This is a genomic window from Rossellomorea aquimaris (genome assembly GCF_008180865.1).
Classification (GTDB): domain Bacteria; phylum Bacillota; class Bacilli; order Bacillales; family Bacillaceae_B; genus Rossellomorea; species Rossellomorea yichunensis.
On sequence record NZ_VTEX01000003.1, the window covers coordinates 462,638 to 549,356 of the forward strand.

Genomic DNA, 86,719 nt, shown 5'->3' on the forward strand with positions numbered 1-86,719 from the left:
ACTCCCCCTGCCATTTTTCCATAATCTATTTCTTGAGTTGTTTTACAACTTCTTCACTAACGGCATTTTCCCCACCAATAACACGAAAGTTAGAAATATCATCCATATCAATTGCTTCCATAATATCTTCTGGTACTTCCTCTTTCTTCACAAGAAGGATTTCAGCACCTTCTTTTGCTGCAAGGACAGAACCTGCAAGAGCATCGGCAAAATTAGTCCCTGTTGCCACAATTGCCTTGTTAGTTTGAGGAGTTAAGTGTTTCGCAATTTCAGCAGATGTTTCGTAACGGTTCAAGCCACTATAACGGGTCGCTTCTTCAAAACTGTCGAAAATCTCAGTACTGATTGCATTTTCTCCTCCAACCACGATTTTTTCGTCAATGTCTTTTAATACTTTATTAGAGGCTTTTGACAACTTGTCTTGAGCAGATAGTACAATCGGATATCCATTCTGTGAGGCATAAGAAGCAACAGAAAGGGCATCGGCGAATTGGTAGGCATTTGCTACAATCGCTTTTTCAGGATCTCCATCCAATTTGGCAGCGATATTTGCCGCTGTTTCAAATCGATCGTCTCCTGTGATACGGTCTGTTTTCAAACCTAATCCTTTAAGCTGATATTGAACATACTTGGATACAGCACCTTCGCCACCAAGGATGATCGCTTTCTTCGCACCTAAACGCTTGATTTCATCTTGTACTTCAGCGTTCAAACTGCCTTGCTGCGTCAATAAGATTGGTGCATCATGTTTGTAAGCAAGTGGAGCTCCTGCAAGGGCATCCGGGAATTGATCGCCTCTGGCAATGACCACTGTGTCTGCGGACTCCCAGCCTTTTTTCGATATTTCAATAGCTGTGTGGTAACGATCGTCACCAGAAATGCGTTCTACCTTATTTTCAAACTGAATCTTAGCCAGGACAGGATCGTGATCACTCGCACGACCATCTTCTTCACTAAAATCAGAGTTGATGTTGATACTATCGATCATCGTTGTCTTTGCCAGATTATTCGTCACTAGAATATGATCAAGAACTTGAGAGTTTCCTTGATAAATATACGTGTAGCGTTCCTCTGCAGGAAGCTTTTCCATCATATTGGTCAAGACGTCCCCTTCGAGAGTATTGATTGGAGCAGAAAATTCGAAGTCGTTCAGGTCACCAAGAACCACAACGTTTGCACCTTCGACCTTTTCGTTCACATCATTCACAAAATCATTCAGTACTTCGGCTTGTTTAAGTCGCTGTACTTCACTACCAAGCACAACAGGATGATCTGCACCGAATAATGCGCCGTCTCCACCTTTGGAGTTAAAGTGGTTTGCTACGACTATTACTTTTTCACCGTTAAACATGAATTCGGCTGCAAGGGCTTTACGTGAGTCGTCAAATGCTTCATTAGTCGGATCGATTCGACCAGGGTTATGAGTAAGTCCATTTTCATCAACACCCACGGAAGTCACCGCATCCCCGGCTTCTTTATCAGTCAATTGGACACGTTCAGGGTTGTAGATGAAACCTACACGGATGTTTCCACCAGGCTGCCCGCCATCTGTTTTATCAACAGGAGCGATATCGGTGAATTCATAAGACGGTCCGCCAGCTTCTTCAATGGCCTTGATGATTGTTTCGTATGATGCACTTGCATCTGTCGTACCATCATCTGTTGGTCCATTATTATCCTGAACCTCGACCAGGCCAATAATATCAGGCGTTTTCATATTCGAAACAATTGAGTCAGCAATCTTCTCAACTTTACTTTTTTCAATTCCAGCATAAAAGTTTTCAATATTGTAAGAAGCAATCGTCAGATCTTCTTCTACCGGAGTGATCGATGTTACTTGCTGCGCTGTTCCCCCATCAACTACTGTAGGGAAAGCTCCTGTTGGACGGATCTTAAAGTTGCTATAATCATAGCTTACGTTTCCGGTAACGGAACCATCCAGCATATCACCTGTTTTCACATTGATATTCATGCCGTCCACGTCGATCAACATGCGCTCAGGGTTATAATCCTCAGGAGAAATCAATACTCCCCCCGCTCTTGTGCGAAGTTGATCTTCACTAGTGTTAACCACTACAGGGAGTTCATCATATTTTACCGGACCTGTAATCGTGGCATCCGGAATTTCAATCAGCATTCCTTCAAGACTTTCATAGAAGTCCAGTCCATCAGTTTCGGGATCGAAAGAGGTCATTTCATCATCTTCAATGATCTCAGTCGGCGGTACGCGATCTACCCCCATCATGATGGCAGCAGGTACTGTATTGTCTGAAGATTCTACAGTAACGGCTGATGCCGTGATTTGAGTTGTCAGAAGATCTTTAGCATCATCATATCCATCTTCTCTCCACTCTTTTACCTGACCAGCCACATTTACTTTGTCTCCGACCTTGACAGAATTGCCCTTTGCATAAACATAGATTCCTTCAGAAGTCGCCAGACTATCGTCCGGTGTCTCCTCCTGCATATAAAATGCATTGGAACCTGCCTTCGCTGTCACGATTCCTTGAACGTTAGAGACGGTCATATTTTCGTAAGGAGAGGTATGGGAATCTCCTTGAATATCGTGAATGCTTAAACCATCTGCAGATTTAAGGATTTTGTAAGTGAAAGTGGAAACACCGCTTGTGTCTCCCTCTTTTACAACAACTGCCTTGATTGTGACATCTGCAGTAAGTTCGATCGGTGTGGTATATTCTGGACTGGAAGCTGTCGGATCCGTTCCATCCATTGTGTAATGAATGGATCCATCTTCAGTTGCCGTTTGAAGTGTAACCATCGTTCCATCTACAACAGACCCTGAAGCTGGATCAGCGGTTACAGAGAAGGCGGTTTCAATGACATCTGAAGTATTACGGGGGACCAGTTTATATTCGTCGAAGTTATAATCAACCACCCCGCGAAGAATTTCGTACGTTTTGCCGACTTCAAGCATCGTACTATCATTTGGTTTGATAACGAACTCACCAGAGCTGTCTGTTGCAGTGAAATTACCGTTGCCGTCTTTGGATTCCACTGTCACATCCGTAAATTCAACAAACATTCCTTCGTGATCTTCACCATTTTCAGCTGAGAGGTCTGTAGAGATAAGAGAGGCTGGTGACGGAACGCCCTTGTCTTCTTCTGTAATTTCCACGTTTGAAGCAGTCGCTTCAATTTGCTGCATGCCATAATAATCGCTAAGTTTTCCTTCAGCAACTACTTCGTCACCCGGCTCGGCAGTAAGACCGCTGCCACGGACGATGACACCTGCAGTACCATCCTGGATGAACAGGTTCGTCTGTCCGCCTGCTTCAAAGGATGCAGTCGCAATACCTTGTACTTTAACAACCGTACCTTTAGGAGCTGTACGTGCTTCAGCGATGGTAGATAGTTCAATAGGTGTCGGTTCAGGAGCCGGTTCATCTGATAGATGCGTTCCGAGATCACTGAATACATCTTTGCCTTGATCAGTCCATTCTACGGATAGATCAAATGCATCGGTTACGTCTACATCTCCTGTCAAAACAGAATCATTGCGAGTAATAGAGACATCAGCTGCAAAACTGACCTTTACACCTGTCTGACCGATAGAATCAATAATGTTATCATTCTTTTTTAAGGTAATCGGATCGTCACCGTTAAAATTAATCACGTAACTATCCACAATATCAGCCTGGGCAAGAATTTCAGCATCTGCATCTTTATGGGCAATCACGAAAACTTCTCCTGCATCGAGTGTCCCGGATAACGGTAAAATCTTATCGGTGGTCGCCGCACCATTGCTATGTAATTCCAAGGAGTAATTCGATAAATCAATTGCTTCACCAGTACCGTTATATAGTTCAATGGCCTTATTGTAACTGGATCCTTCGATATATTCAGAAATGATTAAGTCCTGAAGTGCCTCGTCTGCAGCGGATACGTGCTGAGTTAGAGGAGGCGCAAACAAGCTTAAAGCCATACTGGAGGCAACTGTTACACTTAACAATTGACGCTTCATTGTTTTCCCGTTCATTTTCTTCCCCCTGTTCGTAGTTTAGTAAAGTGGTAGATTCGCCACCATCTACCAGTATACAACAGGATTTGTCATAATAGTGTAAAAATAGGGTAAATTAACTGAAATTTTGTTAGCGCTTACATTAATATTGAGTAAATTTGAACTATAAAAATTGACAAAGCCCGGTTCTGGAGCGGATTAACAGCTCTTGAACCGGGTTTATGATTATTTTTTAGTTAAATGGGAATAACCTTACTATTTTTCACAGATAAACCCCTACCCCTGGACCAAACGGAATACCTAATAACGCAAAAGTCAGAAGTAACACGATCCATACCGATAAGAACGCTATCGTATAAGGAAGCATCAGTGAAATCAAGGTTCCAAGGCCCGCTTTCTTATCGTATTCCTTCATAAAGGCGAGTATTACGATGATATACGGGTTCATCGGGGTGATGATATTCGTTGATGAATCCGCAATACGATAGGCGGCTTGTACAAACGCCGGGTTATATCCAAGTGTCGCAAACATCGGGATGAAGATCGGTGCTTCCAATGCCCATTGAGCGGATCCACTAAAGATCAGTAGATTCAATAATGCTGTCAACAGGACAAATCCGATAATGGCGGCGAGTCCCGTCATATTGATCGATTCGAGGAAATTCGCTCCGCTGACGGCTACCCATGTCCCTAGATTCGTCCAGTCAAAGTAAGCGATAAACTGTGCGGCTGCAAAGATTAATACGATATAACCGCCCATGTCTTTCATGGCTTCTGTCATATACTTGGGTACGTCTCTTGACGACTGAATTTTTTTCACTGTAACGCCGTAAGCAACCCCGATCACAATAAAGAAGAATAGTGTGATGGGAATGATTCCAGATAAGAAGGTAGAAGGGATGAGTCCCCCATCTTCATTTCGCATCGGAGAGTCCGGCCAGGCAATCGAGACGACTAACAGGACGATGAAGGCTAATCCTGCCAGGGTTGCATTTCGGAGTCCCTTTCCCTCTAAAGGACTCTCTTCTTCTAATGTTTTATCTACTTTTCCTTTGTATGTCCCTAAACGCGGCTCTACAATTTTTTCTGTTACAAAAGCGCCTACAGCTGTAAGAAGGACGACAGATGCAATCATGAAGTACCAGTTATCCACCGGTGTGACCGTTACTTCGAATGCTTTGGCAGCTTCGGTTGATATCCCTGCGAGTAGCGCATCGGTTCCGGTAATGATAAAGTTTGCCGTAAAACCTGCTCCTACTCCGGAGAATCCGGCAGCAAGTCCTGCCAGAGGATGCCTTCCCACCGTATAGAAAATCATGGCGGCGAGTGGAGGAATGATAACGAAGGCTGCGTCTGACGCCAGGTTCCCCATGATCCCTACCATAATAACGGCGTATGTAATCAATCCTTTTGGAGCGTTCAAAACCGTTTTCTTGATCGCTGTTTCCAGTAATCCTACCTTTTCCGCCAATCCAATCCCGAGCATCATCGCCAGTACGAGGCCGAGTGGAGCGAAGCCTGTAAAGTTATCGAGCATGGAGGTCAGGATGTATTGGAGTCCCTCTCCGGAGACGAGGCTCTTGATCGCTAACTCTTCTCCATTTTTCGGATGTATAACCGTCACACCCAGACTTGAAATAAACCAGGAAAATAAAACAATAAAGACAGATAAGTACACAAACAACATGAATGGGTCAGGGAGTTTATTCCCTACCTTTTCGATTCCACCTAAAATTCGAAGATATCCCTTCTCCTTTTTAGGTGAATTCGGCTCTAAATTGGGATTTGTCATGAGGTCACTCCTTCAAATAATGTTTTAAGGAATAATTCCTTTTTACTTCCGTTAATAAGTATTTCGATATCGATTGTATAAATCCTTCTTATTTTTTAATATTTATGAGAAAATTTTAAATTTACGGATTACTGGATCAATGCACAGTGCAGGTTCTTCATACCGCTAATGATTTCCGTGCAAGACTACGCTTTCCGCGGGTAGCCCGTGAGCCTCCTCGGCAAGCCTGCGGGGTCTCACATAAGCTACTCTTCCCGCAGGAGTCTTCGTCTTGCACTCCAATCAACCGCTGGAGAGAGCTAAAATCTAAAAGTACATTGAACATAGAAAAACCCGAACTAATTTGCGTAATATAATGCAAATTAGTTCGGGTTTTTCTTATACTAGAACACTTTTGTCCCAGCCTCAATTAAAGGTCCACTTATTTAAGTTGAAAACGATATAACTTCCTAGGTCTTCCTCTGCCGCCGCTTTGTTCTTCGCCGCTGATTTCCACAATCCCGATCCGTTCCATTTCAGTAAGGATTCTGCGTCCGTTCCGTTCGGTGCTTTTCAGCCAGCGGGAAAGATCCTGGGATGTGATTTCCTCTTTGTCGTAATGACGGGAAAGAGAAAGGATTTTTGAGACGATGGCTGAACTGACCGAAGCCTCTTTAAAGACTTCCTTCCATTCATTCCCCAAGTTGTTGAGAGCGTATGTAATGGACTCCGACGATGGAAGAATTTCCGTTACCGTCTTGTCTTCATTGACACTTATGACGATGGAAGATTCGTGCTTTCTCGCATGTTGAAAAGCAAGACGGACATGATGCTCAGCTTCTAACACGGTCACACCAAACCCTAACCCCACACGGATATCCAGGTCTGTATGGGCCTTCACTTCCTGAGTCAAAGTAGTGAAAACCGACTCCTTTTCATGAAGATCGAGTTCCCCCCTCGTTGTATAAACGAAGAACAATCCGTCCCCTAATTGAACCATGGAACCATTGATCTTTTGGGCGATATCAAGAAGATTGCGTTTCAGATCCAGCTCTTGATGCTTCATTTTATAAGAAAAATGGGACTCGTCCAAGGTCTGGGTGGAATAGATGACTTCGATTCCAACGATGGCAATTTGGGATTTTTGATATTTCCTCGATTGTGCCCTCTCTAATAAATACTGCAAAATCATCCGGATGGACAAATTCGTCGGTACGACACGGTAACAAGGAATGCCTGCTTCAGTGAGGCGCTTCTGAACACTTTGAATACACGTGATCGCCGTTTCAATTTCTCCTTTTTCGTAGAGTGAACGGTGATAGTCAACCAGCTCATCAGCACTCCGGTATCCTTCATATGGATAAGTTGAAATTTCTAGTTGATCAAATGAGTGAAATTGAACCGCGGTTTCAATTTCCTCTTTTGAAATTGTATCTATACTAATTTTATTTAATAGAGTCTGTTCTTTCATTTGCGCTTCTAATAATGCTCCAAAGAAACTGGATCCATGTAAGGGAGGAAAGCTCCCTTCCTTTTCCGTGATCCATCCTTTTTCAAGCGCATAGTAGAAGGGGGATTGTCCCGAAAAGAACCATTGATCTACTAGACCGCGGTTCTTCTCAAGAATTTCTTCTATTTCATTCACCCCGTGATATGGAAAATTCATAAGTTCTATATTGTCAAAATGAGTGGCCACATGATTGATCCGCTGAATCGAATCATCCGGACCGATGACACCAATTTTTATCATCAACTGTTATTCACCTGCTTCTTGCCGCAATACTTCAGCTAGAATCTCGACTCCTGCATACAAGTCTTCTAAAGAGCTATGTTCCTTTGGATGGTGACTGATCCCTTTTTCACAGGGAATGAATACTAAAGCAGAAGGCCATTTCGCTGCCATATTCATGACGTCATGCCCTGCCCCGCTATCCATTTCGAACGTGTTGTACCCCAGGGATTCCCCTGCTTGTTTGACTCTGGCTGTCAGCATTTCATCTAATAGAATAGAAGGATTATCTACAAGAGTTTCTATGTTGATTGTAACATTAAATTCATTCTCTAAGCTTCGACACTGTTCAATTATTTTATCGGCCATGGATCTCTTCAGGTCATCGTCGACGGATCGAATATCGATTCCCGCTTCTGCATGACCCGGGATGACATTCATGACGTTCGGTTTTACGTTCATCGTGCTGACGGTTGCTACTAGTGGTTTCTGGGACCGCCTTGATATCTCTTCCGCCTCTTGGGAAACAAATGTAATAAGGGGAGCAAGAGCCACAAGGGCGTCCGTCCGTTTCCCCATCGGAGTAGTTCCCGTATGACCAGCCATTCCTTCCACCTTTACCTTCAAGCGGATCGGGCAGGCTACCCCCCGGACAATTCCGAATTGAGCACCATGATCTTCGATTTGGATCCCTTGTTCAATATGAAGTTCGATGAAGGAGAGGATTTCCTCTCGGGAGCGTTCAGCTTTTTCAATGGATGACCAGTCTAGGCCCGTTGATTCCACGGCTTCTTTAATGCTGACTCCGTGGCGGTCTCTTACGTTTTCTACTGATTTATCAAGAATTCCTGCCACGCTCTTACTTCCCAGGGTAGAAACGCCGAAACGTGCTGACTCTTCAGAGGCAAAACAGGCCACTTCAATGGAGTGATGGGGTTTGAAACCACCGTCTTTTAATGCTTTCACGGCTCCCAGTCCACAAAGGACACCGGCTGCCCCGTCATAACCTCCTCCATTTTCAACCGTATCAAGATGAGATCCGGTCATGACAACTTGGTCGTTAGTCCCTTCCCACCTGGCAAATAGGTTCCCTGCCCGGTCCCTCTGTACGGATAGCCCCAATGTTTCTGCAACGCTGCGAAACACATTCATGGAAGCAGTCTCTTCCTTGGAATATCCTAATCTCGTAAATCCATCGGGCTGCTCCATGGTGTCAACCAGATTTAATGCTTCTAGAGTTGTTCTTAACCATTCTTTCAACTCGTAACCTCCTCTTTTTGGTGGGATAATTTTAAGATAAGACGTGCGAAGGCATCCACTGCCACGGTTAATACCCCTTCTTCAAAATCAAATTGATGATGATGATGTCCATTTTTCAATCCGGTTCCGAATACCATGAAGGTTGATTTGCCACCCTGATTTTGCACCTCATTCATCATATAGGTAACATCCTCTGATGCCTTTAAAGGTAAACCATCATGAATTTCGGATATAAATGGACTTTCCTCGCCCACTTCCTTTAACCACTGAATCCATTCAGGGTTACATGCTGCTTCAACCGTCTCGCCCACTACATCGATTCCGGTTTCCACACCATAAAGATTTCCCGATGCTTGAAGGATACGCAGGGCTTCTTTCTGCATGTACCGATTGATAGCAGTCGTTTCCCCTCTTGTTTCCATTTCAAGATGAGCTTCATCGGCAATAATGTTTCTGCCTGCTCCCCCTTGAAGCTTCCCGACATTGATCCTGGTCGCCCCGTCAGAATGGCGCGGGATATTGTAAAGGTGAAGACTTGCTGCAGCCGCTGCCAATAAAGCATTCTTCCCTTTTTCAGGCTCGAGACCTGCGTGGGCCGCTTTGCCTTTATAAGTGACGTTGATTTTGGAGGAAGCGAGAAAAGAATTCGTCGTGGCATACACTCGTCCAAGCTTCGTATCCCGGATTCCGATATGACCGCTTGCAAAATAATCGACATTCTCCAACCAGCCTTTTTTCACCATGGCTTTTGCTCCCCGTCCACCTTCTTCAGCTGGCTGGAAGAGGAGAGTAAACCTTCCAGAGAGCTGGTCTTTGTATGCCGACAGGAAGCTTGCCACACCCAGGCCGATGGCAGCGTGACCGTCATGACCGCAGGCATGCATGACGCTTTCATATTGGGAACGAAAGCCTTCTTTTGTCGGGAGGTGGTGATCAGGATCATCCGATTCCTTGATGGGCAGAGCATCGATATCGAATCGGAATGCCGTATGAGGACCGGGCTTACCTGTATCGAATGTGGCAGCCAATCCTGTATGTCCGCCTTTCATTTTATCTAGCCAGCTCTTTTCCACGCCTTCTTTTATGGCAAGTTCTTCTTGTTTGGTTAAATCGTTGGGTGAAGGAACCCCCATTCGTTCCGTGGACTCCAGTGCATCTTTTCCTAGGTGGATCGTGAAGCCGAGATTGATTAATTCTTTTCCGATCAGATAGGTGGTTACATATTCAGTGAATCCCAGTTCAGGCTTCTGATGGAAGGTGCGTCTGAAGGCAGTGAGTGACGGTGATATTTCATTGATAAAATGTTCAACAGTTCTCATCTTTCAAGACTCCTTTTTTTAAGCTTTTTCAAGGCATCCAGTGCAAGCTGGGCCATCACTTCAACCCCTTTAGGCAATGCACTTTCATTTAATTTAAATCTAGGATCATGGAGTGGGTATTGCGGTTCTGTATCCTTCACAGATGTTCCCAGCCAGTAGAAGGCACCTGGAAATTTCTTCAGAAAACGGGAGAAATCCTCTCCTCCAAGAGACGGTGAGACCACTGGTGCAGCTTCTTCCCCAAGTACTTTTTGGGCAGCGTTACGCACTTCATCCGCCCATCGGGGTGTGTTGACCGTCGCGGGATATCCATCTAAATAGTCGATGGTCATGCAGGCCCCGAAGCTTTTTCCGACACCCTCAATGATGGAGTGGAAACGACTTTTCACCATTTCTTTCACTTCCGGTTTGAAGGTTCGAATGGTCCCTTCAAGGGTGACTTCATCCGCGATTACGTTATAACGGTAGCCTCCTTCGATTTTCCCGATGGTGAGGACGGCTGAATCAATGGGGTCCGTATTTCGGCTCACGATTGTTTGAAGCTGAGTGATCAGGTTGTTGGCAATAATGATGGCGTCATTGGACTGATGAGGCATGCTCGCGTGTCCTCCAGAACCTTTAACAGTAATCTTAAAGCGGTCCGAAGCCCCCATGATTTCATGATGGAGAACTCCGATTTCCCCGACAGGCAGATCCGGCCAAACATGCTGCCCGAAAATGACGTCAGGCGTATATTCGTCGAATACTCCGTCGTCCATCATTTGCTGAGAACCTCCTACAGGGGCATTCTCCTCCGCCGGCTGAAAGACAAGAAGAATCGTGCCTGCGATCTCCGTTTTCAGTTGATTCAATACTTTTCCTGTACCAACGAGCATGGCTGTATGGGCATCGTGACCGCAGGCATGCATGTTGTTGTGGATGGTGGATTTGTAGGATAGATCACTTTCCTCCTGGATTGGCAGAGCGTCGATATCCGCCCTTAATGCGACCGTGCCTCCCGGCTTTTCTCCTTGTATGATGCCGAGCACTCCTGTTTTGGCATAGCCCGTTTTAAAAGGGATTCCCGCTTCTGCTAATTTTTTCTGAATCGTTTTCGATGTCTCGAATTCCTCTCCACTCACCTCAGGATATTGGTGAAGGTGTCTGCGTAATTCAATGACTTCATTCTCTACTGATTGGACAAGCTGCTTTAACTTCATGAAAAATCTCCTTTTTCGGTCGAATGATTATTTAAGGAAAAGTTCCTTAATAATACCGTTAATAGATATATTCGATATAAAGTTGGAAAATCCTATGTGGATGGGAAAGTTTTTTTATAAAGAATAGGGACGGACCTCCGCATTTTGCGGAAAGTCCGTCCCTATCACGTTTCCTATTCTGGCTTTAAGCTAGAGGTCCGTCCCTCAATTTAGTCCGTCATCTAATTTTCCAAATGTAGGTCTAAGGGTTCAATTCCATATATAACCATGAAATCACTTGCGATGATTCATTTAGATATGTAATATATAAATTGCATATTGTAATATATATATTGCATTTAACTTAATAAGGGAGGTTCTATGAACAATAAGGTGAAAGTAGCAAGAATTGAGAAAAATATGACTCAAGAGGAGTTATCCAAACAAATTAAGGTTACAAGACAAACGATTGGACTCATTGAAAAGGGAAAATATAACCCCAGCCTTCAACTGTGCATATCAATCGCTAAAACATTAGATAAAACATTGGATGAGTTATTTTGGGAGGAGGAACAACATTAATGAAATCGTGGCTATCGATTTTCTTACCAAAAGATGAGTATAAAGAGAAAAAAGTATTGTATTTCCTTGCCGAGTCCGCTGTCATTTTACTAGCAATATCATTCATTTTTTTAGCCTTGAAACGCTTCTATCCAATTAACCAAATAAGAGATGAGATCGTTGTGGCAGCCCTGTCCGGCTTAGTGATTATGTATACCATTATACGTTATATGGTTTCTGGCATTGAATATTCAAATGTATTTAACAAGACAGAATATAAAAAAGAAGTAAGAAGTATTGTTTTTCAATCACTAAAGTTTGTTGTAATATTTAGCGTCATTTATCTCCTATTTACAGGAATCCCCGAAGCCAAAGGAGGTTGGGTAGACCTACTAGGGTTATCTTTCCTTATCTGGACGTTTATGTTCTTTTTAAATTATTTCTCTCTTAAACGTTCATTTAAAAAGAATTGTGAATTAGAGGAAGATAATAAATGGTAATAATTGAGTTACACTCTCTAAGAGATATAAAGTTTAACACACCTCTTAGAGAGTAATGACCCAAGATTATTTACACTTTATTCCATACCATGCCAGACTTGCGGCAAAACCGATGACTCCACCTTTAATGGCATTTTTCCCGACTACTTTTGCAAGTTCGATTGCCACTTGCTGCCAAGCTTTTCGTTCAATCAGCTTCCATAATCCACCACTGATGAAGCCTATACCGGTCGCATCGATAATCTTGTCTCCAACGCATTCTGACCATGAACTTCTCTGTATAGTCATCTTTTTATCATTCTTGAATTCTGCAGGTGCAGGAACTCCAATTAAATCTGCCTCTGATAACTCTTCACCATTAACAAGTTTAACGAAGGCTGCAATCGAAGCCACATTTTCTTCTCCAAATTTTTCAGCAATTAAATGCTCGTCCATTATGTAGGTTCCATCTTGTAAATTAGTAGCTTCTTCAAAGAGATATTGCATATCATCTGCCAATCTATCAATATCCGCTTCCTGTTCTATAATAGAATTCGTTGTAACTAATTTTGAAGATACCACTCCAGCTGCGGATGCACTTGTAAAAGTGGCTGAAATCCCCCCTGCTAATACAACCGTAGATAAAGCACCCATTAAATACTTTCTTGTTTTCATTTTTGTCCTCTCCCTTGTAATTATCTTTAACACAAGGAAGATATTAACATATCACTCTTGTAAAATGGATTATTTTACTAAAAACAGTAATTTTTAACTAATATTGTAATCTATCGTTACTTTATTACTATAAATACATTGTTACTAGTAATTTTAAGGGACGGACCTCTAAATTGATTAAAAGTCCGATGTCATCACTTCCTTTTTTCAAGTTGACATCCCAGAGGTCCGTCCCTCTTCCTTTTTCCACTCCCACCCTTTACACTTAAAGAAAATATTATGATAAAGGATGGTTGGATGAATCGTTTTGTTGAAAGGGTTAAGCCTTATTTTTTGAGTGAGGATCCGTTTGTGCAGAGATATGCGATAGAAATGCTGGAAGGTTCCTATTTGGTTAATGGGGATACTTTTTTAACAGGGTTAAAAGCTCATGACCTTGGACCGGTTTCGAAATACTCTTCGCCTGTACTTCCTTACATAATGTACATGCCGTTGAATGAGGAAGGGATGAAGGAGATAGTCAATCGGTTGAAAAGCCTGAGTAAAAAGAATACCGACGTACTCTTCTACATTCAATTAATAGCAAATGCCGATACAGATTTACTGATTTCATACAGAAACGAAGTAAAACCTTTTATAGATGAAGGGCAACTGAAGAAAATTGCGAAGCTTCCTGCTTTAAATGATGAAGAATTATTCATGGAGCTTGCTGACATCATGTTTTACTTGGATACGAATGATTATGACCAAGTGTATTTTGACCATGGGAAAAGGGTCGTTCAGGAGCTAGTTAAGAAAGGCGAAATTAAAAGCTGGGAGGTACAGATTGAGGAAGATGAACTAGTCGGCTTCGATCTAGTCTACACAGTATATATGGCTGGGGAAATCCGCGAAGAGAGCGTGATCCCGCAATTGGTGAGCCTTTTCAAAAATGAGGAAGCAGAAGATTTGCTGTTGGAGGAAGTGGCCAATGCACTGGTGAAGATAGGAACAGATCAGGTGGTGCACGAGGTTGAAAAAGTAGCTCTCTATGGTAACACCTATTTCTATACACTGGATGTATTAGGCAGAATAAAGAGCGCCGAGGCGGAACAAGCACTGTTACGATTATTTGATCAGACAGCTAACATTACCGCTAAAACGCTGATCTCAGATTATTTATGCCAGCAGTTATCAACAGACGCGATTCCAAAAATCGAAGCGTTCATCGAAGAAGGCTATGATGAAAACATGCTTTGTCTGGAAGAATCCCTATACGTGAACTGCGTCATGAACGGGATCGTTCATCCGAAACTCACACAGTGGAAGAGTCTCATCGAAGAAGTGGAAAAGCATTCATTGGATGAACAACCACTTCTTGTTACACAACCCGTCCAAACAGAAGACAAAGTCGGACGCAACGACCCCTGCCCATGTGGCAGTGGAAAAAAATACAAGAAGTGCTGTTTATAAAATGAGGGACGGACCTCCGCATTTTCATGCTGAAGTCCGTCCCTATCACGCTCTACTCATAAAACACGTTGATTTTAGAGGTCCGTCCCTCTACTCCATCCACTCAGGCTTACCAAAGCCTTTAAATTCTTCGTCGATGATTTTCTCGAATTGGTCTGCTTCGACGACTGCTTTGATGTCTTTCGCCAGCTGTGAGTCAACGTCCTTCGTATTTACAACCACTCGGTTTCGATACTGATCAGGCATGTCCTCCAGCTGAAGTGCATCAAGTAAGTCCATGTCGGCAGCAAGTGCGTAGTTCCCTGGTACCGCAGACAGATCCACACTGTCAACGGCCCTTGGAAGCTGTGCTGCTTCGATTGGTTTGAACTGCAGGTTTTTCACGTTTTCAGCAATGTCTTTTTCTGACACCGTCAATGGATCTGTATCCGGTTTTAACGTGATCAGCTTAGCATCCTCCAGAATCTGAAAGGCCCGTGCTGCGTTCGTCGGATCGTTTGGAATGGCAATGGCACTGCCTTCTTTGATGTCTTCAATCGAATCAAACTTCTGTGAGTAGATTCCCATTGGAGCCGTTGGTACGACAATCACTTCGGATAAATCCATGTTATGTTGTTTCGCAAAGGTTTCCATGTAGATTTTATGCTGGAAAAGGTTCGCATCCAGATCTCCCTGGGCCAGCGCGTTGTTCGGTTGGATGTAATCACTGAATTCTTTCACTTCCACCGTGTATCCTTTTTCTTCAAGTCCTGGCTTAATCGCTTTTGTCACCATATCACTGTATGGTCCGGATGTCGCTCCGATGGTTACCTCTTTTTTATCTTCTGCGCTTGAACTTGCTTCGTCCCCGCCGCAAGCTGCAAGAATGCTCATTGTTACCGCTAATGCTACGAGTAAAATCCACTTTTTCACTTGTTGTTCCCCCTAGAGTAGTTATCGTTTATCGACTAATCGTGCAAACACATCACCCGTATATTGGATGAGCTGAACCAAACAAATTAAAATGACGACGGTCGTGATCATCACCGTGTTGTCATATCGGTAGTACCCGAAGCGAATTGCCAGGTCCCCGACTCCCCCTCCACCGACAATGCCGGCCATGGCAGAATAGGCAACTAAACTGATCGTTGTAATCGTGATTGCTTGAATCACCGCTGGACGAGCTTCCGGTAACAGCACGTCCTTAATGATCATCCAAGGGCTTGCCCCCACCGAAACCGAGGCTTCAATGACACCTTTATCAATCTCACGCAATGATGTTTCTACCATTCTCGCAAAAAACGGAATTCCCGCAACAGAGAGTGATACGGATGCTGCCGTCGGTCCGATCGTGGTTCCGGTCAACAGTTTGGTTAATGGTAAGAGTGCGACTAATAGAATGATGAACGGAACCGACCGCACCATATTGACGACAAATCCAACGACCTTTTTGATCAAACTATTTTGTAAAAACAAGCCTTTGTCTGTTACGAAAAGAAGAATCCCGAGCGGTAATCCCACTAAAATCGCAACTCCGAGTGAAATCCCCACCATATATACCGTTTCAAAAAAGGCTTTATTCAATTCTGGTAAAATCGCAGTCAATGAATCAGGCAGCATTCTCAAGCACCTCCAAGCTCTGCGTCTTCAGCGTGATGAACCGGATCGCGGCTTCGATCTCGTCATGGGAACCGATCAGTTCCATGATAAAAATCCCCAGTGGCACTTCCTGAATATATTCAATCTTGCCGTGAAGGATATTGCCCCGTACTTTGTACTTTTGGAACACTTCGGATACGACGCTTTCCTCTGCGATCGATCCTTTAAATTGGATTTTAATCAGTTTTCCTTTTCTTGATTCCATGAGGTGCGGCGGGAGTTCAAATTGAAGGATCGTTTCAATGAATTGTTTCGTTAAAGGCTGCTTCGGTTCTGCAAACAGGTCGTAAACCGGACCTTCCTCCACGATTTTCCCGTCCTGCATCACGGCCATCCGGTCGCAGATTTCTTTCACCACTTCCATCTCGTGGGTGATGAGTACGATCGTCAAACCCAGTTCTTTGTTGATTTTTTTCAATAGCTTCAAGATCGATTTCGTCGTATTCGGATCGAGTGCCGATGTCGCTTCATCGCAAAGTAAAACCGATGGGTTATTCGCAAGGGCTCTCGCAATCCCGACTCTTTGCTTTTGTCCTCCACTGAGCTGGGCCGGATACGCGTTCGCTTTGTCCGATAGACCGACCATCTCCAGGAGCTCGACAACCCTGGGCTTTATTTTCGCTTTCGGTACACTGGCCGCTTTCAAGGCAAAGGCCAGATTGTCAAACACCGTTTTGGATTTGATCAGGTGAAAATGCTGAAAAATCATGCTCGTCTTTTGACGGGCGAGTCTAAGTTGTTTGGATGAAAGTTTTGTAAAATCCTGTCCATCAATGATGATTTCTCCTGATGTAGGGGTTTCTAATAGATTCAGGCAGCGAATGAGTGAACTCTTCCCCGCTCCACTGTATCCGACGATTCCAAAGATCTCACCCTTTTCAATCTTTACGGAAACATTATCGACACCGACCACCGTTTGCTTCTTTGTACTGTAGGTTTTAACTAGATTTCGAATCTCGATCAATGTGCACACCCCTTTTTTTGTACAATAAAAAATGCCTCTTTCAACTGAAAGAAGCATCGCCTGTTTATCTCGACTTATCTCTCAGAATGAAATCATTCTGCAGGAATTAGCACCGTTCCAATACTGGAGGTTGCCGGACGTCATAGGGCCTGATCCCTCGGTCACTCTGGATAATTGAAAGTATGTAATTTTCTAAATTTTTATCTTATAGAGGATAATACTGGGTATGCGAATGGAAGTCAATAGGGAATTTTTCAGTTGTTTTTATGTAAGCGTTATCTTTGTTGGTGCGCTAGGGTAGGGTTTTTTCTGGGTGGGGCGGACTTTGGTTTGATCCGGGGGTAGTAAGTATCCATTTTTTTACAGTTGATAATATATTCCTAAAGTTGCTCATAAAAGGTGGAAAGTCGATAATAAAACTTCTCTTATCCTATCAATCCATGTATTTCACATCGGTCTCAGTCAAAATCCTGCCTTAACACCATCTCAAAACCATACATACTATCCAAAAACATTCCTTTCCACCTCCAAATGGGACGAATCTCCATTACCAATAGAAAAAGGCACTACCTTCCATAGCAGCACCCCATTTGTCATAACAACTCACATCAAACATTCTAATCTCCCAATCAACCAATCAAAAACTAGACGCCCACTCCTTAATCCCCGTCAACACATCCAACTCCCTCAACCTCTGCTCACAATAAGACGAATTCCCTTTCAAGTATGTATCAACATAAGCCGGATGACACATAATCTCAAGCGTCTCACCTTCATCCCTGCTGTCCAATATCCTCTTCAATCCTTCAACCGACACTCCGTCACCATAAAAGTCCATCGAGAACCGATCGGTTAACACATTCATTGCGTCTAACCCATCACAGGGCACATTCCGGACCGGAACCCCAAAGCGCTCCGACAACCTCTTCACCACCGGGATCAGTGGCCGAAAGCTATGAACATGGTGATGACTGTCAATATGAGAAAGGGGCAGACCGAATGATAGGAATTTATCCATCTGAGCCTCCCACTCCATTTCAACCTCATCCACATTGATTTCTTTTTCTTCAAAAATCCTGCTGGTGTAACGGAAAAGGCCTCTCTCATCAAGAAGAGATGGTACTCCGCCAGAAACTGGTCTTCCGCATGTCAGCGTTAAATGGATCCCAACCTGTAATTCCGGATAAACCTTCGCCAATTCCACCGCATGCAGAGTTCCCGGCATATTGACCAGCATCGTTGTTGAGTTGACGATGCCAAACCGGTGACTATCAACGATGCCGTAATTCACCCCCCGGCATAAACCAAAATCATCTGCATTGATGATCACGTTCCTCATAATCCCCCATCCCCTTTTCGCTAATAGGTTCTTTCTACAAGAAAGCTCGCTTTATCTCCTCTGAAGATCGCTTTGGAAAATTCGATGACCGATCCATCCTCTACATAAGCCGTCGTCTCAATCATAAAGCAAGGTGTCCCCTCAGGCACCTCGAGCTTTTCTGCCACTCGTTCATCTGCTAAAAACAACTCGATCGTTTCGACGGTTTTTTTAATTTTTATCTCAAACTGTGTTTCCAGGAGCTTGTAAAGAGATCTTTCACATTCGTCTTTATCAAGCCCGGGCGTCTTGTACCAGGGCAGATAGGCCACCTCATATTGCAGGGGCAGACCGTCTGAATATCGGATCCTCTCTAAACGATTGACGGGATCTCCATTCTTTAATTCCAACGCTTTTTCCACTGTTGATTCTGCCGGGATGACATTCATGCTTAGTACCTTGATCTTAGGTTTCTTACCTTGTAATCGCAGTTGCTCTGTGTAGTTGTCGATCGTCGAGGACAGGATTTGACTGACTTTCTCTTCTGCGACAAAAGTTCCTCTTCCTTGCTCGCGATACACGTAACCTTCAAGTGTCAGCTGCTGGAGCGCCGTCCGGATCGTCGTACGACTGACATTGAACTTTTCGCAAAACTCCGCCTCTGTCGGCAGTTTTGTATTCGGAGCGTACTCTTTATTTTTAATCATGTGGATGATTTCTTCTTTTACATGCGAATGCAGGGCCTTTGCTTCTTGTGTCTCTTTCATTCTGTTTCTCCCTTCCACTTTCTTCCTATATTTGTTATAACACATCCACGATCAATTCTCTATTCCTCTTCATTTTATCATAAAAACAATTTGTTATTACAATTAAATAAAAATCAGTCATAAATTTCATATTTGTAATTACAATATATAGACGAGCAAAAACTTGTATGATACATTATAAAAAAATAGAAATCGCTTTCAAAATGAAGGGAGATCGACAGAATGTCATTAAAGGTGGTCATAATCGGAGGCGGATCAAGCTATACACCAGAAATTATCGAGGGGTTCATCCACCGATACAAATCTTTTCCTGTCACAGACATAACGCTTGTAGACATCGAAGCAGGGAAAGAGAAGCTTGAGATTATCGGGCAGTTTGCTCGTCGAATGATCCAAAAAGCAGGTGTGCCGATTGAATTGGAATGGACTCTTAACCGGCGGGATGCCTTGATAGGCGCTGATTTTGTGACAACACAAATCAGGGTGGGCGGTCTCTCAGCCAGGGAAAAAGATGAACGTATCCCGTTAAGTCATGGCGTCATCGGTCAGGAAACCAATGGAGCAGGCGGTATATTCAAGGCCTTGCGTACCATTCCGGTCCTAATGGAAATTTGTCATGACATCCAACAGATTTGTCCCCATGCATGGCTAATCAACTTTACCAACCCTGCAGGCATTGTTACAGAAGCCCTGCTTAAATACAGCTCATATAGTAAAGTCATCGGGGTGTGCAATATTCCTTTCAACATGAAAAACAGCGTCGCCGAGATGATGAATTGTTCTGCAAATGAAGTACAGATTGAATTTGTAGGGATGAATCATTTTGTGTTTGGAAAAAGGGTTTGGGTCAATGGTCAGGATGTCACCGATCAGGTTCTGCAAAAACTGATCCATCAAGAAGTAGATTACTCACCGGCCAACATCGTCTCCCTCGGTTGGTCGAAGGAATTTTTACAAGCACTCGGGATGCTTCCCAATCCTTATCATCAATACTATTTCCAACGGGACTCTGTGTTGGAAAAGGACCTTCAAGCTTATAGAGAAAACGGTACACGGGCAGAGGTTGTTCGAAAAGTTGAAAAAGAACTTTTCATACAATATATGAAAGAAGAGTTAAATGAAAAACCAAAAGAGCTGGAAAATCGAGGAGGTGCCTACTACAGTGATGCTGCCTGCAGCCTCATGACGAGCATTTACAACAACTCAGGAGACATCCAAACCGTCAACACACTGAACAACGGAACCATCCCGGACCTGCCCCACGACGCTGTTATTGAAGTAAACGCAGTCATTACGGGGGACGGACCTTGGCCAATCGTCATCGGACCGCTTCCTTCATCAATTAAAGGGATCATCCAACAGATGAAAGCGTTCGAAGAGCTCGTCATTCAGGCAGCAATGTCCGGTGAGTACAATCATGTCTACCAGGCCATGGTAATGAATCCGCTAGTACAGAACGAAGGGGTAGCAAGGCAACTAGTCGATGAATTATTGGAAGCTCACAAAGAGTTTTTACCGCAATTCAATTAATCTAGTAAACGGGGGAAAGAGAAATGAGTAAAGTAATGGGGTTTATGGAAAGCAAGTTTATGCCGATTGCAGGACGAATCGGGTCACAACGACATCTCGTCGCCATCCGTGATGGATTCGTTTCGATCATGCCGCTGATCATCGTCGGATCTTTGGCTGTCTTATTAAATAATCTGCCGATTGATGCCTTTCAAAATTTTATGGTCTCTGTATTCGGTGAAAGCTGGAAATCCGTCGGGGGGAATATGTGGAATGGATCATTCGCCATCCTCGGACTGCTCGTCGCTGCATCCATCAGTTATCATTTAGCCAGGTCCTATCATATCGATGGGTTATCTGCAGCATTGGTATCGATCGCTTCACTCATCATCCTTACGCCGGTAACGGAAGACTGGGGGATTTCCTATGCCTGGACCGGAGCACAAGGGATATTCGTCGCCGTGATCACGTCCCTTCTTGTCACAGAATTATTCAAAGTGTTGATTCGTTCCAAGTTTACGATCAGTATGCCCGATGGTGTGCCGGAAGGTGTGCCGGAAGGTGTCGTAAAATCATTCAAGGCCCTGATTCCTGCAACGATTATCTTGATTCTTGTTGGTCTTATTCAAGCTCTCTTAACTTCTTTTGCAGAAAAAAGTATCTTTGAAATCGTGTTCACGGTGGTTCAGGAACCACTGCAAGCTGTATCCAACTCACTGCCATCAGCCATTGTCGTTGCCTTCTTAAATCATTTTCTTTGGTTCTTCGGCTTACATGGCACGAACATATTAGGTCCGATCATCGAACCGATCTATCTACCGTTAATTGAGAAAAATCAGCAGCTCTTCGCAGACGGGATGAGTGCCTTCGACGTTCCTTACATTGTGACGAAACCATTCTTCGATGCCTACGTGTACATGGGTGGATCCGGTACGACGATCGCCTTGATCATCGCCATCTTCCTTGTGGTGAAAACGAAGCATTACCGCACAGTCGGAAAATTGTCTGCTGCACCTGGCGTCTTCAATATTAATGAACCGGTCATCTTTGGTCTGCCGATCGTGTTAAATCCGCTTATGTTTATCCCGTTTTTACTGGTACCTGTCGTATTGACCGTTACATCATACCTGGCACTGAGCTTAGGAATTGTACCTAAAACCGTCGCGATTGTTCCTTGGACGACACCACCGATCATCAGTGGTTACCTTGTAACAGGCGGATCTTGGAGTGGAATCGTGCTACAACTTGTGAACCTGACAATCGCTACACTTATGTACATCCCATTCCTGCTCGCATCTGAACGTGCCCAATTAAAGAAAACCACCGAAACGAGTGATAAAATCGCATGAATGCTGAACAACAAATGACCTTAGAAGAAATATCTTTTCATATCATTTTACACGCTGGAAACGCCCGGTCCTCTGCCATGGAAGCCCTGCAAGCCGCCAAGAAAAAACAGTTCGAAACAGCAGAGGAAAAAATGGCCGAGGCAGCGAATGAAGTTCATCAGGCCCATCACTATCAAACTCAGTTACTTCAAAAAGAAGCAAGTGGCGACACACAGAATCCTACGATTCTATTGATCCATGCCCAGGATCATCTCATGAACGCCATCACCGTCAAAGAACTGGCCCAGGAAATCATCGAAATCCATCAAACCAAGTAAGGAGTGCTTCATATGAATATCATGCTGGTCTGTTCGGCAGGAATGTCAACGAGTTTGTTAGTCCAAAAAATGCGCAAAGCCGCTGAAGAAAAAGGCCTCGAAGCCACCATTAATGCTACTTCTGAAGCTGACTTAAGCAATCACTTAGATAAACTTGATGTGATTCTCATCGGTCCCCAAGTCCGCTACCTATCATCTAAAATCATTGAAAAAGCAGAGCCCCATCATATTAAGGTCGATGTGATAGATGGGATGTCTTATGGGATGATGAATGGTGAGAAAGTGTTGGAACAGGCTGTGAGTTTATTGGGGAAGTAATATTTTCTCGATTAAGAGTGACCTGTAATGGGTTACTCTTTTTTATGTTGAAGAACATGAAGAAAGTGTCCCCCATTAAGGAGGACACTTTCATTCGATTACATCACATCATAATCCGTTACATTTCGCTCTACTACCCGTGCTCCTACCACACTCACAAACATCCCGTTCGAACTTCCAAACACATTGGTCGCGATCAGGTTATCCATCGCTGCTTTCACCGCCACTGTATCAATCGGTTCGATCGGGTCATTGATGGATAGTTTAGCTGACTTCCCCGTTTCGGTCGTAAATTCCAGTTCTAATACTTTTGCCATGCTGCCTCCTCCTTTCTATGGAACTATCGATTGTCCTTACTCGTTAATGTCAAAGGTTTCGACCTTCTCGATGTTGTTTAATCCTTTTGATGAAAGACTTGCCACGGATAAAGCTGCGCTGTTCATCTCATCTGCCGTTGCCAGTGCATTGATGTAGCTGTACGATTTGTACGCAATCTTAGGATTCCCCTTCTCATCCAGACCATCATTGTAAGCCAGTCGTATTCTCGTAGATTTTAAATCCGCTGTTGCCATGTGCCTCACCTCCTTTCACCCTTTATATAGGGGATAGGGAGAGTGAAGGACACCCCCGTTTGAAAAAAGAGGGACGGACCTCGACTCCTAGTACCAGCTCCTAGGAATGGAGGTCCGTCCCTCGTTCTTAATAAAGTTTCCCTTGTCTGTATAGAACCGTGGATAGTTTCATGACGGAGTGGATGTAGCAGTTTTGGCGCAGTGGGAATGGGTCGCCGAAGAATAGCGGCAGGACGGTGTCCATGGTTGATTTCATTTTGTCGTAGAGGAGGTTGAATACTTCTTCCTCTGTGTAGAACTGTGTTTCCCGTCCTTGCAGCCATTCGAAGTAGGAGACGATGACCCCTCCGGCATTCGCCAGGATATCAGGGATGATAATGACTCCTTTATCACTTAAATATTCATCAGCTTCCGTTGTGATTGGAGCATTGGCCCCTTCCACGATAATTCTTGCTTTCACCTTTTCTGCATTATCCTTGTGCACCTGATCCTCTAACGCCGCCAGCATCAGAACGTCAACATCCAGGTACAGAACCTCTTCACGACCACGGATTTCAGCCTTCACACCGATTTCCTTCAACTGTTCATCTTTCGTGGGAAGATCTCCTTTATTCTTCATCGTAAACTCAACCAAAGCCGGAATATCAAGACCATCCGAATTGAACAACGTCACATTCCGGTCACTCACCGCCACCACTTTATTCTGTATATGAGTGGATTGATAGGCTTCAAGTGCCGCAACCGACCCTACATTCCCGAACCCCTGCACTGAAATCGTCAAGGGACGGTCCTCGAAATCGAGTGCCGTTTTCGCAAAGACATTATCCGTCTTCGTTAATAGACTCTTCTGTTCCCTTACAAAATCATGAACGAGGTAGCGGAACGTAAAGAAGACGCCCTTTCCCGTCGCCTCTCTCCGGCCCAACGATCCCCCGTTCACAACACTCTTCCCCGTAAAGCTCCCTCTATAAGGCATCCCCGGCCGGATACTCTTGTACTCCGCCATCATCCAGTCCATTTCACGTTCCCCTGATCCCATATCGGGAGCCGGAATATCTTTATCGGGGCCAAGGACATCGCTGAAATACTGGACATACTTCCTCGCGATCAGATGAAGCTCCTTTTCCGTATACTCACGGGGATTCAGAATGATCCCGCCTTTTCCTCCACCGAATGGAACGTCATGAAGGGCATTCTTCAACGTCATCAAGGAAGCGAGATTCACGACCTCTTCCTCATTCACCGTCTCATGAAAACGTATCCCTCCCTTATATGGCCCCAGGGCATTATTATGCTGGACACGAAAAGCCGGGATCCTGACCACCTTTTCATCCTCCAACGGAATCCTCAAATACGATTTATGTACGTGGTTCGGTGTCGACAAAATGGAAGTCAGCGACGTAAACGCTTTCTTTCTTGTCTCACCCTTCACTTCGGGTAAAAAAGCCTCGTCCTCTAATAAAGCATCCAATGACTTCTGAACAATATCTCTCGTTTGGCTGATCAAATCTGGTCCCTCCTATTGGTTTGAAGAAAATAATGGTATTTATTATAGTGTTACCCTGTCACCCCTGGTTAAAAACGACTATTCATGAACTCTCAAATCGGGACCAACCGCCAAGCAGAAAAAACCACACCTTATCCCAAAAGGTGTGGTTCTCAATATCACGATTTAATGACTGCTTTTTCTGATGACAAGTTCGGATGAAACCAACACTTTTTGAGTCACTTTCTGCTTTTGTTCAAGACGCTTCATCATGAAGTCAACAGCCGTTTCCCCCATGATTTCGGTTTGGACTTTGACAGAGCTAAGTGGTGGATACACATATTTCGCAACACTTATATCATTGACGCCGATAATATTCACCCGGTCAGGTACGCTGATCCCCTCTTCATGAAGAGCGCGCAGGGCACCGATGGCAAGGGAATCATTGCCGCAGAAGAATGCTGTCGGCAGCTTGTCACCGTGCTCTGCGATCGCTTTTTTCATTAAGTCGAAGCCATCGTCCACCGTAAAGGAACCGACATACATGGCTGATTCTGACAACATCCCTTTTTCGCCCAGGTAAGCCTTGAAGGTAGCTTCCCTCGAATCGGGTATGTGCCTTCCACCATTTTCTTTAAACGTTTCACGGCCACCGATATAACCTATCTCCGTGTGCCCTTTTTCAACAAAGTGGTTCAACACCTTCATAGTAGCAATGGAGAAATCAGTGAGAACAGAATCAAAATCTTCACCTTCTGGACTAAAGTCGACGAATACGATGTTCTCCGTTATGCTGCGTAGCTCCTGTACCTGATTGGGACTGAACTTTCCGATCGCCACCACACCATCGAATTCTTCTTTCTTCATTTCCTCGAAATCATTTTGAAAGTACTTCACCAAATTCAGCCCATATTGCTGACAGCGCTGCTCGGCACCGAGGCGGATCGACATATAATACAAGTCGTCCAGTTCCTCTTTTTCCGTGTACCAGTTAAAAATCGCAATGCTGGATTCCATTGATTTCCGCGGTGCTTTCTTTTTCTTATATTCTAATTCCTCGGCAATTTCAAAGATCTTTTGTTTTGTTTTATCCGGTACAGATAAACTCTTGTCGTAATTCAGCACCCTTGAAACCGTCGAGATCGAGACACCCGCCTTTAATGCAATATCTTTAATGGTTGCCATTTCAAAATCTACCCCTGTTCGTTTAATACATGAAAACTATAAGTGGTGGAAGCTTTGTACACTTCCCCTTTTTTGACCATGACCGATGGGAAATGCGGGTGATTTACGGCATCCGGGTATCCTTGTGTTTCAAGGCAAATACCGAGGTGCTCACGTCCTTTGACACCGCCCCACAAGAGGTCGTCGCTCAGATGATTTCCTGTATATAGGACGACCGCCTCCTGATCCGTATCCACCGTCATCGCTCTGCCACTTTCTTCGTGTGAGAGGACAATTCCCTGCTCCCCTTTATTTAAAATAAAGGCATGGTCATATCCTTCTTTCTGGCCTGACTGCATTCCTTCATGAATGGTTTGTCCGTCATGAAAATCGAAGGCTGTCCCCTCTGAAGGAATCAACCTTCCTGTCGGCACTTTATCATCGGAAAGCTCCAGGACACGATCCGCCTTCATTTGCAATCTGTGAGACAGTATATCTTCCTTGTAAGCACCGCTCAAGTTGAAGTAACTGTGGCTCGTCATGTTGATGGGAGTGTCACGCTCCGGTTCTGCCCTATACTCAATGAGAAGTTCATTGCTGTTCGTCAGAGTATAGGTTACATCCACCTTAACGTTTCCCGGATATCCCTCTTCTCCGTCACGACTCAAATAGGACAGGCGGACACTGACTTTTTCCTTTTCAACGGACACTTCCCCGACCGCCCATATCACTCTGTTAAATCCTATTTTACCACCATGCAAGTGGTTGCCGCTATCATTAGAGGTCAGTTCAACTTTTTTCCCCTGGGAGGGGTAGCTTGCCTGCCCGATTCTGCCGGCAACTCTTCCTATCAGGGCACCATAATAGTGTACGTGCTGAACGTATTGCTCTAACGTATCGAAACCAAGGACAATATTCTCAAGAACCCCATTCTTGTCAGGGGTCACAATTTTCGTGATTGCCCCTCCGAACGTAATAAACGTCATTTCCATTCCGGAATCATTTTTTAACGTGTACGACTCGACCACTTTTCCGTACATTTCGCCAAATGGCTTTTTAATCACATCCATGTTCATTCACAATCCTTTTCTCCGTTCATGATCTCCGCTACAGCTCGTTTATCACGCAGTCATAAGGCTGTAAAACCACTTCACCAAACGTTTCTTCGTAGCCATTGTGGTTAATGATCATCTGATACGTTTTAGTTCCGACTGTTCTCGTAACAACCTCGACCCCCTGATTTGTTTCCACCGTTTCAATGTTTGAGTCATCTGTGATTTTCCTTGCAATTACGTTCATGATTTCTTTTTCGATCCCCGCACCGATATAATACGCTTTCCCAGAGCCGAATGTATTTCCCGTTACACAGGCGTATTCATTGTAAAATGGGTCGTCGTAGCGATAAAGGGTTTCGGCCGTAATCGGGTTCACCAGATCACGCCAGTATTCAGCTATAGTGGTACGACCTGAATCCGATGACACAACAGGAACAGCTTGTCCTTCATGTAGAGATTCGGATTCCTCCACTTCAATACCCAGCAATGGAGACAACCCTCCCGGAATCATTTTTCCAAATACCAGATTGTTATCTTTATCCTTCACTCCTGCACGGTACGACACAATGACAGTCCCTCCGTTCTTGGTGAACTCTTCAAGTCTCGCCGTCAATCTGTCATCCATCAGCTGAGGCACCGGTACAAGTACCACCTTGTATTGTGAAAAATCCTGATCGTATTTCAACACATCGATCATCGTATTTTGTTTATGAAAAGGTTCATACAAACGAAGAACTTCTTCCGTAAAATCAATGCTCGGATTTTGCTGTTGAATTCTCCATGACCACACATTATCGAAGTCGTATAGAAGAGCGACATCCGCTTTTACCGGTGAATCAAAAAGTGTCTGATATTCTTTGACTTCACTGAAAAATTGCTTCACTTCATTGAATTTACGTGTCGTGCGGTTATTGGCATCAAGGATTCCAAGACAATACTGCTCGGCTCCGCGATTCATTCCACGCCAGCGGAAGAACAACATATTGGAACATCCATGAGCAAAAGCATGCCACGCCCATACCTTCGCCTGGTTCGGTCTAGGTAAGTACCCGATCACATCATGGCCTTGAGCTCCCATTAATTCTTCTACGATCCAGAAATTTTGTTTCTTTAATCCCCGCACAAAATCAAGTGTCATGGAAAGGTGGGCGGGGGAAATCGGTTCCTTCAAGCCACCCCAAACTGGATAATTGTCGTAGGAAACAAAATCGAGATCTCTCGAAAATTCATTATGATCAAACCACTTTCCAAAGAAACCGCCTGGGAGGTTCGTTGTCACGGTCTGATGAGCACCTTTCAAACGTCTGGAAAGCTCCACATGTTTAAGGGCAAATCCGCTTAAAGAAGCTGAACGAAAACGGGACCAATCCAGCATCATGGCCGGGTTATGAACCGTTATCGTTTGTTTGGGTACGGGAATTTCAGAGAACCCGTTATACGTCTGTCCCCAAAAAATCGTTCCCCAGCGCTCGTTCAATTCGTCGATCGATTCATATTTCTTCTGGAGGAACGCCTGAAAACCACGTTGACAGCTGGAGCAGTAACACATATCACTATCTTCGTGACCGAATTCATTATCGATTTGCCATGACACAATCGCTTCTTCATCGCGATAATGATTGATCAGCTTTTCAGCGATTCGCAGGGAGTAGGTTTGGTACGTTTCAGAGTTATAGCAATATTGCCTTCTGCCCCCGAACGACTTTTTCACCCCATTGATATCTTCAATGAATATATCGGGATGTTTGGCAGCAAGCCACGCAGGAAACGTCGCAGTCGGTGTCCCGAACATCACTTTCATATCGTACGCCTTCACACGCTCGATGACATGATCAAAAAAGGAAAAATCAAAGCCGCCTTCTTCCTTCTCCATCAAGTGCCAGGCGAATTCGCCGATTCTGACCATGTTGACACCCATGTCTTTCATCCGTGAAAGGTCTTCGTCTATTAAATCGATATCCCAATGTTCCGGATAGTAATCAACGCCTAAATACATATCTATCACCTGTTTTGTTTAGTATAGAGAAAATAAGAAACCGGATCTTCATTGGTTTCTTATTTCACTTGGAGATTTATTTCGTTTAGATGGTATTTATCGATATCATCTGATGATACATGTCCAAAAGTATCTTACAATTTTCTTCAAACGGCTCATAAAGAAGTAAAAGCGGATCAAATATTCTTGATTTCGCCGTTATATCTGAGATTTCGCCGATAAAATCAATATTCCGCCGATATATTTGAAATTTCGCTGATAAAATCAAATTTACACTGATATAATCTGAAATGCCGGATCATATATTTGATTTCCGGCTCAAAAAGTGCGAAAACCGGATCTTAAGTCTCGAAATCGAGCTCATAAAATCACAGAATGTATGTTTTTTTAACATTCCCACATAAAAACGACTCTGTTTAGCCCAAGAAAAGTCATTTCCTTCCGAAAATCCAACAATATAAATCATGATAGCAGCAAATCCGTTCTAAACGTCGCTAAACTACCACAAAGGTTCTATCAAAACCCAGCAACGAACCTCATAAACGCCTTCTGTCCTTTTTCATCCCTCTTAAATACACCGGCATCTTCGAGTACACGGGAGAATTTCTTACCTAATTCTTCTCTGACGATGCCAGCGACATTGTCAAGGGTCAACTCACCTTCGTAACGATCCTTCATCTTTTCCACCCACGACATGTGATAGTCTGCCACTTGGTGATATTCACCCAGCAGGAACTTTTCCACTTCTTGAAGTTCATCCTTTAAACGCGCAGGCAGAACGGCAAGGCCCATCACTTCGATCAAGCCGATGTTTTCTTTTTTGATATGATGGACATCTTCATGAGGATGGAATATCCCCATTGGATGTTCATCATTCGTTCGATTGTTCCTTAGAACAAGATCCATTTCATACTTCCCGTTTCGCATGCGGGCGATGGGTGTAATCGTGTTATGAGGTGTGTCCCCGGTAAAAGCAAGGACCTCAACTTCAGGGTCACTGTACCCTCTCCACCCTGATAAAATATCCTCCGCTGCATCTAATAGTGCTTCCATGTTTTCACTGTTCAACCGGATCACCGACATCGGCCACTTCACAATCGCAGCTTCCACTTCAGGATGATGACTCATAGAAAAGGTGTATTCTTTTTCCGCCTTCGCCATGGCAAAGTCATAATGTCCACCCTGATAATGATCGTGAGAAAGGATCGATCCACCGACAATCGGAAGGTCTGCATTCGAGCCGGCAAAATAATGAGGGAACTGATCAACGAAATGAAGCAGCCGCTCGAAACCGGCACGATTGATTTCCATCGGACGATGGGTTTCCGATAACACAATACAGTGTTCGTTGTAATAGACATAAGGTGAATACTGCAGCATCCATCCTTCATCGGCAAGATTCAAACGGATCATCCGGTGATTTGCCCGTGCAGGATGACCGATTCTCCCCTGGTACCCTTCATTTTCAACGCATAATAAACACTGTGGATACGTCTGATCCTTTGTCGACAAGGACTTTTCCAGGGCAATTTGCTTGGGATCTTTTTCAGGCTTGGACAGATTGATCGTAATATCGAGTTCCCCGTATTCGGTATCCACCTTGTAGCTGATGTTTTGACTGATCCGTTTCGTCTGGATGTAATTGCTATCCTGACTGAGCTGGTAAAAGTAATCAGTTGCCTGTTTGGGATCTCTATTATAATGGTCAGCAAACGTTTGATTGATGACAGATGGCCTTGCCACAAAACAGTCCATCACACTAGCCGAAAACATTTCTTTTTCATCAAACAGATCTTCGATGATTCCTTTTTCCACCGCATATGCTGTTAAGGTTTCAAGCAGGTCTGGAATGGAAATCCGGGCAAAAGAATCTGCCTCTTCAACCTTATACTCTTCCATTTTCAAAAGGGCAAGGAGTCGGTTCCGAACATAGACTTCATCTTCTTTCCCGATCAGTTCCGCCCCTATCGCCTTTTCTACAATCGCATCAATGGTCAAGAAAATGCTCATCCTAAAGTCACTCTCCCTTTCTATCGTCGTATCCATACGGATGGTTTCCGTGCCATTCCCAAGCATCCCCGATCATTTTGGTTATCGAGGTACGGGATGGATTCCAGCCCAGCATTTCTTTTGCTTTTTCTGAAGAAGCGATCAATTTGCTCGGGTCGCCTGCTCTTCTTTTGCCGATTTTCTCAGGGATGGGATGTCCGGTCACTTCTCTTGCAGCGTGGATCATTTCCTTTACCGAAAATCCCTGGCTGCTTCCCAGGTTGAAAATATTGCTTTCGTCTGTTCGCTTCAAGTAATCAAGAGCAAGGATATGGGCTTCGATCAAATCATCGACATGAATGTAATCACGGATGCATGTTCCGTCGGGAGTGTCATAGTCATCTCCAAAGATCGTGATATATTCACGTTGTTCGAGGGCCACCTGAAGAATGATCGGAATCAAATGAGTCTCAGGGGTATGATCCTCTCCGATTTCCCCGCGCGCTCCTGCCACATTGAAATAGCGGAGAGAAACGAACTTGATCCCATATGCCTCATCACACCATCTCATCATTTTTTCCATGGCGAGCTTTGTTTCCCCGTACGCGTTGGTCGGCATGGTCGGCATCTTTTCTGTAATCGGCACCTGCTCAGGCTCTCCGTACGTTGCAGCCGTAGATGAAAACACGATATGCTTCACACCGAATTCATTCATCACTTCCAGGGTTACCTGGGTACCGTACACATTGTTATCAAAGTACTTCAATGGATTCTCCATCGATTCTCCGACAAGGGAATTTGCGGCAAAATGGATCACTCCATCAATGTTTTCTTTTTCGAACACAGATCGCAGAAAGTCTTTATCCCTAATATCTCCATTGTAAAAAACCGCATCCTCATGAATCGCCCCTCTGTGACCCGTTTCCAAATTATCCACTACGATGGTTCTGTATCCTCGCTCTACAAGCTGAAATACCGCATGAGAACCGACATAACCTGCACCGCCCAACACTAACACGTTCATACGATCACCTCTTTGTCTAATTCTGTTGCACCATTTCCTATACTTGCTACATAGAAGGTTGCTTCAATCCCTGCTGCATCTTTATATTTCTTTCCTACTCCGTTAATGAAACTCTCCACATAATCCTTTTCCACGATCGCAATCGCGCAGCCGCCGAAACCGGCTCCGGTCATCCTCGCTCCGACTACACCCTGTTGATTCCATGCTGCTTCTACAAGAGCATCCAGTTCTTTCCCAGTTACTTCATAATCGTCACGGAGCGATACATGGGATTCATTCATCAACTTCCCGAACTCATGAAGCTGTCCTTTTTGTAAAAATTGAAGAGCTTTAAGCGTACGGCGATTTTCATACACAGCATGCTTGGCTCGTTTTTGTTCGATTTCATTTGGTATCACATGCTTATGGAGCTGGAATTCTTCTTCGGTCAATTCACCCAGGGAACCGATATCCTTCACAGATTGCAGTCTTTCCAGAGCAGATTCGCATTCCGTTCTTCGCTCATTGTATTTTGATCCGGCTAGCTCCCGTCGTTTATTGGAGTTCATGATGATAATATTGTGATGCGCAAGATCAATCGGAGCGTATTGATAGTGGAGAGTGTTGGTATCCAGTAATATGCCGGATCCCTCTTTCCCCATTCCAATTGCAAATTGATCCATGATCCCGCTATTAACGCCGATGAACTCGTTTTCCACCTTTTGACCCGTCTTGACGAGATTGATCCGATCTACATCCAGTTCGAATAGTCCTTCAAGCATGACACCTGTCGCCAATTCAATGGAAGCCGATGAAGATAAACCTGCTCCGTTCGGAATATTCCCGTAAAAAAGAACGTCCATTCCAGTGTTAATAGTATAGTTTGCATCCTTCAAATAACGGATCATTCCTTTAGGGTAATTCGCCCAATCATGATATTTATCATAATCCAGGCTGTCGAGATCAAATTCTATGATGCCAGTATGTTCAAAATTCAAGGAATAAAGGCGCACCAGACTGTCTTCTCTTTTTCTAGTTACTGCATAGGTGCCGAACGTGATTGCACAAGGAAATACATGCCCTCCGTTATAATCCGTGTGTTCCCCAATTAAGTTGATACGTCCAGGGGCAAAAAAGGCACGGTTTGCTTCACTGACGAAAATCTCTTTAAAGCTCCTGAAAAGTTGCTGAACATCCATTTTGATTCCTCCTACTATTTATACCGATCTTTCCGTTTGTCATCGTTCATGTCACTAGTGTTCTGTAATGAATTTCCTGTCAACAACCCCTATTACAGAAACCGCTTTCACCCCATGATAAATCAAGCAGGGAAAAAGGTCAATAAAATTTTAGTAAAAGTTTTACTAAGTTATTATTTTAGTTTTCCTTTATTTCAAATAAGGTGTAAAAAATACATCAGACCTCATTCAATCAAGGCCTGATGTTTATAAAATGTTTTCAGTCTACCTCAGATACAATAAAGATCTCAGAGGTAAAGTCACCCGACTCTTCAATACCGCCAAGTTGCGTGCCCGAATAGCCGCTATCCAGCTGAATCCCTACATGCATCAGTTCATCTCCGAAATAGGTTCCATCTCGTCCATTAATACGATATTCCTTATCCGGATGGAGCCCCTTCAATAAAAGCCGTTCATATCCATGATTCGGTTTAGAAAGCACTTGATAATATCCTGCAATCGCTTCTTTTCGATCAGAGGAGACCGTCATCCAGGACGTCACGTTTCCATCCCCCTCAAACGGACTGATAAGACGATAAAAATCTCCGTACTGAAGGGTAATTCGATGCTTTTTATAAAAATCGACCTGGGCTTTCACCTGTTCTTTCTCCCCGTCAGTCATTTTTGTCACATCAAGTTCATACCCGAAAACACCAAAGAAAGCAGTATTCCCTCTTGTATTCAGGGAGGTGACACGTCTCACCTGATGGTTCGGAACCTCAGATACGTGAGCCCCCATTGAGCTGAGCGGATACACCAGTGATGTACCATATTGGATTTTCAGCCTTTCCACTGCATCTGTATCGTCACTGGTCCAAGCTTGAGGAGCATAGTACAGCATGCCCGGATCAAACCGTGCCCCACCGCTTGCACAGGATTCAAATAATATATGAGGGAAAGCGGAAGTCAGCCTTTCATACAAATCATACACACCGAGGATATACCGGTGGGGGACCTCCCGCTGACGTTCTGACGGAAGTGCCGCTGAACCAACCTCAGTCATATAACGATTCATATCCCATTTAACATACGAAATAGGGGCTTTATCCAATACATCCGCCATCATGTCATAAATATGGTCCACCACTTCTTTTCTCGAAAAATCGAGTACATATTGGTGGCGTCCGTGTGAAGAAGATCTGCCCGGGACATGAATGATCCAGTCCGGATGCTTCTTATAAAGTTCACTGACCTTCGAGACCATCTCAGGCTCGAACCATAAACCGAACTCCATGCCCAATTGCTTGATTTTCTCCGCAAGGGGCGGGATGCCTTCTGGAAGCTTATCACCATCGACAAACCAGTCCCCCAGTGAGGTAGTATCGTCATTTCTTTTCCCAAACCAGCCATCATCCAGGACAAACAACTCCACTCCCATGTCTTTGGCCGTGCGTGCGATCGTTAAAATCTTCTCTTCATCAAAATCAAAGTAGGTGGCTTCCCAGTTGTTGATCAGAACCGGACGTGCTTTGTCACGCCACATGCCGCGAGCAAGTCTGCTTCTGAATAAATCGTGATACTCCCTGCTGAGTCCATTCAATCCGGCATCTGAATAAGCCATGACCACTTCCGGGGTTTGGAAACTCTCGCCACTCTCCAGGAGCCAGCTGAAATCAAAGGGATTGATTCCCATAGAAACCCTTGTAACATCATACTGATCTACTTCAGCCTGTGCTAAGAAGTTCCCGCTGTATATGAGACTGAAGCCATAAACCACCCCTTGATGCTCTGTCGTTTCAGGACGTTTAAGAGCGAGGAACGGGTTTTGCTGACTGCTGCTCGTCCCACGGGTACTTGAAATACTTTGAATCCCTGACTGTAACGATCTGGTTTTCACATGACGTTCTCTTGACCAGCCTCCGGATAACTGAACAAGATCAAAAGCAGAATCAGGTAAATCAACCGAACAGCTTAATGAACGATCCAGTTGAAGCTTTTGATTTCCGTCATTCACGAATTTCGATGAACGTACGATCACGTCACGGTCGTGATAGCAGGAATATAAAAGAATGATCCTTGCATTGATTAGCTCGTCTCTTAGTGTAATTTCCAGGGTCTCTGCTTCAAAGTCGTTTTCTGTATAGGTGGCAGGGAGCCCGTCCAGATCCGGCTTTCCGGGAATGATCCGATAGCCGTCATAACGAAAATCCGTGATCCGGCTCCCGTTTTCCTGGAGGATTTGAAAAGCAGGCTCACGGTAATCGGTTGTCCCGTAGCCCGGGTATTCCTGACGAAGGAAGTCCAGGGAAAAAGATAAATCTCCTTCGAATACGCATGAAGAAGTTGCTCGATGCTCCTCTTTGTAAAGGTGGGAAAAATCGTCACGATGACGAACTTTCTTCCCATAATGAAGATGTCCAAGCTGTCCATTCCTCAGGACATTGAAAATATAGCTGATATTTTTCCCTTGAAGGTGAAATTCTTTGTTGGATTCGTTAACGTGAATGCGTGTATTCATTTTCAATTGAGGGACCTCCCATTTGGTTTAATATTAAAGAAAACAGCCAGGTAATAACCTGACTGTTTTTTTGTAAGCCTTGCCTTACGCTCCAATCCCGACAGGAGAGAAGACCATATAGATGATGATCATTGCAATAGTACAAGCAATCCCGATCGGGTAGACAATTTTCCATGGAGTCATGTCCACCTTATGAGATTCCTGCAGAGTATACTCCGTGTCTCTCGGTTTGAACTTCCCGATAACGAGCATAAGTGCGGAACATAGAACGAAAAGAATCCCCAAGATGTGCAGGAAGTGAAGGCCTGTATCCCAGAATAACTGTGTAATCGCATACAATGTAATGAACACAAATAGCGAAATTTTCGCTGCAATCGCCGGTACCCGTTTCGTCATGTATCCAATAATGATGATCGTAAAGATCGGTACATTGTAGAAACCGTTTACAATCTGAAGATACTGGAAGAACCCTTGTGGCGCCTTTTCAATGAGCGGTGCCAATACCATAGCGAATACAGCGAGTAAGACCCCGAAGTACTTCCCATTTTTAACAAGCTGCTTATCAGATGCCCCAGGTTTAACGTATGGCTTATAAATATTTAATGTAAATAGTGTAACAGAAGAGTTCAGCGCTGAGTTAAAGGACGATAAGATCGCCCCGAACAACACAGCTGCAAAGAACCCTACAAGAGGCGTCGGCAAAATTTCATTCACTAGTCGTGGATACGCATCCGTCGGTTCAAGATTTTCCCCAAACATGTTAAACGCGATGATCCCAGGCAGAATCAAGAAAAATGGTCCGATCAATTTCAAAGCTGCTGCAATCAGAACCCCTTTCTGACCTTCCTTCAGATTCTTCGCGGCAAGTGCACGCTGCATAATATGCTGAGCTGTTCCCCAATAGAAAAGATTCACCAAAAGCATTCCCGTAAACATCGTACTGAACGGAACGGGATCCTCAGGCTTCCCGATCGCATTTAATTTCTCAGGCGTATTTTCCATAATGGTGCTGAACCCTGTAAAAAGGGATCCGTCCCCCAGAACAAACAAACCTATGACCGGAATCATCAATCCACCAATCAAAAGCCCGACCCCGTTGATGGTATCGGAAACAGCAACCGCTTTTAATCCACCGAAAATGGCATACAAGGAACCAATGATCCCAATCGACCAAACCGTGATCCAAAGTGCTGTTGTACGGTCCACTCCCAACATTTCAGGAACATTGAAGATCCCACTCAGTGCCACTGCTCCTGAGTAAAGAATTGGTGGCAGTAAGTTGAACACATACCCGAACAAGAATAGAATCGTAACGATTTGCTTCGTACCAGAGTCAAATCGTTCTTCAAGAAAATCAGGTATCGTCGTAATACCCCCTTTTAAATAACGGGGAAGTAAATAAAATGCTACAAGAACAAGAGCGATGGCCGATCCCACTTCCCAGCCCATCACCGACATATTATCGGTGTAACCTTGGGCATTCAGGCCGATCAACTGCTCCGTCGATAAATTCGTCAGCATAAGTGATCCCCCGATCACCCATCCGGTCAAACTTCTTCCTGCAAGAAAATACCCTTCCTGCGTCCCCAGATCCTCGTCCTTTGTTTTCCAATACGAAATCAATGCAACAAGAAGCGTGAAAAACAAGAAGGAAACAATTGTGAATACCATAGTTGAAACTCCTCTCTATCAATCTCTCTTTTTAGCTACTTTGTATAAGCTGAATGAAGACTTTTCTAAATCTTTAAAAACAGTATAACGTGAAAGCGCTATTATAGTAAACATTTTAGTAAATAAAATAATTAAATTTTACTATTATTTTTTACCAAAGAGGTTGAAAGCTTCAATTTTCGGAAAAGAAGATTGCTTAAAAAGCCCACCCTTGTGGAATTTTCTTAAGAAGGTTGGCTTATGGGAAAAGTGATGAGAGAATTTAAATTTTCATGAAAGCTGTTCCAAGTGAAGATGTTTTGGAGTGGATTCCTGTCACCTGAAGGATTTGCACTTGGAACCCTGTAAAGGAATCAAAAAAAGACACCCCATAAACGAAAGGATGTCTCTTCTGATTTTTCACTCAATCAATTGAGTATAACTGGCATTAGTTTCTCTACCATCCATGATAAACCAACATTTCATTTTTCACCGAGAGTAATTCCCCCGAGTCCCCTTCCTCAACTTTATAAGGCTCACCACTCTGAATGACTGTATCTACAATGGATGCGAATTGATCCCTTGTATATTTTCTTGATCGAAGTGACAACAAATCGATAAAGAGGTCCTTATATTCCACATCAGCTGCAGACACGAGGGAAACGGTCGCTATGATCTTTCTGTCAATAAATACATAGGACATATCTGAGTTTGGAGTGTAATAGAAACGTCCTCCGTATTTTTTCGCTATTTCATCATATCCCTTACCGAATTTATGGATATCGAAATCACGACTTAGTTTAAACGTATGTCCATTAGAGTCAGTCATGGTAAATTCCATCGGATAAAGTTCGTCTTCAGGGCTGTCTTCGTTTGTACCATCATTCGCTTTATCACCTGAAGAAGCACTTCTCATTTCGTCCTGTTCCTTTTCAAGACTCGCTTCTTCTTCAAGACGCTTTTTTTCTTCCACCTCTCTTTTCACCTGATAGAACGTATCTTTTGCCGACTGTATTTCTTCTTTCATATCAGCAGTTGTCTGATTATCCGGCAAAAGGTTAACCTGTTTCACCACTCTCTCTGCTTGTTGTTTGAAATCCTGTTCGTTTAAAGATTGTTCTTCTGCAATATCTTTTAGGTTTTGGATTTCTTCTTGTACTTCTTGATATTGATTGAAAGTTTGATCAATACGATTCACCTGTGTGGAATATTGTTTAGTAAAAAACGCTCTAAGGGATGAACTTTCAAGTTTTTGGAATGCCTTTAATTTTTCTGCCAGTTCTCTTTTTATGGAAGCTACCTTTTCTGTCATTTTTTCTTCTAAAGGACTTTTCTCCAGGAGACTGCTCACATCATTAATGTTCTGTTGAAGCCCATTGGCCACGGGAACGGTTTGGTTATAATCCTCTATTTCTTTCATCATGGGGATTAAATGTTGACGAAGATCCCCTTCCTTCTCTTCGCTACTTTCTAAAATTTCCTTCTCAGCATTTCGGAGTGAAACTTGAGCCGACTTTAGTTCTGAAGGTTCAATCGTTTTTAGTAATCCGCCTTCTTCCGTTTCTTGCAGGTTCAATTCCATTTCTTCATAAACCGCTTGAATGTTTTTCTCAGCGTCAGCAAATAACTGATTTGCTTTATCTTTGTCTGTTTCGGAAATGATATATACCGTCAAGATTGAAAAAACCAGCAACCCTACAGCTGCAGCGGCAAAGCTTTTAAACCTGCCCTCTTTCCAACCTTTCTTCCGTGAAGACGGAGAAGGTTCATGATGAAGTATGGCTGTATGAATCCGTTCTTTCGACTCGTCATTTAATTGAAGCCGGGGAAGCTTTTTTGATAGATTGTTTTCATTTTGATTCTTCATTTGTATATCCTCCTGTTATGGATTGCAGCTTTTTACACGCACGGTGATAGGTGATCCGTACTTTGTTCTCCGTCCAATTTAGAATAGTGGCCGTTTCTTTTACATCAATGCCATTTATTCCTCTTAAAACCAATACATCCCGATAATTAGATTTAAGTTTCTGAATAGTGGTTAGAAGTTCGCGACTTCCTTCATTTAGAAAATAAAGAGATTCTGGTGTTTCTAAAGAAGCGGCTTCATGATCTTTTTGGGAAAAAGAAGTAATGGACCATTTAATCCTCTTCTGCTTTCTAAGTTCATCGAGGGCAAGATTCCTGGCAATGGAATATAACCATGTTTTCGGATTCGCTTTTCCTTCAAACGAATCCACGGAATTCAATGCCCGAATGAATACTTCCTGAACAAGATCTTCCACATCAGTGGAACCCATTCGATATACCAAGAATGTATATATAGGATCACTGTAAAGCCGAAACCAATCTGCGACCAATCTATTGTTGGACATCTCATTCCCCCGCTTTTTTCTTTTTATATATTAGACGATAGTGATCCACCATATATTTCACTTTTTTGAATATTTTTTCATTTTATTTACAAAATGCTCTTGAGGGTTGACAAGCTCGTCATTTATCCTTCTCCTCCAAAATAAAGGAAACCTTGACAACCATCCCCAATATACTATAATTGTATTATTTATATTCCGACTAAACTAATATGAATTATAAGATAAGGGTGATGACATGTTTATACAGATCAACCATCTCAATAAGCAATACCTCGATAAGTCAGGAGAACCAACCGATGTACTGAAGGAGATTACTCTCGGGATAGATAAGGGTGAGTTTGTTTCAATCCTGGGACCTTCAGGATGCGGTAAATCCACTCTCCTCTCCATCGTGGCAGGACTGACCTCCTTGACTTCGGGAGAGATTCTTGTAGATGGAAATCCGATCAAAAAACCCGGAAAAGACCGGGGGATGGTTTTCCAGCAAGCGGCACTTTTTCCATGGTTGAATGTGCGTGACAATGTGACCTTCCCTCTGAAAAAAGAAATGTCTAAGAAAGAGGCAAGACAACAAGCCGCAAAATACTTACATATGGTCCAGCTGGGAAACTATCAGGATCATTACCCTCATGAGCTTTCAGGGGGAATGCAGCAGCGGGTGGCCATTGCACGTGCTCTCTCCATGAACCCGGAAATCCTTCTCATGGATGAACCATTCGGCGCACTGGATGAACAAACGCGCTCCCGCCTTCACCATCAGCTTGAAACGATCTGGATGGAAACAAAGAAAACCGTCCTGTTCGTCACTCACAGTATCTCGGAATCTATTAAGCTTTCAGACCGGATCATCGTCATGGGTACCCGCCCCGGTACGATCTTGGCAGATATCAAAGTGGATATCCCCCGTCCACGGGATGCCCATAAAGAAGAAATGGTGAAAATCGAAGAACATATCATGACCTATTTAAAGAAGGAAATCGATAAAGTGATAAGTGAGGAATTGGCCTATGAACACAGCTCTTAAACGCATCATCTTTTTTGCCCTCATAATTGGCCTATGGGAATCGGGATCACGATTCGGATTATGGACGGAAGTTGTCCTCCCCTCTCCTACTTCCGTTTTCCAGGCCCTATTTACTGGGATTGCCGATCAAACCTTGATCATTGACCTTATTGCAAGCTTCAAGCGTTTATTCATCGGATTGGGGATTTCGCTCGTTATCGGAACCAGCATCGGCGTTCTTCTCGCCAAATCCAAAACGGCCGACGAAACCCTGGGATCTTTACTGCTGGCATTCCAGAGTGTACCGAGCATTGTGTGGCTGCCACTAGCCATCATGTGGTTCGGCCTCAATGAAAAAGCCGTCATTTTCGTCGTCATTCTCGGTGGAACATTTGTCATGGCCCTCAACATTCGAATGGGCATAAAAAACGTCTCTCCCCTCTTTTTGAAAGCGGCTCAAACGATGGGATCGAGAGGTTTGGACTTATTCATTCGAGTCATCTTCCCGGCATCGATCCCTTATGTGGTCACCGGTTCACGCCTTGCATGGGCCTTCGCCTGGAGAGCTTTAATGGCCGGAGAACTATTAAGTACCGGTCCCGGACTCGGCTACACTCTCCGATACGCATCAGACTTTGGTGACATGAGCCTGGTCATTGCCGTCATGATCATCATTGGAGTCATCGGAGCGATCGTGGATCAACTGATCTTCCAGCGCATTGAAAAATCAGTGATAAAGCGTTGGGGATTGGAGTCTTAAGCATAGACGAAAAAATTGCGGCAGGTGATGATCAACTGCCTCATTAATAAAAACAGGAGGTTACAAAATGAAAAAATCATTTCTACTCATGACGATTTTCTTTACATTCCTAGGTGTTTTGGCAGGCTGCGGTACTGAAAAAAGCTCAGGCGGAGACGTAAGCGAGAAGGTCGTCATCGGTTACTTCCCTAATATTAACCACGTTCCCGCTATGGTTGCGAAGGACAAAGGATTTTATGAAGAGAAGTTGAGTGACGGTACAAAGATTGAATATAAAACCTTCCCGGATGGCTCATCGTTTATGACCGCTTTGAAAACAGGCGAAATTGATGCGGGTCTTGTCGGACCTGGTCCAGCCATGAACAACTACATGACAGGGGCTGACGTGAAAATCATCGGTGGGGGATCTACTGGTGGAACGGTGGTTCTGGCAAGTAAGGAAAGCGGCGTGAAGACCGTGGACGATTTCGCAGGTAAATCCTTCATCACCCCCGCAGTCGGTTGCACACATGATGTTCAGGTCGAAACCTTCTTGAAAGAACATGGCATTGAATCTCAGCGTATCGGTGGGACCATGAAACACGTAACAGGAAACCCGGCACAATATGCCAACATGCTAAAATCAGGGAGAGTCGATATTGCCGTAGCGCCGGAACCTTGGGCAGCTGTGATTCAACAGGAAACAGGTGCCAACATCATCATCGATCATGACGAAATTTCATTCGGTGAAACACTTCCTGCTTCAGTACTTGTAGCCTCTGGAAAATCCGTGAAAGAAAACCCGGATACCATTCAAAAAATCGTAGACGCTCATAAAGAAGCAACTTCTTTCATCGCAGAAAATCCGGAAGAAGCAAAAGAAATCACAATTAAAGATGTGAAAGACGTAACCGGCCAAGAACTAAGCAAAGAAGTCGTCGACCAGGCATGGGAACGAATCGGTTTCACTTACAAAGTGGACTCAGATGCCGTTCAAGCATTTGCCGACTCATCCTATGAACTGAAGTTCCTGAAAGAAAAACCGGAATTCACTGATTTGATTGACAAACAATTCATAGACTAACCTGACAAGGTCCGTCCCTCTTCTGGCGTGAGGGACGGACCTCTGTTTCAGAAGGAGGAAGTGGAGTGGGATTTAAATGTATGATTGCTACGGTTGCCTTGTCTCTTTTCTTCTTGGCTGGCTGCCAGGGTGAAAATGTTGAAGAGTCTTTTCCTATGAAAGTAGAGGTTGGTGATTTGGCTGCCGTGGATCAGAATGGGGAGACTACGTCTTTAGGTGAGCTCAATAGGGGAAAGATTGTGATTGCTGATTTCATCTTTACGAATTGTGATACCGTTTGTCTTCCGATGACAGCGAATATGTCAAAGCTTCAACAGAAGATAAGGGTAGCGGGATTGGATGGGGAAGTCCAGCTGGTATCGATTAGTGTGGATCCCGAACATGACTCTCCTATAGTGTTGAAGGAATATAGTGGCCGATATGAAATGGATGATGAGAATTGGAGTTTTTTAACGGGATACTCCCGTGACGAGATTGAATCCTTCGCCAATATCTCCTTTAAAACTCCTGCTGCCCAAGTGGAAGGCTCTGATCAGTTTGTTCATGGAACTTCATTTTATTTAGTGAGTGAAAATGGGGTTCTGCTGAAGCAATATGAAGGGGTGTCCAATCCTCCATATGAAGAGATCATTGAGGATATTGAGAAGTTGAAGTAACCTTTTCGAGTTAAATCGAGAAGGTTTTTATATGGAATGACGTATTTAAGTTGGTTTCTTATGTAATTAAACACTATTTTCGGAGAAAACTGTCTGAACTAGAAGGATAATTCCACATATCCATAAGGATTAATCCACTTTCACGGTAGATTAATCCTTATCTGGTTTTTTCAATCCTTATTTCATATAATTGATCTGGAATTGGGAATAATTGATCCGTTTATCGAATAATTGATCCTTCATGTCGATTAATCTTTATTCTTGATGCTTCCCTACCTCCTCCCTCAACCCAAATTCCACCAAAACCCATGCCATACCACTCATTTAAGTTTCACCACTACGCCCAAAGCAGGAAAAACACCTCACCCTACCAAATACTAGTTATAAAGGGATTTTTAAAAGGAGGGGTTCCCCATGCACACAGGGGAAATTATTCGATTTTATAGGGAGAAAGCAGGTCTCACCCAGTCTCAATTGGGGGAAGGGATATGCACAACGACGCATGTCAGTAAGATCGAGAGGGGTAAAACGGCTTATTCTGACGATATTATTTCACTCTTTTCAGAACGGCTGGGAATCGATATTCATCACGAAATCACCTCTTTTCACCAAGTCGAAAAGCAGCTTCAACTCTGGCATAATAGCATCATCATGAGGAGAATGAATCTTGTGGAACAAATGAAATCCGAACTTGAAAAGTCTCCGTTTCTTGAGTCCTCGAAATATGGAGTCTATTATCACTTACTTAGGGCGAGGTACTATATTCTACATAATAAAGATGACCTTTCTTCGAACATTCTGGATTCCATCCAAAGGGGTTCAAGCCCTCTCACAGCCTATGAGACCAATCTGCTCCATCACGTTCAAGGCATTATTTATATTAAAGACAGTACGGAAGAAAATCAGCAAAAAGCCGTGCAAATTTTAAAGAAGATAGATATGGATGAATACAAAAATGAAGAATGCCATTATCACATATCGATTGCTTATCACTGTATCGGAAATAAAGTAATGTCCTACTTTCACGCCGGTAAATCCCTCAGTTATTTTAAAAAGACGAATAATTACTCCGGTGCAATCAAGGCTGAGTCCTTAATGCTCCTTCAGCTCAGCAGTGAGATGTATCTCGAATTTGAAGATCTGGTGGAAAGGTATCAGAGCCTGATTCAGGACAGTGATTCACTTGGGTATTCAGATCAAAAAGGGACTCTCTTAAATAACTTAGGGTATGAGTATTACAATCGTGAAGAATATGCCCTTGCCAAAAAATGCTTTAAAGAAGCTTTGGATCTGGCTGAAAAAGGGTCTATGCCTTATTTGCGGCGATTATGTAATTATACGGATGCCTGCATCGAAGGAAATCTTGTACATTCAAAATTGATAAAGAAACACATCCAGCACGGTTTATCAGAAAGCAAAAGCGCAAACAGCACCCTATTCATTACCTTATTTGAACTTTTTTCTCTCCGTATGGACAATAAGAGCGATGACTACTTTTCTTATCTCGAAAACAAAGCACTGCCCTATTTTTTTGAAACGAAGAATGTGTTGTTGATTGAAAGATTCGGGAAGGTACTCTATGAATATTACGTAGAATCCGAGGAGTTTAAAAAAGCGGTTCAATTATCGAATCTATTAATGAGATAGCGGCGCCAAGCACACATGTCATAACAAGTGTACCAGGTACAACTTGCTGGATTTACACCTGGAACACTAAAAATAAAACCCTGGAATCCCTCCCAGGGTTTTAGATTACTTATTCATGAAGCGTCCCTTCTCCTTGCTCCGCATTGAACGTCCAATTCACTTGCAGGGCGTCTCCCTGGAATTCATTTTGGTCTTCTCCGTTATCCACGAATTCGAACAGGACCATGATTTTCTCTTTGCCACCCGCCGGAATACCATCAGGAACGACTTCACTGCCTACGAATGTATTCATGGCCGTAAGATCCGGTGTTTGATCTTTCAGTTCATATAGGGAGGTTTCCACTACCGGTGAATACGCGCTTCCCTGATTGTACATGATGGTGACTTTGATATGCTTGGCCATGTCATCTGCGTTTGCAGCTCCATTCAGCATGGCATCGTCAACTGTATAGCTCGTCCCCAGTAGCACTTTGTAGATATCCAATGTTCCATTGTTTTCTAATGTGAATTCACGCTGGATTTCATCACCAGGCTTGATGTTTTCCACATTGACGACGACTTCCGGGTTCACGGCCAGATCCAATGTACCCGCTGCGAACGTATTCTGAGTCTCAACTGTATCGCTAAAATATGCGTATGTACCTCCACCCATTAATGAAAATCCTAATGCTGCCGTTAATACTCCCTTGCTTACCTTCTTTGCAAAACTCATGTTTTTCTTCCTCCCTTTGCGGTGTCTATTTATTAATCTACTATTTGCCTCTGTCAACAAATAATAGGATCAACCAGTGGTCTTCATTTCGACTTCCTTTAATGTCACAAAGATGGACCTTGCCGCTGATAAGACCAGCAGTAACCCCGGGATAAAAAGCAAAAGGGCAGATCCGATTTTGGATGAAGCATAGTTTACCATGTAGCCTAAGTATGGAATGGTAAAATCCTTGTAGCTTCCTACGATGTTTTGAGATAGCACATAATCCCGATCCGGGGCGTCATTGTTGTCCCCTTTTGTGATATACAGGGTTTGCCCGTTACTCTCTTTCGTATCGATGATTCTATGGGTGATTAACTTATCCTCGGATTGAAAGGTGATGATCTGATTTTTTTTATAGGCAGCATTGTTCTTGGCTTTCTCAATTACAATGATGGATCCTGTCTGAAAGGTTGGCTCCATGGAACCTGATAGAACGACTTTAAATTGATGGTTTAAGATGGTAGGCTCACCACCTGATGCTTTTGATGATAGAACGATGAAAGCAAGTGAACAGAATAGGAAAAATGATATGCCGACCATTATTTTTCTGAGTATTAAGAATACTTTCTTCATAGTGACCCGCCTCCTGGTTCATGGTTGTTTTCGATAGTAGTTTCAGAGTTTTCAATAGTTGATTCTACTCCTTCTTCGGTTGTGTCAGTCTTCGGTTCGGATTCAGTTTCAATGACTGCCGGCTCAGACTCTCCTTCACCAGTAAAATCCTGATCAACTTCGGCCTCGGGTTCAGGAGGCTCAACCTTCTCTTCCTCAACTTGCTTGGGAGGCTCTTGTTGAGATTCCTCTTTCAAACTCTCTATATATGATTGTAGTTGGGACAATCTTTTTGAAGAATCCAATTCCACTATCAGCTTGTCCACCCGACCAAATCCTTTTATTGCATAATTGAACTCTTCCGGGTCCTTTAAAGCTTGTTGATAATAACCATCTAACTCCCTATAGAGCCTTTGTAACTCTTGATCAAGAGAAACCAATGTTTCTTTTAAAAGAAGGGCCTCATCCTGGTTCAACTCCTGATATCCCCTATAAAGTTTCTCAATCTCACTGACATGGTATCTTGCATTTTTCTCGAGCTGCTTAATAGTTGAAGGAAACACGAATGCCGCAGAAAACGTCATGGTTTCAGGCGACTTCTGACTCGAAAAGGAAGCTTCCGTTTCTCCCATTAAGTGAACGGTTAGTGATAGATTCAATATTAATAGACCTGGAATGATGATCTTACTGAAACGTCCTTTCATTTCGCCGACGCCTCCTTGACTGCTTCATTGGTACTAATCGTATAAGAGCCTGCGAGGATTGTAAATCGGGTCATTTTCTTGTCGAATCGGGGTCGTTTTTTCAGTAAGAATGTCAGATCCCATCTAAAGACCCCTCTATAGAGCCAATCCCATTAACCCAATTGACCAAGATTTGATTATTCTGAATAATTGAAGGTGTTCTACATTACTTTTTCGGAGAGGTGATTGGTTTGAAACAAAAGAAGATGAAGAAGAGAGCACTGCCAGTGTTGATTGCGACTTCCATTGCATTTGGAAGTCTTGCAGCACCAGGCTACAACGTGCTTGCGAATGATCAAGTGAAGAGCAGTCCTTCCTACATAGTAGAGGCGTGGGATGCCCCTGAAGGATTATCGAAAGAAGATGTGCTGTATCAATTCCTACAAGCGAAGGTCGTCAATCCACAAGCGAAAACCATCGTATCCCTTGATGCGGTGAAGGATCAATTCAAGATCATCCAACAAGAAGCCGACAAACAAACAGGTTCCTATCATTTTAGAACAGTCGAGCAGTTGGGCGGGGTTCCTGTATATGGTTCTGAACAAACAATCGCACTTGATTTAAACAATGATGTGAAAGCGTTCTTCGGTAAAATTTCTAAAAATCTATCAAAGTCGGCAGTCTCAACAGAAGCAGCCATCTCTAAAGAAGAAGCACTGGCAACAGTGAAGGCAAGCATTGATGGTGAAATCGGCAAAGTCGATGCCTATGATGGAATCGAGTCGGAATTGATCATCTACCCCCATGAAGGAAAATATGTTCTATCTTATTTAGTAAAAGCATCGACATCCGTACCGGCTCCCGGCTATTTCCACTACTTTGTGGATGCGACCACCGGCGAAGTCATCAATCACTTCAATAAAATTCAAGAAGCAACAAAAGACTTTAAAGCGAGCCCAACAGTTGCAGCAACAAGTTCTGTTAAAGCTTCAGCGAGAGCACTTCCTCCTGTCGCAGAACCGGCTCAAGCGAGAGGGATGGACATCTTTGGAAACCTTCATACGTTCAATGCTGTAAAGGATCTGTCGAATGGATCCCATTATCTATTCGACGGCACTCGCGCCAATGGTGTTCACACATTTAAAGCAAATCAGATGCCACCGACTACATTCATCCTCCTTTCAGCTTTATTAGGATTAACAGGGTTTGAAGTAACAAGTCCAAGAAACTTCTTCTATGATCCGGCTGCCGTTTCTGCCCATGTGAATGCAGGGAAAGTATATGATTACTACAAGACTAAATTTCAACGTAATTCGTTGGATAACAATGGGATGAAGCTTGTTTCCACCGTTCACATCGGGGAAAAATGGAGCAATGCTGCCTGGAATGGGAAGCAAATGCTTTACGGTGATGGCGACGGTGAGCGCATGATCTCCCTTTCAGGCGGACTGGATGTCATCGGACATGAAATGACTCACGGTGTCATCGATAAAACAGCTGATCTCATATATGAAAACGAATCCGGTGCAATCAACGAATCGATCGCAGATATTCTTGGAGCATTCGTAGAAAACAAAACAGGCGACGACCTGTGGCTGCTCGGAGAAGATATTTGGACGCCGAACACACCAGGTGACGGCCTTCGTGACATGAAGGATCCCGCTTCTGTTTACATCGGTGGATATACAGAGTCAGGCTACTATCCTGATCACTATGACGATCGCTATTTAGGGGAACTGGATAAAGGCGGCGTTCATATCAACAGCTCCATCAACAATAAAGCTGCTTACTTGTTAACCGATGGTGGAACACACCATGGTGTAACGGTGACGGGAGTCGGCAAAGCGAAGGCAGAGAAAATCTACTACCGAGCTTTGACTCTTTATTTGACAGCTTCATCAGGCTTCAGTGAAATGAGACAAGCCGCTGTGCAGGCTGCGAGAGACCTGTATCCTGACCGAAATGGTGAGTCTTCTGCAGAGGTTAAGGCTGTTGAAGCGGCTTATGATGCGGTGGGTGTGGAGTAAGTAAGAGTGGAATTTAGAGCTGATCTGGCGGGACTTGATTCTGCCGGTTCAGTTTTTTTAACTTTAATACAAAAATGGTGCCAGGCCCAAAAACAATCTTTTGAGCCTGGCACCGTTAACCGGTACACGATTATATAACTACATTAAATTCCACAGGTATCCCGATCGTAAACGTCGTCCACTCATCGTTCGACTGACAGCGGATATCCCCGTCATGCTTTTCAATCAGCTTTTTACAAATATAGAGACCGATTCCCGTTCCGAGGTCTTTTGTCGTGTAAAAAGGTTCGAAAATGGCTTCTATTGTTTCTTCTTTAATCCGGGGACCATTATTGGAGATTTGAAGTTTTGTCTTACCTGCTTCCACTTCGCATGAAATCGTGATTTGACGTTGTCCCTCCACTTCCTGAAGAGCGTCGATGGAGTTCATGATGAGGTTAAGAAAAACCTGTCTAAGCTCATCCCTGTTCCCCAGTACCTTTATGGCTGCATCGCATTGAAAGTCGATGGATACATCACCATCCAGTAGGCTCGGATACAGAAATTCAATGGTCTCTTCCAGATGATCTGTCAGGATGATCTCTTCCCTTGTACTCTCAATCAAATCCTTTCTCGATACATGGAGGAATTGGGAGATCCGGTAATTCAATTGCTCCAGCTCATGCTGCATAATATCGAGATACGGTAGGTCGGGATAGCCGTTCTGCAAAAGCTTAGTAAACCCAATAATAGAAGTGAGCGGGTTTCTGAATTCATGGACGAAGCTTGAGCTCATCTGGCCCAGGATCGTCAACCGTTCTTTATGGGTTTGATCGATATACAACTCCTTTTCCTGGAGCTGCTGCTCTTTAATTTCCGTGTATTTTCTAACGGCCAAGTAGGAGAAGCGGTCGAAAAGCGCGTTGATTTCTTCAATGATGGGCTGCAAGTCCCGAAGTTCAATTCCGGAATTACTCACCCACTTGATAATGATACTTTTCCCGACATTCACGTTATAAACAAACTCACTTATATTCACATTCGCATTCACCCGCTCCAGGGCAGTCTTATAGGCGAGATAGGTGATTTCCTCTTCACTGAGGGGCGTTTCGATCGCACGTTTCACTAACTGAAACATTTTCACCCCGTTATTCAACACTTCTTCTTTATACAAATCATTATCTGAAATGACGATACTCTTTCGCCAATTATGTAAAAATTCGTCTGAATGATTTTCAAGAAATTCTATTAGCATGGCAGAAGCACTTGTCATTGAATGGCAGTCCCTTCATTCCGGTTATTGTCGAAATATTCGTTGATATCATCATAACAGAAAAAGAAGGACAGGATGATAGTCATTTGGTATTTAATACAGTTGCAGACTCCTGAAATGGATAAAAAATAAGACCAATGACCGCCCTAGGCGTGATCATTGGTCTTGCTGATATAACCTATAAACCGCTGAGCTCCTCTACAACTTTTTGAGAAACGGCACCTTCCCCTCCGAGAACAGTGTAGTACCACGTTCCATTATCTGAAATATACTTTCGAACCGGGTCGGGAACTTTATTTTTTTCTACAAGGATGATAGGTTCGTAGTATTTAGCAGCAAGTACGGACCCAGTCAATGCATCGGCAAAGTTTTGACCTGTCGCAACCGTGATGATGTCTCCTGGCATTTCAAGCTGTGTAGCGATGTTGACCGATGTTTCATAACGATTGGTACCAGCAATCCGTACAGGATTCGTATTAGCGAGTTGTTTTTGGACTCCATCGGAAATGGCTGATTTCCCTCCGACAATTATCGTGTCAGTCACAGACTTCAGAGCTTCCTTCGTTTCATTCGCTAATTCATCAGTAGGACTTAACAGAATTGGTATTCCATTGGAGGCAGCATAAGGCGCGATGGATAAGGCATCAGGAAAATTGCCACCGTATGCAATGACTGCCTGATCGTAATACCCTAATTCTTTTGCAATGTTTGCCGCAGTCTCATATCGTGATTTTCCTCCGATTCGACGGACATCCAATCCGTTATTCTTTAGGTCCTTTGCAACTTTAGCTGATATTGCACCCTCTCCACCTAGGATAACAACTTCCTTAGCACCTAATTCTTTTATTCGTTCTTTCACCTTGCCATTTAAGCTATCCTTTGGATTTAATAGGATCGGAGCATCTTTTTGATAAGCGAATGGGGCACCTGCCAAAGCGTCAGGGAATGTGGTGTCTCTTGCCAACACAACCGTTTCGGCCCCGTCAGGCCATCCAACCTTTGAGATTTCAATGGCGGTTTCGTGCCGGTCTTTTCCGTAGATCCGATACACATTATCTACGGTTTCTTCCCCAGTGAATGCGGTTAACCCATATACTCCGTCCCCGCCAAACATATTAAGATCCGTGGCTGCAAGATAATACGAGCCTGGAGGCAGAGAATAATAAATCTGGAGATTATCGCTTCCATCTTCCAGCCATTCATCAGGATAAACCGGCTCGCCTTCCAGGGTGAAAAGCAAATATCCCAGATCATTGAAAGTTGTCAATGTCGTTCCGTAAATATACATATCTTGCGTTTCATCAATATCTAAGCTATAAAAATCCAAGTCTTCAGCCCACCCAAAGGTGCCATATACGATGTCGTCGAGGCGGATATAGTCAGCCTGGTAAGGATAATCATTGGGTTCCTGTTCATACACCTCTCCCATTAATCTCATTTCATCGGACTTCTTTAATCCTGTCATCTTTTCTTTCAGTCTAGTGAAGGTTGAGTTATTAAGTATCGTTGAAGATTGTTTCTTGGAGAGAGATTGAATTTCTTCCTTTATTGTTGGGTGATCAAACGAACCTGCGGCAAGAGAAGGTGAAACACTAAAGCAGAAGATCAATAGAAATACAATTAAACCGATACTGATTTTCTTCATAATCCCGGCCCCCTTCGAATTAAAAATTTATGTAACGCTCCAACAATATGTCGGTTTACATACCTATATTATTTTGGAAAGGTGAATTGTAAAGTGAAAATATCGTTCTATCTGCTTTTTTATTTTCTGGAAAATTGGAAGAGTTATAATAGAAATGGTGAGGTGAAGATAAAGATATTTAAGAATGTGTTTGAATGGGAAAGTAGAGTATGCTTGGAAAGAATCGTAAATAACGAATTAATTTAATCAGGTGCGTACACGGTAGCTGGCTGGCATCGTATCCCGGATTAAAGCCCTATAGCTTTGCGTCGCCATTTTTCAATGGGTTTGCCTTTATCATACGCGTTTTTAGAAGTATTTGTAATACTAGTTTTAGAAAATACGTTTTCTTGGTTTTTGGAGGACCTTCATAAAGATACCATTTTCTTCAGATCTAAAAATCTTGATGCCTAGTATCTTTAACGGTGTCCATACTTCCTTCATATAATATCCTGGCATTCGCAACCCCCCTTGTAATCACTCAATTTTAAATATTAACAAATATTACTTATATTTACATTATAATAGAAAAGTCAGAATAATCTATAATATAGATAGAAATACTTATCGACAACTTTCTCACTTCAGGACTATTATCACCTTAATTCATGGTTTCTCTTTCTGTGGGGGGTGTGGAATAAATTTCAAATTTCAGGTTTGTGAAGCATGAAGCACCACTCCTCATGCTTCTTTTGTATACTTCCAGCTTCAACCCCATTGATCACCGGGCAAAATCAAACCGCTCCTCAAAATCAAAAGATATCTGGAATTGATCGCGCCCCCCTGTTAAATACGCCACATCAAAATACGTTTTCTGCGGCCTCGGAAGTTTATCCACCCACGGGGAATAGGTCTTAAACGAAATCATCTTGTCTCCTTCATCGAATTCTGCAAACCTCATCCACCCATTACCCCCGTGATAGCTTGACTGGTAGTCGACAAGCATTTGTAAAACGGGATTACCTGCTGCATTTTGTTTCATTCTGTGAGTGGAGCCATGGTGATGGCCATTGACCGTCATAAATACCTGGTTAAAAGGATGGACCAGTTCATCCCAGGCAAGTAGCCCCCTCTCTGTCTCTATGGGAGTGGCCCCCTCTATGTTGAGGATTTGATGAGAAAGAAGGATGGTGGGTGTTTTTGGATGTGCTTTTAGAACCTTTTTTGCCCAGGGAATATCCTCCTTCATATGTTCCATGTCGAGGGATAGGAATAAGTAATGATAGCTTCCCGCTTTAATGATGGAATACGAACTATAACCAGTTGGGGAAGAATGTTTATAATACGATTTGTCCGAAAAACGCCCTGACCCATAATATTTAAGATAAGGATCTCCTTTACCATAGTCATGATTTCCTGCAATCGTCACATACGGTGCCTTTCTCTGGTCGAGGATCCCGACGCTTGTAGAAGAGTGGACCCATTCCTCCAACGAGTCGCTTTGATCGACCATGTCTCCCAGGAAAGCGGTCATAGCGATGTTTAACCTTTCATATCTCTTTGAAATCCATCTCATTTGTTCTTTGAAAATTTCTGGTTTATAACGCACCGTTTTTTGTGGATCCGGAACAAAAAGAAAGGAATAATTTTTCTTTTTCATTCGTAATGATTGATATTGATTGGACCCATTTTTGACGTGGTCACCGGACTTATGCTGGATAAGCCAGTCTTGTTTGGGAAGAGATCGATCGGCTATGCGGATTTCCTGTAAATTCCCTGCAAACAAAGCGTCTGCTTTTTCTGATGCCCCGATATTCCATCCCTTTCCTTTTGCCAAATCAATCCCGATCATTTCAGCAGTTGAGTGCCGGAAGTCGGCCACTCCATTTATATAGATGCTGGTATTCTTCCCATCATTGACGACCGCTACATGATACCAGTCTTCTTCACTATCAAGGGCAAGAGACCATTCTGTCTCGCTGCGTTGAAGATTTAAGGGATGGCTTTCCCACTGGACTTGTCTAAAGTCGGATACTGATAAGTTGGAGCGCTCTCCACCCCTTGACATAATGCCCATTCCACCGTGGTCTTTCGGAGAGAACTGTTTCGGCAGTTTGAATAAGACCTCGATCGTATATCCGTTTTTAAAGCGATTATGATTCAAAGGGGCATCCTTGCCCGTTTGAAAGTATTGACCACCAGCTTCACTTTTTTTGTGAGTAAATTGCAAGGTCTGAACCGCATCCTTTTGTTCGTAATCTTCTTCCGACCAGCGGATGAAAGAAAGCTTTTGATTGGAGCCTTCAAGGTTAATTAACCGGAGATGATTGGTGTTGCCACTTACGTCTTTCATCACCAGATCCTTCCCGGTGATGGTTCCGGATTGAATATGATCCTTCGAGAAGATCCAATGGGCGGCGATGGTTGTAGAAGGACCTCTCTCTTCCATGTCCCGTCCGGAAATGACAGGAGGGAACAACACCCAAAGTAGAACCATCAAACCAGCCAGTCCCGTTATGAATAGCATGTGTTTCTTGTCTAATCTCAATGTCGTCCCTCCTTTACAAGCGTTTTTTAATTAGTATGGACCGTGTCGAAAAGAAGATGTATCCTATTGAAACAAAAAAAAATCTTCTAATGAACAAATCATTAGAAGATTTTTTATACAAGTATTTCACAGACTGAGGTCCGTCCCTCTTACCAACCGGATCTTTTGACCAGGCTCCAATAATTCCAATAGATCAAGGTCTTCATCACGAATTCTGCCGACTGTGTTCACAGCAGGGTTTTTCTCCAGATCATTTCGGACAATCTGCATTTCCCCTTTATAGCGTCCATACAGATTATTGTCCCGGGTGATGGTGCCACGTGGTCTTTCTACGGTATTTGAAGGAGGAACATCGCCATTCGTCCTTGTTTCGAGTAGTCGATACACATCTCTTCCCGGATCGGGTCTGAGTTGATATTCCCCCTCGATTTCACCGCTGCCCTCATACGAAAGCTCCATTACATTTTCTTGATCATACTCCACTAGCTTACACATTAGTTCCTGGGAACAACCGGGGTCGCCTATGAATACACCTTGGATGCCGCAGTGCCTCAATTGTATGGCACTCATATAAGGGTTTTGATCTCGATGATCCTCCAAAGTTGGGAGACCTTTGTATAACGGCCCTCTTTTTTCCCCGTCCCCCGGGATAAAGGCATAAACCGGGATGTCTAGAGCTTCAAACAGTTTTTGCTGTTTCATAAAGTAAGCCTGATCCAATCCCGTTTCTGGCTTAGGGTAAAAATTATGCCACGCAATCATGCTTCCTGTTTCCAGTCCGCATGAGATCCACTCTTGAACCTCCCTTGCCCCAACCGTACTGGCATTGATGGCAATCTGAAAATGTCGGGATAACTCCATCATTTCATCCGTGGTAAATCCATCATCCAGCCGAAGAGCCGTCACACCCAATTCCTTTAACTCTTCAAAATGGCTCAATCCTAAAAAAGAGGGAGTGTTCTTCGATACGTCAGCAAACACTTCAAACCCTTCCCTTTTGAAAATGGATAAAAGATGACTGACATGCTCTTTGCTATACGCCGACTCTTCAGGAATGTGAAGAGAGGTAAACGCAAGCTTCATACCTGATGAAGAAGCGCGAAGAATTCTCTCTTCGGCTCCTTCGTCGGATAAATAGACGGAGATTCCGATCATTCGAACTCACTCGCCATCTCGTCTTTAAAGCCAACCAGATACGTGATAGCAAAGCCCGCTGCATAGGCAATTAAAAGTCCGATAGTATAGTAAAGAATTTCTCCTGCATTCACAAGGAAAATAAGCGGCAATCCTGATACCCCGATCGCAAATGTCGCGACATCAAAGTATGCTTGGAAAGCTCCACCGAATCCGGCACCTAAACAAGCCGTCAGGAATGGTCTTCCGAGCGGTAACGTCACACCGAAGATAAGCGGTTCACCAATTCCAAGCATCCCTGCAGGAAGAGCTCCGCCAATCGCTCCCTTCAACTTCTTCTTCTTTGTTTTCATAAAGATGGCGAAAGCTGCTCCGACCTGCCCTGCTCCACCCATTGCAAGGATCGGAAGAAGCGGATCGTCCCCGATTGTGTTGATCAGTTCCAGATGAACCGGTGTCAATCCTTGATGCAGTCCTGTTACGACGAGTGGCAGGAAGGTGGCGCCAAGTACAAATCCAGCGACTAATCCACCCATTTCAATCAATGAAAGGAGTCCGTTCGTAATTAAATCTGAAATAAATCCACCTACAGGCATGAATACCGTGTATGTTAATAATCCTGTGACAAGTAACGCAATGGTCGGTGTAACGATAATGTCCACGGCCTGCGGAATAACTTTGCGTACATTTTTCTCCACGAACGCCATGAAAGTTGCTGCAATCAATACCCCGATCAGTCCGCCACGGCCTGGAAGCAGATTTTCTCCAAATAACGTCACATCACCAATGGCCGGGTTGATGATCAAAATACCGGCCAACCCGCCAAGTGCCGCTGACCCGCCAAATTCTTTCGCAGCATTCATCCCGACAAGGATACCCAGGTAACCAAATAATCCGCTACCTATAATGGAGAGCATCATCACAAGCTGTGACTCACCATTTAACCAGCCGGCTTGAACGAAGAACTTCGTAAACCCTGTGATCAATCCTGACGCAATCAACGCAGGAATCAGCGGGATGAAGATATTTGCCACTCGTCTCAGGAGTAATTTAAATGGAGTGCTGTTCTTCTTTTTCAAATCCGCTTTTTGTTCCGCAGCACGAGCTTTCAGGTCAACATCACCTGATCCTGCTGATACCAGCTTGCCAAACTCTTCTGTCACTTTGTTAACCTTACCCGGTCCCAAAATCACCTGATACGTTTCGTCTTCTACAAATCCTAATACTCCTTCGATCTTCTTGATGTCTGCTTTTTGTACCAGATCTTCGTTATATACTTTCACTCTCAGTCTGGTCATACAATTTTCATAGCTTGCTATATTATCAGCACCGCCAAACCGCTCTAAAATAAGGCCAGCCAATTCTTTATTCGTCATTTTTCACCTTCCCCTTTCAAGTTTGCTTTGTATTCCGTTTCCCCTTCTATTTCTATGAAAAGTCCTGGACAAGTACCCCTATACAAAAAGCCTATTTTTCAATAGCTAATCGAACATAACCATTGGCATCTTCCAATCGGCTCTTTGCTTCTTCATAGCCACAGCCAAGAGTGATCATCACAATGGAAGGTTTCACTTCGTTGTTCGCTTTCTTTAAAGTTGCTGCTGCCGTTTCTCTGTCAGCACCTGTGATACTCTCGATGATTCCGATCGCTCGCTGTTCAAGCTTGTAATTACTGATATTCACATCGACCATCAGGTTCCCATAAGCCTTACCCAGCTTGATCATCGCCGCTGTCGAAATCATATTGAGGACCATTTTCTGTGCAGTTCCGGCTTTTAATCGAGTGGAACCGGTCAAGGCTTCCGGTCCGGCATCTACTTCAATCGCATGCTTCGCTTCAGCAGAAATTTTCGAGCCTGTATTACAAGACAGGGCAACCGTTGTAGCACCCAGTTCCCTTGCATACCTTAAACCGCCGATGACATACGGGGTACGTCCGCTCGCTGCAATCCCTACGACCGTGTCCGCCTGCGTCAGCCCGATTTCTTTCAGGTCCGATACGCCTGACTCTTCATCATCCTCTGCTCCCTCAACCGCCTTCACGAATGCTTTCTCCCCGCCGGCGATCAATCCGACGACGACGTCACTGCTCACACTGAAGGTCGGAGGACATTCCACCGCGTCCAGCACACCCAGCCTGCCGCTCGTACCTGCACCGATATAGATCAATCTCCCGCCTTGAGAGATGGATTTCACAACATCATCTACTACTTTTTCAACTTGGGGAATCACTTCTTGAACAACTGAAGCGACCTTTTGATCTTCCTCATTCATCATGCGGAGAATCTCACCTGTACTCGCTGTATCGATTCCAAGCGTATTCTGATTAACCTTCTCTGTTGATAATTCAAAAAATTGATCTTTCATAAGTTATTCCTCCCAGAAATCTGTATGCGTTTTCATTAATTCTATTATAATCATGTTTGAAATTAAATTTCAATTGTATTTTTTATTGTATGAAATTTTATTTTAGAATAGACCAATAATGTTTATGGTAATAGAGGAGAAGTTTTCAAGAAAGGGGCAAAGGTAAAAGAAAATGACAAATAGGAGTTGGTATAATCACCCTACTCCTGTTTTTGATTATTTAATGATTTCGTTTTTTATACTCAGAGGTCCGCCCCTCAAAAATCGATTTGTGAATCATTTGATATGTCTGTGGAATCAAGCATACCTGGGTGAAATCCTGGAAGATATAGTTCGCTTTCGGTCCTTCTTATAGCTCTGCGGGATGGTAAGGTTGCGAAGTGATTCATGGTGGCAGCCGCCCGTTCACGTTGTTTGGTGATCACTTTTTCCGAACAGTTGATTTCCAACTGCTCGCCATTCGTAAACCGGATGTATGTTTTTCCTTCTGAAGTGGAAATGGACTCAATATGCTGGCAGAATAACCAGATACAATCATAGTCGGTTGGAGCCATTGTGGGTATCGCATAGATGTATTCCTGCGGGCAGATCATAAGAGGTGTCTTTCGTAAATACTTGGTAGCATGGCGGACGGCTTTGATCCTGCCGTCATATGTAGACCGGTAAGCCATACAGGAATCGTCTAAAATCTCCATTACTGACTTTTTGCTGAACGTCTTTCTCCCCGAGAAGTCATACATAATTGACCGATGAATCCCATCATAAGCAGGACAAATCGCCACAGTCCTTCGAGTAACCAGCACTTCTAAATCTTTCAATCAAAACACCTTCCTTTTCCTTTTTAATAAAGTCTCATTTATCAGAATCTTCTTATATATGAGACTTTATTACTATTATATACTAATGACAGAAAATTTCCATTTATATTTGTATATTTTCGAGAAAAATCTCATAATTTGAGGAAATGGATTATTTCCTGGGAGATAGTGTCGAAACCCGTTCCTTTAAATATTAAAAAAATGATCGGCCTGTTCATTCATTTCTGTCGTTTTGTCATTAACTCTAAATGCATTACCTAAAACTAAAAAAACACGATATTAAAACGAACAATAGAAGTGTAAGTTCTTAATACCGCTAATGATTTCCGTGCAAGACTACGCTTTCCGCGGGTAGCCCGTGAGCCTCCTCGGCAAGCCTGCGGGCAGAAAAGAGGAGGGGCTTCGCTCAGAGGCGGTTGGCATAAGGCGGATCGGCCTTGAAGGCGTTCTTTGCCTTCATGGACGATCTGACTTATGACATTTGCCTCTAAGCCCTATAGCTGGACAAGTCTCACATAAGCTACTTTTCCCGCAGGAGTCTTCGTCTTGCACTCCAATCAACCGCTGGAAATAGCTAAAATCAAATGTACCGAAAACAAATAATAAACACGAACAAATCTGCCTAAAAGCAAGCAGGTTTGTTCGTGCTTTACTTAGACTAAAACACTTTTGTCCCAGCCTCTTAACAAATAAACATCAGCCATGAGTTTTACACATTCCAATATTACTCTCTTTGTGCTCTTTAAACCGCATAACTTCCATGATCACTTCTTCCACAAAAATAGGAGTCTTCACAAACGCACTTTCCACATGCAAACGCTCTGTACGTTTGTGGGCATCTTTTCCGAATGGCCCTACGTTGAGAACAGGACCCTCTAACTTATTCATTTCCTTAAATGGAATGCTATATGTGGTATTCCAAACAGGGGTATTTTCTTCAAATACAGCCCAGCCTTTATTATTATCCTGATAGTTCACATAGCTAAGGTCCGATATTCCATTAAAATAATGTGCTTGTTCGACAGGCAGATCAAATTGCTCCTTAGCTGCTTCCGTTACTTTTTCTATACATTTTAACACCAAAGGATTCTCAGACGTATTGACAGCAGGATAATAAGGTGGCGTAAACATCAGTACAATGGCAGGTGTCAGCTCCTGACAATTAATAAGGAGAGTATCGGCAATTCGAAAGGATTTCTCACGATCATCCCCTTGGTTTATCCCTATATCATGTTTCAGAGCCTCGATATAATCATTCCCCAGCTTCTTTTCAGCATATTCAACCAGCTCGGAATAACGAAGGACTGAAACCTTTCCTATAGAAGGAATCCCCTCCCGTTCACATAATTGACGATACCATTCATTGCATTCCTCCGCTGCCGACACTGCAACCTGCTCAAATAAGTTCATGATATCTGCGGCTGTTCGTTTCATTGTAAAGACATTATATAGAGCGACAGTTCCATATGGAGTTTGTGCAGAATAATTAAGCCTTAAATCTTCTTGCTGAAGTGTAATGGGAAGAGGAGCATTCTCTCCGTATTCTGTTTCTCTGAATAGAGGATTCCATTCCATTTTCCGAGTGAGAAATGATGCAATAAAAGATGAAGTCATCCCACTTAAAGGTTCACCAACATGAGTCTCTCTTCCATAAAAGAGTGCGGATGGCATGATTTTACCGATTGATCCCGAATACACGTGATATGCCGTATCAGTAGGTTTCTGGGAAAATACCGGTTCACCATTTAGAAACAGAGTATAGTCAAGGTCATATTCTTCTTTCAATTCATTTAATACAGCGACTGCTGAACGCATTCCGGATGAATTGACCTCTTCATCCGGTACTGTTAATAAGACAAGATTGATCGGCCAGTCTTCATGGGCTGCCTTTTCAAAGATGGCCATATGAATGGCTAATCCAGCTTTCATATCCATGATCCCACGTCCCCATAGGTAGTCCCCGGAACGCAAATCATTTTGGGCTTCGGGATGCAGTTCATCAATATACTGTTTCAGTTCCCTGGTTAAGCTCTCCGGATTGAAAGCGAGTGCTTCCAGCTCTCCGTATTCTTCTGTACTAACCGTATCGAAGTGACTGATTAACACAATCGTTTTGTCCGCTTTTTCATGCTTGTATAAAGCGGTTAAAAACTGGCGTCCAAAATCTGCAGCTCCCAGCTTAAGCAACTCGGGATTAGAATGGAAATAAGGGATGTTTTTCATTTTTTCATTCAACCTAACGGGGAAATCCAACTCTCCTTCTGTTAGGGTTCGACTATGCCAACTCACCAGCTCACACAATAATGCCCGTAAAGACTCAGGCGTCCCCCACTGTCTCATGATATAACCTCCTTCTTATGCTGCTGATTCAACCAGTTCTCTAAACGAATCAGTCCTTTTTCCAATACTTCCATGCTATAGGCAAAAGAAATGCGAATGTACCCTTCTCCATATTGCGTGAAGGTGCTACCGGGAACGACGGCTACCCCGCCTTCCGTCAATAGGCGATTAGCAAATTCCAGGGAAGAAAGTTTGTACTGTTTAATGGAAGGAAAAATATAGAAGGCACCCCTGGGAAGTATCACATCAAATCCCATTTCCACCAAACGTTTGTAGACAAAATCCCGTCGCTTTTTGTAGGCCAAATTCATTTCAGCTGGGACATGGCGATTATTCGATAATGCTTCGATTGCAGCAAATTGGCCAGGCACCGATGCACAAACGACATTGTAGATATGCACCTTCACAACATGTTCCATAACAGGTCGTGGTCCCAGCACAAATCCAATCCGCCAGCCTGTCATCGAATGAGATTTCGACAACCCATGGATAAGAAATAATCGATCTTTCAAGTTTGTATAAGACGCGAAGGAGTGATGCTCTCCTTCAAAAGCATTCTCGCTATAGATTTCATCTGAAATAATGAACAGATCATGCTTCTCTATCACTTTTACCAGTTCATCCATTTCTTCCTTACACAAGGTGACACCTGTTGGATTGGATGGATAGTTAAACAAGATGGCTTTCGTTTTATCCGTGATTAAAGCTTCCAAGTTTCCTGGAGAAGGCCTGAATTGAGTGACTGATGTATCTAAATAAACGGCTTTTGCTCCACACATCGTGATAATCGGTTCGTAACCAGAGTAGAGAGGTGCCGGTAAGATAACCTCGTCCCCTTCCTCCAGTATCGTTCTGAAAACAGAATCGATTGCTTCACTTGCCCCGTTTGTTACAACCACTTCCGTTTCCGGATCATAGTCCAACCCATACTGATCCGCGAAGAAGTCCCTGATTGCGGTTCGCAATTCAAGTAAGCCGGCATTATGGGAATAACCGGTTTGATCTGAGAGAATGGCCCTGATTCCTGCATTTTTTACCGCTTCTGGCGTAGGAAAATCAGGTTGTCCAACAGTAAGGTTGATAGCATCAGGGTAAAATACCAACTGATTAGAAAACTGGCGAATTCCTGGTATAACCAATCCTCGAGCTCGCGCATTTATAGTGATTGACATATGCTTCTACACCTTTCTCTTTTCCACACTACTTCGTAAATCCTGGTAACCAGAGAGATAACGGCGGGAAAAATGTAATAACGAGTAAACAAATGAACATGGAAACAAGAAATGGCACTATCGCCCAGGCAATTTTTTCAAATCGCACCCCTCCTACACTCGAAGCTACGAATAGATTCACACCTAGAGGTGGCGTGATAAACCCGATTGCTAAGTTCGCTACCAGGATGACTCCAAAGTGTACAGGATCTACTCCTACTGCTGTAACGATGGGCAATAGTATCGGTGTAAGGACTACTAAAGCAGAAATCGTATCAATGAACATCCCTACAATTAACAGAAGGATATTGATTGCAATGAGTATGATAAGCGGGTTCGTCGAAAGATCCGTTAAAAATACAGAAATATCATTTGGAATTTGTTCTAAAGTCATAAAATACGCAAAGGAAACAGATAAACCAATAATGATCATGGTGGTAGCGTTAATCACGACTGCCTCACGGAAGCTCTCGAATACTGACTTCCACGTTAATTCTTTATAGACAAATAAACCAACGATTAATGAGTACACGACAGCTACCACGGCAGCTTCAGTCGGAGAGAATACCCCTCCATATATCCCACCTAAGATGATGACAGGAATAAGCAGCGCCCATTTCGCATCATTGGTTGCTTTCACAACATCTTTAAAATGGAATGAAATTTGTTCTTCCGGAGCATATCCCCTTTTCTTTGCAATCACATAGGCAGTAAACATCAGTCCAATACCTATGAGAAATCCGGGAAGGATTCCAGCTAAGAACATACTTCCAACAGATACTCCTCCGATGACGCCGTACAATACAAAAGGAATACTTGGAGGTATGATGACTCCTATTGATCCTGCTGCAGCTGCCACGGCTGAGGCAAATCCCCCTCCGTAGTTACGTGCTTTCATAGCTGGAATCATGAATCCTCCTATGGCAGCAACAGTAGCCGGTCCAGATCCTGAAATGGCTGCAAAGAACATACAGGCTACGATGGTAACCATGGAGAGCCCTCCAACCATCCATCCAACCATGGCAGTAGCGAGGTTTAAAAGCCGTTGTGAAACTCCTCCTTTTCCCATTAAAATGCCTGCAAGCATAAAGAACGGAATCGCCAATAAAGGGAAGGAATCCAGGGACGTAAATGCTTTCTGAGTAATGATGGCAAGGGGCAATGTAGACCCGAAGTAAATGGCTACAAGAGCCGAAACCCCAAGTGAGATGGCAATCGGAACACCAATGAGTAAACAAAGCGCAAGGGACCCAAAGAGTAAAGCAATGGTCATACTTGTACCTCCTCAGAAGGTACGTCATCATTCGTGCGCCAAATCATGATGAACTGTTGAACAAGACGCAGAGCCATTCCTGCCCCGCCTATAGGAATCGCAAGGAATGGCAGCCACATCGGAATTTGCATGGCCGGGGTAATTTGTCCATTTTGAAAACTGGCGAGTACGAGTTGCGTTCCAAAGAATGCAAGGAATACGGCTAGTCCAAACCAAATGATCAACGCGAATGTTTCAAGTATTTTTCTTGATGTTCCTCTAAATAAATCAATAAATGCCTCGATTCGGATATGCTGCCTTTTTTTCACGGCATAGCTGGCACCTATCCACACTTGGAAAATATGAATATATCGAGCCATTTCCTCAGTCCAGCTTGGTGCTGAAGAAAAGACGTACCTTCCGACCACTTGAGCAAAAATAAGGGCAACCATAATGGCTAAAGTGAGGACTAGAATCAACTCTTCGAAGTACTCGAATTTCTTTTTCATGTGTGCTGCTCCTTTCAAAAAACGAAGAATCAAGGAGGTGAACCTTGATTCTTATTTTCGTTATTGGTTGTTTGCCTCTAACGCCTTGTCGACTAAATCCTCACCGATCTTCGGTACGTATTGGTCATAAACAGACGATGCCGCTTCACGGAAAGCATCTCTTTGTTCATCCGTTAAGTCATTCACCTGCATACCGTTTTCCTTCAGCTTATTTAAGAATTCCACATCTTGTTCCTGAGCTAACCCACGTTGCTCATCGCGGTATTCTTCAGATGCTTCTGTTATTAATTTTTGCAAATCTTCAGGTAATTCATTGTAGAAATCATTATTCATTAACAAAGCAGTTGCCGCATACACATGTCCTGTCAGAGATAGATAGTCCTGAACTTCATAAAACTTATTCGTGTAATAAAGTGAAACCGGGCATTCCATGGCATCATATGTCCCCTGTTGCAATGCAGTATATAATTCACCAAATGCGAATGGTGATGCGTTAGCTCCGAATGCTTTGAACGTATCTGTGTGAAGGGGATTTTCTAGAGTCCTGAACTTCAATCCTTTCAATTCTTCAGGGTTTTCAATCGGCCCATTATTGTTTGACATGTGTCGGAAACCATTTTCTCCAAACACCAAGCCTTTAAGGTCATTCTTTTCTAAATCGGCCATCAGTTCTTGACCAAGTTCACCATCAAGGGCTCTATAGGCTGCTTCATTACTATTGAAGAGGAAAGGTAAATCGAACACTAAGAACTTTTCATTAAATGAGGCAAGGGGGGCAACGGCGGGAATCGTCATTTCAATATTCCCTAATTGAACAGCTTCAATTGCTTCGCGATCTGATCCATAAAGCTGACCATTAGGGTAAAGCTCCACTTTAATTCGACCGTCCGATTCTTTTTCCAGTTTTTCTTTAAACGTTACCGCAGCAACATGTGAAGACTGTTCCTCTGGTACTAAGTGAGCAATCCGGATCGTGTAGGTATCTTTATCACCTTCACTGGAAGAACCACTGGGACGTCCGCATGCTGATATAAACAGTATGGCAATCAATAATAATGGAATGAATTTTTTCAATTTGCTTCCTCCTCTTGATAATATCCTTGAATTCTGCGTTCAATGTTTTTCATATGTGCCGACATCTCTTTTTTTGCTGTTTCGACATGCTTTGATTGAAGTGCTGTGAAGATGCGATTATGCTCTTCATAAGCCTCTTTGGCACTTAACCGGAGAGTGTTTGAAAGAACAAGAAATGCACGGTTTACTCCGGTGTTTGATGTATGTATCATATCTCTAAGCTTCGGGTTTGGATTTTCTTTTGCTAACAGAAGGTGAAATTCACGATCAAGCTCAATAAACTCCTCATAACAATCTTCTTTAATCGCCTGCCATTGAGATTCCAAGTTTTCCTTTAATTCTTCCAGTAATCGATCTTGAAATGTATCTGCAATGATTTCAAGATTATATACTTCTAATAATTCGCGAATTTCAAGGAACTGCAAGGCGTCTTCTTCGGTAAATGAAGCGACCGTTGCCATCTTAGAATCTGAAATCATAATGAGTCCTTCTGCTGCAAGTCTCTTCAACGCTTCCCGAATCGGGGTTCGACTGATTCCTAATTCCTCAGCAAGCTTTTTCTCCGGCAGTTCTTCATCGGGTGCCAACTTACCAGAAATAATGTCTTTTTTGATTAAATTGAAGGCTTGCTCAGCTAACGTTTCCTTCTTAATGATTCTCTGCAAGTCACTCCCTCCCATCTATTTATTTTTATTTTCTCTTCATGATGACTAGGTGATTTAGTGGTATACCGCATACTTAACGAGGAGGTATACCGTATACAATTATGATAATTTATGCTAGTCTATTTGTAAATATAAATTTTAGAATATTATAAATATTAGGAAGGTGACTTAGATTGACCATAGATTGGATGACAGAATTAACCGCTATTCTTACGAAAGAAAAAATAAGCACAAGTGCAGGTGACCGATACCGCCATAGTAAAGATGAATCATTTCATCCTCCTTCTGAACCGGAAGTTGTGGTGTTTCCCGAAACGAGGGACGATATTACCGCTGTCTTGCAGGTAGCTAATCGATATGACATCCCGGTAACTCCCTATGGGGCCGGCTCAGGATTAGATGGGCAGTCCATACCTGTAAAGCGTGGAATTTCAATGAACTTTGAACGAATGAAAAGAATAATTTCCTTTAACCCCGAAAACTTAACGGTTACGGTGCAACCCGGAATCACCCGTTTGGAGCTCAATAAAGAAATAAATCGGCATGGACTATATTTCCCGATCGATCCCGGTGCTGATGCGAGCATCGGGGGGATGACTGCAACGAATGCCAGTGGCACAACAGCCGTCCGGTATGGCTCGATGAGAGATCAGGTGTTGAACCTGGAGGTGATCTTATCAGACGGCAGAATCATAAAAACAGGTAGTGAAGCAAAAAAATCCTCAAGCGGTTATCATTTAAACAGCCTTTTTGTAGGATCAGAGGGAACTTTGGGGATTATTTCAGAAATCACCTTAAAACTGCACGGCATCCCGGAACACATCATCGCTGCCCGCTGCACCTTCCCTTCACCTAAAGCATGTGCGGAGGCTGCTCATGCAGTATTAATGAGCGGCATCCCTATCGTAAGAATGGAGCTTGTTGATGCCAGCAGTATCAAGCAAGTAAATGCCTATGGAGACTATCAATTTCCAGAAGAGCATTCCCTCTTTTTCGAATTCTCAGGTACCAAAGGTTCAGCAGAGGAAGAATCTTCTCTTGTACAAGAATTAATGGATGAATCGGGATGCGGGAATTGGGCGCGTGCAAGCGGGTCAAAAGAACGTACTGAATTATGGCGGGCACGGCATGAGCTGGCCTATGCCTACCGTCATATCAAAGGAATGGCCGTAGCGGGTTCAGACGTATGTGTTCCGATTTCTAAACTGGCAGACTTAGTCGTCTATGCCCGTGAACATATAGAAGAAAGCGGCCTTGCCGGAGGTGTCTTCGGACATGTGGGAGATGGGAATTTCCATACGATCATCGTATATAACCCTGATGTTCCCTGTGAAGTGAAACAGGCAGAAACGATTAATGAGAAACTCGTATTGAAAGCAATAGAAGTTGGCGGTACCTGTACGGGCGAACATGGTGTCGGCCTCGGGAAGATGAAGTATCAAGAAAGGGAACATGGAGGGGCTGTTGAAGTGATGAAATCTTTTAAAACACTCCTGGATCCCAAAAATAGATTGAACCCAGGTAAGATATTCTATTAACTCATACCTATTAAAAAGCCTCCATTCGATACACTAAGGCATCAAATGGAGGCTTAATATTATTCATTATTGTGCCAAAAGTGATTCAACCACCGAATCAGAGATGGCTCCTTCTCCACCAAGAATGTAATACATGTCGGTAACCGGAGCAAACATAGCAAGAGTATCCATCGTTGTAAACTGTGCCTCTTTAGGATGGGTCAGCACCACGGGATTTCCTTCTACCGCTGCCAGTGCAGAACCAGCCAGGGCATCAGGATAGTTCTTGCCTGTTGCGATGAACGGTGTGGACATGTTCAATTCACCAGCGAAATAGCTTATGATGCTGCTATTCGTTTCGTAACGGTCACTTCCGCTTAATCGCTCATAGTTCATGAACTCCTCAACAACCGTTTCCGGAATAGCTGATTCTCCGCCGATAACGTAGAACTGCTCAAACATGCTCTCTTCCATATAACTGCGAACAGAATCCGGTGTTCCACTTTTCTTTGTTAATAAAATCGGCATTTCCAAGGAAGCCGCTATCGGGGCTATGGAAAGGGCGTCCGCAAAGCTTTGCCCGGTTGCTACGACTGCTCGATCTGTAAAACCTAACTGTTCTGCGATCTTCACGGATGTTTCATAACGATCGGCTCCGCTGATGCGTGAAATCGTCTTGATTCCTAAATCCTTTACTTCTTTCTCGACGTTGGCTGTAATAACCGATTTACCCCCAACCAGAATCACCTTTTTCACTTTCAGGCGATTCAATTCGTCCTTCACCGACTCAGGAAGGGTTGTCGTATTGGTTAACAATAATGGTGCGTTGTGGTGATAAGCAAGAGGTGTGGCGCTTAATGCATCAGGGTAATTACGCCCCGTTGCGATGACCGCTACATCAGATTGCTCCCAGCCGTTACTTGAAACCTTCACTGCCGTTTCATAACGATCAGTTCCAAAGATTCTCTCCTTGCCTATATCCGCTTGATCGATTCCTGTAACGGCACCTAAGGCATCCAACCTTCCCCAGCCGGATACAGTATCATAACCCGGAAGAATCAATTCTGCAGGATATGGATACTCATCTTCGTAATAATAGCCGTTACCTGGGTTATCTTCTTCGTCGAATGTAATATCGACAGATGTTCTTGTTAATACTCTCTCTACTTGAGCGGGAGTTAACGCAGCATCATGGGATAGCAATAAACCCGCTACGGCAGCCACATGTGGTGTCGCCATAGAGGTTCCACTCATATAGGTCACGTTTCCATCTGGTACCAGACTTGGAATATCTGTTCCCGGTGCCACAAGATCAATCCCATTTCCAAAGTTTGAGTAATCTGAAACAAGATCCATATTGTTCGTCGCTCCAACAGAAACAACATATTTGGATGAACCAGGGTACGAAATTTCTTCCATTCCGTCATTACCTGTTGCGGCAACCACGGTCACTCCATGGTCATGAGCGTATTTCAATGCGTATTCAATGACACGGCTGTAAGAACCGCCAAGACTTAAATTAATGACCTGGGCTCCGTGATCGACTGCATACTTGATTCCATAAGCGATTTGTTCTGTATCACCGCTTCCGGAAGCATCAAGTACTTTAACAGGAAGAATCTTCGTGTGAGGATTGATTCCTGCCATCGAATAGTGATTATTCGCTTCTGCTGCAATGATTCCGGATACATGGGTTCCATGACCGTGGTCATCCATCGCGTCTGAGCTGCGGCTGACAAAATTATAGCCATCGTTCTTTAGCACTTGATCGCTCAGATCTGCCAGCGTGTGGTCTACACCCGTATCCACTACAGCAATGATTGTATCTTCAAGATTTTTTTCTTTCAGAAGCTCCTGAAGCTGCTCGTACTGAATATCGGCATCGGGGTTCCCACCATTGTCTCCGTTATTTTGTAGAGACCATTGATAAGGATATTGAGCATCGGATGACAGTGCTTTGTATTGTTGGACAGGCTCAACAAACTCGACTTCAGGCAGCTTTGCAATCTCTTTTGAAGTAGCTTTTAATGAGGCGGTAGATACTTTATCGGAACCGTCGCCATCGACTTCTACAACATATAGATTGGAGAAGAATGAATCCTTCGCCTTTAACGGGGTAATGGATTCAACACCCATTGATTTTGTTTTCCCCTGGATACTTGCTACATCTTTTTTATCTTTTAATTTTACGAGTAAACGAGTATCATCACTCGCAGCTTTAATAGGAGAAAGACCTGCTTCAGCCAGAATAGTAGAAACCGTTGAATTTGTCAGGTTTGAAATCCCGACGTTCTTACCTGTGTTCTCTATTTTCTCCTGGATGAACCCAGGTGTCGATTCAATTGCATTATTGTACAGGTTATTGATGGCTTTTTGGTCTTCTTTTGTGATTTTATATGAACTTGCACTGCCATTAGCCGCAACATCGGCAAACAAGTCCTTTAATTGAACAAGATCATGGTAGACGTTATCTCGCAGTGTTTTACTGAAGACCATTTTCGAGCTGATAAAGGGAGCCGCTTTGTAATAAAGAGCCGACAAATCCTGACCTTTTTCCGTTTTCGCTAAGACCGTTTCACGAACGGTACGTAAATCTCTTAAAATACTTTTTCCATTTTCTCTTTCTTTCGTGCTTAACTCCGCTGGACACTCCTCAGCAATGGCTTCATCAGAAGGAGGTAACGTAATGCCATCGTAACTGATCGTGTATGGAATCACCATATCTTCAAACTCTTCTTCGAACTCTGCATACTCTTCTTCTGTTCCATAGGACTCAATCTTAATATAGTAAGGACCGACCCAGGAAATTGGGAAGTCAATGATCGCTGGTTCATTCTGATAAGAATAACCCATATATCGATCAAAGGCTCGATTATCGATAGCATTTTCCAGACTGGAATAAACCGTCACATTTAATTCCAGTTCTGATTGAAGCTTCATTCGTAAATGGGTATAATCTGTCATTTCACTTTCAGAAGGATCAACCTTATACCAATGAACGTTTTCAGAGACATCGAATTCCCCATCGACCGGTGTCCCAATCGCCAACGTTCCTTCCTCATTCGGTACACCAGACTCTTCCGCCTTGGTTTCCATCACAGAAAACTGGCTGAAAATTAACGAAAAAACGAAAACCAAAGCTACTAAACTACGAATCCTCTTTTTCATGTAGAACCTCCACCAATGTAAAATTAAACTACAGAATCTATTAAACCACAGAAATCATTAAATGGAAATATTTTATATTTTAAGGAAAAATATGTCGTGCACGTCCGGTTTTTAATATCTACTCCATTTAACCCATCATTTTATTTCCGCCACACCAAATGGAGGCACAACCTTCAAAAAAAAGAGCCAGCCACTGTTCATGATGAACAATGGCTGGCTCTATCAATAATAGAGGTCCGTCCCTCCTTATAACTGGGTCAGGAACATGGACAATGCCGGGAAGTAAGTGATGAGTAATAGGTCTAATACCATGACAATAATGAAAGGTGTGACTGCCCGGATTAATTTATCATAGGAGACATCTGCGATCCCTTTGACGATAAAGAGGTCTAATCCTACTGGAGGTGTGATTAAGCCGATGGAAAGATTCACAACCATTACGACTCCGAAAAAGACAGGATCGATTCCTACTCCCATGGCGATCGGCAGAAGCAGCGGTGTCAAGATCGTAATCGCAGCAGAAGCGTTTAAGAAGCAGCCTGCGATAAAGAATATAATATTGAACATGAGTAATATGAGTACCTTATTGTCCGAGATGCTTGTCACTAGTTGGGTTAGTTGTTGCGGAATCTGTTCTGCTGTCAAGAGCCACCCGAATAAGTTGGCCGCTGCGATAATAAATACGACCATCGCCGTCATTTTACCCGCCCTAAGGAATGATTCGGGTATGTCCTTCCAATCCATATCTTTATAAACGAACTTGTTAATAAAGAACGCATACGCCGCGGCTGCAGCACCCGCTTCGGTCGGAGTGAAGATCCCTCCACGAATCCCGAAAATGATGATCAGCGGCAGGACGAGAGCAAGTGCCCCTTCGAATAATGTACGCCTAAACGTAGTGAATTCAAACTTTCCTGCTTCTTCGGAGTAGTTATTCTTCCTTGTAATCCAATAATTTAACATCATGATGGAAAGACCGATAATGATTCCCGGGACAATCCCTGCCGTAAATAGATCCCCGATTGATACACCAGCTGTAACTCCATACACGATCATGGGAATGGAAGGGGGAATGACCACTGCGATCGTACCTGCACTCGCTACCGTAGCAGCAGCGAAGCCTTTGTCATATCCCTTTTGCTCCATCATGGGGATCATCATCTTCCCGACTGCTGCCGTGTCAGCAGCCCCTGAACCTGAAATTCCTGCAAAAAACATACTCGTTAACGTGGATACCTGTGCCAAGCCTGCACGGATCCAGCCAACCGTTGCAAAGGCAAAAGCCGCAATCCTCCGTCCCATGCTTCCCGACATCATGAATTCTCCTGTCAGCATAAAGAACGGGATGGCCAGTAGTGGAAATGAATCCGTAGATGTGATCAACCTCTGAGGAATGACTTCCAGTGGTACATAATAAATGCTTGCCAGAAATCCGGCTACGGAAGCCCAGATGAGAGATATGGCGATCGGGACTCCTATCAGCATCAAAAGAAACAAAATACCAAGAGCTACTACGGCAACGGTCATACTATCTCCCCCTTTTCATTAACTTATATTTGTTTGCTGCTGAACTTCTTCTACCTTCATCGCATCTTGGACGTCAACTTTTCCCTGTCTCACATCATATATATTGTTTACAGAATGGAGAAGGCAGATAATTGAGCTGAACAGTACTGTAACGTAGATGAGTGTCATGTTGATCCCCATTGCCGGAGAGATTTGCAGATTCGTATATTGCAGGATTCTGGCGCCAAAAAATATGAGGAAAAGAAACAGAGCTGAGTTTATCGCTTCCATAAAATAATGAAGATACTTCTTGGGCTTTTCAGATAAATAATGATGCAGGATTTCCACTTGGGCATGACCTTTTGCTTTGTATACAATACCTATACCTAAAAATACAATCCACACAAATAAATAACGAATGAGTTCTTCCGCCCATGTCAAGTTAAATACTGAAAAGTCAACCATGGGCAAAGCTTCATTTAAGATTGTGCTTTGAAGAACAAAACGGGAAAAAACCTGATATACCGTGATAACGAATGCAACCATAAAGAACCCTATCATAACCCATCGACTGATCCGATCTACCCTATTACTCAATTGAGAGATGAACTGTTTCAACATATAGCCCCCTTTTATTCCCTTAGACTTTCTATCTTTTCAAATAACTCTTTTCCAATAGATTCTTCAAACTCCTTGTATACAGGCTCAACTGCTTTTCTGAATGACTCTCTGTCAGGATTTTCCTCAATCTGAATGTCTGTCTTCTTTAAATCCTCGAGTAGTTTCTTTTCATCTTCAAGAGCTGCCTGTCGTTCATATTGGACGGCTTCCTTTGCAGCGTCATCGACTACTTCTTGTAGATTTTCCGGGAGGGTGTCAAAGGTTGTTTTACTCATGATGAATACGGCGGCATCGTAGTTGTGGGCGGTTAAGGATAAGTATTGTTGGACTTCATTGAATTTATTAAGGTAGATCTGAGCCAGTGGATTTTCTTGGCCGTCTACCACATGCTGCTCTAAAGCAGTATACAGTTCCCCGAACGGAATGGGGACAGGAGTTGAATCCAGTGATTTGATGAATGAGATATAGGGTGGTGATTCTTGAACACGGAGCTTTAAATTCGCTGCATCAGCGCTCGTTTTAATGGCCTTCTTGTTATTTGTCATATGTCTCCAGCCGTTTTCCATATAACCTAGATTAATGAGTCCTCTATTCTCCAAATCGGAGGCAATTTCGTTTCCAATCTCACCATCCAGCACTTTGAAAGCATGTTCCCTGCTTTCAAATAGGTATGGAAGATTAAGAAGATTGAACTTCGGTGCAAAGTTGGTGACAGGAGCGACAGAACCTATGTGGAAATGAATGGATCCAATCTGGGCACCTTCAATTTGATCACGGCCGTTCCCTAACTGACTGCTCGGAAAAATATCAATTTGAATCTTTCCGTCCGATCTTTCTTCTACCAGCTCTTTAAACTTTAACGCCCCTTTGTGATAAGGATGCGTTTCCGTCTGCAGATGACCAAGCCTCAGCACATATTCTGCAGGTCGTTCATTTCCTTTTGCCATGTTTGAACATCCACTTACCAGGATCATCATGATGATGGTTAGAAATGCCACGTACTTTTTCATGTAACACCCTCCTACTAACAAAATGTAAACCCTTACAATTTTCTGTAGATGAAATGATTACATTCTAGATGTTAAAAAACCCTCAGCATAAAGTCATGACATAGCCATCATCATGACTTCTTCAAGTCCAAAGGGTGACAAAGATTAACCTAATAAAGGAATTCCATGCTATGTATTCTTGACTGTCCATTTCAAGTCCTTCAAATTTAAAAACAATGGGACTTAGGGAACACTTTAGCATTTTCCACACTTAGGTACAGTCACCCAACCACTACCACTTATTTTATTTTCAATTTTCTAAAAAATCAATACTTTTTCATGATTTACAAAAAAATAATCGTTGAATGAACAAGTTAAAAGTGGTTTAATTAAAATATATTGGTTGGGTCACTGTACCATTCGCGTATTTTATAAGTCTATAAGGGGGTTTTGAAGTGAGTCCGATTGGAGCTGCCAAGACGAAAGAATCGTCTGTTTCCTTGGAATCCAGAAAGATGCGTAAATCATTACGTTTGAAAAAGGGTTGGATGAAAGGAGTTATCTTAACATTAGTGCTTGCTTTACTTGCGGGGATTATAGCCGATTATCCCATCTTCTCAGTCATGGGAGTGATGATTCTTTCCATTCTTCTCGGGATGAGCTGGAAGGGATTGATGGAAGTACCTGCAGATGCAGCCTCAGGGATCACCTTCAGCAGCAAAATTCTATTAAGGGCCGGTATAATCCTGATGGGATTACGATTAAACTTTGAACAAATCCTTTCCGCCGGCTTCTCCATTGTAATCATTGATGTTGTAGTCATTGTGTTCACTTTGGTTTTTATGATGTATCTGGGAAAGCTTCTGTCCATTGATCGTCATCTCTCTACTTTGATTGCGGTCGGAACGGCCGTTTGTGGAGCTGCAGCCATAGTCGCGGTTGCGCCGCTGATAGGAGCAAAAAAGGAACTGACTGCTATTTCAGTGGCATTCATTGCCATTATGGGAACGATTGTAACGATATTCTATACGTTTTTATACCCAGTACTCGGCTTCAATCCGTATGAATACGGTGTTTTGACAGGTGCTACCCTGCATGAATTGGCCCACGTGATCGCAGCTGCTGCACCTGGTGGAGACGTCAGCAGTGATACAGCCATTCTGGTTAAGCTTGGGAGAGTTGCCCTTCTTATTCCTGTTGCCATAGTGTTAGGCTCCATCTTTTCCAAAAAAAGCGGGAAAACTCCTGCACAAAAGCGGACATTCAAGGACTTACCCGTTCCTTGGTTCATTTTCGGATTCCTGTTCATGTGCTTAATCAATACCGTGGGAATCCTTCCTGACGCATTTACACAAATGCTTATCGCATTAAGTATTTTACTCTTATCCATGGCAATGGCCGGTTTGGGCCTTAGCGTCAATTTCTCGGAATTCAAGAAACTAAGCTCCAAGGTGCTGGTCACAGGTGTCCTAGGATCTTTTGCTTTAATACTATTGGGGATTCTCCTTACTAAGTTGTAAAAGGGAAAGTGCCAAATGTTTCACTAGAGGTTGAGCCACTCGACATGGTACACTGAATATACAGAATAATACCTGTCATGACATGTATCTATTCATATGAGAATCAAAACATTTTCAAATCTAAGAGGGTTTAGTCAACCTGATAAAAGCTACCATTTCACAGATGGATAGGGGCGATTGTATGCAATTAAATCGAAAAGGCATATCTGAACAAGTGGCAGATAGCATAAAGAAGAAAATACAAGATGGGGAATTTAAAGTCGGGGACAAAATTCCCGGAGAACGGGAAATGGGGATCGAGCTTTCCGTCAGCCGGAATACGGTGAGAGAAGCATATAAGATCCTGGAAGCTTACGGTTATATAACAGCGAAACACGGAACAGGTGTATTCGTTGCAACACCTGAACATCAGATACAAAAAATGACAGAAGCCTTTTTTGTATCTTCTGATCAAATTAATGATTTTTTCTCTGTGCGTAAGATTCTCGAAGAATGGACGGTAAAATGGTCCATTGAAAACTCCAACGAAGAGCAATTCCGTGAACTAGAACACATCCTGGAAGAAGCCAATGAGATCCTGAGAGCTGGCGAAGTGAACTATGAAAGACTGGCAGAGCTTGACCATAAATTTCATTTAACATTAGCGAACAATTCAAATAACATTGTTCTCATCCGAATCATGAATTTCCTTATTGATCTATTATCAGAATCACGTACCAAGTCGATCCAAATTCCCGGCAGAGCCTTACAGTCGGTCCAAGAGCATGCCAAGATACTGGAAGCCATGAAACAAAACAATATTAATCTGGCACAGAAATATATGAAAGAACATATAGAGAGCGTGGAACATTCCATTAAGGAAAATATAGATTCCCTTTAACCTCACATTGAAAGAGCCGGCTTCCCCACCTGGGAAGCCGGCTCTTTTGGGTTATCTGTTGATGGGTTGTTGAGAAGACAATGGGGCAGGGAGTTCAACTCCAAATTGGCTGCCTAATGAGCACAATTCTTCCACTACACTTTCGGATAACTGCACTCCTTCCCGTTGACGTTTATCCCATTCCCTTTTTCTTCTTTCCCCCGGGTAACGGATTTCATCGTTTCCTGTGACTTTCGGGACAGCTTTCATTTCTTCTAATAAGTTTTTAATAGAATCAAAGAATACATTCAGGTTGATGAACTTTTCTATATCCATGAGAATGAAAAAGTGACCCACATTTGCGTTTTCCTTTTCCTCATCCTCATAAATACTCTTCACATGCGGACCAAATGCCGCCCCCGTTAAGAGACCAGTCAATATTTCGACAGCCAGTGCCAGGGCTGACCCCTTTGCTCCCCCTAGAGGCAGGACAGAACCATTCAACGCCGCTTTCGGATCATTAGTCGGTTCCCCTTTTTCATCGATTGCCCATCCTTCTGGAATCGTCTGTCCCTGTTTTTCTGCTAAAATGATTTTCCCTCTTGCTACAACGCTCGTGGATAAATCAATAATGACAGGTTGATCATCCCCCGTAGGAAAACCGAATGCCATAGGGTTCGTGCCAAAGAAAGCTTCCCTTCCTCCCCACGGAGCTATACCCGGGGGTGAATTGGTGAAACCGATACAAGCAAGATTTTGTTCACAAGCCAGTTGACAAAAATATGAGGCTGTCCCGAAGTGATTGCTATTTTTAATCGCGATAGCTGTTACACCGCTCTGTTTTGCCATCTCGATTCCTTTTTTTATCGCCTTATAGCTGATGACATGACCAAGCCCATTATCACCGTTCACTACGAGAACAGAAGGACTTTTTTGCTCCATCTGAATGGTTGGATTCAGGTTGATCCTTTGATCGCTGAACCGTTTTGCATAGATGGAAAGCCTGCTGATACCATGACTATCCACCCCTTCTAGATTAGCCCTTAAAAGGGATTCTGCCACGACTGCAGCATGATCCTCCATCATCCCCATTTCCTCTAACAGCTTTTTGCAAAATTGACGTAAATCAGATTCAGCATACGTAGTCATTTTCTGCTCCTTCTCATCATAATGTTTTCTCCATAAACATGGACTCCCCACACATAAAATGTGCAGGGAGTAAGAAATCAAGCACTGCGATATAACTTCGTCATGACGAATTCTTTATGACCTAATGCTTCTGCACAAGTGAGTCGTCCATTCACCGTACGGCAAATCATTTCCATTAATTGATCTCCCGCTTGCTCCAAGGAAATTTGACGAGAAAGGAGTCCTTGCACATCCACATCAATATGTTCGCTCATCGTACCCGCCGTAATAGGGTTCGCCGTAATTTTCACAACCGGTTCGATCGGGTTGCCGATGATATTTCCCTGGCCTGTCGGGAAAAGGTGCAGGACCGCTCCACCGGCTGCCATGAGAGTAATGCATTCTGCCGCTGCAGAGGACGTATCCATGAAATAAAGCCCGTTTCCATTAGCCGGTGCTTCAGCAGGATCCAATACGCCAATAACCTCTTTCGTTCCGGTCTTGGCAATGTTACCAAGTGCTTTCTCTTCAATGGTAGAAAGTCCTCCGGCAATATTACCTTGAGTAGGCTGAGATCCTAATAAATCGACTCCCTTGGAATCAATTTCACCTACATAGTCATTGTAGACCGCCATGAATTTCTCGTGTAACTCAGGCGTCGCCATCCGACCGCGGATGAGATGTTCGCCACCTGTCAATTCGGATGTTTCTCCAAAGAATACAGTAGCGCCGGCTTCTACCAAACGATCGACCGCCTGGGCCACTGTAGGACAGGATCCAAGACCAGTCGTTGTATCAGACTCACCGCACTTGATACTGACGGTTAAGTCCTTTAGTTCTACCGGTTCTTTCTGAAGCTCCGAAGCCCACTGAACATACTCCTTCGCTTTCCATGAAGCAGCCCGGATCGTTTCTAAATCCCCGTTTCCTTCAATGGAGAAGTACGAAACAGGCTTTCCGGTTTCAGCAATTCCATCAGCAATTTTCTTCGACCAGTTCTCTTCAATTCCAATCACGACCACAGCTGCCACGTTAGGGTTGGAACCTGTTCCGATCATTGTCCTGAAGTGCAGATCAAGATCAGGTCCATACTGAAGTCTTCCGTACGCGTGAGGCAAAGCCATTGTACCTTGGACCTGTCTCGCTACCGCTTCACAAGCAGCATTTGAAATGTCATCCACCGGTAATATAATGACGTGATTACGAATTCCAACTTTACCATTTTCTCTGCGATAACCATATAATGTTTGTTCCATCCTTACCACCTCGCCGTTTTAATGTTATGAGTGTGGACGTAGTCGCCTACTTCCCATTTTTCCGTTGTAATACCGATTTGAACGCCATATTTTAACACTGGCTCATCCTTCTCTAAAGAAACCAATGAGATCTTGTGGCCTAATGGAACATCCCCTTTTGAGGTGACTTCTACTTCTGAATTGTCATCCATGAAAATCCCTATCACCTTTTCCCCTGCTGCAATCGGTGACGTGGCAACTCCTACATGATCACCATTGTGATGGATTAGAAACTTATGAGTGCTCACCGCTTTTGAATCTTGTGCATTTCTTTCTGTAACCGTACCTGCCTGACTATTGTGACTCATTATGGTGCCTCCTTTTATATTGGTTGAGTGACCCAACCACTTAATATATCTTTATTAAACCACCTATCAATCTGTTAGTCAATGAGATTATTTAAATTTTCAGAATTTAATTTCGACAATTTACACAGTGCATAGAGAACGCTCGCCTTTTAATACTTTCCCAATTTCCTTTGCCACTAAAAAGGACGTACGGACTTGGGACTCTTCTGTCAATCCTGCGATATGAGGAGTGATGGTGACGTTTTCACAAAGAAGGAGAGGATGTGAGCCCAGTATCGGTTCACGTTCTAGTACATCCAGGTAAGCTCCTGCTATTTGTTGATTCTGCAAGGCTGAAGCCAGGGCTTGTTCATCAATGATGCCACCTCTTGAAGTATTAATAACATAAGAAGATGGCTTCATTCTATTTAATTCAGCTGTTGAAAGGAGATGCTGCGTTGATGGCGAAAGAGGGACATGGAGGGAAATGAAATCTGATTCCACCAACAATTCTTGAAGGGTTTCTTTTACATCTACACCGGTTTCAGAAACCACATGATCATACTCTGTGATGAACGGATCATACCCGATGATGTTCATGCCAAATGCATTGGCGCGCTTCGCTACACGGTGAGAAATTTCCCCAAGACCGATCAATCCAAGGGTTTTCTGATAAAGCTCCCCACCTGTATATTTCTTTCGATTCCACTGTCCGTTGCGAACATCGGAACTTGCCAAATGGAGGGGTCTTGATGAGCTTAGAATCGCTGTGAGTACATATTCCGCTACAGAAGTTGCGTTGGCATGACGGGCAAACACTACCGGAATATCTTTCTCTTTCGCCCGTTTAACATCAATATTATCCAACCCGACCCCGAGCCTGCCGATTGCCTTAATGCGGGTGCCTGCTTCCATTAATTCTTCGTCAACGATTGTCTGGTTTCTTACAATCACCGCATCGTATAAAGGAAGAACTTGAAGCAACCTTTCTCTATCGTTCCAAAGGGTTTCATCATAGTCGACCTCAAACCCTTGATTCTTCAGCTCTTCAATTCCTTCTCTCCAGATTAACTCTGTGATCAATGCTTTCATTTAGAATCCTCCCTTTTGATAGTCACCACATTATGGTTTGGTCACCCAACCAATATCTACTTATCATTTAATCACTTCGCGTTTGCCTGGTCAATTATTTTTTGAATATTCTTTATGTTCCCGACCGGTTCTACCTAAATACAAAACCCCTCCTATAAATGCACCTTTACTTTTCCTCCCAATTATTTTTAAACAAACGTTTGATTAATCAAATCCACCCCTCTCACAGCAATGTTAGGACAGTTAAGCGATCGTTTAACATACAAGAGAAAGTCCTGGACTATGTGAAAATAGCACAGGACCCTTTCGAATCGATTCAATCATCTTTATACTCCACTAACTTTTCTACAACTCCACTCTCATCTCAACTGCACCTTCTCCACCAAATACCATGAAGTGCTTCTTGATGGGACCTTCACTTCAGCAAATGCTATCATTTCTACCATCAATAATGCATTGTCAGTGCTCCGGTTAACACTTTCAAAGAATGTTTCAGAATTTTTTCAAGTTCGTTCACCTCTCTATTTTGGCAATCCAATTATAGGTGTTTACTAAGATTTCAGGATATTCCTCCTACTTTCAATCGACAAAACCCGTAATCTCATCCTTTTGGAGTGGTTTTGTCAGTTCCGGTCGTTACACCTGCAAATTTTGTAATAAAAATAAATAACAATCCCTATATATTCGAGATCTTTTATAGTGGAAAATAAAATAAAAAAGCATAAGGGGAGTGAAGATCATAATGAAGATGATCCATAAGTTTCTCGCCACTTACTATTACACCCTGATACAGGACTGTCTTGATGAAAAAATGAAAGAACACCTGCTCCGGAAACTACACTATCATGAATCAAAATTAAGTACGTAGAAAGATCTCGCTTGTTTCGTCTACTTTTTAATTCTTATAATGACCTTTTTTCAATCAATAAAAAAGCCCTCAACCGCAATGGATTGAAGACCTCGGAGAGCTATCCCCTTATAAAATACTTCATTAAATAATCGAGCCAGACCTTATTTCCTTTTTCGTTAGGTATATTTTCCTCTGTTAAATAGTCCTTTAATTCTTTACTATTGTAATCCGGCCATGCATCCCAATGATTAAGATAAACGTATTTTTCCCCTCTGGAATGCTTTTCTAAATCAGTTTCTTCCTGAGGGTAGTAATAAGCACCTGCAATTGGATTGGCCGGTTGGATGATGAATGTGATTTCAGGATTCTGTTTCTTGAAATCTCCAAGGATCGTCTCAAGGTTGTTTATGCGGTTCGACATTCTTATTTCCCCGTTGTCATTCAGTAGAAATGGTTCCAGCAAGAGAATATCCGGCTTCATATCAGCCAGTGGTTTATGTAATTCCTCCTTCACAACCTGTTGGGAAGTTTTTTCGGCGATTTCTTTCAATGTCACTTTTATTAAATCGTGGCCGTACCTGTCGAGCAGTGCCTTTTCTAGTTCTTTCGGCCACGCCCCTTCCTTCCCAGAAGTAGAAGAAGAGCCAAGAAGCATCAGGTGGACTGGTTCGTCTCCCTCAATCTTTTTCTTAAACGTTTCTTTTAATTCTGGCGGAAGATAATTCAACTTGTCTAATTTCACCAGTCTATTCTTCACTTCTTCAGCCGCAACTTTTTCCTCATCCTCTTCTTTCTTCTCTTCCATATTCATACCTGTTCGATAACCCGATACTTTTTCCGTATGACCTTTCACCTGAACAGCCGAAACCCTTTGATCCCAATGGTACTTACCACCCGCTAATGTAGATAATGTGACAATGGCCAGAACACCCAACCAAAACTTCCTCATACTCATCCCCCATAACGTAAAGTCTATGAATCATATGATAGAGGAGATAGAGTACAGAATTTGTATATACGTGTAGATGGAGGTTCGAAAAGTTACGACAAAATAATTGGTTTTATTTGGGTTTTAAATAAACATATTAGACTAGTAGCCGATATTAAACAGGAATACATTATGAATATCAGGAGCTAGTAAGATGACAATAATGAAGAATATAACCAAAGGGCTGATTACCTTCTTCTTCCTTGGACTCGTTATGCTTAAAGCACTGGAATGGTCGCTCTATCTCTTTGTGGCAAAACCCGCTGCTGAAGAAGTTGCTTATGATGTGGCATCCTATGTTGAAGCGAATGATCGATTCTTTAGCGAAGACACTTTGAACGAATACCTGGCCGATTATAAGAAAAAGGATATGCAGATAAGAGTTCTCTTTAATCAACATCCTGATGACAAAAGGTTCGTGGTGAAAGTAGATGTAACGGCAAATTGGGATAGTATTTATTCCCCTACTGCCTATTTTCAAACGAGAGGTGTTAACTTCGGAGAATCTCCCATTCAATCTATATTCGCAAGATTTGATAGTCAATCCGATAACTTTTCTAACCATATAACCCCGATGTCCGAGGCACCCATTCAATCAGAAACAGTCTCTGCTCAAGAAGAAAAGAAAACCGTTAAGCCCGTCAAAGCTAAACCAATGGAGGAAAATACGGCAGCCCCACCTGTTAAAGATGAGGACATAAGGGAACTAGTGGAAAATTATGTTGTATTAGGTATGGAGGCAATCAGAAAGGAAGACTTTTCATCCATCGAACCTTTATTAGATCCTTACGGAAAAATGTATAAAGAAAGCCAGGAATCGATTAAGACGATTAATCGAAGGGGTTTGAAAGAAGAAGTGCTCACCGTTCAAGTTCAACGTATCACGGAAAATACCCCGTCCGAATTCACTGCCGATACATATGAAGAATTCAAGATCACTTATCAAGACGGCACAGAAATGATCAAAGGATTTACTAGTTCCTATCGGATTATAGCCTTAGAGAACAATCGCTTAGTCATGAATGAAACCATCAGTGTAAAAGAAGTGTTCTCTGAAGAAGTCCAGGCACAGAGAGAAAGATTGCCAATTGAGATAATAAAAGATACGTGTATCAGTTGTCACGGAAGCTACTTGGAAGGCGGAGCAGGTCCTGGCTTGGTCGGGTTAAGTCAAAGGATGTCAGAAGAAAACATTATCACCATTTTGGAAAATGGGAATGATAATATGCCTGCTGGACTTGTATCTCCTGACGAAGCGAGGCTATTGGCTGATTTCCTAATAAACTTAGAAGAATACGGACATGATTAATCCAGTGTATGGATAAAAAAGCCAATCCATTGTCTAATACACAATGGATTGGCTTTTTAATTCACAGGCACCAATTCAAACTGACCATTCTCACGTTTTACCCGGTACACACCTTCCGAAATTTCATGGTCTGTATACGGAGATAACCCATCTTTCAAATAAGCATCACTTTCCAGCACCATCAAGAAATCCGATTTCATCAATACTTCCAATAAGTAAGCGAGCTGATCTTCTTTTTCAACCCCTTTGATGAAAGAATAGTTCATCGACAATTGTTCATACCTGATCAAATAGCTGAAATATCCCCCGTCCTCGGCACTTCCCGGACTATAATACGTAATCATAGGTTCTGATACCCCTGATGTTTTAATCAGAGAAGAGAACTCTTTCACGTCCCTCCGAAGTTCAACATGTGCTTCCGGACGTGTCACCAGGACTCCCAGGTGTCCGATGTAGGGCAATAAGAAGCAGGCCGCCAACAAGATACCCGTCACCCGTCTGAAGGACTTCGCATATTTGGACCACACATACACAATCGATGTCATGAGCAATCCGCCTACATACACGGTAATGGTCGACTGATAACGGTTAAATCCTGCAAGTCTGGACGCTTCGTTTTCCGGCATCAGATATACATACATATAATATAAAGAACAAGTATAAAGTAGGTAGAAGAGATTAAATTGGACAACAGAATATACAAGTTCCTTCGGTAATTTACGCTTCATACTGACAATTAATATAAGAGCGGTCAGATTCATCACCAATAATGACATCACATGAGGAGAAGACAAGGGGTTCAATGCAGCATTCATCATCATCCCATCAAAACTTGCCAGGAACTCATCCGATTTTTGGATATCCTTCAGTTTATCCTCCGTAATTGCAAACTTATTATCCCCATAACTCTCGCTATAAGCATTTATCGTATAAGTATGCCAAAGTATATTCATCACTAAAGGAAGAACCATCAATAAAGCCAATGAAGCATATGGCATGACCTTATCGATTCTCTTTTCAATCCCTTCCCGGTGTGATGCAATCAATATTCCTGACATAGCAATGCCGTTAAACAGGAGGAAGACCTTCCCGCTATCCTTTAATAGAATCAAAAAGAGTACGATTGGAAGATTCACCAGCAACATTCTTTTCCAATCTTTCCGGTAAAAATATGCCATAATAGGAACAGCTAAAGCGACTGATCCCAAGATGATATCAACCAATAAACTGTAGAAGATCTTTGCATTCACTAACAGGAGTGTTAAGGAAATGACCCAAGGCAGAATAACCGTCCACGGTTTCTTCCAGGAACTCCACGTGAAAAGAACAGTGAATCCAGCCATCGTCATGAACCCCTGCGCCATCAACGCCAAACTCTCATGGAATCCTAATCGTTCAAGAAAATAATAAATAAATACAGCGCTTCCAGGTGGATAGTTCTGAAAAGTCACCAACGTACTGGCATCCGGCAGACCATCAAGCCTTACAATCTCCTTCACCACTAACCCCCAGTGGCTGAAGTCATCATAGTTTAAAAAGAGGCTCCCCCTCATGTAAACCATCACAAACAAAACAGCCAAAGAGAAAAACACCAGCGAAGGATGCGCCAAAGGTTTAAATGATAACTTATTTATAAGGAATAATAGCAGATAAATCAAACATAAAAGTAAACCGGAATAATAGACGAAGTTTGCCGCCGATGGCATACCATTCATCAACCCGGCTCCAAAAAGTACTGTCGTAACACTTGAAAAAAGAAATAACGGTATAAAGGCAGGATGAATCTTCACCTTATATAGGAAAAACAATCCCCATCCGGCTAGGGATAGAAACAATAAGAGTAAGAAAAACATAGAAGTAAACATGAGGCCCCCTGATACGCATAAAACGTTTAATAGATTCACTTATTATACCATTCTTCATTGGCACAACCCATCATACAAACAAGGAAACTCCTTGTTTAAGCTTCTTCCATTTTTCTTCTTTTGTTACTAAACTTTTCAAAGTGATGAAGGCAGAGAAAGACATGGTAGTAAATGAGTGTAGCTGGAACACTATAAATGGCAAAAACCATAGTCAATCCTAACCCATCTGACGTGACGCCAAGGAACAATCCAGGAAAAACAGCTACTATTATATACAACATGAGTTGGAACAAATATACTCTACGCTTAATTCTCAGAGCATCCGTCACCTTATCAATCAGATAACCCCCTAATAGTCCAAACACAAGATAGATGGGAATTGAAGGCATGATCGTCATGACAAAACCATCAATAAAATTCATATAACAACATTCATATTCTCTTTCTTCCATAGGGGTATACATTGCCCACCCCATAAACAGAGCAAAAAACAATGGCGATATGAAAGCCGCCAATGCTTTGTTGTAAAGATCTTTCATTAGACATCACCTGAGATTGTTTTTATATTGTTTATATTACCATATCCACTTGTGAAACGAATCACATATCCAACTAAAAAAAGAACCCTTTACCATTCGTTTGATAAAAGAGTTCCTTTTCGTTATTGCTCAATTACTCCGACCATACTTCTCGCAAGCAAAACAGATTATGATCATCATAGTCCAAACTGTACTCCATGCTACGGTAGAGCATTCCACCTTTTAATGGCCAATTGATTCCTCAGGTTTGCCACTTCCAATCAAATCATCGTCAGCAATCCTTTGAAAACGTTCTTCGGATCGCATTTTCAAATTCTGCTTCAGGTACCTGTGACCTTGCATATTTCTTTGTTACATTAATATCTCTATGACCGGCAAGCCTTGATACCACTTCAAGACTGACACCTTGATCGATAAGATGCTGGCAAAATGTATGGCGCAGCTTTTGCGCATTTATATGGAACTTCTTAAGCATATATTGGACCGATCTCTCCGTTAATCGCTCATTCGATTTAGAAACGAACAATGCTTCCTGTGGTTGGATAGCTTCCATATAGTCAGAAAGAGAATGCACTGCTTCTTCCGACAGAGGGATAATCCGTTGATCCCCATGAGTATCCGAAACGCTTACTTGTTTCTTTTGCAGATCCATATCCGCTATATTAAGGGCACAAAGCTCTGATACCCGTATCCCCGTATGAAGCAGCATATACACAATCGCTATATTTCTTTCATTTTCACTTTCCCTTACTTCTGATAAAAGCGCTTCACATTCATACTTAGACAGCGTTTCGATCTCATCCTTTTTGCTTCCTTGTTTAATCTTTATATCAAACGTAATGTCAGGTTTTTTTAAATATTTTGCAAAAGTACGTATCACTCCCAAGATTTTATCCGTCGTGATCGGACTCTTACCCTTTTCTTCTAAAAATAGAATGTAATCCTGAACTTCACGATGAGTAATGTCTTTTAACTCTCTGTGATTCTGTTGAAGCCACTTCTCAAATTTCTTAAGCTCCTGATGGTAAGTCGAGATGGTATTTGATGATTTTCCTTCATGTTCAAGCCATGTTAAAAACTGATCAATTGTAGTACTAGAAGATCCTTGCAAGAGTACCACCCTTTCGAATCAAGCCTTTGTTTACTATTATCGTAGAACTTATAGATGAAGAAGTCAACTTCTCCGAACGTAGAAGGGTATAATGAGGGAGGAATAATCCTTTTTTTGAAATTAGAATTTAACCAAGCCACAAAAAAAGAGTAACTCCTAAGAGCTACTCTTTCTTCACATTTGCCTGGCGACGTCCTACTCTCACAGGGGGAGATCCCCCAACTACCATCGGCGCTGAAGAGCTTAACTTCCGTGTTCGGCATGGGAACGGGTGTGACCTCTTCGCCATTATCACCAGACGAATATTCAATTGAAGGATTGTTCCTTCAAAACTAGATAAAGAATTGATGTCAAGAAAGCCGAATATCGACCAATTGTTGTTCATTTAAAAAATGACTCTTTGTGGTTAAGTCCTCGATCGATTAGTATCAGTCAACTCCACATGTCGCCATGCTTCCATCTCTGACCTATCTACCTAGTCATCTTCTAGGGATCTTACTCACATACGTGATGGGAAATCTCATCTCGAGGGGGGCTTCATGCTTAGATGCTTTCAGCACTTATCCCTTC

Annotated in this window: 71 protein-coding genes, 2 rRNA genes and 2 riboswitches; of the genes, 17 read left to right on the forward strand and 56 right to left on the reverse strand. The window is 43.1% G+C overall.

What is annotated here, in order from left to right:
- Positions 1 to 25 precede the first annotated feature (25 nt).
- The 6 genes from FZC88_RS14910 to FZC88_RS14935 form a co-directional block, all read right to left on the reverse strand.
- Entirely contained in the window at positions 26 to 3,997 is a 3,972-nt protein-coding gene (locus FZC88_RS14910; RefSeq protein WP_262371875.1) for a cell wall-binding repeat-containing protein, read from the reverse strand.
- Between the two features lie 244 nt (positions 3,998 to 4,241).
- Positions 4,242 to 5,771 carry an AbgT family transporter gene (locus FZC88_RS14915; protein WP_148995464.1) on the reverse strand — a complete coding sequence of 510 codons (1,530 nt, stop codon included), beginning with the start codon at positions 5,769 to 5,771 and terminating at the stop codon, positions 4,242 to 4,244.
- Positions 5,772 to 6,192: 421 nt separating this feature from the next.
- Positions 6,193 to 7,503 carry a helix-turn-helix domain-containing protein gene (locus tag FZC88_RS14920; RefSeq protein ID WP_397541194.1) on the reverse strand — a complete coding sequence of 437 codons (1,311 nt, stop codon included), beginning with the start codon at positions 7,501 to 7,503 and terminating at the stop codon, positions 6,193 to 6,195.
- 3 nt (positions 7,504 to 7,506) lie between these two features.
- Positions 7,507 to 8,739 (reverse strand): M20 family metallo-hydrolase, encoded by a 1,233-nt coding sequence (locus FZC88_RS14925; RefSeq protein ID WP_148995465.1) that lies wholly within the window; start codon positions 8,737 to 8,739, stop codon positions 7,507 to 7,509.
- The gene (locus FZC88_RS14930; protein ID WP_148995466.1) at positions 8,736 to 10,058 is read right to left on the reverse strand and encodes an amidohydrolase; all 1,323 of its coding nucleotides are present in this window, start codon (positions 10,056 to 10,058) and stop codon (positions 8,736 to 8,738) included. Before FZC88_RS14930 ends, FZC88_RS14925 begins: the two co-directional genes overlap by 4 nt.
- Positions 10,055 to 11,257 (reverse strand): M20 metallopeptidase family protein, encoded by a 1,203-nt coding sequence (locus FZC88_RS14935; RefSeq protein WP_148995467.1) that lies wholly within the window; start codon positions 11,255 to 11,257, stop codon positions 10,055 to 10,057. Before FZC88_RS14935 ends, FZC88_RS14930 begins: the two co-directional genes overlap by 4 nt.
- Positions 11,258 to 11,617: 360 nt before the next feature.
- On the opposite strand from FZC88_RS14935, the gene FZC88_RS14940 reads away from it, so the two are divergent.
- Positions 11,618 to 11,818, forward strand: coding sequence for a helix-turn-helix transcriptional regulator (locus FZC88_RS14940; protein WP_148995468.1), 201 nt, complete (start codon positions 11,618 to 11,620; stop codon positions 11,816 to 11,818).
- Positions 11,818 to 12,297: a DUF3278 domain-containing protein gene (locus FZC88_RS14945; RefSeq protein WP_148995469.1), complete on the forward strand. Its 480-nt coding sequence runs from the start codon at positions 11,818 to 11,820 to the stop codon at positions 12,295 to 12,297. The genes FZC88_RS14940 and FZC88_RS14945 overlap by 1 nt, the downstream gene beginning before the upstream one ends.
- 66 nt (positions 12,298 to 12,363) lie before the next feature.
- On the opposite strand, the gene FZC88_RS14950 is transcribed toward FZC88_RS14945, so the two are convergent.
- A complete protein-coding gene (locus FZC88_RS14950) occupies positions 12,364 to 12,951 on the reverse strand; it encodes a hypothetical protein (protein WP_148995470.1) in 588 nt (195 codons plus the stop codon).
- Positions 12,952 to 13,248: 297 nt separating this feature from the next.
- On the opposite strand from FZC88_RS14950, the gene FZC88_RS24680 reads away from it, so the two are divergent.
- Positions 13,249 to 14,403: a YecA family protein gene (locus tag FZC88_RS24680; protein WP_316247537.1), complete on the forward strand. Its 1,155-nt coding sequence runs from the start codon at positions 13,249 to 13,251 to the stop codon at positions 14,401 to 14,403.
- Between the two features lie 90 nt (positions 14,404 to 14,493).
- Here the strand turns inward: FZC88_RS24680 and FZC88_RS14960 are convergent, their stop codons facing one another.
- The 5 genes from FZC88_RS14960 to FZC88_RS14980 form a co-directional block, all read right to left on the reverse strand.
- Positions 14,494 to 15,315: a MetQ/NlpA family ABC transporter substrate-binding protein gene (locus tag FZC88_RS14960; RefSeq protein WP_262371876.1), complete on the reverse strand. Its 822-nt coding sequence runs from the start codon at positions 15,313 to 15,315 to the stop codon at positions 14,494 to 14,496.
- Positions 15,316 to 15,336: 21 nt separating this feature from the next.
- On the reverse strand, positions 15,337 to 16,002 hold the full coding sequence (locus FZC88_RS14965) for a methionine ABC transporter permease (RefSeq protein WP_044338425.1): 666 nt from the start codon (positions 16,000 to 16,002) through the stop codon (positions 15,337 to 15,339).
- Positions 15,992 to 17,005 (reverse strand): methionine ABC transporter ATP-binding protein, encoded by a 1,014-nt coding sequence (locus FZC88_RS14970; protein WP_148995471.1) that lies wholly within the window; start codon positions 17,003 to 17,005, stop codon positions 15,992 to 15,994. Before FZC88_RS14970 ends, FZC88_RS14965 begins: the two co-directional genes overlap by 11 nt.
- A gap of 71 nt (positions 17,006 to 17,076) precedes the next feature.
- Positions 17,077 to 17,182: riboswitch (SAM riboswitch) on the reverse strand.
- 460 nt (positions 17,183 to 17,642) lie between these two features.
- Complete coding sequence (chbG, locus tag FZC88_RS14975) at positions 17,643 to 18,344, reverse strand: chitin disaccharide deacetylase (RefSeq protein ID WP_148995472.1); 702 nt, start codon at positions 18,342 to 18,344, stop codon at positions 17,643 to 17,645.
- Between the two features lie 20 nt (positions 18,345 to 18,364).
- Positions 18,365 to 19,090: a GntR family transcriptional regulator gene (locus FZC88_RS14980; RefSeq protein ID WP_148970316.1), complete on the reverse strand. Its 726-nt coding sequence runs from the start codon at positions 19,088 to 19,090 to the stop codon at positions 18,365 to 18,367.
- A 222-nt stretch (positions 19,091 to 19,312) separates the two neighbouring features.
- Here FZC88_RS14980 and FZC88_RS14985 point away from each other — a divergent pair, with 222 nt between their 5' ends.
- Genes FZC88_RS14985 through FZC88_RS15000 form a run of 4 tightly spaced genes read left to right on the forward strand, consistent with a single transcriptional unit; the run spans position 19,313 to position 22,583 of the window.
- Positions 19,313 to 20,620: a 6-phospho-beta-glucosidase gene (locus tag FZC88_RS14985; RefSeq protein WP_148995473.1), complete on the forward strand. Its 1,308-nt coding sequence runs from the start codon at positions 19,313 to 19,315 to the stop codon at positions 20,618 to 20,620.
- Between the two features lie 23 nt (positions 20,621 to 20,643).
- Positions 20,644 to 21,948 (forward strand): PTS cellobiose transporter subunit IIC, encoded by a 1,305-nt coding sequence (gene celB / locus FZC88_RS14990; protein WP_187443646.1) that lies wholly within the window; start codon positions 20,644 to 20,646, stop codon positions 21,946 to 21,948.
- Entirely contained in the window at positions 21,945 to 22,265 is a 321-nt protein-coding gene (locus tag FZC88_RS14995; protein WP_148995474.1) for a PTS sugar transporter subunit IIA, read from the forward strand. Before celB ends, FZC88_RS14995 begins: the two co-directional genes overlap by 4 nt.
- Positions 22,266 to 22,277: 12 nt before the next feature.
- The gene (locus FZC88_RS15000) at positions 22,278 to 22,583 is read left to right on the forward strand and encodes a PTS sugar transporter subunit IIB (RefSeq protein ID WP_148995475.1); all 306 of its coding nucleotides are present in this window, start codon (positions 22,278 to 22,280) and stop codon (positions 22,581 to 22,583) included.
- Between the two features lie 98 nt (positions 22,584 to 22,681).
- Here the strand turns inward: FZC88_RS15000 and FZC88_RS15005 are convergent, their stop codons facing one another.
- The 13 genes from FZC88_RS15005 to FZC88_RS15065 all read right to left on the reverse strand — a co-directional run bounded on the left by FZC88_RS15005 (position 22,682) and on the right by FZC88_RS15065 (position 39,566).
- Positions 22,682 to 22,900 carry a DUF2922 domain-containing protein gene (locus FZC88_RS15005; RefSeq protein ID WP_148995476.1) on the reverse strand — a complete coding sequence of 73 codons (219 nt, stop codon included), beginning with the start codon at positions 22,898 to 22,900 and terminating at the stop codon, positions 22,682 to 22,684.
- Between the two features lie 36 nt (positions 22,901 to 22,936).
- Positions 22,937 to 23,155 carry a DUF1659 domain-containing protein gene (locus FZC88_RS15010; protein WP_148995477.1) on the reverse strand — a complete coding sequence of 73 codons (219 nt, stop codon included), beginning with the start codon at positions 23,153 to 23,155 and terminating at the stop codon, positions 22,937 to 22,939.
- Between the two features lie 127 nt (positions 23,156 to 23,282).
- The gene (locus FZC88_RS15015; protein ID WP_148995478.1) at positions 23,283 to 24,662 is read right to left on the reverse strand and encodes a Glu/Leu/Phe/Val family dehydrogenase; all 1,380 of its coding nucleotides are present in this window, start codon (positions 24,660 to 24,662) and stop codon (positions 23,283 to 23,285) included.
- Between the two features lie 165 nt (positions 24,663 to 24,827).
- Complete coding sequence (locus FZC88_RS15020; RefSeq protein ID WP_148995479.1) at positions 24,828 to 25,826, reverse strand: LacI family DNA-binding transcriptional regulator; 999 nt, start codon at positions 25,824 to 25,826, stop codon at positions 24,828 to 24,830.
- A gap of 8 nt (positions 25,827 to 25,834) precedes the next feature.
- Complete coding sequence (locus FZC88_RS15025) at positions 25,835 to 26,875, reverse strand: aldose epimerase family protein (RefSeq protein WP_148995480.1); 1,041 nt, start codon at positions 26,873 to 26,875, stop codon at positions 25,835 to 25,837.
- Positions 26,876 to 26,912: 37 nt separating this feature from the next.
- A complete protein-coding gene (locus tag FZC88_RS15030; protein ID WP_148995481.1) occupies positions 26,913 to 28,856 on the reverse strand; it encodes a beta-galactosidase in 1,944 nt (647 codons plus the stop codon).
- A gap of 516 nt (positions 28,857 to 29,372) precedes the next feature.
- Positions 29,373 to 30,866, reverse strand: coding sequence for a UDP-glucose--hexose-1-phosphate uridylyltransferase (gene galT / locus FZC88_RS15035; protein ID WP_148995482.1), 1,494 nt, complete (start codon positions 30,864 to 30,866; stop codon positions 29,373 to 29,375).
- A gap of 7 nt (positions 30,867 to 30,873) precedes the next feature.
- Positions 30,874 to 31,869 carry a UDP-glucose 4-epimerase GalE gene (galE, locus tag FZC88_RS15040; RefSeq protein WP_148995483.1) on the reverse strand — a complete coding sequence of 332 codons (996 nt, stop codon included), beginning with the start codon at positions 31,867 to 31,869 and terminating at the stop codon, positions 30,874 to 30,876.
- Entirely contained in the window at positions 31,866 to 33,047 is a 1,182-nt protein-coding gene (locus FZC88_RS15045) for a galactokinase (RefSeq protein ID WP_148995484.1), read from the reverse strand. Before FZC88_RS15045 ends, galE begins: the two co-directional genes overlap by 4 nt.
- Before the next feature lie 259 nt (positions 33,048 to 33,306).
- The gene (locus FZC88_RS15050; RefSeq protein ID WP_148995549.1) at positions 33,307 to 35,544 is read right to left on the reverse strand and encodes an alpha-galactosidase; all 2,238 of its coding nucleotides are present in this window, start codon (positions 35,542 to 35,544) and stop codon (positions 33,307 to 33,309) included.
- An 84-nt stretch (positions 35,545 to 35,628) separates the two neighbouring features.
- The gene (locus tag FZC88_RS15055) at positions 35,629 to 37,215 is read right to left on the reverse strand and encodes a solute:sodium symporter family transporter (protein ID WP_148995485.1); all 1,587 of its coding nucleotides are present in this window, start codon (positions 37,213 to 37,215) and stop codon (positions 35,629 to 35,631) included.
- A gap of 436 nt (positions 37,216 to 37,651) precedes the next feature.
- Complete coding sequence (locus FZC88_RS15060) at positions 37,652 to 39,061, reverse strand: hypothetical protein (protein WP_148995486.1); 1,410 nt, start codon at positions 39,059 to 39,061, stop codon at positions 37,652 to 37,654.
- Positions 39,045 to 39,566, reverse strand: a complete 522-nt coding sequence (locus FZC88_RS15065; protein ID WP_148995487.1) for an RNA polymerase sigma factor — start codon at positions 39,564 to 39,566, stop codon at positions 39,045 to 39,047. The genes FZC88_RS15060 and FZC88_RS15065 overlap by 17 nt, the downstream gene beginning before the upstream one ends.
- Positions 39,567 to 39,801: 235 nt before the next feature.
- Between FZC88_RS15065 and FZC88_RS15070 the strand changes: the two genes are divergently transcribed.
- From FZC88_RS15070 to FZC88_RS15090, 5 genes are all read left to right on the forward strand, one after another.
- A complete protein-coding gene (locus FZC88_RS15070) occupies positions 39,802 to 40,590 on the forward strand; it encodes an ABC transporter ATP-binding protein (RefSeq protein WP_148995488.1) in 789 nt (262 codons plus the stop codon).
- Positions 40,574 to 41,329: an ABC transporter permease gene (locus FZC88_RS15075; protein ID WP_148995489.1), complete on the forward strand. Its 756-nt coding sequence runs from the start codon at positions 40,574 to 40,576 to the stop codon at positions 41,327 to 41,329. Before FZC88_RS15070 ends, FZC88_RS15075 begins: the two co-directional genes overlap by 17 nt.
- A 67-nt stretch (positions 41,330 to 41,396) precedes the next feature.
- Complete coding sequence (locus tag FZC88_RS15080; protein WP_148995490.1) at positions 41,397 to 42,392, forward strand: aliphatic sulfonate ABC transporter substrate-binding protein; 996 nt, start codon at positions 41,397 to 41,399, stop codon at positions 42,390 to 42,392.
- 65 nt (positions 42,393 to 42,457) lie between these two features.
- A complete protein-coding gene (locus FZC88_RS15085; RefSeq protein WP_262371877.1) occupies positions 42,458 to 43,048 on the forward strand; it encodes an SCO family protein in 591 nt (196 codons plus the stop codon).
- Positions 43,049 to 43,462: 414 nt separating this feature from the next.
- Complete coding sequence (locus FZC88_RS15090) at positions 43,463 to 44,695, forward strand: helix-turn-helix domain-containing protein (protein WP_148995491.1); 1,233 nt, start codon at positions 43,463 to 43,465, stop codon at positions 44,693 to 44,695.
- 109 nt (positions 44,696 to 44,804) lie between these two features.
- Here the strand turns inward: FZC88_RS15090 and FZC88_RS15095 are convergent, their stop codons facing one another.
- From FZC88_RS15095 to FZC88_RS15105, 3 genes are all read right to left on the reverse strand, one after another.
- Positions 44,805 to 45,407: a TasA family protein gene (locus FZC88_RS15095; protein WP_148995492.1), complete on the reverse strand. Its 603-nt coding sequence runs from the start codon at positions 45,405 to 45,407 to the stop codon at positions 44,805 to 44,807.
- 69 nt (positions 45,408 to 45,476) lie between these two features.
- Positions 45,477 to 46,022: a signal peptidase I SipW gene (sipW, locus tag FZC88_RS15100; RefSeq protein WP_148995493.1), complete on the reverse strand. Its 546-nt coding sequence runs from the start codon at positions 46,020 to 46,022 to the stop codon at positions 45,477 to 45,479.
- Positions 46,019 to 46,705, reverse strand: coding sequence for a DUF4047 domain-containing protein (locus FZC88_RS15105; RefSeq protein ID WP_148995494.1), 687 nt, complete (start codon positions 46,703 to 46,705; stop codon positions 46,019 to 46,021). The genes sipW and FZC88_RS15105 overlap by 4 nt, the downstream gene beginning before the upstream one ends.
- Positions 46,706 to 46,950: 245 nt before the next feature.
- On the opposite strand from FZC88_RS15105, the gene FZC88_RS15110 reads away from it, so the two are divergent.
- Positions 46,951 to 48,711, forward strand: coding sequence for a M4 family metallopeptidase (locus tag FZC88_RS15110; RefSeq protein WP_397541196.1), 1,761 nt, complete (start codon positions 46,951 to 46,953; stop codon positions 48,709 to 48,711).
- Positions 48,712 to 48,841: 130 nt separating this feature from the next.
- Here FZC88_RS15110 and FZC88_RS15115 read toward each other — a convergent pair whose 3' ends face one another.
- The 14 genes from FZC88_RS15115 to FZC88_RS15175 all read right to left on the reverse strand — a co-directional run bounded on the left by FZC88_RS15115 (position 48,842) and on the right by FZC88_RS15175 (position 65,505).
- Complete coding sequence (locus tag FZC88_RS15115) at positions 48,842 to 49,963, reverse strand: sensor histidine kinase (protein ID WP_148995496.1); 1,122 nt, start codon at positions 49,961 to 49,963, stop codon at positions 48,842 to 48,844.
- Positions 49,964 to 50,141: 178 nt separating this feature from the next.
- A complete protein-coding gene (locus FZC88_RS15120) occupies positions 50,142 to 51,608 on the reverse strand; it encodes a cell wall-binding repeat-containing protein (RefSeq protein WP_148995497.1) in 1,467 nt (488 codons plus the stop codon).
- Between the two features lie 257 nt (positions 51,609 to 51,865).
- Positions 51,866 to 51,950: riboswitch (cyclic di-GMP riboswitch) on the reverse strand.
- Positions 51,951 to 51,980: 30 nt separating this feature from the next.
- Positions 51,981 to 52,106 carry a hypothetical protein gene (locus FZC88_RS24535; RefSeq protein ID WP_262371878.1) on the reverse strand — a complete coding sequence of 42 codons (126 nt, stop codon included), beginning with the start codon at positions 52,104 to 52,106 and terminating at the stop codon, positions 51,981 to 51,983.
- 262 nt (positions 52,107 to 52,368) lie between these two features.
- On the reverse strand, positions 52,369 to 54,135 hold the full coding sequence (locus tag FZC88_RS15125; RefSeq protein ID WP_148995498.1) for a laminin G domain-containing metallophosphoesterase family protein: 1,767 nt from the start codon (positions 54,133 to 54,135) through the stop codon (positions 52,369 to 52,371).
- A gap of 126 nt (positions 54,136 to 54,261) precedes the next feature.
- Positions 54,262 to 55,290: a MupG family TIM beta-alpha barrel fold protein gene (locus FZC88_RS15130; RefSeq protein ID WP_148995499.1), complete on the reverse strand. Its 1,029-nt coding sequence runs from the start codon at positions 55,288 to 55,290 to the stop codon at positions 54,262 to 54,264.
- Complete coding sequence (locus tag FZC88_RS15135; RefSeq protein ID WP_148995500.1) at positions 55,287 to 56,645, reverse strand: PTS transporter subunit EIIC; 1,359 nt, start codon at positions 56,643 to 56,645, stop codon at positions 55,287 to 55,289. Before FZC88_RS15135 ends, FZC88_RS15130 begins: the two co-directional genes overlap by 4 nt.
- A gap of 91 nt (positions 56,646 to 56,736) precedes the next feature.
- A complete protein-coding gene (gene murQ, locus FZC88_RS15140; RefSeq protein ID WP_148995501.1) occupies positions 56,737 to 57,636 on the reverse strand; it encodes an N-acetylmuramic acid 6-phosphate etherase in 900 nt (299 codons plus the stop codon).
- Between the two features lie 257 nt (positions 57,637 to 57,893).
- On the reverse strand, positions 57,894 to 58,454 hold the full coding sequence (locus FZC88_RS15145) for a competence protein ComK (protein ID WP_148995502.1): 561 nt from the start codon (positions 58,452 to 58,454) through the stop codon (positions 57,894 to 57,896).
- Positions 58,455 to 59,150: 696 nt separating this feature from the next.
- Complete coding sequence (locus FZC88_RS15150; RefSeq protein ID WP_148995503.1) at positions 59,151 to 60,794, reverse strand: M20/M25/M40 family metallo-hydrolase; 1,644 nt, start codon at positions 60,792 to 60,794, stop codon at positions 59,151 to 59,153.
- Positions 60,791 to 61,966, reverse strand: a complete 1,176-nt coding sequence (locus tag FZC88_RS15155) for an aminotransferase class I/II-fold pyridoxal phosphate-dependent enzyme (RefSeq protein ID WP_148995504.1) — start codon at positions 61,964 to 61,966, stop codon at positions 60,791 to 60,793. Before FZC88_RS15155 ends, FZC88_RS15150 begins: the two co-directional genes overlap by 4 nt.
- Positions 61,967 to 61,994: 28 nt before the next feature.
- Positions 61,995 to 63,278, reverse strand: coding sequence for a TRAP transporter large permease (locus FZC88_RS15160; protein WP_148995505.1), 1,284 nt, complete (start codon positions 63,276 to 63,278; stop codon positions 61,995 to 61,997).
- Positions 63,275 to 63,766, reverse strand: coding sequence for a TRAP transporter small permease (locus tag FZC88_RS15165; protein WP_148995506.1), 492 nt, complete (start codon positions 63,764 to 63,766; stop codon positions 63,275 to 63,277). The genes FZC88_RS15160 and FZC88_RS15165 overlap by 4 nt, the downstream gene beginning before the upstream one ends.
- 60 nt (positions 63,767 to 63,826) lie before the next feature.
- Positions 63,827 to 64,840 carry a TRAP transporter substrate-binding protein gene (locus tag FZC88_RS15170; protein ID WP_148995507.1) on the reverse strand — a complete coding sequence of 338 codons (1,014 nt, stop codon included), beginning with the start codon at positions 64,838 to 64,840 and terminating at the stop codon, positions 63,827 to 63,829.
- Positions 64,837 to 65,505: a GntR family transcriptional regulator gene (locus tag FZC88_RS15175; RefSeq protein ID WP_148995508.1), complete on the reverse strand. Its 669-nt coding sequence runs from the start codon at positions 65,503 to 65,505 to the stop codon at positions 64,837 to 64,839. Before FZC88_RS15175 ends, FZC88_RS15170 begins: the two co-directional genes overlap by 4 nt.
- A 173-nt stretch (positions 65,506 to 65,678) precedes the next feature.
- On the opposite strand from FZC88_RS15175, the gene FZC88_RS15180 reads away from it, so the two are divergent.
- On the forward strand, positions 65,679 to 67,043 hold the full coding sequence (locus tag FZC88_RS15180) for an FAD-binding oxidoreductase (protein ID WP_148995509.1): 1,365 nt from the start codon (positions 65,679 to 65,681) through the stop codon (positions 67,041 to 67,043).
- Positions 67,044 to 67,109: 66 nt separating this feature from the next.
- Here FZC88_RS15180 and FZC88_RS15185 read toward each other — a convergent pair whose 3' ends face one another.
- The 4 genes from FZC88_RS15185 to FZC88_RS15200 all read right to left on the reverse strand — a co-directional run bounded on the left by FZC88_RS15185 (position 67,110) and on the right by FZC88_RS15200 (position 73,327).
- On the reverse strand, positions 67,110 to 70,190 hold the full coding sequence (locus FZC88_RS15185; protein WP_148995510.1) for a cell wall-binding repeat-containing protein: 3,081 nt from the start codon (positions 70,188 to 70,190) through the stop codon (positions 67,110 to 67,112).
- A 246-nt stretch (positions 70,191 to 70,436) separates the two neighbouring features.
- On the reverse strand, positions 70,437 to 71,717 hold the full coding sequence (locus FZC88_RS15190; RefSeq protein ID WP_148995511.1) for a TRAP transporter large permease: 1,281 nt from the start codon (positions 71,715 to 71,717) through the stop codon (positions 70,437 to 70,439).
- Between the two features lie 18 nt (positions 71,718 to 71,735).
- Positions 71,736 to 72,314 carry a TRAP transporter small permease gene (locus FZC88_RS15195; RefSeq protein WP_148995551.1) on the reverse strand — a complete coding sequence of 193 codons (579 nt, stop codon included), beginning with the start codon at positions 72,312 to 72,314 and terminating at the stop codon, positions 71,736 to 71,738.
- A 14-nt stretch (positions 72,315 to 72,328) separates the two neighbouring features.
- The gene (locus FZC88_RS15200; protein WP_148995512.1) at positions 72,329 to 73,327 is read right to left on the reverse strand and encodes a TRAP transporter substrate-binding protein; all 999 of its coding nucleotides are present in this window, start codon (positions 73,325 to 73,327) and stop codon (positions 72,329 to 72,331) included.
- 434 nt (positions 73,328 to 73,761) lie between these two features.
- Between FZC88_RS15200 and FZC88_RS15205 the strand changes: the two genes are divergently transcribed.
- Both FZC88_RS15205 and FZC88_RS15210 read left to right on the forward strand, forming a co-directional pair.
- On the forward strand, positions 73,762 to 74,826 hold the full coding sequence (locus FZC88_RS15205; protein ID WP_262371879.1) for a YeiH family protein: 1,065 nt from the start codon (positions 73,762 to 73,764) through the stop codon (positions 74,824 to 74,826).
- A 181-nt stretch (positions 74,827 to 75,007) separates the two neighbouring features.
- Positions 75,008 to 75,706, forward strand: a complete 699-nt coding sequence (locus tag FZC88_RS15210; RefSeq protein ID WP_148995513.1) for a FadR/GntR family transcriptional regulator — start codon at positions 75,008 to 75,010, stop codon at positions 75,704 to 75,706.
- A 51-nt stretch (positions 75,707 to 75,757) separates the two neighbouring features.
- Here FZC88_RS15210 and FZC88_RS15215 read toward each other — a convergent pair whose 3' ends face one another.
- From FZC88_RS15215 to FZC88_RS15235, 5 genes are all read right to left on the reverse strand, one after another.
- Entirely contained in the window at positions 75,758 to 76,834 is a 1,077-nt protein-coding gene (locus FZC88_RS15215) for an Ldh family oxidoreductase (RefSeq protein ID WP_148995514.1), read from the reverse strand.
- Between the two features lie 77 nt (positions 76,835 to 76,911).
- Positions 76,912 to 78,069 (reverse strand): UxaA family hydrolase, encoded by a 1,158-nt coding sequence (locus tag FZC88_RS15220; protein WP_148995515.1) that lies wholly within the window; start codon positions 78,067 to 78,069, stop codon positions 76,912 to 76,914.
- Positions 78,070 to 78,071: 2 nt separating this feature from the next.
- Positions 78,072 to 78,416, reverse strand: a complete 345-nt coding sequence (locus FZC88_RS15225; RefSeq protein WP_148995516.1) for a UxaA family hydrolase — start codon at positions 78,414 to 78,416, stop codon at positions 78,072 to 78,074.
- A gap of 120 nt (positions 78,417 to 78,536) precedes the next feature.
- Positions 78,537 to 79,487 (reverse strand): hydroxyacid dehydrogenase, encoded by a 951-nt coding sequence (locus FZC88_RS15230; protein ID WP_148995517.1) that lies wholly within the window; start codon positions 79,485 to 79,487, stop codon positions 78,537 to 78,539.
- Between the two features lie 968 nt (positions 79,488 to 80,455).
- Complete coding sequence (locus tag FZC88_RS15235; protein ID WP_148995518.1) at positions 80,456 to 81,286, reverse strand: SGNH/GDSL hydrolase family protein; 831 nt, start codon at positions 81,284 to 81,286, stop codon at positions 80,456 to 80,458.
- Positions 81,287 to 81,479: 193 nt separating this feature from the next.
- Between FZC88_RS15235 and FZC88_RS15240 the strand changes: the two genes are divergently transcribed.
- Positions 81,480 to 82,634, forward strand: a complete 1,155-nt coding sequence (locus FZC88_RS15240; protein WP_148995519.1) for a c-type cytochrome — start codon at positions 81,480 to 81,482, stop codon at positions 82,632 to 82,634.
- 56 nt (positions 82,635 to 82,690) lie between these two features.
- On the opposite strand, the gene FZC88_RS15245 is transcribed toward FZC88_RS15240, so the two are convergent.
- From FZC88_RS15245 to FZC88_RS15265, 5 genes are all read right to left on the reverse strand, one after another.
- Entirely contained in the window at positions 82,691 to 84,499 is a 1,809-nt protein-coding gene (locus tag FZC88_RS15245) for a hypothetical protein (protein WP_148995520.1), read from the reverse strand.
- A gap of 95 nt (positions 84,500 to 84,594) precedes the next feature.
- Complete coding sequence (locus FZC88_RS15250; RefSeq protein ID WP_148995521.1) at positions 84,595 to 85,038, reverse strand: hypothetical protein; 444 nt, start codon at positions 85,036 to 85,038, stop codon at positions 84,595 to 84,597.
- Between the two features lie 271 nt (positions 85,039 to 85,309).
- The gene (locus tag FZC88_RS15255) at positions 85,310 to 86,149 is read right to left on the reverse strand and encodes a tyrosine-type recombinase/integrase (protein ID WP_187443647.1); all 840 of its coding nucleotides are present in this window, start codon (positions 86,147 to 86,149) and stop codon (positions 85,310 to 85,312) included.
- Positions 86,150 to 86,331: 182 nt separating this feature from the next.
- Positions 86,332 to 86,448, reverse strand: a 5S ribosomal RNA gene (rrf, locus tag FZC88_RS15260).
- Between the two features lie 103 nt (positions 86,449 to 86,551).
- Positions 86,552 to 86,719 (reverse strand): 23S ribosomal RNA (locus FZC88_RS15265); the annotation flags it as partial.

Excerpts from the sequence above, each read along its gene's own strand:
- FZC88_RS14910 (WP_262371875.1), bottom strand. The coding sequence starts at position 3,997 with ATGAACGGGAAAACAATGAAGCGTCAATTGTTAAGTGTAACAGTTGCC.
- FZC88_RS14915 (WP_148995464.1), bottom strand. The coding sequence starts at position 5,771 with ATGACAAATCCCAATTTAGAGCCGAATTCACCTAAAAAGGAGAAGGGA.
- FZC88_RS14930 (WP_148995466.1), bottom strand. The coding sequence starts at position 10,058 with ATGAGAACTGTTGAACATTTTATCAATGAAATATCACCGTCACTCACT.
- FZC88_RS14935 (WP_148995467.1), bottom strand. The coding sequence starts at position 11,257 with ATGAAGTTAAAGCAGCTTGTCCAATCAGTAGAGAATGAAGTCATTGAA.
- FZC88_RS14940 (WP_148995468.1), top strand. The coding sequence starts at position 11,618 with ATGAACAATAAGGTGAAAGTAGCAAGAATTGAGAAAAATATGACTCAA.
- FZC88_RS14945 (WP_148995469.1), top strand. The coding sequence starts at position 11,818 with ATGAAATCGTGGCTATCGATTTTCTTACCAAAAGATGAGTATAAAGAG.
- FZC88_RS14950 (WP_148995470.1), bottom strand. The coding sequence starts at position 12,951 with ATGAAAACAAGAAAGTATTTAATGGGTGCTTTATCTACGGTTGTATTA.
- FZC88_RS24680 (WP_316247537.1), top strand. The coding sequence starts at position 13,249 with ATGAATCGTTTTGTTGAAAGGGTTAAGCCTTATTTTTTGAGTGAGGAT.
- FZC88_RS14965 (WP_044338425.1), bottom strand. The coding sequence starts at position 16,002 with ATGCTGCCTGATTCATTGACTGCGATTTTACCAGAATTGAATAAAGCC.
- chbG (WP_148995472.1), bottom strand. The coding sequence starts at position 18,344 with ATGAGGAACGTGATCATCAATGCAGATGATTTTGGTTTATGCCGGGGG.
- FZC88_RS14980 (WP_148970316.1), bottom strand. The coding sequence starts at position 19,090 with ATGAAAGAGACACAAGAAGCAAAGGCCCTGCATTCGCATGTAAAAGAA.
- FZC88_RS14985 (WP_148995473.1), top strand. The coding sequence starts at position 19,313 with ATGTCATTAAAGGTGGTCATAATCGGAGGCGGATCAAGCTATACACCA.
- celB (WP_187443646.1), top strand. The coding sequence starts at position 20,644 with ATGAGTAAAGTAATGGGGTTTATGGAAAGCAAGTTTATGCCGATTGCA.
- FZC88_RS14995 (WP_148995474.1), top strand. The coding sequence starts at position 21,945 with ATGAATGCTGAACAACAAATGACCTTAGAAGAAATATCTTTTCATATC.
- FZC88_RS15000 (WP_148995475.1), top strand. The coding sequence starts at position 22,278 with ATGAATATCATGCTGGTCTGTTCGGCAGGAATGTCAACGAGTTTGTTA.
- FZC88_RS15005 (WP_148995476.1), bottom strand. The coding sequence starts at position 22,900 with ATGGCAAAAGTATTAGAACTGGAATTTACGACCGAAACGGGGAAGTCA.
- FZC88_RS15010 (WP_148995477.1), bottom strand. The coding sequence starts at position 23,155 with ATGGCAACAGCGGATTTAAAATCTACGAGAATACGACTGGCTTACAAT.
- FZC88_RS15020 (WP_148995479.1), bottom strand. The coding sequence starts at position 25,826 with ATGGCAACCATTAAAGATATTGCATTAAAGGCGGGTGTCTCGATCTCG.
- FZC88_RS15025 (WP_148995480.1), bottom strand. The coding sequence starts at position 26,875 with ATGGATGTGATTAAAAAGCCATTTGGCGAAATGTACGGAAAAGTGGTC.
- FZC88_RS15030 (WP_148995481.1), bottom strand. The coding sequence starts at position 28,856 with ATGTATTTAGGCGTTGATTACTATCCGGAACATTGGGATATCGATTTA.
- galT (WP_148995482.1), bottom strand. The coding sequence starts at position 30,866 with ATGAGCATTTTCTTGACCATTGATGCGATTGTAGAAAAGGCGATAGGG.
- galE (WP_148995483.1), bottom strand. The coding sequence starts at position 31,869 with ATGAACGTGTTAGTGTTGGGCGGTGCAGGTTATGTCGGTTCTCATGCG.
- FZC88_RS15045 (WP_148995484.1), bottom strand. The coding sequence starts at position 33,047 with ATGGATGTTCAGCAACTTTTCAGGAGCTTTAAAGAGATTTTCGTCAGT.
- FZC88_RS15050 (WP_148995549.1), bottom strand. The coding sequence starts at position 35,544 with ATGAATACACGCATTCACGTTAACGAATCCAACAAAGAATTTCACCTT.
- FZC88_RS15055 (WP_148995485.1), bottom strand. The coding sequence starts at position 37,215 with ATGGTATTCACAATTGTTTCCTTCTTGTTTTTCACGCTTCTTGTTGCA.
- FZC88_RS15060 (WP_148995486.1), bottom strand. The coding sequence starts at position 39,061 with ATGAAGAATCAAAATGAAAACAATCTATCAAAAAAGCTTCCCCGGCTT.
- FZC88_RS15065 (WP_148995487.1), bottom strand. The coding sequence starts at position 39,566 with ATGTCCAACAATAGATTGGTCGCAGATTGGTTTCGGCTTTACAGTGAT.
- FZC88_RS15070 (WP_148995488.1), top strand. The coding sequence starts at position 39,802 with ATGTTTATACAGATCAACCATCTCAATAAGCAATACCTCGATAAGTCA.
- FZC88_RS15075 (WP_148995489.1), top strand. The coding sequence starts at position 40,574 with ATGAACACAGCTCTTAAACGCATCATCTTTTTTGCCCTCATAATTGGC.
- FZC88_RS15080 (WP_148995490.1), top strand. The coding sequence starts at position 41,397 with ATGAAAAAATCATTTCTACTCATGACGATTTTCTTTACATTCCTAGGT.
- FZC88_RS15090 (WP_148995491.1), top strand. The coding sequence starts at position 43,463 with ATGCACACAGGGGAAATTATTCGATTTTATAGGGAGAAAGCAGGTCTC.
- FZC88_RS15095 (WP_148995492.1), bottom strand. The coding sequence starts at position 45,407 with ATGAGTTTTGCAAAGAAGGTAAGCAAGGGAGTATTAACGGCAGCATTA.
- sipW (WP_148995493.1), bottom strand. The coding sequence starts at position 46,022 with ATGAAGAAAGTATTCTTAATACTCAGAAAAATAATGGTCGGCATATCA.
- FZC88_RS15105 (WP_148995494.1), bottom strand. The coding sequence starts at position 46,705 with ATGAAAGGACGTTTCAGTAAGATCATCATTCCAGGTCTATTAATATTG.
- FZC88_RS15110 (WP_397541196.1), top strand. The coding sequence starts at position 46,951 with ATGAAGAAGAGAGCACTGCCAGTGTTGATTGCGACTTCCATTGCATTT.
- FZC88_RS15115 (WP_148995496.1), bottom strand. The coding sequence starts at position 49,963 with ATGACAAGTGCTTCTGCCATGCTAATAGAATTTCTTGAAAATCATTCA.
- FZC88_RS15120 (WP_148995497.1), bottom strand. The coding sequence starts at position 51,608 with ATGAAGAAAATCAGTATCGGTTTAATTGTATTTCTATTGATCTTCTGC.
- FZC88_RS24535 (WP_262371878.1), bottom strand. The coding sequence starts at position 52,106 with ATGCCAGGATATTATATGAAGGAAGTATGGACACCGTTAAAGATACTA.
- FZC88_RS15130 (WP_148995499.1), bottom strand. The coding sequence starts at position 55,290 with ATGATCGGAATCTCCGTCTATTTATCCGACGAAGGAGCCGAAGAGAGA.
- FZC88_RS15135 (WP_148995500.1), bottom strand. The coding sequence starts at position 56,645 with ATGACGAATAAAGAATTGGCTGGCCTTATTTTAGAGCGGTTTGGCGGT.
- murQ (WP_148995501.1), bottom strand. The coding sequence starts at position 57,636 with ATGAAAGATCAATTTTTTGAATTATCAACAGAGAAGGTTAATCAGAAT.
- FZC88_RS15150 (WP_148995503.1), bottom strand. The coding sequence starts at position 60,794 with ATGAGACAGTGGGGGACGCCTGAGTCTTTACGGGCATTATTGTGTGAG.
- FZC88_RS15155 (WP_148995504.1), bottom strand. The coding sequence starts at position 61,966 with ATGTCAATCACTATAAATGCGCGAGCTCGAGGATTGGTTATACCAGGA.
- FZC88_RS15160 (WP_148995505.1), bottom strand. The coding sequence starts at position 63,278 with ATGACCATTGCTTTACTCTTTGGGTCCCTTGCGCTTTGTTTACTCATT.
- FZC88_RS15165 (WP_148995506.1), bottom strand. The coding sequence starts at position 63,766 with ATGAAAAAGAAATTCGAGTACTTCGAAGAGTTGATTCTAGTCCTCACT.
- FZC88_RS15185 (WP_148995510.1), bottom strand. The coding sequence starts at position 70,190 with ATGAAAAAGAGGATTCGTAGTTTAGTAGCTTTGGTTTTCGTTTTTTCG.
- FZC88_RS15190 (WP_148995511.1), bottom strand. The coding sequence starts at position 71,717 with ATGACCGTTGCCGTAGTAGCTCTTGGTATTTTGTTTCTTTTGATGCTG.
- FZC88_RS15200 (WP_148995512.1), bottom strand. The coding sequence starts at position 73,327 with ATGAAAAAGTACGTGGCATTTCTAACCATCATCATGATGATCCTGGTA.
- FZC88_RS15210 (WP_148995513.1), top strand. The coding sequence starts at position 75,008 with ATGCAATTAAATCGAAAAGGCATATCTGAACAAGTGGCAGATAGCATA.
- FZC88_RS15215 (WP_148995514.1), bottom strand. The coding sequence starts at position 76,834 with ATGACTACGTATGCTGAATCTGATTTACGTCAATTTTGCAAAAAGCTG.
- FZC88_RS15220 (WP_148995515.1), bottom strand. The coding sequence starts at position 78,069 with ATGGAACAAACATTATATGGTTATCGCAGAGAAAATGGTAAAGTTGGA.
- FZC88_RS15225 (WP_148995516.1), bottom strand. The coding sequence starts at position 78,416 with ATGAGTCACAATAGTCAGGCAGGTACGGTTACAGAAAGAAATGCACAA.
- FZC88_RS15230 (WP_148995517.1), bottom strand. The coding sequence starts at position 79,487 with ATGAAAGCATTGATCACAGAGTTAATCTGGAGAGAAGGAATTGAAGAG.
- FZC88_RS15235 (WP_148995518.1), bottom strand. The coding sequence starts at position 81,286 with ATGAGGAAGTTTTGGTTGGGTGTTCTGGCCATTGTCACATTATCTACA.
- FZC88_RS15240 (WP_148995519.1), top strand. The coding sequence starts at position 81,480 with ATGACAATAATGAAGAATATAACCAAAGGGCTGATTACCTTCTTCTTC.
- FZC88_RS15245 (WP_148995520.1), bottom strand. The coding sequence starts at position 84,499 with ATGTTTACTTCTATGTTTTTCTTACTCTTATTGTTTCTATCCCTAGCC.
- FZC88_RS15250 (WP_148995521.1), bottom strand. The coding sequence starts at position 85,038 with ATGAAAGATCTTTACAACAAAGCATTGGCGGCTTTCATATCGCCATTG.